Here is a 115,343-nt window from a genome sequence, read left to right as displayed (position 1 = left end):
ATAGCGATTTTCGGTTGTAACATCGTTTTCATCTTCTGTCGCAATATAAACATAGTGGTTATCATAGCGTGCATCGCTGTCCAAATCATCATCGAGCTTAAACGTTACAATAGACTTTCCATTGGTTGTTTTAACAGATACATCCGCATCAAGATCCTCGTTTGAATCAAACTTACTATCATTATCTCGATCATAAAAAATCACAAAATCATCGTCGTCAAAATTTACGATTTCATCATCAAATTTCAGCTCGACTGTTTCAGTATTGATCGCCTTGGCTGTTACCTGAGTCTTATCAAACTCACTTTGAACAGCTAGCTTCACTTTATTTACAATACTGTCAGTTCTATTACCTGCATGATCGGCGACACGTCCCACAACAAGCTCAAGCTCATCTAAATCTTCATAATCGATTGCATCGACTAAGTTATCATAGAAATCGTCCCATTTATCAGCTAGCTCACCAGTTTTTTCTAAAGTGATCTCAACTCTTTGTGCATTCTGATATGTTTTTAAATGAACACTTAATCCATTAACTTGTTTCAAATCCTCAATTAATACCGTTTGGCCATTGACAGTTAGCTGGTATTTATCTAAATGATTGACCGCATAGCTGCCTGACTCCGCCATATTTTTTCCAAAATCGATCACCATAAGGACTTCATCTTCATCATCATTTAAAACAAACTTTGCCTTGAAATCACCCGGTGGTTTTTCACTACTAGCGTTAAAGCTATATTCATATTCGCTAGATTTATTACCAACTAAATCTTCAATTCCATCTACTTCGATTGTAAAACGTTGACTTGGAACTTCACCATAGTACTTGTCAATCGTAAATGTTGCAACCTTATCATTGCTCTCGCTGTTTTCAAATTTAATGTCGCGAATTTTAATGGTATTGCCTTGTCCATCAAGCAATTGATAACGATCAATATCATCAGCAGTATCCTTTTTAACTGACTCTGAAAAAGTTACTTTCATCTTAATATTACTGCTGCTAGCCACCGTGCCATCGATAAATTCGGCACTCGTAATGGAAGGCGCTGTAGTATCATTTGCAATTTGAATCGCCTTTATCATTTTGGTATTTTTATTGCCCCAAAGATCTTCGATTGCCCCACTATCAACAATGATATCTGTTGATTTTGTAATAATGTCATCTGAATCAAAATTCAACACAAGCTCATTTCCATTTTCAACCTTCGCACTGCTTGGATAATTTGCGCTTGAAGTATGATAAATATAACCACGATAACGTAGCTTGATTTGCTTATCAAACACTAGTGTTACTTGGTTCGGTGAAATATTTTTCACCTCTAGCAGCTTAGGTACAGTAGTTTCATATTTTAAATTAAAATCAAAAGAATCTGTTTCTAAATTATTTCCGGCATAATCTTTAAATAAATCGGGATCTTGGAGTTCAAGCTCATGCTCACCTTCACCAAGTTTCGATTCAAGCTCAACATGTAGCGCTTGGCCATGCTGCTGAACAGTCATGTTATCAATGGTATATTTATAGCCATCAATTTCGAAAGATTTTAACAGATTACTATTTGTAACCTCTTTGCCATTATTCACACCAAAATTAAGCGGTTCAGAAAATGTCATAAGAAAAGAATACGGGCTAGTTGGTGTTACACTGATTAACTCAGGCTGACCGCTATCACTAAAATTCAAGCTAAAGTCTTCCTCAGTCCCAGTAATAGACTTGTCAACAATCAGCTCAGCTCGATTTTTTAATGCTTTTTCTAAAGTTAAAATCATTTCTTTTCCGTTAACTTGAACATCGACAACTTTCACTACATTTCCATTTTCATCGATTACTTTGTAAAGAGATGTATTATTTACTTGCTGCTTTGTGTAGTTTGTGTGATTCGCCGTGATCTTAACTTGTTTTAAATTGATGCTGTCTGCATCTTCAAGATCGAATGGAACGGTAACAGGCGGAGTTGTTGGTGTTGCCGCCGGAGCTGTCATTGAGCGTTTCATGAACGACGCAAATTGTCCACGTGTAACGGCATCTTTAGGCCCATATGTGCCATCGGTATTTCCGTTAACAATATCATTTTGATAAAGTATTTTTACATTTGCTAAGTGTGAGCTACCAATTTGATTTGAATCTGAAAATGGAATACTTTCACTATTAATTTCTTTAAAATTGAAGGCACCAACAAGCCAGCTTGCCATAACTTCGCGGGTAAGTGGATCTGTTGGACGAAATTGACCAGATTCATTTGAAATGCCAGCGTTTATAAATGCGGCTAATGCTCCTGCACTCCACTTTGCTCCATTAATATCACTATAGTTTTCTAAAATACTACCAGCATTAGCTGGAACGTCTAGATTTAAGGCACGCACAAACATGGACGCTGCCTCTTCACGCGTTAACGCCACATTCGGGCGATATGTACCATCTTCATAACCATTAATGATGCCTTCTTGCACTAGCCACTGAACATCATCATAATAATAAGCCTGACTGCTTAAATCACTGAAGCTAACATTTTCTGCTTGGGTTACGGCTGCCGGTATCACAACTGTTGTTGCAAGCGCTGCCGCAACTGTACTAGATAAAAGTTTGCGAGATTTCATTATATAAACCTCCAAAAATAGTTTTTAAGATATAGAATGAAAGATTAAATTACATCTAGTCGTGCCTGCCCCTGCGGTTCATCTGAGCTAGACCGACGGAATACACCTAGATAAGAATATGTCGAAAATCTTCTCCAAAAGTTACAACAAAATGCAAGTTTTTCCACCATAAGCTTACAATATTTTCAATGGTCGGCGCAAGTGTTAGCCTTTTCTCATGATGACAGGTGCCTGTCACTTGTCGAATTGAACTCCTAATTTAATAGACATAAAAAATATAAGGGGAATGAACTATTCATCTGTTTACATGGATTTAGGTAATATGAGATTGCGAGGGGAAATATTGAGGATATCATTACAAGCCCTCTACTTTACCGGACATATGATGCGCTAAACCTATAAAAACCAGCAAATAAAATACAAAAGCGGACATCAGGTACCCTATTTGCTTATCATTCGCTTATTGCATTAAGCAAACTTGCAAATAGAGGACTAAATGGCCGCATCGCTCATTAAATATTCAGTTTTAGACTAAATAGGAAACCATCTGTCCGCAAAAGTTCCTAACGAGACACCTAGCGTTAAAACTATCTTCGACAAGTCGACAAGTGACAGGCACTTGTCAACTTTATATGAAATGATATACAGAAGTACCGCCGAATTGCATTCTCTACTTCTCTATCATTCTCCACTTGCCTCGATTAATTCCTTAAATTTAACATCCCATTTATCACGCCATTTATTTCGACGCTCCATTCGACTTCCTTTGTATAAATGCTTATATTTCTTCCAATGAACTTTCCATTGCGACCTTCTTTCTGACCTCATATTTCAAAATCCCCCTTAATTTTTTTATGTATTTTAAGTATTCGTAGATATGCTTGTCGATTCCTTTAGCTACTTTTGTCGGTTAGTAGGTTTCATTTTACAAAATTCGATGGGTGGTAGTTTTACCTCGAAGTATCGACAAATTCGACAAGTGACAGGCACCTGTCGATTGCGGTTACAAGCGCCAGGCACTTGTCGAACTTTTCTACTTGTCGAATGATTTTGCCTTGTTAATTATCCCCATACACTATTGGGATATTTACCTATAAATACTGTGTCTGTTAATATATAGATAGTATAGTTGATTACTTATAAAGGAGAATAAATTTAATGAAATTAATTAAGAGCTCTAAAAAAGCTTTGGCCACAACGGTTGTATCACTTGTGTTGGCAACTTCAGCAACTCAGCTTGGACACGATCAAGTTAGTGCGGCAAGTAAGTTTAACGATATCAAACCAGGTGCCTTTTATGAGCAAGCTGTAAATGCATTATCTAGCAAAGGTGTAATCGGCGGTTATGATGATGGAACGTTTAAACCTAATAAACCGGTGACACGAGCTGAAGCTGCAAAAATGCTAGCATATGACCTAGGTTTAACAACTAATCTAGCAAATTCAAAATTTAACGATGTAAAAAGTGGCGATTGGTTTTTTCAACCTGTAACAGCTTTATCACAGACTGGTGGCATTAGTGGCTATGAAGATGGTTCTTTTAAACCCGGAAAAACAATTACTCGTGCAGAACTTGCTAGTATGTTAGTTAAGGCATATTCATTAACTAATAACGGCGACAGTGCTAGCTCCCCTTTCACAGATGTAACTCCAACAAGCTGGTATGCTAGTGCGATACAAACTCTTTATACGAATAAAATTACATCAGGGAAAACGGCTACACAATTTGCGCCTAATGCAGTTGTTACTCGTGGTGAAATTGCAGCATTTATAAATAATGTTAATAACAATAGCAATAATCATAACAACGAGACCATAGAATCTATAACAGCAGAAAATACTGTTACGATTTCAGGCCTAACCTATAATGTCTCTGGAGAATTAAAAGGCATCTTTAGTTCATCCAATAGTGAAATTTTAAAAGACGCAACCATTACATTTGAAGATAAAAACAATACCATTACCAAAATTACATATCTTCAATTGAATACTAGCGGCAATAGCGCTGCCGTAGAATTTAGCGGAAATTTAGTTTTAGATGGCCAAGGGGCTACTATTAATGGAAAATTACAGGTTAATGCAAACTACATCACCCTGAAAAATCTAACTGTTAATGGCGACCTAGAAATCACATCAAAGTTAGCGAACGATTTTTATTCAGAAAATTTAAAAGTAAAAGGTGCGACCTATGTTAAAGGTGGCGATACCAACACAGTTGTTTTCAATAATGCAAATTTAGGAAATGTTCAAATTCAAAAAGAAGGCGTTCGTGTTGTGGCGAAAGGAAGCACTTCTGTTCAAGAAATCAGCGTTATATCAAATGCAACAATAAACGCGGATGCAACCGTAACAATTCCTAAGATTACATTAGGAAATGGCGCCAAAACAGTTTCGTTAGATGCTAAGGTAAAAACTCTAGAAATAATAGGCAAAGATGCTGTTTCATTAAGCGGAATTGCAAATATTGAAGAGTTAAATATAAAAAATACTGCTAGTAATAGGCTTAATACAAAAGGAACTATTAGTTCTGTTATTGTTCAAAAGGATGGAAAATTTAGTTTAGGAACAGAAACTTTAATAACTATCCTCCAACTCCCAACAGGAACTGAACTTAAAGACATCCTAAGTAATTATGAAACTGCGCAAAAAAATGTTAAAGGTTCTAAAGCCACCGAAACGAAAACAAACACAGGTGGTAGCGGTGGTACGCCTAGCACTCAGCCTGCGCCAACTGCTGAAAGTATCATCAATAGCTATAAAGCTGAATTAGAAACATTAAAAACAAATGCGGAAAACGAATTCAATCAATTAAAGGATTCGATTAGAAATGATCCTACTTACATTCAAAAAGGTACAATAAATATTAATTACGTTTTGCAAGGACTCGATAAATATAATGAGTATGAGGGCAAATTTAACGAAACATATGAAAAGATTGTTTCAGATTTAAAAGAAAATGGCTTTGAAGAAAAAGAGGCAGAAGTTGTAAAAGATGAATTTAATTCTTTAATTGCACCATATGAAAACTATATAAATTAATGATCAAAAAACTCGGGAAGTAACCACTACTACTCGGGTTTTTGCTTTTTAAGAAAGAAATTTTAACAAATTGCTATATTTTCGAAATCCATCGTCCTTAAAAAGGAATTACAATGTCTATGACGAAAATAGTAAGGGATATCTTTTCACACCCTTCTCCCCCTAAAATCAAATAAAGAGGTGCACTCCACATGCCAAGGAAAAAACGCGTCTGGATTAATGAGTACTTTTACCACATCATTTGTCGAGGAAACCGCCGAGATCCTTTATTCATGGATGACAGAGATTTTAATGTATTCTTTAAAATTGTCGACCAGGTATTCGAACGAAACCCTTTCGAAATCTCAACCTACTGTTTAATGACAAATCACTATCACCTACTGCTCCGATCAAAGGAAATACCCATTTCGAAGGTCATTGGTCTGATCAATAAAAGGTACGCCACCTACTACAACACCCGCTATTGTCTTACTGGGCACGTTTTTGAAAAGCGATACTTCGATAAACTAATGGAAAACTCAGAGGATATGCTAGAAACAAGCAAATATATTCACCTTAACCCTGTTCGTGCCAACATTGTTACCCACCCTAATCATTATTCGTGGAGCAGTTTTCATCTCTTTCAACATAAAGACCTTGAAACAATCCCACGATATATGAATCTCATCCCAATTTTAGGTATTTATCCCGGAACATTAACAGAACAAACACAAAATTATACTGCCGCTCACCTAGATACCATTCGACAATCGACACATTCTTTTTAGCTATCCGGTTAACAATACTAACCTATTTCACCGAAGATTCTCGATAAGACCGATTCGACAAATACCGACAAGTGACAGGCACCGTAAGAATTTGGTATACTGTTTGGTAGGTTTTTTGTTGTATTTTGTTGGTAAAGTTTAGTTAAATTGGATATAAATAAGAGAATAGATATCGATTTATGCCGGGATTGGCATTTTGATGTATTTTTGGAAAAAACGCGTAATTCACCAGTTTTGCGAATTATGATGTGTTTTCTTATACTATCCTCAATTGGAAATAAATCTTGATAGTATTATAAAGGAGCGAACGGCATGCTTAGTGCAATTAAAAAGATTATTGGTGATGATCAACAACGGAAGTTAAAGAAGTATTCAAAAACTGTCGATCAAATCAATGCGTTAGAGCCAGAAATTGAAAAGCTGTCCGATGAAGAGTTAAAAAATAAAACGAACTCTTTTAAAGAAGAGTTAGCAAATGGAAAAACAATTTTTGATATCCAAGTTGAGGCGTTTGCAGTTGTTCGTGAAGCTGCGAAACGTGTGCTTGGCATGCGCCATTTCGATGTTCAGCTAATCGGCGGGCTTGTGCTGACTGAAGGCAATATCGCTGAAATGGCCACTGGTGAAGGAAAAACACTAGTCGGCTCCCTTCCCGCTTATTTGCGAGCATTAGAAGGAAAAGGCGTTCACATTATTACGGTAAACGACTATTTAGCAAAACGTGACCGTGAAATGATTGGAAAAATCCATGAGTTCCTTGGCTTAACAGTTGGCCTTAATATGCCAATGATGCAGCCTGAGCAGAAGAAAGCTGCATACGCCGCAGATATCACATACGGAATTGGCACAGAATTCGGATTCGACTTTTTACGAGACAATATGGTTCAAGATTTGAGCCAACGTGTTCAGCGTCCTTATCATTACGCGATTATTGACGAAATCGACAGCGTGCTTGTCGATGAAGCAAAAACGCCGCTGATTATTGCAGGTAAAATGGAAAGTGCTGCAAATCTACATTATATTTGCGCCCGTCTTGCAAAACGTTTCGAACGTGATAAAGACTATACATTTGATGATGAAACAAAAGCGACAGCTCTAACAGATGAAGGTATTAACCAAGTGGAACGAGCATTTGGCGTTGACAATTTATATGAGCTTGAGCATCAAACATTATATCATTATATGATTCAAGCACTGCGAGCACATGTTATGTTTGAACGTGATGTCGATTACCTCGTACAAGATGGAAAAATTATGCTAATTGATATGTTCACAGGACGCGTGATGGAAGGCCGAACAATGAGCGATGGCCTGCATCAAGCAATGGAAGCTAAAGAAGGCTTGGAAATTACTGAAGAAAATAAATCGCAAGCTTCGATCACGATTCAAAACTACTTCCGCATGTACCCTATTCTTTCAGGGATGACAGGCACAGCTAAAACAGAAGAAAAAGAATTTAACCATACATATGGTATGGAAGTTATTCAAATTCCGACAAATAAGCCAATTGCTCGCGAAGACATGCCTGATCGAGTATATACGACAAAAGATGAAAAGTACAAAGCAATGGCGAAAGAAGTCAAAGAACGCCATGATAAAGGACAGCCGGTATTAATCGGTACAACGTCGATTATTCAATCTGATACTGTAGCCGATTACCTTGATAAAGAAAACTTGTCTTATGAAATTTTAAATGCTAAAAGTGTCGAGCAAGAGGTCCGTCTAATTTCGCTTGCTGGTCAAAAAGGACAAATCACCATCGCAACAAACATGGCTGGACGTGGAACAGATATCATGCTTGGTGAAGGTGTAGCAGAAGTTGGAGGATTACATGTGCTTGGTACTGAAAAGCACGAAAGTCGCCGCATCGATAATCAACTGCGCGGCCGCTCTGGTCGTCAGGGGGATCCTGGTTCATCCCAATTTTTCATTGCAATCGAAGATGATTTATTCCGTCGTTTTGCCAAGGATGATCTTGAAAAATTGACACCAAAGTTAAATACAGATGAAACTGGATTAATTTTAAATAAAAACATTCATGAATTCGTAGAACGCACGCAACGAATTTGCGAAGGCAGTAACTTTGCAATTCGTGAATACAATTTAAAATTAGATGACATCGTAAACGACCAACGCAAAGTTATCTATAATTTGCGTGATCGCATACTAGAAAAGGAAGATGTCGTAGAACTTGTTCTTGAAATGATCCCACGATATGCACATTTTCTAGTCGATAAATATTGCCCGGCAGAGGGTCTTCCAGAGGAATGGCCATTAGATAAGCTGGTCAAAGAATTAAACCAACTTGTTGTAAAACCGCAGATTGCATTGCCAAAAGAGATCGAAGAAGTTGAAGAAATTCACGCAACAGTTGCCCAAACAGTTGGAGAATACTTAGAAAAGCTTGAAATCGTAAAAGATAATGCTAACTTGCAGCAAATTTTGAAACGCGTTCTTATTATGACTGTTGACAAGCATTGGGTTAACCACTTAGAAAGCATGACACGTTTAAAAGAAGGCATCGGCATGCGTCATTATCAACAAGAAGACCCGCTGCGTTTATACCAAAACGAAGGCTTAGAGGTATTTCATAATACGTATTCATTAATTGATCGTGATGCTAGCACGCAGCTGGCACGAATTGCGGCACCGCTTATTGAAAAGCTTGATGAAAATGAAAAACAAACCGAGGAAGAAACGGAATAACTGAGCACGATTTGAAACACTCATGAAAAATGAAACTTATATTTATTTTTTACCGACCCATAAATACAAATCGCTTTTGATTGCTGTGGGGTAGCCTACCACTACCCCATTATTTTTTTAAAAAATTTGGGAGGACCTACATATGCTATCTTTTTTTAAAAGAAAGAAAACACCAGATACAGATGAGCTTAAAAATACAGGCAGCGATAATGCCGTTTCTGCAAAGGATTTATTGAATCTTGAAAGTTCAGGCAGTGAAGATGAAGAGGTCTACACAGAGCTGTCTATTCATCCAGAATGGAATCTACCGCAAGAGCAAATGTATGTATATCGCTTTTTAAACAACGAGTTAGCTCCACTTAAGCCTGATGAAATTTCACTTAGTGGCATCGAGATTGAAAAAAAAGAAAAAGAACTGGTCTGTTCAGCATTTGTTCGAACTAGCTTGAATCAAGCGATTGAAATTGGCACAACTACACTATTATTAGTTGGCGAAAATGAAGTATACGGTCGCAAAGAATTTGATTTTACAGAAGTTGGACATTTACCAGCACGCAGCAGCCGTCCTTTTCAATTTGTTTTTCAACAACAAGATTTATATAAGCCAATATCTGAAATTAACACAGAGGTTTGGGGACTTGCTTTCCAATTACATAGTGAAAACCGCAACCATACACTAGACCTAGCAGAAAGTTGGGAAAAGACGTTAGCAGATGAGGATAAAGAAAGACTTAAAAGCATGGTGGAATCGATGACACCGCCGAAGCCTGGCGAAGTGCAATTTGTCGGTTTACAAGCCAAATTCAATGATAGTGGTAAATTACAAGTATCTATGCTCATCCAAAATGGTTCACAGCAAAATATCCGCTTAGAACAACTTCCACTAGTAGTAGAAGATGCTAGCGGCGAAGTTGTGGCTCAAGGTGGATTTATGCTAGAGGATTTTTCAATTAAAGCAAATACAAGTAAGCCATGGAACTTCGTTTTCCCTCCTTCACTTTTAACAAAAGAACAAAGTGAAATCGATTTATCAGCATGGAGAGCGTTTCCTCCACAGCAGTAGACGGGAGTCGGAATCGTGGGGAATCGTGGGGACGGTTCTCGTGATTACAAATTGAGAAAATTTTGGAACGGTTAAAAATGTAATTGTTTCACATTAAAATTATTCACGAGAACCGTCCCCGTGTTCTCCGTGTTCTCGAAAATCTGGCGTGGTTTCCAAACACGGACCACGCCCTTATTACATCAATTAAGGATGGAAATCATGCCCAAATTTAAATTTACTAGATTACTAGTTTTACTTTTATTTTTTGTAAGTCTTAGCGCCTTACCTGTGAGTACGCTAGCTGAGGATCAGGCAAAGCTGTTAGTTTTACCATTAGATGATCGCCCAGCCAACACCTATATTCCTGAAAAAATTGGACAAGCTGGTGGCATTGAAATCATTTTACCACCTAGCGAACTAGTAAAAAACCAACCCTCTTTGCAAACCCTTGATGCATTAACAAAATGGATTAAAGAAACTAGCGCTGAAGTAGATGGATTTATCATTTCAGCTGATATGCTGACAGATGCTGGCTTAGTTAATTCTAGATCTAGTTTGCAGACAACGGAAGATGCGTTAAATCAACTTAACGTCCTCCAAACTATTAAGAATAAGTACCCAAACAAGCCTTTATATGTATACGACACGATTCAGCGTCTAGCTCCAACTGTTTTAAAAGAAGGCAATCTTGAGCAATATAATATGGTCCGCGACTGGGCGATTGCATATGATGAGGTTCATAACTTAGGGCAATTGGATAAACTACATAAATTAACTGAACTAGAATCAAAGATTGGTCCGGACATTATTAAAGAGTATTTCGAAACGCGCGCCCGCAATTTTGCAGTGAACGAGACACTTCTAGCGTGGACAAAGCAAGGCTATATTGATTACCTTATTTTAGGCCAAGATGATGCCAATCAAACTGGATTACATCGTGTGGAACAAGACCAGCTGCATGCTAAAATCAACGCATCTGGCATTCAACATAAAGTTAGTATATTTGATGGTGCGGACGAAGTGGATGCTGTTTTAATTTCGCGTTTTTCGGCCGTACAGCATAATAAAAAACCTAGCTACAAAGTGCATTATATCGGTGTGAACGGTGCAAATTGGACTTCTCCTTTCGATCACTATACACTGCAAGAGAATATTAGAAAACATATTATTGCGGCCGGAGGCACGGTGGCAACTGGTGTTCAGCCAGCTGATATTGAGTTGTATGTGAATACACCTTCTACAGTAAAAAATACTGAAATTCCACACGCCATTCAAAGTATCAAGCAACAGCTTGCAAGCGGAAAGAATGTTGTCGTTGTTGATGTTGAAAAAGTAAACCGAGCGAACGCAGCACTTGCAGATGCACTGATTAAAGACGTCGGCATAACCAATCTATTAGCCTACAGTGCTTTTAATACGGCTGGCAATGCTATTGGCCTAGCAGTTGGACAGGCTAATGCTAGATTCATATATATTAATGCTGATGAGCAGGAGCCGAAAAGTGTTGAACGAGCTGCCCATGGCCAAGTTGAGCTGCTACTACACGCGTTCTCATCAGACCATCTTTATCGCAATGCGATTGAGCCTAAAACGAAGTGGTATGTGAATTACATTGGCGGCAATGAGTGGGACACATCATCCAAGACGCCGGCCATTCTTTACTTTTTAAAAAGCGAGTTTCATAAACAACTAGATTATTTACATGACTTTGTGAAGGAACATGAAGTTATTTCTCATAAAACAAACAGCGAGCTGCAAACTGCTACAATTGAAAGCTTTGCAGTGAAAAACATCCATCTTCCATGGAATCGCTTGTTTGAGGTTTCACTGGAATTTGACGTGAAGTTTAAACAATAATTTTTATGATTTACTAACAGTAGAGAAAAAAGCACGTAATTTACCTGGTAGCAAATTACGTGCTTTTTTTAATGACTTTGAAGACATAAATACTCACAGCTGTTATAGCTACAAGAACAACAATAGCCACAGCTAAACCTGTAAAATCATATTTACCTCCAGCATACTCCCCTTGCCTTGTTGCTTTAATGAAGGTCTCTTCGCTTTCCTGAATTGCAATGGCTATATCTGTAGATATTCCTTTAATAGAATAGTAGTTTGTTCCTTTTTTATAAACATTCGAGAAATTCCCTGCGTATGATTCCATATCTGAATACTTCGTGACCTGGCCGATTTTGCGCTCTACGTCCGACACAGTTTCATCACCAACCACATAGATATAACCATCCCAAACTACAAATGGATACGCCCATGAAGTGGCCAATATCTTACTAGGAAGTATTGCTAATATAATAATCGTTATAAGCGTAAGGATATGCTTATGTGACATGCGTTTTCCCTCCCCTTTTTGGATTAGACGCTATTATAATTATTTTGTTTCTATTGGGTGGGAAAGAAATTATCTTGCGTTGCGCGCGAGATGTTCTTTCTACTATTCATAATATTGTTATCAAGCTATTATTAAATAATGAGAAACGGTTAGAATGGTACTAACTGTTATATTTCAAAGCCCATGCTCACATATGGATGGTTTACTGTGGTAACCTGTTTGCCTTTTTAACTATCCGGACATATGAGCCGTTATTTGCGATAAAAACGCTATTTTTTGAATTTGGAGGACATATAGGTCGTTATTAAGCCGATTCTAATGAAGTTTTGGGGGATTTTGATTAAATAGCGTACTCCTTGTCCGGTAAACTCGTGAAACAAGCTCTTTTTATGAAGATAAGGGATTATATGTCCGCTTAATTAACTTTCCGGACATATGAGCCGTTATTTGCGATAAAAACGCCTTTTTTTGAATTTAGAGGACATATAGGTCGTTATTAAGCCCATTTCAGTGATGTTTTGGGGGATTTTGGCTAAATAGCGAACTCTATGTCCGGTAAACTTGTGAAACAAGCTCTTTATATAAGGATAAGGTATTATATGTCCGCTAATTAATTTACCGGACATATGAGCCGTTATTTGCGATAAAAACGCTATTTTTTGAATTTGGAGGACATATAGTTCGTTATTAAGCCGATTCTAATGAAGTTTTGGGGCATTTTGGCTAAATAGCGAACTATATGTCCGGTAAACTTGTGAAACAAGCTCTTTTTATGAAGATAAGGTATTATATGTCCGCTAAAAAGATTTTCAATAAAGACAAGGCATCATATGTGCAAAAAAAATACCCAATAAGGATAAGACACCAGTTGTCCTAAATAAAATCATTCACCAAGCACATGTTGCCTAAAAGACTAATAATAAAAAATAAGGATGTTGCTATGAAAAAAGTATATATCATTTCTATAATAGTAGGCGTTCTTTTTCTAGTGACGATTTCTGCGTTCATATTTACTAGTAAAAATGAAGTAGAAAAGGCACAAGCAGCGAGCACCGTTAGTGTTAGTAAAGAAGTTCCAAAACAGCGGTCTGTTGCTTATTTTAAAGAAAGAAGTTCTGCACAGCCGTTGATTGAAAATTTTGTGATAGAAAAATACCACCATTTGGTTGGGGCGGTATATGATGTGGTTGTGATTGGCAGTGATCCTGAAGGAATAGCTGCCGCAATAGCTGCTGCACGCGAAGGACAAAAAACCCTGCTGTTAGATAAAAAGAAAAAAGTTGGCGGCTTGTATACACTTGGAAAGCTGAACATGTTGGATATAAATTGGTCGCCTACACAAGAAAATCTATCAAAAGGGATTTTCGAAGAGTTTTTCAAAAATATCAAATATCGAACCTCCTTTGATGTTAAAGAAGTGCAACGTGTTTTTGAGGAAATGATAGCGGCCGAAGAAAACATCACCATTGAATTAGAAGCGCAATCCATTCTTCCGATTATGGATGAACGGCATGTGGAATCGCTTATTTTTAAAGATGCAAATGGCAATGTCGTCAAAGTTAATGGAAAGCAGTATATTGACTCCACGCCTAACGCGGATTTCGCGTATTTAGCAGGCGCAGAATTTACTATAGGACAAGAGGATTATCGCAATGTAACGAAAATGATGGCTGTTACACTTGTTTTTGAGTTAGCTGGGGTCGATTGGAGTAAAGTGGCTAAGTATTTGAATGGCGATCCTGAATTCTATACAGGTGCGGACAAACACTCGGCTTGGGGATACGGAAAGGAAATGGAGCAATATAAGCCGTCCCAAGATAATATGCGGATCAGAGCGTTAAATATCGGTAAGCAGGACAATGGAAATGTGTTGATTAACGCTTTTCAAATTCTTGGCGTAAACGGCTTGAATGAAGATGAACTACGTGATGCTTGGGAAAAAGCTGAACGCGAGCTGCCAAGGATTACAAAATTCTTGCGTAACAATTTGGTCGGCTTTGAAAACGTGGAATTAGTAGGAACTGCAGATGAATTTTATGTGCGTGAAACGCGACATTTAGATGCTGAATATATCTTAACGATTGACGATGTATTGGAGCATCGCGATTTTAAAGATCGAATCGGCTTTGGCAGTTATCCGATTGATGTGCAAGCAACAGTCCTTGAGGAAGGCGATATTATTTTAGCAAACCCTGCACAATATGCCGTGCCATTTCGGAGCATCGTGCCAAAGGGATTTGACAACCTGCTAGTAGCAAGCCGCAGCGCAGGCTATGATTCATTAGCGCATGGCAGCGCACGAACGGTGCCCGTTGGTATGGTCGTAGGTCAAGCTGCTGGTGTGGCAGCGGCTTATAGTAATGAACAACGCCATAGTTTCCAAGATATTGTTCATGATCCCAATGGTCGCCATATTAAGAAAATCCAAAGTATATTAAACCGAAATGGTGCTGAGCTTAAGCCCGTACCCGATTACAAGAATCCTATTGTTGAACATTGGGCATATGAAGGTGTAAAACTTTTAAGAAGTTATGCGATTATTGCAGCTGGCTACGACAACGAGTATAAAATGGATCAGCCATTGTCCAAAAGCGAATTCGTAGCATATGTCCGCCAAGTAAACCAATATTCAGAAACAAACGCGCCGATTCACTTCCCATTTACCGGTGAAGAAGGAAACATGAAAGCAGAAGATGCTTTAGAGTTTTGGGTGACTAATGGCTTAACCCTTGAGGACTTATCACCACTTACCCGTGAACAACTACAAAAACAAACTAACGAAGTAACCAGAGATGTGCTGTATATGATAATCAAAGAGTTGTTTGAAAAACTATAGCATTAGCATGTGCCTGCAACACAGAAAAAATGCCAGAACCTATGGTGCCAGGCACTCCTCGAATTTTGTCGATTAAATTTAAATAAGTTCGTTTTTATTGGAGCTGATAACCTTTTAAGGTTATCGCTTTTTTTTATTAACATGTGGGTTCTAGTTTTGCGGACATCGGATCCCTTATTATAGCTACATAATACTGTTTTTTTGGGACTGGAGGACATACAATCCTTTATTACTTAAAAATTGGTATACTTTATTCTAAATAAAGAACTCAATGTCCGGAAAACTCATGAAACAGGTCTTTTTTATATAAATAAGAGATCAGATGTCCGCCAAAAACTACAGCAAGACATGCAACCTCACGTAATACCACTTTCTCTTTATGTTTCACACATTTGTAACAAATTCGCCCAAAATGCGCCCCCCTTTTCACCTCTTCAGCACTATTTCAATAGTGAAAGGGTGGTGCATTTTCATGCAAATTAAATCTGGTACTATTGAAAAGTTTGAGCAGTATTCGCAATTCAGTTCACTAAGAGAGTTTAATCGTCATATTGAAATGTGGTTGCTAGAACGCAAAAGCAATTTTTCAAAAAGTGAGTTAGTAGGTTTGAAACGATTAATACGGTATGCTGCTAAGATTCCTGGTGTTTGTAATGCTAAAATCGGCACGATGCTAAAAGCGATCCATGAGGAGTATCAAAACAATGGCATTTCTCGCTCGACTTTTAAAAGAATGATTCAAAAAGCTATAACGATTGGAATTTTTAACGTCTACGAAACAGAGAGGAAAAACGGTTCGCAATCTAGCAATTTGTATGTATTTAATCGGTTTCCTTGCAGCGATCAACTTAAATCTAGTGAAGAAAACAGTGTAACTATCCCTGAACTTCCAACAGAAAATCTTATTAACGAAACTAACGATAATAATGAACTACCTACCACCGAAAAATTGAACCACCATAATGAAACTATTAATCTTTCTAAAACTAAAAAAGAAAAAGAATTAAATAAACGTTACGAAGACCGTGAAAAACTAGATTACACATTTGCAAGCGATAAAGTTCCACAAGCTTTTGTGCAATGGGTAAAAATTTATTTTAGAGATCCGAAAACAATTGATGAGTTTTGGAAAATGACGAACATCGCTGCATTCAGAAACAACTTAGAAAATGAAACTGAGCTCGTTCTTTCTACAGCCATTGCTGCTTTCAAACAACTTATTCGAAAAATAAAAATGACAAAGCAGATTGTCCATAAACCAGTGGCTTATTTCTATGGAATTGTACATAAAAAGTTAGAGGCAATTTATTTGGAGGAACTATTTGAGATGAGATATGCAAGTGGAAATAATACTGAGGACGAAGAATTTTGGGCAGATTCTCCGTTGTTACAGGATCGTTAATTTTTGTTATACAAGGATGATTATAGTAGTTCTAAAAAACATTTTGCTTTCCAACCCCTATTTAATCAAATGTTTAATTAAATTAAGGTTGGAAAGCTTTAAGTAGTTAATTTTTCTAGATTTTCATGGCCTTTTGCCTATACACAATAATTTTACTAATCCCATAAAAAACAATTAAAAACACAGCTGCACCAGCAGAGTCAATCATCACGTCTTTAATCGAGGAAGTGCGATCAATAACAAACGCTTGATGATATTCGTCGGTCATCGCATAGACAGTAGCAAAAAGCCAGGCTAGTAATAGAGAATACCTATTTGGTGACAACGCTCGCCAAAGCAGCAAAGCCAATACACCAAATCCGAGGAAATGTCCTGATTTTCTCATAATCTTATTTATTTTATTTATGACGGAAGGGCTATCAAGTTTCGTTGAGTATGTAGTTTTATGAACAGTTGTAACAATTGCTTTTTTGGTGTTTTCACCTGTAAACCTTGGTGATTCAGTAATGGTAAAAATCAAGCCGCACCATATAATCACCAACATCCACCATAGTTTTTTCCTTTTCATCGTATCACCAATTAACACTATAACATGATTGTCTTTAGTTGAATACAATACAACAAGTACAATTGTAAAATATTTCAAGTTGAGCGCATCAAAAGACCCCTGTAAATTCCAAAAAATCCAATAGTGTCCTGCAAGTGAAAGGCACCAATTCCGAATAGAATTTCGACAAGTGACAGGCACGCATCTCGAATAGAAAATTCCGACAAATTCCGACAGGTGACAGGCACCTGTCGGGATTTGTCGGGTACAGGGATTTGTGAACTAGTTGGGAACGCAAGGAATATTTATCATTAGATATGTCAAAACAAGTAGTAATAAGAGTTTCAACCATAAAATCATACTACTAAACAGAGCTGGACATGTTCAGAAGAATTTTGAGACTTTCTTATAAATTAGATTATAGTGCGGAGAGGTTGAAAAACATTGCTTGAATATAATACTGAAGTTTTGCTTGGGGCTGATAAAATCAGTCATTTTTGCACATTTGCTGTCATATCATTTTGCGCGAGCTTAATGGTGCTAATGATCACTTCTAAGGAGTTTCGATTAATAGGACTTTCAATTATTTGGTTTATACTTATCATGATTGGTGTACTTGAGGAATATCGGCAATATGCATTGCCCAATAGAACGGCGGAGCTATGGGATGCTGTCGCCAACCTTATTGGAGTTACCGCTGGTATTCTCTTGCCCTTTTTATTTTCGATGAGGAGAGATACGAAACCTGTAGCTCGCTATTTCCTTTTTTTCCTCATCATCCTATTCCCTTTTATTTTAGGTCTGGCAGAGCTAAATGAGCGGCATTTTATTGTTTGGAATAAGTAAATGGGTTTTTATAAGAAAGTAACAAAGCTACCCACTTCTTTACAAAGGGGACCTTGATTGCAGAAAGCCCCCTCCTAAAGACAGGTGGGCCCTGGCAATCTGGCTATGCGGCCTGGCTTCCTGACAGGTGGGCCCTGGCTACCAGCCTATAGTTGCTGACTTCCTGACAGGATGGTCACTGGCAGCCTGGCTATGGGACCTGACTTCACTAACAGGTGGTCACTGTCACTACTATGGGGCCTGACTTCCATACAGGCGGCCCCTGCCAATCTGGCTAAGTCCCAACTTCCTGACAGGAATCCCCTAGCTATTTGACAGGGCCGTAGGCACTCTAACAATACGCTAGATTTCTGACATGTCCTCTCTCTACCACGATACCAATTCAGACAGACCACCCTAATTCTTACACGAACATAGCCCGCCTTTCCCCCTACCACCTAATACTTCTGGTTTTTATGCCAGTTCCATGCACTTTGAATAATTGTCTGTAGATTCCGTTCAGCTTTCCAGCCAAGTTCTGAATGGATTTTTTCAGAAGACGCCACCAATCTTGCCGGGTCTCCTTCACGGCGGTCCGCCATTTCTACATTAGCTTTTAGCCCCGTGACTTGTTCACACGTTTCGATAACTTCTTTTACAGAATAACCTAAGCCGTTTCCTAAGTTATATGTAGCTGTTTTGTTTGTTCCATTTAAAAGTGAATCTAAAGCTACCATGTGCGCTTTTGCAAGATCTGTTACATGGATATAATCGCGAATGCACGTCCCATCTGGGGTATCATAGTCTGAGCCAAATACCGACACCTTCTCGCGGACTCCAGCTAAATGTTGCAGCACGATCGGAATTAAATGTGTTTCTGGATCATGGCTTTCACCAATTGCTGCACTTTCAAAAGCACCAGCGGCATTAAAATATCGCAACACAACGTAATTTAAGCCATATGCCTTTGCATAATCTGCGAGTATCTGCTCGATCATTAACTTCGATCTTCCATAAGGATTAATCGGGTTTGTTGCAGTAGACTCATCAATGATATCAACGTCAGGAATGCCATAGGTTGCTGCTGTTGAGGAAAAAATAAAGTTTGTCACGCTATACTTAATCATCGTTCTTAACAGTGTAAGCGTCGCTCCAACATTATTTTCATAATATTTTATAGGATCTACCACAGACTCCCCTACCAAGCTGTTTGCCGCAAAATGCATAACGGCTTTAATAGGGTATTTTGAAAAGACTCCTTCTAAATCTTTTTCATAACCCAAATTTCCTTCCACAAAAATAGCCTTTTCATCTACCGCCTCACGATGACCAGTAGATAAGTTATCTAAAACGATAACTTGTTCTTTTGCTACCAATTCTTTCACGAGGTGACTTCCAATATAGCCAGCCCCACCTACTACTAAAATCATTTATGTATCTCCTTTACATTGAAGTTGTTTGAGAATAAGTGTCGATTACCTTATAGCAATCCTTTTTATTAATAGGATACACCAATCAATATAGTCTTGAAACACAATATGCTATCTTTACTCACTAGTTTTTCAAACACGCATTTTTCGACAAATTCCTGGGAGTGACAGGCACTTTGTAAACAGGCACTTTGTAAAAATAATTTTTTTATTCTCCCCCCTTCTTGCTCTTTCAGCGCTATTTATATAGTGAAAGGAGGTGATAAACGATGGCAGCCTTAGAAAATATGTATGATAGTCAATTAAGCTTGGAGTATGATCATGGGATGGATTTAGACGGCAAGATTATTACCAAAGTGAAGAATTACAACAACTTAAAAACTACATCTACACCAGAGGAAATTTTTGCAGTTGCACAAGCAATTGCAGGCTTACAGCAACATCCGCTTAATTACGTGAAACGTAACAGCAACTATGAAATTTTCAATGGGTAACTAACAGCAAAATAACTATAGAAAGGAGGGAGCGCAATGAGTAAAAAACTAGAATTACAGTTTATTAATTTAGAAGGTAAAACCGCTACAATTTCGATAGACGATCCAACGGAGCCGGTTGATCCAATTGCTGTAGCTGCGGCAATGGATACGATTATATCTCAAAATATATTTTTCTCAACAGGTGGTGACTTTGTTTCGAAAAAAGGCTCACGTGTCGTTGAACGTACTGTTAATAACGTGGAGTTAGCATAATATCCGAAGCATAAATTGCTAGAAAAGATTAGAGATTAAGGGAGCCAATCGCTCCCTTTTTCCTTACATCTAGCAGAAAGGAGGCGTTTTATATGGAGCAGTGGTTGCCATTCATTCAAGATTATGGGTTCCCTGTTGTCGTGACGTTTTATCTGCTGCACCGTATTGAGGTAAAGCTAGATTCACTGAACAAATCAATTATTGAGCTTCCAGAACGTATGAATGGCTCAACAATTCAAGCCCATTCAAAGAAAACAATGTGATGGACAGAGGTTCTTTTTTAGAAAAGAATTAAGTTAAAGTAAAGCTAAAAACTCCTTCAGTAAAGTAAAGCTGGCTAGGCCAGTAATTTTTATATTTTTCTATAGGCCCTGTTAATGCATCTACTGATTTCGAAACTTTCCGGACATATATGCCGCTATTTGCGTTAATAACGTTGTTTCACAAAGTTTACCGGACATCCCTTCCTCTATTACTAGTAATTATGAGGATTTCTAAGTAATTTTTAATAAATAGAGTATTCCATGTCCGGTAAACCTATCAAATGGAGCTAAAATCTCCATATAAGTGATCATATGTCCGCAAAAACCTTACAGTTAATGATAATGAAAAATAGTTTATACATTTCTATTAAATACTATACTTCTTATCAAGATTAAGGAATAAAACCGACAAATCTCCCATAAAACTATAGTAAAGAATTCTAGTAAATGGGAGGTTTGGAGGTTATGCCAAGAAATTTCAATCTAGATCCTGGCTATATTACAGTGCCTAAAGCCAATAAAATAGTTTTACAAATCCTCAGAACCGTCGATCAACATGAAAACTCTCATTATAGTAAAATATTAAGGCGAGCAAAAATCGGATTGCTAGGTGGTAAAAAGCACGGGAAGCGTATGTATCAGGTACGAAAGAAGGATATTATGCAATATGCAGAAGAATGTTTAAAAGTAGAGCAATTGAAGTTGTTTAACAAAAATTAATTTCTAAGAATAGACCTTCAGCGTAGTAAACAAGTAATAAATAGTAGTGCCATTGAATGGAGCAATATATTAAATAAATGATGATACTGTTTATAGTACAAACTCGCCAAAAGATTAGAAAATTGTAATCTGCTCTCCTTTTACTTTTTAGAGACAATCTCATTACCGTGAAGTTATCTCGTGCTCTTGAAAAATGACAACTCAATATATTCGAAACTTAAACGAAATTTAAGCTGAACTTTACACACAAAATAAAAATGAGAGCACTGATTATTTTCTATGAATAATCAGTGCTCTTCTTCTATACCACGATTAAACTTTCGACAAATTACGGGAAGTGACAGGCACCTTATAGAACAGAACGGGTACCTTATAGAACAGAACGGGTACCTTATAGAACAGAACAGGCACCTTATAGAACGGGTACCTTAGACAGATTGGTAACTTATAACCCATCTGACTTGGCGGTAATATTTAATACATTTTTCACTTCATTCAATACATTAGGTGGTACTTCAGCATCTTGGGCCACAAAATAAATATCATAGCTAGACCCTGGAGTTAATCCGGTTACAGTTTGTGCGGCCTCTTGGTCTGGATCGGTTACTGCAATCATCCCATTCGCTTCTACTGTAACAGCATCATAGCTTGCACCTGCTATAACTTGATCTACCGTTGGAGCTGCAGCATCTTTAGGAACAACTACATAATAAACAGTACCTGTTTGATCTAGGTCAACACTTAACTGAATTTCCCCATTATTTGTTCCAGCATCAGCTCTTGGAGACATTACATCAAACCTCGGCGGCAAGGAAGCAGGAGCAGGTAAATTCACCTGTATATTACTATCTGGCTTATTATTACTTAGATCATATACCGCTTCTTTTGAAAGAATAAAATGTTCTCCCGGAAATAGCATGCCTCCCCCCATTACGATTTCTAATGTCTTGTTGTCGACCCAAGTTATTTGTGCATCGGCCCCAATCCACGTTACAGGCGGTGGATAAGAATCGCCCATGTCCATAGGCCTTTTAAGATCTGTTTCGATAGCTATTTTAGAATCATTAGCTAAATCCTCACTAAAAACAATTATAAATTTATCTTTTACTCCAGGTGTATACGGATCCCAAGTTCCACTACTGTTTTCATCAAATGAAGTTATACTTACTATACTTGGCGGCGTACTATCCACTGGACCTGGCGGAACTCCCGGATTAAATGTACCAGTAATTTCAGCCTGAACAATTACTTTACCAGCAATAGCTCCATCAAACTGAACTTTCGTAACTGGTATAGCACCGGTATCAAGATCCAATGTAGGTACATTTAAAGCATACACCGCAAGTTTATATGTGTGTGGTACTGGTGGCTGCGGCCCTCCATATCCATAAATACCAAAATCATTTATAAATTGATGCCCTGGAAAACCAACTTGTTCTGATAGATCTTCTGCAATAGCAGTTACTCCTGCTGGGATATTTTTCACAGCCCAATGTACGAAGTCCATAGCATCTGGATCATAGAAAAGGATCGCATACGACTGAGCTCCAACAACTGGTGTCCAGGAAACTGGCAAGCTTGTATTTCCACCATTCATACTATATTGGGGCGGTATTGGTTGACCATCATTAAATCCAGTAGTAATAGTTATCGTTGATGGAGTTGTAGTCGGATCAGGTGGTGCCGGGATAAGTGTATGCGCTGTAAGAGCACCTGTTATTAATTCAGTGCTTTGTACATTACCAGTAGTATCTTTAACTGTATTTGCTAAAACTTTAATTTTCGTTTGATTTCCTGTTAGCGCTGCACTAAGGTATACAATAAGACGATTACGATGATCTTCAGATCCAGATTGTATCCCAATGAATACATCATCATTTGCTCCTAGATCTGTAAACGTCGTCCCGTCACCCGCAATTTTAATATTGTTTTTAAGTGCTGTTACATTAGCAGTAATATGTTCATTAAACGGAATAACGATAAAATCATTACCCGGTGTTACAAAAACATCCGTTGTAGTAAAAGTCGGTGCAGCAGTATCACTAGGTGTGCTAGAACCACCGCCGCCACCGGCTGGAGTTGAAGTTGTTGGACTAGTCGTTGTCACTCCATCTGCTAATTGCAGATTAGATGGATTCTTTCCAAATGTTGTTCCATTACTGTTAACAGTTGCATTATCAACTGTACCATTCCCTAAAACACTAATAGCCGCATCAATAACTAATGATACTATTCTTGCTTCCTCTGATAAATTAATACTAGCCCCTGTTGCTGTTTCATTAACATTTAAATTCTGAACGGAACCTTGCGGAATTTCGACCGAAACTGTGGTAGATCTCACATCGACTGTTTCAAAATCTCCAACTAAGGTTACTGTTGAGTTAGCAGGCAATGTTTCTGAAAGGGTTACTGCTCTAAAAGCAACTCCTCCTGTATTTGCTTGCTCAACCCTTGCACCTGATTGCAACTGAACCTCTTGAACAGTTGTTGTTCCGGAAGCAACAATACGTACACTTCCATCTGCTTTATTTACCACAACAGTTAACAGAACTGTATTTTCAAAGTGAATACTGTTTTCTCCACCACCATTAACATACGTATTTCCTTTTACAGTTACACCTTTTAAAAATACATCGCCTTCTCCTACAGATTCAGCTATTGTTAAATTACCTGCAACTATAGTGTTTTGCAAGGTAACGTTAGCTGCTGTAATCACAACATCTTCTGCAATCGTTTCAGTACCGCTTTCCGGTCCATATGTTCCAGCCTGATCAAATACTTTAACAGCTGGACTTTGCTCTATAAGCACACGATTTAACGTCACAATTGCTTCGGCTCGAGTAATATTTTTCAATGGCTTAAAGCTGCCATCTGAAAAACCTCTCATATACCCTTTTGCAACAACACCGCCAATTATACCTTTACTCCATTCTGGTATTTCTTTTGCATCTTTTAACTGACTTGCCACAGATGCATCACTTTCAATACCTTGGATTCGTGAAAGTATTGCAGCGACTTCTTGGCGTGAAATCTTTTCAGTAGGGCGGATTGTTCCATCCTCATATCCACCTGCATACCCCGCTGCCTTTGCCTTTCCTATTTCACCAAAAAACCAATCGTTTGCGGAAACATCTTTAAATGAAATTTCCGCTGTTTCAGTAAATTGTAAAGAACGATTTACTAAAGCAAAAAACTCTGCTCTAGAAATCGCGGCATCAGGTCGAAAGCTCCCATCTGCATAGCCTGATGCTAACCCTTTTGTTACCCATTCATTGATTTCTGCCTCAGCCCAATGCCCTCTAACATCATCCGAAGCAAAAGATACAGAAAAGGATGGAAGAATAATAAGGAAAGCTAACAACATTTGTAAAGCTTTCTTATATACTCTCCTTTTTTTCATAGACAACACCTCCTTTAATATTTGCACCTACGAAGGCATTATATAAAATTGATCTTACAAAATTCTTACCCATTACTTACATAAAACGTTCATGCATAAACGCTGTACCCAAGTAAATCTATAAATAATAAAAGCACAAAAAAAAACCAACCACACATTACGAATAATCGTAATACATCATTGGTTTTGCAGCTTTTACACCTATTCAGATAAATTCTCACTTGCCGCCCACTCGCTAGGATAATGTGTAAGATATTTTGTAAGACCTACAATTTGAAACATTTTTTCATAATGATATTCTAATCCAAAAGCTCGAATCACTATACCTTTTTCATTCAAAATACGAGACAATCGAATGATATATGCGATACCCGCACTATTAATATAGTTAACTTTCGAAAAATCAATAAGAAGGAATTTTCCCACAAAGTCTAAATCCCAATTATAAAAACGAAGTAACTGTTCCCCCGATGTTTTAGTTATATCCCCCTCTAATCGTAATACTAAACGTTCCTCTGCCTGTTCACTTGTAATTAACAACTCTTTGTTCATTGAAACACCTCTTAATCCTTTTTCCGTAACTTTTTATCGATCCTAATACTAAATAAAGAATCCAGTGGATCTGTTTGAAAGGTCGTCCAACTATCAACAAAATGCTCAACTAATTTAAGTCCCCACCCACGGTCTAAATGACTGATAGCCTTTTCGTTAAATCCATTGCCATAATCACTCACTGTACACACTATACGATTACCATGGATCATAACCGTCACGAATACAGATAAATCAGCCACTTCATTATTACCATGCTCTATGGCGTTAATACACACCTCTGAAACAGCTATTTTAAATTCCTCACAGTCTTCCTTTCTAAATTTTGATGAAGAAAAAAGCTTATCCAGCTCCGACAGCACTTTTTTTTCCTCACCCAAAACACTTTTTAGCTCCATCCTAATTCCTGTATGAGAATTCATGATATTTTCTCCTAGCTAGATTAAATTAATTATAACTAGTTTGGCTTACAGTTTTATTACAGAACGTTATTTTTCAAATACACGATAGTCATATCATCCATTCTCTTTGTCCCATTTGAAAAATCAGTAATACTCTGCATAAGTAACGATGCATCCTTTATTTCACTGTAGTCCACTAAACTACAAAGCCTTTTAAAACCGAACATTTCATTACGTTCATTTCTTTGTTCCACAATTCCATCTGTATAAAAAACGATTGTTTCAACATCTTCAAGCGAAATACTAGTTTCACTGTATTTTTCATCCTCATCAATTCCGAGTGGTAATGACGAATGCTCGAGCAAATACGTTTTCGATTTACTTCGAACAACCGGAGAAACATGGCCTGCACTTGCATATGTTAGCGTATGATCCTCCAAATCTATAAAAGCTATTCCAGCCGTTACGTACATTCCTTCACTTAACATCGGAAATAATAGCTTATTAAAAGTCTCAAGCAGCTCTGCAGGAGATGATGCTTCGTGATTCATTTTACCTTTTGATAAGCCGATCATAACAGATGTAAATAAAGCTGCAGGCAACCCCTTCCCAGCTACATCTCCTATTAAAATACCAATCTTTTTATCATTTATTTTTATTATATCAAAAAAGTCCCCACCTACTTCCTTCATAGGTATTGCTAAGCCTTGTACTTTAATCGCACCAAAATTATGATAGGTAGTTGGCAATAAATGATTTTGAACAGTATATGCAAGCATTAATTCCTCATCCAGCTCACGATACAGCTCACGAACCTTCCCTTGAAGTGTATTAAAATTCCCAACTAAATAAGCAATTTCATCGGTACTGGTTACGGGAATATTAAAATGGATCGACTCTCGGTCACTTTTGCTCGTTGTTGCAACATACTTTGCAACATCTTGAATATGTGCAATTGAATCCATAATGGTTAGTCGTATAAATAGCACCGACAAGCAAACCAAAACAACTATAGTTATCCCAATTTTAATTAAAATATCTTGAATAGTTCCGTCTGATTTAAAAAAGATCCACATGATGTCTGATATAAAAATAAATAAAATTGAAAAAAACACTAGTAAAATCTTCTTAGCTAAGGAAACGTGAATTCTTTCAATGTAAGGTTGATGTAGCGCCAATATAAAAGGTCTTAGCATTTTTGAAAGAGCAGCTATAATCGTTAATGTAAGCAATAGCCCTAAAGATTGTTCTCGTAGGAAACTAATAAGAACATTTACTAAAACTTTTCCATCTATATGACTAACAAAATTAAGAGCATATATATGAAAAGCAACTGCTAATCCAACCATAAAAACTATTGAAAATCGAAATAATACAAATGGGAACCGCACTAGTTTTTTAAACAAAACCTCACGCTCTGAAGGATTCAGTGTGGCAATACCATCCCTTTCAAGGCGTAAAACATCTTTCAATTGCCGTACTGTAAATAAATAATATGCAACTATGAAAACAGCATTTTGGCCTAACACAAACGGCAGGTTATATTTTAAAACATAACTCCATGATCTACCGAGAATAAAAACGTTCTGAAATTCAATAAATAAAACGCCTTCTAATCCAACAAGCAAGTATAATACTATAAACTTCCTTTTAAGGCTCATTCCATTAACCACCCCAACCCTCTACTTTGGCAGCAAATTTTTCAAATCGCTTGATAACTGTATTCCAATTTCTTCTTTAATCAAACGGTCAGCTTTCAGAAATAACTGATTTGCTTCATCATAGCGATGTTGTTTCGTTAGAAACTGTAAGTACCTTTTAATCCTTGCTTCGTTAAAAGGATCGCACTCATATAAAGCTAGCAAATATTTTTCTTCCTTTTCACTATTTTTATAAAATACCAGTAATTTTTCTAGCATACTTATTTGTTTTTCTGATATACTTTCACGGTAGGTATCTAACCAAGAAACATATAATAAATGAGGCACCAATTGCTTATCAAACAGCTCTACGGCTTTTTCAAAAAGCTCTATAGCAGCACCGCGATCCTCAAACCACAATTTAATCCCAATAGAATATAGCTTTAAATATACGAAAACATCGATTTCTTCTATTAGCTTATAATTAATAATCACTTTTCCGTTTAAAAGTGTTACAAATGGCTCGTCATCATTATAGATTTTCTTAAAAACCAGGTTAATTTCGTGCACATTTACGTAGATACGATTTGAGGCCTTATTATACGGTTCGTTTGGAAAGAGCGTCTCTATTAACACCTCTTTTTCGACCCGAAGATTATTTTGAAATAGTAAATAAGTTAGAATTTCCTCAGCTTTTTTTCTTTTCCATTTTTCAATTTTAATCTCTTTACCGTCGTACATAATTTTAAAAGAGTGAAATAACGAAAATGACAATTTAGGTGTTGTCAAACTAGTTTGTTCAGGTGGATTATTTAGGAATATTTTTTTAAATTCAGATGGTAGCGAAAAATCTATAGCTAAATCAAAAGACTTAATTGATTCCTTTAGATTCAAGCTTTCAAACCATAGATCGGCATCAGATAAATAACTCTCCTGCTGAAGGATCTTACCAATAAAATAATAACCAAAAGCCCTATACCATGGATGCTTAAATTGATCTACTTGTGCTTTAAGCGTAAAAGCATAACGGCCTAGATTCTCATGGTCAGCTTGTGTATACGACTCATATAACTCCAAAAATTGGATCGCAATCTTAACAAAATACAATTCATTATTTTTTTCAGAATGATTTGATGTGGACACCGAATTTGAAACATTAGAAAATAATCGATTCCAAAACCACTCATTAATAGGATGAACAGAAAAATTTTCTTTTTTATACAGAGCTTTAGTCAGCTTTTTAATGGAACTGTTGCTCTCGCTCAATACCTTCAACCGCTCATAAACATAGTAAATCCCTTCTTTATGGTCGATTAATAAATATAACCAATTTAGCGCTATAACCAACATCATCGTTTCTTCTTCATATTCATCAATCATCGTAAAATAGGATTGGGATTGTTTAAAATATGAAATTGACTGATCGACGTCACCTTTAAATATCTCATATAGAGCCAAAAAACTAGTTATACTAGCTTTTTCTCTATAGCTTATCCTTGGACATTTCAGCTCTTTTATTAGAAAGGCAAAAATAATTTCAGCATCAGGATGTTTGGATTGAAACAGATAACAACAGCCTAATTGACTAAGCGCACGAGTTAACCGAACACTATCGCCCGATATCCCATAATTCTGAACATCCTCTTGCAGCAACTCACCAAGTCGTAACCAATCATTATCGAAAAAAAGTGGAAGATACCTCTTCATGCCCATTACCTTCCTTACACGATTTTTATAATAATAATAATTCTCTGAAATATCTTATAATCCTTTAATCCTAGCTGCATTTTCCTAGGTGGGTAAAGGATTCAAGTGCCTACTTCTTTTATCCAATTATTTATCAAAGTGCCTGTCACTTCCCGAATTTTGTCGAAGAAATGCAATGCAAAAAGGGGGTGTTTTTATACTTTATATGATTTAACAGCATCTATTGATTAAAGTAATAGATATCCCAAAAGTTCTAAGTGACATCAATACCTTAAATATTTATAATAGTAATCAAGTAGGAGGTGATAAAGATGGAAGAGTTTTTAAAGCAAATCGTAAAGCAATTAGGTTCACTAGAAAACAAATTTGATTCAATGGAATCTAAGATTGGCTCTATGGATTCTAAAATTGGTGCAATGGAATCTAAGATTGGCTCTATGGATTCTAAAATTGGTGCAATGGAGTCTAAGATTGGCTCTATGGATTCTAAAATTGGTGCAATGGAGTCTAAGATTGGCTCTATGGATTCTAAAATTGGTGCAATGGAGTCTAAGATTGGCTCTATGGATTCTAAAATTGGTGCAATGGAGTCTAAGATTGGCTCTATGGATTCTAAAATTGGTGCAATGGAGTCTAAGATTGGCTCTATGGATTCTAAAATTGGTGCAATGGAGTCTAAGATTGGCTCTATGGATTCTAAAATTGGTGCAATGGAAGAAGGACAAAGTTCATTAATAGCAGAACAAAGTGAGATGCGAAAAGAAGTAGCATTTTACTATGGAAGTGCGATGAAAAAACTTGATGAAACAAAATCAGAATTAAGTAGCGAAATTCACCAAATATTTACGATTCAAAAGCAACATCAAAGCGTCTTAGAGATTCTAAACGAAAAGCAATAAATTGTGGTCGATGGTTTTCCCTCTCATATTAGCAATTCTATATTCCTTGCATATTTAACTTCACCATAAGTAACACAATTTAGCAGGAGTACATCCTTTCAATTACATGTTGGCCAAGGACCGTGCTTCATTCTAAACCTACTACTCTAAAGCAGAATATTCTAATGCAAGTTTTTTTCCGGACATATGATACCTTATTACTATAAAATGCGGACTTTTAGTGGGTTTTCCGGACAATGAATACGCGATTTAAGTAAATTACGCAAATTTTGGTCTCAATTCAATGCAATAACGTTTCGTATGTCTGCCATATCCTAAAAACCGCCTTTTTGCCACAAATAACGAATCGTATGTCCGCATACTACCCTAAATCAACAAAAAAAGCCCAAACCTCAGATTGTTTTTCTCTAAGATTTAGGCGTTATTATAAAAATATGTTTAATATAGCGTTAAAAGCTATGCCTATACTCATTCACATCACATTATATTGCTAAATTTGAACGCACGAACAGGTATAAAACGCGTTAATTTTAAAAAAATCTCTACATTAATCGATTTCAATAGCCAATATAGGATATCTTGATTCAACTAAACGTCTCCCCGTCGAACTAATGATTAAGTCATCATCAATGAAAACGGAGTAATCCTGGTTAAAATCTAAAGGCGTCGCAGTCTGTAATACTACTTCTGTCTTATCAGAATTGATAGATATAACCTCAAACTCAACGAAAAATCTGTCATTTTTAAAAATACCCATTAGCTGTTTAAGCTTTGAAAGTTCTAAGGTTTCCCCATTCTCCAATACGATCGGTTCAGAAAAATTCAACGTAATGGTATCCATTGTTGTAAACGATGGGTGTACATCAAACGTAACATTATTAAATTTTTCCTTAGCTGAAACATAGTAGTGGTAATTATCAAGTCCTTCTATTTCTTGTTGTGACAAGCCACTATCTAGTGCCTCTTGGACCATATTTTCAGTGTTAATAATACTTTCCTTTATTCCCTTTAAGCTAAAGGAATCAAGTTCATCACTATTAATGAATGATCTAAATATACCAAAATTGGAATTTAAGGACTGTTTTAGATAACTTTTCAAATTAATTACTTTACCTTCTAAAAATATTTCATTATTAACAACTGGTCTAATAAAATAATAATAGATATCCGAGTTTAAGCCTTGTTGATCAATATAGTACTGCTGCCCTTTGCCAACTGTAGCAAGTAAGTCTGCCGCTTGATTGACATGCTCAAACTGATCAGTTTGAGCGCGGAAAATTTTGTAACCTGTTACCTCTGCAATTTTACTGTCTGTCCACTCAAGTTTGACTCCTTCCGAAGTGCTGCTAATTCTATAATTAACTACGTCTGGATAAACATCGATTATATATGTATCGCTAACCGATCCATGTTCATTGGTTGCGATAACTTCTACCTCGACAGTGTTACTAATAGAGGTACCCCACTTATCAGTTGGTTCAAGAATTAGGCTTTCGTTCCTTATTCTTGCATCAATAAGTCCTGTTTCACTTTCATTGAGCTGAACACTATATGTTATGTTATTACCAGAAAAATGATAACCCACGGTCAGGCCTGTACTAATCAACCATTCCGATATTAGTTCATCTTTAATAGCGTGTTCTAACGTTGGTGTTTCTAAATCTACAGGAGCATGTTCGCTATCACCCTCTGCATTAACTTGATTGATAATCTCTAGAAGCATCTCTAAATCAAGTGCAGCAGTTTCAGCAATTTTACTTTGATATAGTTCGGCATTATCTTCAATATAATTTTCTATATTACCGTAATCAATTAATTCATATAACCACCATGAAACATATTCTGCTAGTACTGGATCCATCTCGTTACCAGCAATTGATTTTATATGCTTTAGCGTTATGTATACACGGCTTTCATCATTTATAGCATCTACAGTAGTATGACCACCAAAATACTCATCTAGGCCTGCATATTTTATAGTGAGATCTTTAAATTCCAGCTCCATGATATATGAGCGGCTTAGAACTATTTCCTTGTTTAATGTAATAACTAACTTAGGTACATTTAGATTTGTACGATCCCAATATATGGATTCGATATTTTCCTCATTTACATCATTTGAGCTGTCTTGATTTGTTATGGCAAATAGTTCGATCACATCAGTTGTAGTAAAAGTAGATTCCTCTAATGCTGTGTTGAACATCATAGTTATGGTTCTAGGATCCTGAGAGCCTATTTCTAATTTTGTTTTTGTATTAGATCTAATGTGCTCACTATCAACCTTAAATTCCATAAACTTAACCACGTTATTATTAGAATCAAGCTCATATAATTGAATATACTGTCCTACATTTACAGCGATGTCATCTCCCCTATGGTACGAAAGCAAATCTGCTGGTGCAGACTCACCGATTCCTGTAGGAATTACAGAATCTGATGAAACCTTAATTGCTAAAGTATTTCCATTTGCAGGTCTATACTCAATTGATGTTGTACCTAAAGCAAAGCCTTGTTCTAACAATGTTTCATCTGAATGCGAACTCAGATCACCTACATTCACATTTTCGATGATTTGGACATCATTTTGAAAAATATCTGTCCCACTCAATCCAGCAACCATATAAATATCATATGATTTTCCGGTTGGTAAATTATTAATAGTACTAGATGTTGAAGCAGAACCACTTAATGTAAAGCTACCATGGCCATAAACAACATAACTACTAACATCACCAGCTAATTCAGACCAAACTTGTGAACCACTAGGCGCTGTTGCACCATGTTCTACTACTACATATTTAACAGTTCCAGCTTTATTCAAATTAGCTGTTAGTGTAATGTCACCATTCCCCACCCCTGCATGTGCTTGAGGTTCAGAGACAAATAGTGGTGGTGTATTGGAGCTTGAATGATCATCTTGCCCTTGATCTGAGCTTGAGTTTGAATCGTCATCTTCTCCAGGCTCGGGATTTGAAGTGGTTTCATCATCGGAATCTGAACCATCGTTATTTCCTGTATTTCCAGAGCTTGTAGGGAACGTCTCCGCCATTTTCGTTTGTTCCGATAATTCATCAAGTTCTTCCTCTGTCATTCCTGCATTTTTGGCAGATTCAACAATTTCCTGCTCACTTTTCAATACTTCTTCTTTCAATTGTTTTGTTTTAGTTTCAATGTTTGAAAGAGTTGGTTGATTTTTTGCTTTCAGTGCAGACTCAACCTCTGCATTTTTACTTGATGTTTTAACAGCATTAACGAGATTTTCTTGAATTTGGGCGAGCGCTGCTGCTTGTTTTACAAGTTTTACAGAGTTCTTTAGCGTTTCAAGCTCTTGCGTATTTTTCAACTGATTGGCTTGATTATGTGATTCTTCTGCAACTGTCAGTACGTCTTGTATCACTTCTACTAAAATTTCAACTTCTACTTCTTGAACAAATTCAGCTGCATTCAACGTTTGAACTTCAGCCATTGGTTCTTGAGCAGAGGTTATATCCATTGTTTCATTTATAGAAATAACTTGTTCTGGGTTGCTATTGTCATAATCATTTTGCTCACTGCTTCGAGATGCTCCAACTTCTCCGTCTAAAACGACAACCTTTGTGGAGTTATCAAGTGGAGATGTTGTCACTAGAAATAATGTACCGCGAACACCCATTACTGATGTTGGTGTTTCAATTTCATACTCATCATTAGCGTTAGTTAAGCTTTGTATGCTATTCCAAATCTTACCCGAAAGCATCTTAATTTTTGTTTTCTTTGAAGATTCATCATTTTTAAGTTTAGAAATAACCACTTTAGAAGTAGGACCGATCGTACTTTTAGATCCATCATCATAGACAATGTTCGTTGAGCTTTTAACTCCTGTCCGTACAGTATCACCTTGTGAAAGACTAAAACCATCTTTCACACCAAACTCTTTCTTCCCTCCCCCTTTTTTCATATATACTTTTCCTTTTACATCTTTAGTAATAGCAATTCTTGTAGACTTGGCTGCTGCTGTCGATAAAGTAGGTAAAATTAATGATAATACTAGTAAAAAAGACAGCATGATTCGTATTCGTTTCATTACGTCCCCCTTAAATAAAACTATTATATTATACTACTCTAGCAATATTTTCATAAAATGTTAATAAAAAATGCAAAAAAACTCAGTATACCTGCAAGGCAAATTACCTCTTTTCCGATAAATACCTGGCCGAACACCAACAAAAGCCTCACCAGGTGCCAGACATTTCGTATGGTGCCAGGCACTTTGCATAGTGCCAGGCACTTCCCGAATTTTGTCGTTTCGCAAAGCGCCCGCCATCTTCCTGAATACTGTCCTCCAAGTGACAGGCACCTACCGGATTTTGTCGAATCCTCTTATATCTTTTTTTACAAAATCAATCATCGATAAAAAAATTTTCATATGCACCCCTCTTTTTCCCTAGTTAGCGCTATTTATATAGTGAAGGGAGGTGATCAACGATGGCAGCGTTAGAAAATATGTATGATAGTCAATTAAGTTTAGAGTATGATCATGGGATGAATTTAGATGGCAAGATCATGACAAAGGTGAAGAATTACAACAACTTGAAAACAACAGCTACACCTGAAGGGATTTTAGCAGTTGCACAAGCCATTTCATCTCTACAGCAGCATCCGCTAAATTATATTAAGCGAAACAGCAACTATGAAATTTTCAATGGGTAATGTAGACGTAAATTTTACAAGAAAGGAGGTTAAAGTCAATGAGTAAAAAACTAGAATTACAGTTTATGAATTTAGAAGGAAAAACCTCAACGATCTCAATTGATGATCCTACAGAACCTGTTGATCCTATTGCAGTAGCAGCTGCTATGGATACGATACTTGCTCAGAATATTTTTTTCTCAACAGGCGGTGATTTCGTATCCAAGAAAGGCGCTCGCGTGGTAGAGCGAACTGTTCAAAATGTGGAGTTAATATAAGGATTCATATCACAGCTTGAAATAAATTTATATAACAAAAGGGAGCCATCAGCTCCCTTTTAAAAATATCTACATTTTGTATATGAACCAATTTAACCAGGAATTCCTGTCATGTGTCATCACTAAAGAAAACCTAATTCGTCGCTGTAGTTTCTGGATCTTGAACGTCATTTATTGTGTTTGTTGCATCACTTTCACTTACGTTTTCGGCAGTTTCAGAAGTTGTACCTTCTGCAGTTGTTGTTTCACTAGTTGTAGAAGTATTTTCGTTTGTTGTAGATTCTACTTCTGTATTTTCTTCGCCTTCTGTTGTTTCTTCTGTAACCGTATTATCTTCATCTGTAATTGTTTCCACTGTTGTCGCATTTTCTTCGCCAGCACTATCCGTAATTTCTCCGTCGATTAGTTCATCTTCTATAATAATGGCACTCGATGTTTCATCATCCCAATTTACCGTTGCTCCAAACGCCTCGCTAATAAAACGTAACGGCACCACTGTACGAGCATTCATAACTTCTGCAGGAACATCCAATTTAATTTCCTGTCCATTCACATATGCAGTTAACTCACCGATTACTAATTTTAACTCGACACCGTCTTTAATTACAATAACCGTTTGAGTTTCAGCATCCCATGCAACATCTGCGCTTAATGCATTGGAAATTGCACGGAATGGCACAAGTGTACGACCATCTTTGATAACTGGGGGAACATCGAAAACTGGATGTGTTCCGTTTACAAATGCTTTTATATTGTTATTACCTTGCTTTTCCATCAATTTTGCAAGCTTTTTATAACGTCCAATGTTTTCATAATCAAGTTTTACAGCCTCTTCCTGAGCTGCTACCGCTTCATCTATTTCTCCCGCTGCTTCGTAAAGTTCTGAAATAGTTTCTAAAACCTCTTCTTCAGCTTCAATGTCCTCTTCATTTGTTTCTAATTGCTGACTCAATTGGGCCGCAGCCTTCTTAAGCTCCGCAGAATTCCCCTTATACTCAACAAGAAGTTGTTGACGCTCTTGCTTAATTTGATCTTTTACAGTTTCATAGTCCTTTTGAAGCTGTTCACTTTGATTTTGGTATTCTTCTTGTGAAATTTCTCCACTCTTAACTTGTGTTTTCAAAGCTTTCTTTTGATCTTTAACTGATTTTTTAGAAATAGCACTTTCATTTGTAGCATTAACTTCCTTTTCGGATGTACCTGTTTCTTCAACACTTGCATTCTCTGTATCTACCTCGGTAACAGTGTCAGAACTTGTTGTTTCTGTTGAAGTATCACTTGTACTGTTGCTTCCACTATTACTATTACTTTCGCTACTATTACTACTGCTTTTACCACTACTACCTTTACTATTATTACTACCACTATTTCCTCCACCATTGTCGCCACCTTTTTTGGCAACCACAATAATAGGGTCTTTTGTAGCCGCAAAAGCTGCCATCGATAAAAACAAATTCAATACAAGGAATAATGATAATAGCCTTACTACTTTCTTTTTCATATTTATAGCCTCCTTAATTATTAGGTATTATATATAAAAAATTTAAACACATAACCGCAAAAGATTTTGAATTTACACCCTTATTGAATGCAATTTTCAGTTACTACAACGCAAAAAACTCATCCAGAAAAAGGATGAGTGAACTCACCTTTACTGGCAGCTGGCGAACATATCCTCAGGAGGACTTAGTCCCTATAGCTTTGCGTCACTATCTTTCAATAGCTTTGCCGTTGATCAGAAAGACTGATATTTATTTTATGGAAATCTACTCATAGTATAGGAGAAAATTCATTGGATTGATATATGTAAATAGTCTTATATTGACGAATAATGGCGATAAAATTTCGAGAAAAATTCACTTTCAGAACTAAGAGGTTTTTTTCAAAAAAATAGATTATATTCTATAATTCGACAAAATCCGGGAAGTGCCTGTCACTTGAATGGAAAAAATTCAGCAAGTGGCAGGTACCATAAATGGTGATATAATGATAACGTTAGTATTTTTAATAGTCTAATATTTTTGTAGAACAATATCTTTTACCGGATGTGATATAGATTGTTTAAAAAATTTGGTTTAGAAACTCATACGCAGTTTTTTGTGTTCCTAGCACTTGTACTATTAAAGTTTTTTGTCGTGAGAACATTGTTGTTCGAAGGAACAGGATTTTTCTATACGATTTTTGTAGAAATAGGCTATTTATTTTTTATTTTTGGACTAGTTGAGTTATTCCCTTTGTATAGACTGAAAAAGCTATTGTATGTAACCATAAATCTTGTATTTTCAATACTGTTACTAGCCATATTGATTTACCATGATTATTACGGTTATATTGTAACCTTTCAAGCGTTTTCGCAGATCGACCAGGTTGGAACCATTAAGGACAGTGTGCTGCAATTGATCGATCCGATTTATCTTGTTCTTTTTGCAGATTTAATCCTACTTACTGTTCTTGCATTGGTTCGAAAAAAAGCACAACTGATTGAGAATCGTGAACGAACACTAAAATTTATTTTACCTGTGATGATAGTCGGAATCGCTCTTCTAGCATTTAATATTTTTACACAAAAAGATACTGTGATTGCTGATACAGTGCTAGCTGCTGAAAAACAAGGTATTTTAACATATGAAATTCTTTCAGCCAAAACGGTTGCGGCAAGTGCAACTGCACTAACAGATGCGGAACAAGAAATAACGCCTGATCTAGTTCATGAACTAAAGGAAATAGTTCACCTTCCGAAAGAGGATCTGAAGTTGAACGGTATTGCAAAAGATAAAAATATTATTGTGATTCAAGCCGAAGCCTTTCAAGATTTTACATTGAACCTTGAAATAGATGGCCAAGAAGTCACGCCATTTTTAAATGAATTATTAAAAGAAAGTCTTTATTTCCCAAATGTATATCAACAAATTGGACAAGGAAATACATCTGATGCGGAGTTTCTATTTAATACATCATTATATCCTGCTCCATGGACCGCAACGTCTGAAACATTTGGAGACCGCGAGATTCCTAGTTTTCCAAGATTGTTAAAGGAGCAAGGCTATAAATCGTTAACCTTCCATGCGAATGATGTGACGTTTTGGAATCGGGATGAAATGTACCCGGCATTAGGATTTGATCAATTTTACGATATCAATTTCTTCGGTAATTTCGGTCATGAAGATGTAATCGGAATGGGACCATCCGATGAATATGTATATAACATGGCTTTGCCAGAATTGAAGGAGCTGCACGAGCAAAATCAAAAGTTTTATGCACAATTTGTAACACTTTCTAGCCATCACCCATTTATTATTCCGGGGAACCATGATGTTATTAAACTTCCTGAAAAATTTGATGGCACTTTAGTTGGCTCTTATTTAAAAGCCATCAACTATACGGACCAGGCATTGGAGCAGCTAGTGAACGCGTTGAAGAAAGAAGGCATGTGGGAGGACACCATACTAGTATTCTATGGAGATCACTTCGGATTACAGCCAAGCGGCTTAAGTGAACTTGATTTTGAAGTATTAGAAGCGGCCATTGGGCATGAATATACACAGCTGGATCAATTTAATATTCCATTTATCGTGACTGTTGGCGGGCAAAACATTAGCGAGGAGAACGTTGCAATTGGTGGCCAAATTGATATGATGCCTACAGTCGCAAATCTACTCGACCTTTCATTAGAAAATCAAGTTATATTTGGGCAGGACCTAGTCAATTATTACGATAACCTTTTTGGAATGAGATATTACATGCCAAACGGAGCGTTCTTTAATAAGGACATTGCGTTTCGTCCTGAAGAAGGGTTTACTGATGGCGAAGCCCTTGACATTTACTTGAGGGACCCGATTGAAGATTTTTCCCGATATGAAGAGGATTATAATCGCGTTCTAAAGCTGATGCAGCTTTCTGATCAATATATGAAGAGCTTGCCACAAAGAGAATTATAAAGATAGGCTGCCAGTACTAGTATTGGTGGCTTTTTTGTGTAGGTTAGGCAGTGTGCAATTTCGGGTTGAGGGTTGTTATGTTGGTTTGAGTTTAAGGTTTTTAAGCATGCCGCTGCGCTGAGATATGTATTTCCACCTTGATACCTCTGGCTTAAAGCTTCAATGGACGCAAAATATTGTTTGTTAATGCCAAATAAATAAATTCCTCTAGACCGCGCTAAGCGAAAATCCTAGATTTCTAAAACAACTTTAGTAGTTATAATCCTAATTTATGATTTATTATCCAATTTGTCGTACTTGTAATCCAATTCATCGTATTTGTAATCCAATAATCCAATTTCTAAGCGAATTCCTAGATTATTGGACGCTAACTAAATTTCCACACTCTACAAACGCGCTGACATTAAAACAAAGAGCCAATCATTTATTAAAATGATCAGCTCTGCCAACAACTTATTTTATATATTTCTCTGCCACAATGGCCACTTTTAAATATCATTCGACAAATTTCGGGAAGTGACAGGCACCTAGAGAAGAAACAGGCACCTGAAGAGGAAGTGTATGGAACTCTGGTGAGGAAGTGCCTGGCACCTGGTGGATCAGGCACTTTGCACCCTAGCACCTTTTTGGCACTTTAGAAATGGCTAGCGCTCGGAACCTTCCTGGCACCTGGCCTAACACCTCTCCAGACGTCTATACCATTCATCTATACTTCCTGCCCCAGTGGCAGCTTAATTTTGACAGTTGTTCCTTTGTTCACTTGGCTTTTGAAGGAAATGGTGCCATTGTGTTCTTCGATGATTTTATAGCACATCATTAAACCTAAGCCTGTTCCTTTTTCTTTGTTACTATAAAAAGGCTCACCTAGTTTTTGTAGGCGTTCCTCACTGATGCCAACGCCGTTGTCTGATATTTTGATAACAAGATACTCTTCCTTTGCGCAAATTTTAGCCTTGATAAGCCCTCCTGATTCAATGGACTCGATGCTATTTTTAATGACATTAATGAGCACTTGTTTGATTTGGTTACGATCACACATGATAGGCTGGACATCTTCGGTAATTTTTTTCGAAAACTGGATATTCTTTAAGTTTGCCTCAGATTCAAATAAGGTTTCCACCTCTTTATATAATTGTGGAATGCTCGTATAGCTTTGTTTTATTTCTTTCGGTTTAGCAAGTGATAGAAATTCGTTTATAATTTCCTCAATTCGCTCAAACTCTGAAAAAATAACGTTAAAGTAATCATCTTTAATTTGACCAACTTGGAAAAGTTGAACAAATCCTTTAATGGCAGTCAGTGGGTTTCTAATTTCATGTGCCACACCTGCAGCGAGTTCTCCAACTACTTGCAACTTTTCTGCCTTCATCAGTTGTTCTTCTGCTCTTCTTTTTTCAGTAATATCTCGTCCTACCATAATAACTCGCTCGACTTCACCGTTATCTTCTATTACCGGATTTCCGAAACATTCGAGCAATAAGCAAGCACCGTTCTTATGAAATGTTCGAATTTCAAACTTTGCAGCAGCCTTTGTTTCAAGCATTTCCTCAAAAAACGTCTTAAATGGTTTAACATCATCTGCATGAATACACTCTAATATTGATGTCCCAATAAAGCTTTCAGGTGTATAGCCTAACACTGTTTGATGTGAAGGTGATGCATATAGAAACCTACTATTGACATCAAATATACCGATTAAATCTGTCATATTTTCAGCAATTAACCGATATTTTTCCTGACTCTTCTGCAATTCTTTTTCCATATGCTTACGATCCGTGATATCAACACCTGACCCAATAACCTCAACAACTTTTCCACCACGTATGACAGGGCTTAAGGCACAGAGATAATAAATCCCATTATGTTCGTTTTCATAGGTTATATTCTCTTCCCCATCCCAAGCCCGCTTGTAATATTGTAACTTCTCTTCGGCAATTTCTTTACTAAGGAAGTCGTGTAGCTCTTTACCAACAATTTGTGATGGCGTCAGATTAATACGATATACTAGTTCTCCATCGCAAAGGGTATGAATAAAGTGACCTTTTATTAATTTATATTTAAAAATCATCCCCTGCTGCAAGCGAATCGTTTCATTTAATTCATTTTTTGCACGACGCAATAATTCCTTCGCCCAATTAAGTTGGTTTCTTTCTTGCGGGAGACCAAATAATTTAACTGAATTTTGAATATCTGAGTAATTTTCTAACAGTTGGTCAGCTGTTACCGGTCGACTAAACAAGTAGCCCTGTCCTGTATCACAATAATTTTTCTGCAAAAACATGAGTTGGGACTTGGTCTCAATTCCTTCTGCCACCACATTTAGGTTTAAGTTATGCGCCATGGAAATTAGCGTTTTAATAATAGTTCTATCATTAATACTATTTCGAATATTATCGATAAAAGTTTGGTCAATTTTCAAAGTATCTAAAGGAATCTTCTTTAATCGATTTAATGAACTAAAGCCGGCACCAAAATCATCAATACTAATACGTACGCCTAGCTTTTTAAGCTCAAGCAAAGTATGAATTGCGTATTCATTATCAGCTGCCATACTCTCGGTAATCTCTAGTTCTAAGTAATGCGGTTCAAGATTTGTTTCACTTAGAACTGTTTTAATGGTTGTTAATATATCTACTTGCGAGAACTGCCTTGCAGATAAATTAACCGATATGATTGTAGAAAAACCTTGTTGCTGCCACATTTTATTTTGTTGACAGGCCGCAGTTAACACCCATTCTCCAATTGGAATAATTAAGCCCGTTTCTTCGGCAATCGGAATAAAGGTTTCTGGATAAATGAAACCAAGCTCAGGGTGAATCCAGCGTAACAAAGCCTCAACACCTACAATTTTACCAGTTTTTAAATTTACTTTTGGTTGATAATATAAAGTTAGCTGTTGACGCTCAAGCGCTCGGTGCAGTTCCATTTCCATTAACAAAGGGCCAACTTCATCTTCGCTGCATGTATAGTCGGAGTAGAATTTAAAATTGTTTTTACCTGCTTGCTTGGCTTGATACATCGCATAATCCGCATGTTTTATAAGGGTCTCAACTGTCTCACCATTCTCCGGGAAAACGCTAATTCCGATGCTTGGAGTAGTAAAAATATCATAACTATTGATAGTAAAAGGGTGCGATAGAGTGTTTAGGATATATTTAGCGACCTTTGTGGCTAGGTTTCTATCGGTATTCGACAAAACAACTATAAATTCATCGCCACCCTGTCGGAATATAACATCCTTCCTGCTTATACATGACTTCAACCGTTCAGCTACTTCTTTTAAAAGCTGGTCCCCTACATCATGCCCTAAGCTATCATTAATATTTTTAAAGCGATCTAAATCAATGAATAATAAGGCGAAACTTTGATCCTTTTGTACAGAATGGTTAAGTTCATATGCAAGATGAGAGATCAACCTATTTCTATTAGGCAAACCTGTCAAATAGTCTTGAAAGGCCAACTGTTCATTCTCTATGCTGTTATTTAAGTCCAATTCACATTGTTTACTTGTTTCTTCTTGGTCTCTTTTTTTATTCTTGGTAATGTCATGTCCAACTATCATAAATGCAGGTTTACTGTTAAAAGTAACTTGAGTAACCACAGTTTCAAGATAGATTTCCTTTCCATCTAACGAAACTAGCTTATATTCAGTTGGTTCATTTAGTTCTATTTCTACAAAGCTTGCTTGAAATCCAGAGGAGAGAAAATCATTAAAACTCATGCCAATTAGATTGCCTTGTTCTCCACATAAACCGCTAATGGCTTTTTTATTAGCGAACACGATCCGATCATCTTGATGAACGAAAATTAAGGACGGAGATAGGTCAATCATCGTACGGAATTGATCCTCACTATTACTCATCAATGAATTCGATTCATCCTTTTGAACATTTATTGAGTTGTTTATTAAAGTGTTCTCCACATTCATTTTCAATCACCGTTCATCATTTTATTTTGGTCAAACTAAAAATTAGTATATTTCAGTAAAATTCGGTATATATCTGTCGAATTTTCCAATTTTACTATGTTAAATTTTTGTTATTTTATCTGGAATTTAATAAAAGAGAGCCAATCTTAGCAAATTGATTAGCTCTCCTTATCTTATTATCTCTATTATTCTCTCACTACGCAAATGAAATAGTTAATAGCAGTCTATATTTCTATCGACAAACTTCGGGGAGTGCCTGGCACTTTCGACAAGTGCCTGGCACCTTGCATAAGGCTCCTTGCATGAAATGCGCGAAATGCACGAAATTCGACAAGTGACAGGCACTTGTCGGATTTGTAGCTTTGTAACTTGTAGAACCTGTCGAAATTCCCGCTTTATAGGAACCGCTCTTCAAATTCTTGTTTGCAAATTGGTTTGCTGAATAGGTAGCCTTGCATATGATAGCAATTGTTCTTTAATAGGAATTCTTTTTGATATTCTTCTTCTACGCCTTCTGCAATAACATGCAGGCGCAAGCTGCGAGCCAGATTGATAACCGCCTCTGGAATTTCTGAGTTATCATAATTATCTTTTATGTCTTGAATAAAGGATCGATCAATTTTAAGAGTATTGATTGGCAACTTTTTCAAGTAACTTAATGACGAATAACCTGTTCCAAAATCATCGATGGATATTGAAATTCCATATTCTTGTAGATCTTTTAAAGCTTTTATCGTTTCTTTTGAATTAAAAAGCAATGTGCTTTCGGTTATTTCTACTTCGAAATAGCTCGGTTCTAATCCATATCCTTCCAGAAGTTCTTTCACCTGTTTCACTAATGAAGATGGATCTTGGAATTGTTTAGCTGAAAAATTAACAGCAAGACTTAATGGCTGCGTTCGATTTTCATTCCATTTCCTAACCTGTGTACACGCTTGTTTCATTGCAATTTCCCATAACTGATGAATATGTCCTGTTTCCTCTGCAACACCTATAAAGACATCTGGTGGTACAAAGCCGAGTTCCTCATCTGTCCAACGCAATAAAGCCTCTACCCCTGTTACAGCATTGCGACGAGCATCTATTTTAGGCTGGTAATAAACTTCAATCTTTTCATTACGAATTGCTTTTTTCAAGCGTGATTCAATCCGAAGCTTCTCATTGCTTTCTTTTGTAATTTGTTCATTATAAAACACAACTCTATTGCCATCTTGTTTCTTAGCAGCATACATCGCGCTATCAGCATAAATGACAAGCGTATCTGCATTTGTAGTATGTTGCGGATACAAGCTGATCCCACAACTTGCACTTACACTTACTTCATTGCCATCTAATAGAAACGGTTGTTTAATAGCTTTTACAAGATTTTCTGCAGCAGCGTTAATTTCTTTTTCCTCATATTCACTCATTAAAATGACAAATTCATCGCCGCCTTGTCTAGTAAGAATGCTATTTTCACTAGACATGCAGTGGTTGATTCGGTCGGAAATAAGCTGCAGCAGTTTATCTCCTTTGGCATGCCCTAATGTATCATTCACATCTTTAAAGCGGTCAATGTCAATAAATAGCAGTGCAACAGTTTTCCCTGTTTTTTTAGCACTTTCAATGCTTTGATCTAACGCTTTTTGAAAATACCTGCGATTTAGTAAGCCTGTTAGCGGATCGTGATAGGCCTGGAATTTGATAAGTTCCTGACTTTCTTTTAAATCAGTAATATAGCTTTGCAATGAATTGGATAGGGCATTTACATTCTGTGTTAAATGGCCAAGTTCATCTTTTCTTTTTACTTCTAAATCCTGTCCATAATTCCCTTTTGCAATTTCGTTTACCTTATCGACAATATAACCTATTGGTCTTGTAATCGATCTGGAAAAAATAGAACTTGTTAGTAATACAACAATTATAAACAGAATAGCTAAAAGGATGTGTTGCAGTAATTCACGGTCAAGCTGTTTTTTGATTAAACTATAGTCGTAAGTTAAACCTATAACATAGGGATTTTCAACGTCTGTATTAATCGGTACAAAGGTTTTTGTAACCATTTGTCCGTTAATTTCTTCCGTATAGCTCTGCGTCTTACCAGTTTCTACAGCTGATTGAACTAAGCATGTATCTTCAGCTTGATTTTGATAGTCATAGGTTCCATACCAAATGGGTTGATCGGCAATCCGGATAAAACTATTGCCATTACTAGTAATCTTGGACGTTTCTTGACCAAAGTTTTTTGGATTAAAAACTGTTAATTCAAGAACTCCCTCTAATTTAGTGCGGAATCGTTCCATAACATTACCAGGTCCAAAACGTTCCTCATACTCTAGTACTTGTTTATCACGAAGATAGGGATTGATAATATAGTTCGTCGTTCCATCATGATAATATCCCCATTTATCAGTATGATCTGGATTACTGGCTGCAACTTCAGTTGGTCCAGACCAATAGTTTGGTAAAATTAAACCTTCCTCAACAGCGATTGGCTTTAAAGCAAACAGCTGTTTAAAAGCATCATACCAAAATCCCCATTCTTTCGTTGATAATCCAATTTCGTGTGGATCAGAGGATTTAACACCGACGATATCGTCCTCCGTTTGCGCCAATAATGTAATATGAGAAATCATAAGCTCATCGGCTAATTGTTTTAATTGCTCATTTGTCACATCTTCATGGCGCGGTGGTAAAGAGTTTCGAATGGCAATTGACGCCGTTCTTAATTCTTTTCCCATCATATCTTCTACATACAGGGCTCCATTTTTTGAGTTTTCCACCTGATATGAAACTTCCTGGATGATTAATTCTATCTCTCTTTCATTAAATTCAACCATTTTCTGTTTCGTTCGAATGTAGTGTAAGGTACTATTAGCTATTAATATACATAACACTAACGATGTGAAAATGATCGAAACTTTCTTCTTTATCGACACGGTTGATTCCTCCTAATAGTAGAAACCTCCTTTTTCTATGATAAATCATGATATTTGATCATAATAGATGACTAGAAAGCAGGTTATATTTAATACTATTATTGTTGTATGAATAAAGAATATTATAGCATAATCTATGAATTTTTTACTTTATTATCGTTATTATGCTATTAATAAATTATGGAATACAAAAAACCCCTATATTGGACTTTTACAGGAACTCCTATAAAACTCCAATATAAAGGTTTTACTACGAAATGGAACTTGTACACTCTTACCCTATGAAACTTTTATTTCCTTTACGAAAGGCTAAGTGGCCTTTTTATTGATGCATGTTTATTTAAAAAGTCTTGAAATAAAGACATAAATTCGACATGTTGATGGACATGGGCAGCATGGCCTGCATTAGCTATCTCTATATATTCAACATGTGGTATATATTGTTGTAAATCGAAGAGCGTGCCCTTTGTCAACTCATCATATTCTCCCAAAACCCACATAATGGGCGTTTTCATCCCTTCTAAGGCTGCACTTGAATCAAATTCAATGTGTATTCGAAGGGCTTTTTCAAAGACATCCGGGTGAACTTGGAGAGCATACCGTTGAAAGATTCTTTCCGAGTTTTCAGGTATAAGTGGTAGGTTAGGGTTTAACAGCGGTGCACAGTACTTTATCCACTTTTTATACTCGAATTTCGGTTTTTCCGCCAGTACTGTACTAATGTTGGTATATAGTTTTGAAAATACATTACAACAATGGCCTCCTACAAACGTCATACTACTCACCATATCTGGATATTTTTTAGCAAAAGCCGTTGCAATCATACATCCAAAGCTAAATCCACATAAATGTGCTTTTTTTATTTTATACTTAATATATTTTGAATAAAGCTGATCTAGTAATAAATCGATTGTTAACTGACCTTCAACTCCTAAATCATCCGGGTCATATAAATCGTAGGCTATACATTGATACTGATTTTTTAACTTTTCTATTTCTCTACTAAACGCATTTTTATTGCCAACAATCCCATGCAAAAAAATGATCGTCTCCTTTTCCATACCGATACCTCTTTTTCATGATATTTTCAAAGACTAACGAAGGAAAAGCAACTATGATGTAATATTTCAAACTATAAAACTACTTCAATATATTAATTATTGAGTATCAAACTAACTTTTTGTAAGGATAATAGCAGAAACGTACGCATTCGACAAATTTCAATAAATTTTTTAGCTATTAATCTTATTATAATACCTTACTTGTTAGATACAAGTTAAATTATAATTACAATTATTAAACAGGGTGAAAAGTGCACAAACATCAAGTGCACGAAATAGTGCACAAATACCAAGTAACATCAAGTGACAGGCACTTCCCGGAATTTGTAGTAACATCAAGTGACAGGCACTTCCCGGAATTTGTCGAATGAATAAAAGAGTGATTGATAATAAGAAAAAAGGACTCTTACTTTTTAGGATTTCGCAGTAGAATTAACTATAGCTATTCCCCCTATTCCCCTTAACAAAACTTAAGAATATAAAAAATACCTATAGATGGAACACTCTTTCTCAAGTGCCTTCTATAGGTATCAAAATACTTCTTCGCAAAGTACTGCTCTCTTTATTTTATATTTTAGCGAATTAAAACCTTCAGCGATTTATTTAGAACTCAAATACTCTTCCATATTAGCAATATTTTCATTGTGTTTCGTCTTCATTTCTATTAAAAATAAGCGTGTTTCCTCATGCAGTTCGAATTCTAATACCTCATCGATTTTCCGCGCAACCCAGCTTTGCCCTTTATTTAGTAGCGTTAATTTTTCTTCCAATGTATTTTGGCTCTTAACCTTCTCTGTGAAATCGCCTGTTTCCTTAGTAGGCACACCACCTTCACGAATAATCGCATCATGTAAACCTGCGCAGCTCCATGCTTCGTCAGATTTTACATGCTTGAAACGACCTTCCAGTTGGTCTGTACTACAATTTTTGAGCAAGTAATCCATAGTTTGAACGCCTGCACGTTCAGCTTCCAACAGTGAGTTTAGGAGTAAAAACATTTTTTCCATTTAATATATCCCCCTTCTAAAATTTTACATTCCTTTATTAGCATATCAGATTTTATTTGAATAGTATGACAATTTGTCACCCTTGATTCTATATAAGGAATAACAATCAACTCATCTTGTTGGCAGATGGTAATTATTTCATTTTTTTATAAAATGAAAGGCCTGTTTTAATATTTCCAATTGATGCCGCGCATCGTCATATAATTGGCACGAAATAGCCATATTTACTACGGGGAAGTCTGTATATTTTGATTGAATAATATGATACGTTTTTCTATGTGTGGTACACTTTGTTATCCCGATATTGTAATAGAAAAGTCTAAGTTATAAGCATTATAGCTCTTGATTTTGGTATTACTTAAAAAAAATCATAATTATAAATCCACTAACAACAACGTTTAGCATAAATATTGTGCACTTCATTGATTTACCCGTCCTACACGAGATTACAAAAGTAATGGCTACTCCACTGCGCTGAAGACTCACTTTCAATAACGTCACATTAATTAAGCCTTTAAATAAACATAAGCTGAAAGGAGGTTTTGGTCTCAAAAACTTGTCAATTGCTTTCTATAATTCCCGATCTATTTTTTATCCAATAAGCAAATGGCTTTGAAACCATTGCAAGGTTATTCATTTAATCGCAAAAGGGAGTGTGTTAGCATGGAAAAATTTTTGATTTACTATGAGAATAATAAGAACGTATTAGATTATTATGATGTTAGCAAGAAAACAATGGCGTTGCTATCTGTAGCACATATGGACTTCTCCACTATTGTAATAGAAGAGAATCGGATATTATTTGTAAGGCAAACAACCACTCAAATCATCAAAGCAGCTTGTATGAATGGTGGAGCGGAGTATGATGGAAGACGGAAAAGCATGTCGTACCTAATTGGATGCAAGCAGAAAGTTCCGATGGCCATTATACCTCATGAAGGTATCTATGCTTTCCCAACAATATCTCCTACTTGTTATGAGTGCAATTGGATCTTCTTTCATCATGTCAAATACATAACTACGTATACTCCAAAAGATTCCGCTGCAAAATCAATGATTGTCTTTAAAAATGGCCAAGAAATCACATTAAGCGAATCAACTTATGTATTAGAAAAGCAAATGCAACGAACGGCTATGTGCATCATTTCGTTAACAGGAAGATTGGACAAATATAAACAGTAAAGTAACTGGTTTACTAAAATCGACAAAACCCGACAAGTGGCACTTGTCGGGACAGGCGCTTTCAGTAGAGAGTTACTGGTCGAAGAACATTCTTTAAAAAGTTGGCAGAAATACTAAAGAAAAGAGCAAATTAATATCCTACAGATTAGCTCTTTTCTTATAGATGCAATGCAATGCTTTATAAACTTAAATCGCTGACCATTACTTTTATTTCCAAAATTTATGTGAAAAACAAAGTATGTTAAAATATTTGTATATAAAGTTAGGATGGCTGGAAATTATGGTAAAAAGGGATAGCCATACACAATTTATTGCAACCCTTGATCATCTTATTAAGTTCGGACCAAAGTGGAAAAACGGCAAAGGTTTTCTACATCTTAATAAAAGAAAAAATCGTGGCCATATACCTAAAGATTGGACCATGAACGATTATAATCAACTTATTTTGAATATAGTTAAAAACTTACAAAATGAAGTTTAGCTCTACAACAAGACATCGTTTAATCAGGAGTATGTTGTAATTGGTGACAAAATTTGGATAGTTGTGGTTGGGGAGTACGGCATAATGGAAACAGCTTTTCCCCCAGATCAGTATAATAACTACTTATCCGAAGAAGAAGGTTATAAGTACCTAGGGACAATTAAGGAGGTGCGAACATATGAATTATAATCAGGAGATTAGGTACTATGGTAAGGATATCCAAGATTATGATATCAGTCCTTTTGAAATGATCGACGCCTTTCATCGTCGAACAAAGTTTCACAAGCATTTTTTTGAATTGACATCGGACGAACAAAATTTATTAATAGAATACGACAAGCTATTACTAAAAAATGCCAATAAAGTATATGAACTCTTAAAAAATATCTACGATTTTCAAACTGATAAACCCACGGAAGAATGGTGGTGGCATCTTGATAAAGTAGCGAAAGGTCAACTTTCGGTTGACATTGATAATGGTACTGTAAATCACAAAACCTTCCTTTCAACAATAGTTGAGTTTGAATCTAAAGAAGCATATGACCTTTTTCTTGATTGGTCTCGTGATAAACAAATCATTGTTCATAAGAAACATAGTAGTAAAGACCAAAAGATTATATAAGCTAAACCCGTTAACGCTGTAGTTAATGGGTTTCCTTTTTTGTTTAATTAACAAGACAACATTCATAAATAACGGCAAATATCGACAAAACCCGACAAGCGCCAGGCACTTGTCTAAAAAAACAGGTACCTCTCGTAAAGCAGGACCTGTTTGATGTCGTGTTTTATCATTTAATCGTAAGATCTTTCAAATACCAACAAGCTCTACTATCATTTGATTGATTAGCTTGGTGTACAACCTTATAATCCTCATTGATGTTCTTCCTGATCTTTCTTAGAGCATCCCTTCTCCAGCCTTTTACCTGTTCAACTGTTACTCCTTCTTTTTCTGCGATTTCACTTGGCCTTTTATTCTCTATAATCCCTTGGATTACCCATTTGAATTGTTTTTCTGTCAGTTCATCGCAATAGGATAAGATCCTATCTCGCTCCAATATATTTTCTTCCACCGGGGAAGTCATTACTTCGAGAATGTCCGCTGTTGTGGCTGTGTAACGCTGTGCAATCCGGCTTTCTTTTCTTAATTGAGTAATCAGTTCGTTTTTAACGGCTTTTTGGGCAAAAGCAGGAAATACTCCTTTTTCTGAATCAAACTTGTTGTATGCCTTCCATAATCCGATAAGTCCTAACTGGAAATACTCATCTTGGTCTCTGTAAATGTGCAACTGTTTAATTTGATTCCAAATCATTGGCCCAAATTGTAATAAAACCTCGTCAATAGAGTAGTCGGTATAAACCACATAATAGTCCTTCTAAAAATGCGCACTTTCGATTATTCCGCCGGTACCCCTACTTTAGCCGGAACACTATATCTCGTCATATCGGACTATTTTAAGTTTAGCGACTCTCACCATGCTCAAACTTAACGTTTGGCCTATAGAAACGTAAAAAACGATGGCACTTGACCATCGTTAAACGTTATGTTTCTATCGACTTTAAAAATTTAGGTATGTCCTCTTAATCTCCAAATCAGCAGGATCAACCATCAATGAAAAATCCCCTCATCGTTTTTGTGATTTATGTAAAATCCCAATATCTCCTGTGTTGTCGCTGTCATTTCCTTTGGCAAAGCGTCTAAGCTGAAAAATTTTATTTCACTAATTTCATTTTGATCGGCTTTCAATTCACCTATTATCTCGTTGGCAACATAAATAGCCATGACACTATATACCTGATCACCGTTAGGATACTTGTGAAAGAACTCGCGCCCTGAAAATATTTTAAGAAGAGATAGCGTCCCCACCTTTATTCCCATTTCTTCTTTAAGCTCTCGTATAATGGTCTCCTCGTAGGTTTCCCCAGGTTCCATATATCCACCAGGTAATCCCCAGTTGTGTGTATCTTTACGATATTGCAGTAAAATTTCATTATTATCATTTTTAATTATAATACCTGAGGAGTTCAAAATAAGCGGCAGCTGTCCTACCTTCTGCCTGATTTCTTCTATATAGCCCATGCAATCACATCCTTAAAAAATAACATTCCCATATAATTCTTTTTCAAGACAAATAAAAAGATGCCCGTTCCTCAGGAATAAGTGATCCGAGATACGGGCAACTTTGGACTATTTCAGGGGTTTGATGAAACAAAATTATTATATTCCTAAAAAGCTATCTTTATTCCTCACTTTGGAAACATGGGGACGGTTCTCACGTTCCCCGTTCCCCACTTCCATTAAGCGGAAACGCGAGAACCGTCCCCGTTTAATTAAAATTTATATTCTTTAAGCTCTTTTTCAAGAACGGTAGCCATTTCTCTTGAACGACTGCTTACACTTCCAACAGATGCATGATATAGTGCAGCAGCCTCTTTTTGTGTTAGACGATTTTCATTTAGAGCTTTGTCTAATAATATATAATGGAGTGCAGCCGCATATATTTTTTTATTTTTTATGACAGGTTTTTTCTTAAGACAATACTGATACCATAGGAAACTTCCTGCTTCCATTACTTCAGCAGACGCATCGTCATCCTTAAGCTTTTCAAGAAAAAGAGATTCCACATCTGAACTTTGTTCATCGAGATCTTCTTCTTTACTTTCCTGAGGTGGGGATTGCAGTAATTCATCAGACATAAATATATCTAACAAATTTAAATACTCTTCTTGTAAAAATAACGAATGATTACTGTAACCAAATTCACGATGTGACTGTTTAAATTTATTATGAACTATACGCTCTATATCATTCGCAAGGTTATCTTCAAAGGTTAGGGCAGATGTAAAAAAGATTGATATGTCATCCACAAATGGAACAATAAAACCAAATGCTAAAGATCCTTCTGTTGGTGTTTCAGTTAGCTTATCAATTAGTTTTATTTCCTTAGATTGATTAGTAAAAATATCTCGTACCCAAAGCTTTCTATCCTTGATCTCATCAACCCTTACCATAGACGGTGAGTGTTCAACCCATGAATCAATAATCTCATTAATTTTTGGGCTTACGTGTTTCCTACTAGTATTCATGTAAGTTTTAAGCGCTGTACTTCCATCAAATATTTTACAAGTCATTAGAGTCCACAACGCAACAAAAAAATAAAACGTCTCCTCCATATCCTTCTGTGGAGAGTACTTATTAAAGTTTTCCTGCACAATTTGTTTGAATTGGTTATTTGAGAAAGCAAATCGAAATACATCAGATTGTATATCAACAACCTCGTCTTCTAATTGCAATTGCGAGGTCTTACTAACTTGACTCAAACAACATTTTTTATATTTTTTACCACTTCCACAATAACATAGATCGTTTCTTCCGATCTTTAGCATTGAAACTAATCCCCCTTTAAAAACAGGTCAAGTATGCACCTATATTTTACACCTTTTTTAATTTTAGTAAATTTAACCCTTGCAATCAAATAATTTTAGAGAGAAACATCGGGAGAAACATCGGGACGGTTCTGGTGATTTTATTGATATCATGGGAAACGCGAGAACCGTCCCCATGATTCCCCCAACGCGCGTTTAAAATTTTGTTCTTCATATTTACTGACTATTCAGTTATATTTTAATTGAGCTATAACTTTATACCTAAGGAGGAGGGTTTCGATGCTTAAAAGTATTAAAATAGGTAAATTTTCATTAAAATTATTGGTTTTATTAGTCTTTAGTTTCTTTTTAGTTTCAAGTTCTTCTTTTGCATCTTCAGAAGTGACCATTATGGCATCGAAGGAGCCTTCAATGCTGTCTTTGGATGATTGGACTCAGACAGATGCCTACGTCAATGTTGGTGACCAAATTAGCTTAACTGTGAGTGGAAGCATTACCTATGGATTAGAAGGCGATTTAGGTTTTAGCCCCTTGGTTAATGCAGATGGAACTCGATCCAATCCAGATAATAACAGTGAGACTTTTGAACCAAAATATGACTCAAATGCTTTTTATCCTCAATTTCCGGTTGGTTCTCTTGTTGGTGTTATCGCACTAGGAAATTCAATTTCAGACCCTTTTTTAGTAACAACTGACACATACACTTCTCAGTCTGAAGGATATCTTGTTTTAACGGTAAATGATGCGATTGGCTCTTATGAGGACAACACAGGATCATTTTCAATTATTATTGATTTAATACCTGAAAATCAGGAAGATCCGGTTGATCCAAGCGATCCCGAAAACCCAGGAGATTCTGAAGATCCAACTCCTACTATCACAGCAATGGTTTCAGGCCATTTAGATGATTTCAATCCAGAAGATTGGTATAAAGTCGAACTCCAAGAAGATGGCGCAATAAAATTTGACATTACTACAGATAGTACAAATTCAAACAGTAACTGGAATTTAACTTTTTATGACTCGGATCAAACAACAGCACTAAATTCTACAGGGGGCTGGTTTTACGATACATCGGTCAAAACAACCGGACATGATCATTTAAAGGCTGGTACTTATTATGTGCAAGTTTATCGTGTAAATGGTTTTGGTTCATACAGTTTAACACCTACATTAACACCACTAACAGATAAAGATCCTGAATTAAATGATTCTGCTGATCTCGCCATTACGATGGTCGACCAAGAAAATTATCGCGGGTATTTAGGTTATACTAGCTTAGGAGATTCTGATCTAGAAGACTGGTATAAAGTAACGCTTAACGAAGATGGTGAGTTACGCATAAATGTAACAACTGAAAGCCCTAATAGTAATTCCTATTGGTCACTTAATTTATTTGATGTAGATCGTCAAACCATTTTATCTGGAACCGGGGGCTGGTTTTATGATCCATCCCTTAAGTGGGCAGTTCATAATCATTTAAAAGCTGGAACATATTACGTTCAGATAAAAGCAGATGCTGGCTACGGAGCCTATACAATTTCTCCAACTGTAACAACTTTACCAGATAAGGATTTAGAGCCAAATGATACACTAGAAAACGCAATTACTATGATTAGTAGTGGAAATTACAAAGGTTACTTAGGTTATTCAAGTTTAGGAGATGTTGATTTAGAAGATTGGTATAAAATTGAATTAAACGGTGATGGTGAATTACAATTTTCCGTTTCTTCTCAAAGCCCAGATAGTAATTCAAATTGGTCTGCACATTTATATGATGCAGATAAAAATACTTTAATAACTTCTAGTGGCGGTTGGTTTTATGATACATCGCCAAAGTTGTTTGGACATAATCACTTAAAAGCAGGAACTTATTATGTCCAGTTGAAACGAGATGCCGGTTATGGTTCCTATATACTGACACCAACCGCTACTCCGTTAACTGATAACGATGAAGAAATTAACGATAGTGCAGTTGAGGCCTTATTAATGACACAGAACCAAGTTTATAAAGGGTACCTAGGTTATACAAGTTCAGGTATAACTGATTCGGATGATTGGTATAAAATCCAACTAGATGAAGATAGCAATCTGCAAATGACCGTAACTACTGGCAGCCCGGACGGTAATTCGAATTGGACGGCAAATTTGTATGACCCCAATTTACAATCAATAATCAATTTTACTGGTGGCTGGTTTTACGATCCTTCACCGAAGACATTTGGTCACACTCACTTAAAGGCTGGAACCTATTATGTACAGCTAAAATTAAATGCAGGGTACGGCACATATACACTTAGCCCTTCTGTTACCCCTTTAGCTGACAATGACTTAGAAGTGAATGATAACGCAGAAAGTGCTATACCCATGGGACCTAATCAAAGTTATCAAGGGTATTTAGGTAACACCGACGCTCATTCAACAGACACTGAAGATTGGTATGTTTTAAATATTGCAGAAGGCAGTGACTTAACTCTTAATATCACATCAGGCAGCCTTGATGGCAATGCCTATCTAAATTTAATATTGTATGAGCAAGATAAAACAACAGCTATAGCAAATGTCGGACAATACTTTAACGGCGGAAATCAAACGGTTGAAAAGAATCTTTTGCCTGCTGGTATATATTACGCAAAAGTAATGTTACACAGTGGATATGGATCATATAAATTAACCGGAACATTTATGCAAGGCCAAATTGTTGATCCCGAATTAGAAACCGATATTAACGGTGATGGGTTAGTTGATATTTATGATATTGTAGAAGTTGCAAAAGCAAAAAGCAACCTGCTTAAACAAATAATTCAGGACTATGGGAAGTAATACGGGTGTATCATGGGTGTGTATCATGGGGACGGTTCTCGTGATACCTATCCCCACTCAAAACACCATTCTCCCTTCCTACTTATAGGCTAATAATAAAAAAACCACTTAGTAGCTTTTTTAACCTTAAAAGCTCTTGGTGGTTTTTTTATTTGCTCTAGTATTGATTTTTATAAACATGAAGAAGATTAACGTACCTATAATCCTCATCAAAACATGAGAACCGTCCCCATGTTTCCCCCATGTTTCCCACCCGTGTTCCCAGCTTATTCCACAAATATCTCCATATCTTTAATAGGCACGCCGTCGATGAATAGAACAACATAATGTCTTCCAGTTTGTCTAAATGTAACATCAGTAAACCGATCAGTTACACCCCAACCATCACCAATTCCTATTTCATTCAAGTCTGATTGCATGTATGCTCCTGATGGCTCGTATATACGAACAAATTCTGTGTGAGCCTGTTTTATATTAGCGTATCTTCTATATATAGCGAATTGATGGTTACTATAATTAAAATCAAATACTTTTATACCCGCCCCCACCAAATCAATCTTTTTGGTTGTTGGTGAATATTCCGCCGAATCAGCAAGTATTAATACCTCAACCTTAGGAGGTTGAAACGTCACTTGCTTACCATATTGTTTAGTCAAATTTACAATATCTAAAATATCTATTATGCCATCTTTATTACTATCTTTTTTATATAAGAATGGATCGTCCTCAGATAAAGCTCCCCTATATGTATTACCCGTCTCTATAAAACTAGCATCTGACAAGATATTGCTAGTAAAACCAGGAGTCGATGTTGTGACATTAAGCTCCGATGCTGTTGTAACTAACGGGATAACTAAGGAAAAGATTAATATTACTGTCATTATTCGTTTCATTTTACTATTATTCCCCTTTCTTTATTTTCTATTATTTTATTAATTATCATTGGTATTTATTGTTAACTACCATAATTCTACAATTAACTACCATTTTCTTCAATTGTTTATATAGTAATTTTTAAAAAGAGTCAACACGGGGACGGTTCTCACGTTTCCAATATTAAGCTTTACAAATTAGACGGGGTGATACCCCCAATATTCTTGCCGTCTGACGCTGTGAAAGCCCATTAATACCTTTTACTCTTCGAAGCAGTTCATTTCTTTGAAGTTTAGGTAAGCTTTTTACTTGTGTAATCTCATTATCACCAAGTACCTCTTTTATTTTCTCCCTTGCCTCCTCATCCGTTAATCTTCTTTTTATAATAGTCCGTTCCTCTAAACATTCATCATTATTATTCCTTTCATTGAATTCTTTGAATCTTTCTTTTGCGATTAAAGGGTCTGAGGAAAAAAATTGAAGAATAAAATTATAATCTAGCAATCCCATAGGATAATAACTTTTACTATAATATCCATGACAACTACTCCACCGCCATTCATTAACCTTTTTGACTATTCCAGCTTTAAGTGGGTTTTGATGAATATATCTAACAACTGTTAATAGATACTCTCTAGTCTCTACACTTTCACTTTTAAAACGGTCTTGAAATAAATGCCCGATTACTCCGTACTTCCAGTTATAGTATCGGACAAAGCTTACACCAATTCGTTTCATCGTTTTAGAGAGTTCTTCATTACCTTCTCTTAAAAGCAGATGAACATGATTACTCATTAAGCACCAACCATAGACTTTTAACTCTGTTTCATTTTTATACCTTTCCAGTGTATTTAAAAACTGCATGCAATCTTCATCGTCATGGAAAATCTCCTGTCGATTTGCACCTCTTAATATAACATGGTAAACTCCACTACCACTTTTCAACCTTGCTTTACGAGGCATATATATCACCACTACTTTTAGAGTATTTTCAGGAAACACGGGGGGAAACACGGGGACGGTTCTCGTGACTCTTCTACACTTTATTACATTTGTTCTGAACTTGAAAATACTGTCTTGATCTTGATAGTGATTGGGAGAAGGTTTGATCAAAAAGAAGAACAAAGGAATCATTTGTTTTTGGTGTGTGGAAAATAGATGTATGTAATGTGATAGGGTGCATAAATGGGTAACCTGATTTAGAAGAATGGTAGACAGATAATAAGAAGAATTAATCTAAAAGCTTAAGGCAATTAGCCATGTACTGAGGACAGCTAACTGAAATTGACTTAAATACATTTTGATTTTTTGGAGGGTTTGGTGTCTCTGGAAATATTCATTAAGCTAATAGGGTAAATCTCTATATGCCCTATCATACGCTACTTTTAGACTACTTTCATTACTTTTTTATACTGATTCCTATGAGCACCCCTAGTTTAATTGCTGTAAATTACTAATTTTATCAAGGGCAAATCTATAAAAATTAAAATGGAGAGTGGCAGTGTTCCTTCGAGAACCACTCTCCATTTTTAGTTTTTCTTGTATAAGGTTTTAGCTATTGACGTGGTGGGGTTAATCATGAGAACCGTCCCCATGTTGCCCCCCTTGCACTTGCACATAAAATGCTATTTAGAACCTACTACTTCCTTCACCGGGACATCTGGAAGTTCGTTGACGGAGACGACTTCGTCTGTTTTTTTCTTAGGTTTTGTCCAATATTGCTCATTGCCTGGCAGATCATCGAACCATGCCGCTTGATCAGGACAGTCGAGCACCATGAACTTGCCATATTCATTGTCGCGTGATTGATGATATTTTAAGTAGGCTTTTCCATTGTCAATTGCTAGAATTTCAATTTTGCCACTTGTATGGCTCATTGATAGACGGACTCGTTTGCCTAAGCCTGAAGTTTTAGCTTTTGCCTTTTCAACAATGTCATATAGCTCTTTCAGCGTAAGGACAAAATCATTATTGCCTGCAACTGGACGGTTTACAAAGAAATAGTACGGTGTAACGCCAGCCCATGACAATTTATCAAGGAGCTCCGCTAATACATCTGGATCATCATTAATGCCTTTTAAAACAGGCGTTTGATTAACAACGATCGCTCCCGCATCGTGTAAAGCCTGGAATCCTTTTCTTGCTTGATCGGTAATTTCGACTGGATGGTTAATATGCGCCATTACATAAATGCGCTTTTCAGGGGTGGAAAATTCGCGAATTAAATTTAATAAGTCTTCATCCTCATAAATTCGCATCGGATTAAAAACAGGCAATTTGGAGCCTAAGCGGATAATTTTAACATGATCAATCGCACGAAGGCGCTCAATGATCATTCTTAGCTTTTTCGTAGCTAAAATAAGAGAATCCCCACCGGTTAATAACACATTATTAATTTCTGGGTGCTCTTCAATATACTTCAAACCTGGTTCAACATCGCTCATCGCTTCTTTTACGTCGTTTCTAAACAGACGTTTTCTAAAACAATAGCGACAGTACGCACCACAAACCTCCGACACGATCAGCAAAGCTGTAGTTGAATATTTATGCTGACAGCCAGGAACCACATAGTTTGTGTCTTCATCAGAAGCATCCCAACGGCCATATTCTTCAAGCTCCCCTTCATTAGGGATGACAAGCTTTCGAATCGGGTCATTCGGATTATTCCAATCAATTAAACTTAAATAATAGTCATTTACGCGAAATACATATTTTTCTGTAATCTGTTTCAGTTTCTCTCTTTCAGCCATGGGTATTTCTTGAATTTTATCAAGATTCATTATGTACTTGGGCTGTGCCATAAAACCTCTCCCTTCAAAGATGATAGATTTGTCATGAAATGGGATAATTCCCCACTCTATTATACTCTCATAACTGTAAGCATAATTGCAAGCCCTTTCACAAATATGGCACAAACATGTAAACATGGGGACGGTTCTCGCGATTACATTTAGCGACTATTCTAACGTTCTCCTATTTTAAGACTTTAGTATTATCTATTTTCTATTATAATAGAGTTCCATAACGTGAGAACCGTCCCCGTGATTCCCATCAAAAAAGTTGAACCGTGAGAACCGTCCCCATGTATCACCCATGTATCAAAAAAATAACTGTCCAAATATTGCGAAAGCTTTTATAATAATCGATATATAGTACTAATTTACTAAGGATAGGTGAGGAATATGGAGCAAATCCGGGATCAGATGAAGTTTAGGGTGATTTTTCTGTTGGTTTTATTAGCTTTTATATTTTTTAGTGCAAAAAACGATGATGTAGTAGCTTTTACAATAGGGAATGGTTATCAGAATGATGGTTATGATCTAAATGCTATTCAACCGACATCTACAAACTGGACAAAGCAATCTCAGTTTATTGGTAGTGATCATTCTAATTTGTATTGGATTTACAAGACAGGTAGATCAGTAGAAACATCACCAGTCATAGCGGAGGATGGAACGCTTTATGTAGCATCATTTGATAAGCTTTATGCATTGAACCCTGATGGTTCTGAAAAATGGACATTTCCAATTGGAGGTGTTTATCGTGCCTCACCTGTAATTGGTAGTGACGGTACAATCTACATAGGATCTACAACTGGATATTTATATGCAGTCGACCCTGATGGCAATGAGAAGTGGAACGTTTATTTAAATAAGGTACTTTATGGCTCACCCGCTCTTGCTAGCGACGGAACAGTTTACATCGTGGCAAACGGTAAACTTTATGCAGTGGATTCAACGGGAATAAAAAAGTGGGAATACACACCTTCCTACTACAACATAAGTAATTCACCAATAGTGGCTACTGATGGAACTATTTATATCGGTGGTTATCAAAAATTTGAAGCGCTGAGCCCCGAAGGTACCCAAAAATGGGAGTTCAGCCTTACTAATAGTCCATCAACTGCAACAGTAGGACCCGATGGAACCCTCTATGTTTCTGATACGGATACATTGTATGCCCTTACTCCAGATGGTGAAGAAAATTGGTCTTATCAGTCTCCCGGAGGTGGATTTATCGGAAATCCCGCTCTTGGCGCTAATAATTTAATTTACATCCCAGTTAATATTATCAATTCAAATAGTTCAGGTTTATATGTTTTAAATACGAGCGGTGAATTTCAATGGACTTATTCGATCCGCGATATATCACAGGATTTAATTATCGATACTGAAGGATCAATATATGTAGGAAGTGGGTTTGGGTATTTTTATGCCATCCGTTCAGATGGTACAACCAAATGGAAACTCTCAGAAACGTTTTCAGAAGAAGACTATCGGTTTGTCCAAACTGAATTTGAATATTCTGCACCTGCTATCGGAGAAAACGGAACAATATATGTAGGTAATAATAAAGGATTATATGCGATTGGTCCTAATGGTGAAGCAACAAGTATTGTTGTAGATCAACCAACTCTAACATTACCAATAGGTGGCTCTGAAAAAGTCAATATTTTTGCAATTTTTTCAGGTGGAGAAACGCCTAATATTACGTCTTGGAAAGATGTATCTTTTCAATCATCTAATGCAAACGTCGCGAAGGCAAATAAGTACGGAGTTATCGCTGTTGGTGAAGGAACAGCAACTATTACCGTAACTTTTGAAGATACCATAACTCAAATTGAAATAAATGTCCCTTCAAATCCACTATTTACTCAAAATAATCAAAGCAGTGGATTTCAAGATGGAGCTTATGACCAAGGAGCGCTCCAACCTTCTACTTTTAACTGGACTCGCCAAACACGTTTTACAGTAGGTGAAGACCCCGTAAAGAAATGGATTTCAGCCAAGCATTTTGAGGTGGGATATCAATTTACTTCGCCGGTAATTGGAGCTGATGGAACTATTTATGTCGCCACGATTGATAATTATTTACCAAGAAGGCCTTTTCTATATGCGGTCAATCCAGATGGTACTGAAAAATGGCGAGCTGGTTTAGATGCATATATAGTAGATTCACCGGTAATCGGCGCCGATGGCACGATTTATATGGCAACGTATAATACATTATTTGCAATTAATCCTGATGGCTCTACAAAATGGGCACATCCTGTTGAGACTATTATGACCTCACCAGCAATCGGTGAAGATGGCACTATTTATTTTGGAATTCTTCCATTCGGCAACGATGGAATGGGAGATGGCGGCTTTTTATATGCTGTGACTAGTGATGGTCAGTTTAAATGGTCCTATCAGGTTGGTATGGATGTGGTCTCACAATCCCCAGCAATCAGCAAAGACGGCACGATATATGTAGCTAATTCAACAGGAGAACTTTACGCGATTAATAATAACGGTACGCTAAAATGGAAATACGCTCTTGAAGAATCTGGTGACTATTTCCTAAAGCATGCTCCAGTGATAACATCGAGCGGTAATATATTAGTTAGTAGCTTAACACGAGGTTTAATTAATTTTAACGAGGATGGAACGATTAAGTGGGAATTGAAAGATGGGGTTTCAAGCTATGACCATGCCCCAGCTATTGGAGCAGATGGAACCATCTATATTACAAGTTACAATAATCTAAAAGCTATAACGGCAGATGGAAAGTTACTATGGAAGTATGTTGGAAGAAATAGCAATAGTTCGTTTAAATCGCCGCTTATCGATCTAAACGATATGATTTACGTTATTGATTCTTTTAGTATTACTTCTGTATATCAGGATGGTACAGAACGATGGTATTACCCATTAGATAGCAACAATCTCTTTAAAAGTAATCTGGCAATCGGTTCTGATAACACACTTTATGCTGGGTACTCAGGTGTAAATGACGAGCGCCTACAAGCAAGCTACTTATATGCCATACAAGCAGAAGGAGACTCAAATCTACTACCAGTGTTAACTCCTGATTTAAATGGAGATGGGTGGGTTGACATTTATGATATATCACAAATCGCAAAAGATGCCCCAGAGTTGTTGGATTGGATTTTACAATATTATGGTGAAAAAGCTGATGATGTCATTATTTTAGAATAGCATTAGGGGCATGGGGACGGTTCTGACGTTACCGTTCCAGTTTATGCTATTCGAACATGCGAGAACTGTTCCTGAAACTTGGGAAATGTTCTCGCATTTTTCATTCATGATACCCCGTGCCTAAAGTAATAGTCATATTTATTCAGGCAAAACTATAAAATTATAAAACAAAGAGTGTATATATAATCATAGAATTTATTGTAACTGTATTATTGGTCACAAAAACCCAATCACGAGAACCGTCCCCGTGTTTTCCCATGTTTTAAAAAAGGAGGAATGTATTACAAATGAGGAAGTTAGGACTAATTTTCATTATATTTGTTTGTATATTAACTTTGTTTACGGCGAGTGTTACATTGGCTGAACAAGAGGTAACTAATAAAATTGATCCAACTGTAAGTCTTGGAGAAGTTTCCATACAAAATGATATTGCAGAAACAAATGAATCTGCACTATTCGCAGACACAGACCTACTACTCAATGGCTTATGTGATAATACAAAAGAAGCTATTTGTCCTCCCACAACAATTGAAAGTGCTGATGGGATTGGTGATGAGACAGAATCGAGTGTTAATTCAGCTATCGACAGCGAATCCACTACTGGAGTTGAGCCGAACAACGAGGTTGAACCTTCTTCTGGAGGTGAGCCGAACACTGTGGTTGAACCTTCTTCCGGGGTTGAGCTAAACACTGTGGTTGAAACTTCTTCCGGGGTTGAGCTAAACACTGTGGTTGAAACTTCTTCCGGGGTTGAGCTAAACACTGTGGTTGAAACTTCTTCCGGGGTTGAGCTAAACACTGTGGTTGAAACTTCTTCCGGGGTTGAGCCGAACAACGAGGTTGAGCCTTTTTCCGGAGTTGAACAGAACACTGTGGTTGAACCAACTATTGCTGATGTACCCGCACCGGTCCAGACCATTGAGGTATTACAACTAGATCTAAATTCAGATGATACAATTGACATTTTTGATCTAGTTAGAGCCTCAAAAGAAAATACGAAAGTTTTAAAGAACATTATTAACGAAATTACTCAGAAATAGTTTTCAATGCGGGGACGGTTCCCTCCTTATTAAGGTAATTCAGTCAATCCAAAAATCATGAGAACCGTCCCCATGTACCATTTTTTACTATATATAGGAATTTCATTATAAACTATCAGAAAAACGTTTCAGTACTTCAATTTCCGCAGAATAGTTACTCGATACTTTTTAAATAAAATGTATACCAAAAGATAAATTACTAATGAGGAAATAAACACATTAATGATTGCACCTGATAGAAATAAAAAACTGCCTGATTGGAGACTCCCTACCGTATCATTCACGGCATCTAGATATTCAACATCCTCTATTTCATCAACTTTACTATGTTTATTAAAGAATAGACTACCCGTTCTATAGTTTAGATAAAAGAGAATGGGCCAAATCGGAGTTCCAATAATTCCCCCAATTACAGCGGCTATTAAGTTTCCCCTAAAAACCTTAGCAATTCCAATAGACATTATCGGCCCTATACCAAATGTTGGGAACCAATTTGGAATAAAGCCTAAAGCCAACCCAATTGAAACTTCCTTGGGACTTGCCTTTAATCGAAACAAACGAAAAAGATAGTATTTTACGCGTCGCTTTATCTTCACCGCATATCCCTTCTTTCTTTACACGCCCTTGAGGGACTTTACTATATGAAATGGTTCCTAATTTTGGGCTTTATTAGTACACTACTATTATTATAGCATCTATCGACCTGAGCGAATTCTATTTCTTTTTCACCAAATTCTGTACAGGAATTTAGTTTTCTCTATCAACACAAAGACTGACCGATTTTTAAGGGACTAATCAAAATTTTCGTACGTGAAAAGGCACAACTAGTAAATTATCGCTAGTTGTGCCTTCGCAAAATTTTGGATTGAAGTCTCGCCCCGTACAAAAGGGGTTCCGATGAGTTTCAATCTTACCTATAAAATACTATATCTGCCACTTTTAAAATATATCGGCAACTTTGCCTCGGATATCTGCCACTTTTTTATTTTATCTGCAACTAATAACTTCTCTCACTGAACCCCACCAAAAAATTTAGGCATTCTCCCACTATTAGTAAACGGTTCTCCAGCAGGAGAACCGTCCATATGAGCTATGTGGTTTGAACTGACTTTTTAGTTGGTGCAAACCAACCGATTAGAGCAATTCCGACTAATACTCCGTAGAAGATCACAGTCCATACGGTACTGTGTGGAAAGTGATGATCTAAAACACCAATATCCTCATGGGCAAGGGTAATGACAGCAAGTTTGACACCAACCCAGGCAACAATCGCATATGCTGTTGTTTCCAGCGCTGGGCGTTTTGCAAGAAGTTGAACAAACCAAGTAGCTGCAAACTTAATTAAGATAAGACCTGCAATACCCCCAAGCACTACAACAATAAACTTCCCAGCATCCATACCGCCAAAATTGCCGAGCGGTGAATCTGGAAGACCGAGGGCAAGAGCAACCGCTGCTAGTATTGAATCCACTGCAAAAGCGAGGTCAGCTAGCGCAATCTTCCCTACAGTCGGCCAGAAACCTTTACCAGCTGCTTCCATTTCATCGTCCTTATGGATATCCTCATTCTTAGCTCCGAAACGTGCCTGAATAACATGTTTCAATCCTAAGTATAAGAGATACGCTGCTCCTACTGCCTGTATTTGCCAAACGTTTGCAATAAAAGAAATGGCAAATAGAGCGCCAAATCGAAAGACGAAAGCCATAATGATACCATAATTTATCGCTTTTCTTTTCTGATCTTCGGGTAAATGCTTGGCTATAACCGCTAGTACAAGAGCATTGTCTGCCGATAACAGTCCTTCTAATCCAATTAGAATTAACAATGCCCAAGCATACTCTAGCCATATTGACTCCATCCACTTCTCCCCTTTCTAAAACTAAAATTAATTATAAGTTGCGCTACCATTAGAATTTCCCATTAAGCCGCAGGTAATCCTTGTAGAAGATACTTTAATAGGTTTGTAATATATTTCCACCCCAAAAATTTTTGGAGGGGCGATTTGCTCTCAAATGGTAAGCTAAACACAAGCACGCAAACCATTTTCCCTGCACAATGCTTTTTACAAAAACGCAAAACCATTTCCCTCACAAACCTGTTGCAATCACGAGAACCGTCCCCGTGTTACCCCCGTGCTCCACGTGCTCCAATTATCGTTTTTTAGTTCTAGAATAAACTTTTAGCGAATTTATTATGAGTTCCTTCTCATCTCCGGTTTGTTCAAGCTTTACACCATATAAAAAGTAATTTCCATATCGCTTAATCCATAGAGGTTGACCTTGTTGAGAAATAAAATTGGAGTCAATGTTAAAAGATAACTTTAGCTTTAGTTCTTTTTCTAGATATAAATTTAGACTTGATTTTATTTTTAAGCCGCCAGGACTTATATCTAAGATCTCACAACTACCGATAGAACTATTTATGAATTTGCCATTAACATAAACGATTTGAAATTGGCAATTTAAAGGCGGCTCCATTAGGACCCTAAACGGTTCATTTCTACGATTCATTATATTTACCCCTTTAGTTATGTTGAATATATATTACAACAAATACTGTATATTGGGTAAAAAATACTATGAATTTTGAAAAAACTCAGACCGAAATTAGGGCAAAAGATCTAGTTAAACAACATAAAAATAATACCATTAATTTTCTGGAACAGGTTTATTATTTGCTTTCCTTATTATTGCAATGAAAGTACGTGAAATTAAGAATGTTACGGTCAGGCTATAGAAACTTGTTTTTATTGTCCAACCCTTTTTAAAATTAATTAATTGAGTCTTTTTTTCAAGAAAATATTCGATTAAAGTCATTGGAATGCTAAAATAAAACGTTTTCATGAAAATTCCAGGTATAGTGGAGTTTTTTGTGATTTGGTTATAGTAAATACAAGTTACTGGATAGAGAAGATAATCAAATATAAAGCTAATATCAAATGTTTTAAATATTTTTACCGGATATTTAATATAGCCCTTACTAACAACTAAATTATCTAGGATTGAAGAAAGAAACCCTTTAAACAAAAAAATTATGATCCAATCTTTAGTTGGCGGCTTTCTGACAAGATTTAAAAAGCTAATTAATCCGATTACAAATAAAAATCTAAGCGCATTTTTTTCAAATTGTTGTTTCATTAACACACCTCCACTTTAACGCGCAAAAGAGACGCATTTAAAATTAATTTTCCACATAAATGCCGGTTTATTCAAACTGAATCTGGGTCTAATTTTAATAAGTACTTGAGCAACACCAAGTAACCGAAGACAGTACTGGTCCAATCTAACAAGTGCAATATTTCACATTTTATTTTAATAAAAAAACAACTAACAGCATTTTTATTTGATAATCCTAAACTTCAAAAAATTTTTTCTTTTTATCTTTAAAAAACCACACTTGGTACATTCGAGAAAGGTAATATGAAAACCAAATACTCACAAAGCTCCAATACCATTTCCAGTTTTCATAATGAATTAATTTTGTGAATCTAAGAGCAATGACCTCAAGGAAAACAATCACAGAAGTATAGACTATATAATAAAATGTCTTGAAATATTTACTTCTTTTCTCGGGATAATGAGCATTAAACAATGCACACATTCCTGGAAAAACAAAGTATTCAAACGTAAAGCTGCTTTTAATTGATTTCTTAAAAAAGGTTCGAAACGGGTAGCTAATATTTCCATTTTCCACCACAATTAAACCGAATAGCCAAGTAATAAGCTGTTTAAACAAAAAAGCTAGATGTGCCTCACGTAATTTATTTTTTGGTATAAATTTAATTAACAAAATAACCATAGCAACCCATGAAGAAAGTTCAATTATTTTTTCCTTTTTGTATGTCATATTTATCACCTTTAGGCCCTTTTAGGACATATTTTGTATATTCTAAAGTACTCTAAAAGTAGTTATTTGCGGACGCAAAGATTTTTATTCAGGATCCAGTGATCCAGGTCCCTTGGCTATTTGTTCTGGTCCAGTGGGACAGGTCCCTTGGCTATTTGTTCAACAACCACCAGACCTGTCCCTTTGGCCCAATACCCTTTTTGGTTCTATACTACTTGTAATTATTAATAATCCTGATAAATAAAAAACGCCACCTATACCAACAACAGAAGATGCTAGTCCTAAAAAAACCGGTACTATGACTTGAGTGAACTTGTTTATAGACAATCTTAACCCTAAACCTTCTCCTACCCTTCGATCAGGCAGCAATGATATACTACTCGATATGGAAAGAGGTTGTCCTACTCCCATACATAGACCCAGAATAAAAGAAAGGGCGCCTAAAATATATTCATTGCTAAACAACGGATTTAAAAGATAAATGAATCCAACAGCAATAATTGAAATAGTAATAATGAAACTTTGATTAAATCTTTGTACTAGCAAAGGGAGGATAACTCTTATAAAAATACCTGCTAATGAATTTACAGCAATAATTAAACCAATCACTGAAGTCGAAATACCTTTACTTTCTGCGAGTAATGGAAAAAATGCAATATAAATATCTTTAGACAACAGAACAATGGCGCTAATTAAGAAAGCCTTCCTTAATCCCGGGATAGACAACAAATCAATCGATTTATTTTTTTCCTCTTTACGCTCTAAATTACCTTTTAAACTCTTTTTTTTGAATAATAAACTCAAAGGTGAAGACAGTAACAAAATGAATCCTAACAATGCTAAAGTCATGGAGTAGCCAACATTTTCAGAAAAAAAGCCACTAATAAGCGGCCCAATAAAACTACCAAATGCAACACTAACACTAAATATATTAATGTAATGATTGCGCACTTTGCTTTTGCTAAAACCCCCTATGTATGCCTGCATCGAGATCACATAGAGTACTTGTGAAAATCCAGATAATATTTGCGATACATATATTCCCCCCAACCCATGAAAAAACCAAGGTACACCAAGGGAAAAACCGCCCAGTGTTATGCCAATTGCAAGGGGGACTTTACTACCAACTCTATCAACTACTTTTCCTAACTTTATCGATAAAAACAACGGTAATAAAGAAAATAGCGATACTATTAACCCTATTTGCACATTATTAGCACCTAATTGACTCGAGAACAAAGGAATTAACGGCCTACTACCTGCTATACTAAACAAAAATAAAGAAGTAGAAGTAAAAATTAAATATGAGTTGTAATTTTTCCTCATCACTCTTCTCCTTTAAATATACTAAACTCCTCCATTGTTTTCAGGGTAAAAAAGCACAATTTATTCCAGCGTTCTATATCTTTAAGTTTTTAACCACTTCACTATAGTGTAAGAAGGAAATTATTGTACGCATGAGGGGGCATGATAGGTTTGATAACAGATCCAAAATTCCTTTCTGTTTTTTGCAATATCTATCATGCCCGTGGAGGTTCCATGTCATCTTATATTTATGCATACTTTCCCATACAATTGGTGGGAAAGATGGTTTGTGCCTATAAATCTCTTAAAGTTATATTCAAATAAACCGGCTTGTAAAGTAAACTTATTCACTTTTGAAAAGAAATCGTTTGTTTTCTCTAAACACTTTTATTTGTCTCAATTTCCTTTTTATTCATTTCTTCAATTACTTGTTTCCAGTTATCTGGTGTTTTATTATTAAATTTTTCTCTTAATCCATGTTCTGTAATGGCTATTAGTTTCTCCTTGGTAGCTAAGGTCATGATCGGTTCTTTGTTGTTTTCCTCTAATAACTGAATTACATTTTCCATTTCTACAACTCGTCTGCCGGAGTGTATAGCTGTTCCTGTAATTAACCTATTAATGATTTGTTCAAATGGCTTTTCATCCATTGTCTTTGATATTGAACTTAATACACGATCACCAATGTTGAGCTTTTCAGCTACCTCTAATACTTCAGATAAAAGAGCTGAGATCCCTTTCATAAAGATACTTCTTGTAAACTTTATATTGGTTGCATCCCCAGGTATTTCACTTACCTTCTCAATATTCATATTATATGGACTCATTAATTCTATGAAATCATCTACACCATTTCCACTAGCGATAATCGGAACTCGGTGTTTATGAACTGAAAGAGGACCCATTAATGCCGCGTCAACAAACTTCTTATTTTCCCCTAATGTGCTTTCATAAATTTCAGTCTTTTCATTAGCACTAGCTGTTGAAACATCTATACATAGTATCGTATCATTTAGGTACTTATAAATATTCTCCCAAGCATTTTTAGCATGATGAGCAGGTACTGCAACAATAACAACATCAACTTCAGATTGTAGTACTAGCTCTGGGCTTGTTACTAAATTTACTCCTGCCACTTTTGCTCTTTCTTTTACAAAGTCCCGATCGTACAGCGGGTCAAAAGCGAATATTTCTTTCACACCATCTCCAAGTAAACCTTGGGACATTTCAAACCCAACTTCTCCGAAACCAATAAATCCTACTTTCATAATCTAATACCCCCACCTTTGCTATTTAAAAATCACAATATATTTATTCTCGCAAGCCATATTACTTAAATCTATTAATCTCCAAGCTCTTATAAACCAAAAGATTTCATACTTTCCTTTAACCAAGAAGGTTCTAGAGAATGATCTGGACTTAATCCTTGCTTTACTTTTTCCTCATAATCTTTGATCGTTTTTATGCGTTGTTCCTCATAATCTAGTTTCTTTTCGGCTTTAGTAAGTATTTCTTCAATCATATATACTGGAACAACAATCACACCGTCATCGTCACCCACTATTAAATCACCCGGTTGTACTTGAACCCCTCCACAAGAAACCGGTCTATTCAACTCCCCAGGGCCATCTTTAAAAGGTCCATTGGGAATAAATCCTTTTGCAAAAATAGGAAAACCTAACTCCGTTAGCGCCTCCTTATCACGTACAAGGCCGTCGATTACGATTCCCTCAAGCCCTTTTGCCCTTGCCGCTCCAGCCATTAATTCACCCAAGTACGCATTTTGAGTATGGCCCTTTCCGTCAGCTATTATGACATAACCTTTTTTTCCAGAATGAATGGCTTGATGAAGAAATAAATTATCACCAGGTCTCATACTAACCGTTTGTGCAGTCCCAACAACTTTCATTCCTGTTGCTACTGGTTTTATTTGATAATCCATAGCCCCTGTACATCCCATTACGTCAGATATAACAGTAGTATTAAGGCTTTTCGCCCTTTTAATTATTTCATCTGATAAAAGCGTTGGTAAATCATTTATCATTTTCTCCACTCCTTTTAATCGCTTGATCAAAGTTCAATCTGCATCATCGTAGTAAATATAACCACATAATAACATAATGTAATAAATATTACACCATAGACAAGAGTATAGTAACGCCCATTTCTGCCAAAGCCATAACAATACTTATTTTACTGTTAATTGTTAAGTAGGCTAATGGGTACAAATTACACAGATATCAGTAACAGTAAACCTCTCAGTATAATCCGTAACCCATGAGTACTAAATGATCTCTTTTTGTTGATTTAACGTAGCATTTTTTTTCTGAATCCACTTAATAAACATAGGGGAAACGATTGCTAAGACCACCAAAATAATTAAGACAACTGAAATCGGACGGGAAAAGTAATATGATAAAATATCTCCTTTAGCCATCACGAGAGATTGTCTAAAACCACTTTCAGCTATTGGACCAAGGATGATTCCTAAAATAATGGGTGCAGGATGGAATCCAGTTTTTCGAATAATATATCCAATTAACCCAAAAACAACCATAATCCAAACATCAAACATATTATTACTAATTGCATAGGAACCGACGACACAAAAACCGATAATGATCGGTGCTAATATTCGCTCTGAAACACCTGATACTTTAACAAAATATTTCGCTCCAAGTATCCCTATAATCCCCATTAATATATTAGCGATAATAAATCCGAAAATAATAGAATAAGTAATGCTAGCATGCGTTGTAAATAATTCACGCCCTGGAACTAAACCTTGAACCATTAATCCACCTAATAAAACGGCTGTCGGAACGTTACCCGGAATACCCAGCGTTAATAAGGGAATTAATGAACCACCTGTCACCGCATTATTAGCCGCCTCTGGTGCAGCAACCCCTTCTATATGGCCTTTTCCAAATTTATCTTTATTTTTAGAAAAACGTTTTGCCTCATTATAACTTACCCAGGCTGCAATATCTCCGCCAGCACCTGGTAGCATACCAACAAAGGTACCAATACCTGATGATCCAATTATAGTCGCAAAAATTTGCTTGAATTCCTTTAAAGTAGGCAATGTTCTACCTTTAACTGCTCCCATTTTTTTATGAGTTGCTTTCTTTTTACGTTTTTCTGTTTGAATCATAACTTGCGATAATGAAAACAAACCTATCATGGCTGGAATAATTGAAACACCTGATTCTAAAGATGTAAATCCAAAGGTGAATCTAGGATACCCCGTTAAAAGATCAATCCCCACTGTTCCAATTAATAATCCAAAAATCCCTCCAATAAGCCCCTTCGCTAAGGAATCTGCAGCCACACTTGCAATGATAGTTAATCCAAATATAGCTATTAAAAAATATTCTGGAGAACTAAACATTAAGGAAATTTTCGAAAGCGGTGGTGCCAAAAAGAGAAGAGCGACTGCACTAATAAATCCGCCAATCGTTGATGAAATTGCAGATATACCAAGCGCTTTTGCTCCTTGTCCATTTAACGTCATTTTATATCCATCAAGACTTGTAGCAGCTGACGATGGCGTTCCTGGAGTATGAATAAGAATGGCTGAAATAGATCCACCATATATAGCAGATGTATAAATTGCTGTCAGTAATGTTAGCCCTGAAACTGGATCCATTCCAAATGTTATCGGGATAAGTAGCGCAATAGCCATCGTAGCGCTTAGCCCAGGCAATGAACCTATTATAATTCCCCCAATAACACCTAAAACTAGTGCAAACAATGTTTGTATTGTGAATAGTTGTGAGAAGACTTGGGACAAAATTCCTACTTCCATAGCTGCCTCCTTTTCTAGCTAAAAAATATTCCTAAGGGAAGTTGAACATTCAGCTGTAAAACAAATAGTATATAAATAAATAGATTTAATCCTATTGAGGTCACTAAGTATACCTTCCAATTTTTCACACCCATATACCATAAAAAAGAGATAATAAATAGAATAGTTGATGGGAAAAATCCAATTATATTTATTAAAGCAACATAAACAATAACAATACCCAGTGTACACATAGGTGATGCAATAAGAGAAAACGTTAGCTGCTCCTCTTCACCATCATAAATAACTTCTACTCCTTCTCTCATTTGTTTTGTTTTCTTTAAACCGTTATAAATTAAGTAAACAGCAAAGATCGCAAATAAAATGAGAAGTGCCCTAGGGAATAATGCAGCCTCCCCTATAAATTCAAAGGTTTTAGTGTACAATACGATCGATAATAAAATAATAACGATACCTATGAAAACATCATGATGCACTTTTCCACTCACAGCTTGACCTCCTAAGATATTATCGATCGAATAAGTTTATTCGATCGATAATGATAGTCTATATTTAGTTAGAATCTTAGATTTTGCCCTATTTCCTCTTAATATTTGTAAGCTGGCGAACAACTTGTTTAGCTGAATTAATGATTACCATCCAAGCATGTCACTTATTTCTTTTAAACCAGCTTCAATATTCTTTAATTCTTGCTTATATTCATCTGCTGGTTTATATTCTACCTGAAGACCTGAATCAGCTTGGCTATCTATGTGTTCTTGGTTTGTAATCGCTTTTTCAAATGCCACACGAAGAGTTTCTAGCTTTTCTGGGTCCATGCCCTTAGGTGTAGCGAATCCTCTAGAAGGAGCGGATGTTACACCTTCGAAACCTGCTTCACTAAATGTAGGAACATCCGGTAAAAACGGAGATCTTTCTTCTGCTAACACAGCTAGAACTTTCATTTCCCCGTTTTCTTGCAAACTAGTTACTTCTCCAACATTTCCAAATAATACATCCACATGACCGCCTAAAGCTGCAGACACTGACTTTGCAGACCCTTCATTGTGGACTGGTGTGAATTTTGTACCAAACTTTTTATTAATTGAAAGTGTGGCAATGTGATCATCACTTCCAACACCTGTCGAAGTTGCTGTCAACTCATTTTCTTTTGCATATTCCATTAGTTCCTCAATCGTACTAAATCGGTCTTCAGCTGTACGGATGGCAATAACACCTGGATCTTGCACATGTTTACCAATCAAATCAAAACTATCAATACTTTGGTCACGCTTTACCTTCGGATCTAAATAACCAGTTACAAAATTGGGAGTTCCTAGATAACCTATTGTATATCCGTCAGGCTCAGCATTGGCGACTTCTGCCCAACCAACCCATCCTCCTGCACCAGGCTTATTTACAACATTAACTGTTACACCTAATTCTTTTTCCAAGTATGGAGCAAGTATACGTGCTCCAGTATCCATACCACCACCTGCAGCAAAGGAAACGATTAAATTAATGGACTTATTCGGGTATACATCTTTGTCTGTACTTTCATTGCTAGATGCATTTCCCCCGCTACAAGCTACTAACGATAAAATAACAAGAACTGAAATGAATACACTTACTAGTTTTTTCATTGATAGATCCTCCTTTTTTATATGAAAGGTTAAAATGGCATGATTGCATTTATTACATACTAAGACAATATTGTTGTATTCTTTTTATCGATGGAATGATCGATATAAATGGATCGCTGGTTATGAATATTAACCGTTAAATCATAACGTATATTACTATGAATAGATCCACCCTCAGAATCTAAGTACTCAATATCAGATAATACGGGTTGTAAAACTACAAGGTTGTTTGCTTGATTAAGCTCTATCCCCATAAAATCAGCAGAATTTGCTAATGTTGCATTGATGACTTCTTCCTTCGATAAACCTGCCCCAATAAATCTAGATATAATATAACTCATATCCTTTACCGGTTCCTTTTTCCATGTGTTTCTTACAATATCACTACTAATAGTATGCGGCTTTATACCTTCATCTAACACAGCCTGCTTGAATACTTTCCATGAAAAGTGCTTGCTACCTTGTCCAATATCTAATAACAATCCGTTCTCAACAGCTGTTTTAAATGCACTTGAAACCTTACCTTGTTCATTAAGAATATTTCCACGATTTCCATGGTAAGGGTGTGTCAATACATCTCCAGGACGTAAGATTTCGACAACTTCTTCAATTGATAAAAATGTATCCGTTAAATGTACCATTACCTTTAAGTTGCTTTTCTCAGCAGCTTCCCTAGCAACATTTAATAGCCCACGATCAGTTTTTTCATCAACCTGCCCTAAACGAACCTTATAACCTAATAATCTATCTCCAGCATAATCAGCTGTCTTCAAAAGAAGCTCCATTGATATATTTTCAGGCTTAGTTGGATTGGGATTCGGATGAATGGTTAGCCCCTCAGGGAGCACTGATAACCATGAACGTACATTCAAAGAGCTACTTTGCCATAAACGATCAGCATTGTCCCAACCATCATATCCAAAAGTTCCAGCATCACCAACAGCAACTACTCCAGATGATAAATACTCAGTATCCGTAACCGCCACTGATGCACCAGGAGCCCATAAATGACAATGAAAGTCAATAAGACCTGGTAAAAGCATACTTTGTTCAGGAAGATATATTTCTTTATCTGGTTCGTTTGATACATTCATATCAAAGGAGTGATTTGATTTAAGTCCGCCTTCTTTAGTCCAAATTAAACCACCATAAAAACGCCATATTCCCATATCATTCACCTCATTCTTTTTTTAAGGAAAGCTTTCATTTACCTAAGATTGTTTTCTAGTATTTCAATAACTTTAGATAAAAAAACAACTCATTTATCCAAGGTTCTACTTTCTAATTATCTTAAGTTTAAGTTTTGATAATTTCTCACCCTCCACTGTTTATTTTTATTATAACCATACTTTCAATATCAATTTTTATAAGATCAATCACTGAATACGTTTTCAAAACACTTTAAAAAAATAAATAATCTACATATGCATCTAAGCTAAGCTAAAGGTGTGAAAGTATGTTTGGATCAATGTAGTAAAAATAACAACTAATATCGACTTTGTAATATTTTTTACTACCTTATATTTGATATGGTAACATTATTTTTTTTGAAAATCAAATGAATTTTTATACTATTTAAAAAGTTGAACTTGTTAAAAAAAATAAGGTGTGAAAACAAGTAAACTCGAATTTTAAATTCAGAGTTCTTATTTTTACACCTTATTAGTTTAATCAAAGTGGTAGTTCATATCTGTAAGTATCGAATTAATTTTATCAAGACGTTGCTTTGTTCTTTCTGGATAATTGATAGCAACCGCACTGATAATATAATCCACAACAAACATAGCTGGGACCACTGTATTATGAAAAGCAATACTATTTGAGCTAGCTGGTATGATTAAATCTGAATACTTTACTATAGGTGATGAGTAATTATCAGTAATCGAAATTACCTTTGCACCATTTTCCTTAGCTCTACTAACAAACTCGATAATTCTCCTAGCATACCTTGGATACGTAGTTACAATAATTAAGTCTGAGGATGTAAAACTTACTACTTTATCAATCCAATCACTAAGGTCTGCTATGATCATATCACAATTCCCCAGTAAACGAGTAAGACCGTGAGTCAAATATTGACTAACCGGCAAGCCACTTCTTACACTGGTACAATGGATTCGCTCGGCTGAGATGATCATTTCTATTGCTTTATCTAGAACATCAGGCGGAATCATATCCACTGTAGATTGAATAGTGTTAACCTGGTGTTCAACATAATTGGTCCACAAATCATTTGGTTTAAGATCTTTTAAATTAGCCTCTAAGCGACTATGAGGAGCAGCTTGGTTTCGAAATTGTTCCTGCAAACCTTTTTGAAACTCCGTGTATCCTGAATAACCTAAACTATATGTTAATCTCATAATTGTGGTCGTACTCGTTCCAACAATCCCGGCAAGTTGATCCACTGTTAAAAAGGCTACATCCATAGGTTTCTTTAGTATATAGTCAGCTACTTTTCGCTGCGATTCCGTTAGACTTGATATTTTGTTTTGTAATTTTGATATAGGATTTTCCATCATAGTTCTCCTAATTAAAAATAATATATAAATTTCATCACTTAATATTACCTGAAAAAATTATTACTTCCATGTTATATCATATTATCACTTTAATGCAGGAAATTAAAGTCCTATGCTGTATACCCTCATAGTGGTTGACTTGTTTGAGGAACTATCGAATAGTTATCGATTACGTTTGGGGATGATGTTTAAAAAGCTACCAAAATACGAGCTTCCTTTGTCTAATAACATTCCCGATGTTTATCATGTTTCCAAATAAATTGAAATAAAGCATAAAATAGTCCGCATCTATTACATAGGTGGGGACTATCTTATGCTTAAAAATTAAATTATTAACTTACATTTCTGCTAGGTATTATTTTTAAATTCCTCTTTTTAAAGAATTTAATAAAAATAATTACAGCAAGTAGACCTAAACCTAACGAATCTGTTATTATTCCCGGAATAATTAGAAGTACCCCAATTGATAACATTACGAAACGCTCCAAATAATTTAGCTTATCTAAGAACCAACTGGTTGTACAACCGGCAAATGCCATAACTCCAAGGCATCCTGAAATAAAGCCTATAATAATATTAACTGCAGTTCCCTGACCGATTAATTCTGGACCATAAATAATCATAAATGGTATTACGAATGCAGGAAGTCCAAAGATAAAGGACTGCATAGCAGTACCTAGTGGATTCGATCCAGATATACCAGCTGCAGCATAGGATGCTAAAGCTACAGGTGGTGTGATCGGTGCAAAACTAGCAAAATAGAAAACAAATAAATGAGCTGTAAGCAGTGGTACACCTAAGTTAACTAAAGCAGGGACCGATAGAACTGAGAACACAATATATGCAGGAGTTGATGGTAAGCCCATTCCAATTACGATAGCACCAATCATTGTTAATACTAAAGTTAGAAATAATGAGTTTTGTCCTACTTCCATTAATGTCCCAGATAATTTAAGTCCTAATCCGGATAAGGTGATAACGCCTACAATTAATCCAGCAGTTGCACAAGCAATCGATACAAGAATCATTCTTTTTGCTGAAGTTGAAAGAATATCAATAAAGTTTTTAAAATCTATTCTTCCTTTTGGATTAAATAAACTAATAAGTAAAATTGATAGTATTGAATATAATCCTGATCTAACAATAGATAGCTTTAGTATTACGATACAAAAAATTAGCACAGCAAGCGGAATGATGAACAATAAACCTCTTTTTAGAGTCTCTTTTAGTTTCGGAATTTCATCTTCAGATAATTGACCAATATTATTTTTCGCAGCCTCAAAATCAACTACAAAATAGATAGAGAAGTAATAAAGTATAGACGGAATTGCGCATGCGAGTATTATGGTTGAGTATGGTATACCTGCCATTTCAGACATTACAAACGCACCTGATCCCATAATAGGAGGTAAAATACTACCACCCGTTGAAGCGACTGCTTCAATTGAACCTGCAATCTTCGGTGTATAACCAACCTTTTTCATTAGGGGTATCGTAAATACGCCAGTTGAACTTACATTAGCAACCGCACTTCCATTAATAGATCCAGTTAGAGCACTAGATAAAACAGCTACTTTTGCTGGACCACCGCGTTTTCTGCCTCCTATAGAGGTAGTGAGATCTATGAAAGATTGACTTCCCCCACTCTTCTCTAGGAAGGTCCCAAATATAATAAATATAGCTACAAATGTTGCTGCAGCACCAAGTGCAGAGCCAAATACCCCTTCTGTTGTGAGGAACATTGTCGTTACAATTCTTGATAGTGGATAGCCTTCATGCCCATAAAAACCTGGTACTATATTTCCCCATATGGCATAACAGATAAACAATAAAGCTATAATCATTAGAGGAAATCCTACTACTCTTCGACACAACTCTAGAAGTACTACGATAAAGATAGTTCCAAATAATGTATCCCACAAGTTTTCATAGCCAATTCTCTCCATTAGAGTTCCATATGAATAATGTAAATAAACAATTGATGATATTAATATACTAATTCCTAAATAATCAATAACTCGCAGCCACTTTGACCCTTCCTTTAAAGGATAGAGTAAAAATGCAATTACCATGACTAGACCAATATGAATACTCCGTTGTAAAACTGGAGTTAAAAGGCCAAATATGGCAGTATATAAAGTAAATATTGAAAGGGCCAAAGTGAATACTAATACTATAATTCGAAACAAACTAAGTTCCCCCTATCCTTTTGAAATGTAATTTCAAATTTTAAATTCATAGACAGTTAAATAAATAATCACTTTAGCCATCCAACTTCTTTATAATACTTTTCCGCACCTGGGTGCAGAGGTATTACTGTATCCGGTGCATTTTCAGGAATGACATTTACCATAGCGGAATGAGATTGTTTAAATTGATCGTGATTTTCAAAGAGTACTTTTGCCATTTCGTATACAAGGTCTTCACCTAACTCAGCATCTACAGCTATTTCGTTATACCATTTAAAGGTAAGGATATCTTCATTCAGACCATCATAAGTACCAGCAGGTATAACTCCTTCTTTGAAGAATGGAAGTTTTTCTAAAATAACATCTAATTCTGACTCACTAACAGGGACTAAAACAATATCATGTGTCGCTGCCAACTCTTGAACATTACCGGAAGGAATCCCCACTGTTAACATGATAGCATCCACGATACCATCAACCATTGCACTTGATCCTTCACTAAAATTTAAATACTTAAGCGTTATATTCTCACCATCTACGAACCCCAGAGCCTCTAACATAGCTTCAGCTTTTACAGCAGAACCTGAACCTGGACCACCAACTGCTATTGATTTACCCTCTAAATCACTTATAGATTGAATATCGTTTTTTTCTAAAGTAACTGTTTGAAACGGTGTTTCATAAAGTGTACTAAATCCTGAAAGATTTTCGATAGGATCATTTCCTTCAAAGGAGTTAACTCCGTGATAGGCATTATATAAGTGATCTGATCCAAATAAGCCAATATGAGCTTGTTTTGAGTCTATAAGTCTCGCATTTTCTGCATTCCCTCCAGTTGATTCCGCTGTGAAGTTATAACCTTCCATATTTTCAGAGAGTATGGATGCCATCATTCCGCCAACAGGATAGTAAGCTCCTGTTGTTGTTCCGGTAGCTATTTTTAATTGTTCATCATTATTAGTACTGCCTGACGAGTCTTGGGAACAACCAATACTAAAAATTAGCAAACTACTAAAAACAATAAGTAATAATATTTTCCTCACAAATAAACCCCTCCAATTTTTCGTAATTCAAATGATTTTTTTTAAAATTCACTAGTACAAACTTGTGGATAGACTCTATGAAATGCTTCTGCATATATAATCCTGCTGTTACCTGAATTGCGATTAGCTTGTAGTCCACGCCGACGAGCCAAATCGGTATAATACTCCCAAATATGCTTTTGTGCTTTCATAATTTCCATCGCTTTTCGTTTTGTTTCAAATACGTCAGTTATATCCAATAATGTATCAAGTTTAAAATTACATTGCTCTGGTTGGTGTGGTTCAAATTGAAACAGTTTTATAGGTTGGGTAACAGGGTGTTCGCTAGGTATACCATGCCCATAATTTGCTAGAATACAGCATTCAATAGCTAACTGATATGCCCTTTGATGGTCCATGTTATAGATGTCTTTTTCTGTATGAGTAAGAACAATTTCAGCATTGTGTTCTCGTAATTCTTGTACAATTGATATTCGCAACTCATTATTTAGTTCAAGTGGGTAATCACCTAAATCGAAAAATCTTATCTCCGCACCGAGAACCTCCGCTGCCCTTTCTGCTTCATGCCGTCTAATATCCTTAATTTGTTCTAATGATTTGCCTTGTTTCCATAAGCTTGCAGATTCACCTATTTCCCCGAAGGAAAGGCAAAGTATTCGAACCTTATATCCTAACTTGTTATATAGTGCGATTGCGCCACCAGCTCTCCATACAAAATCACCAGAATGGGCACTTATAATAAATAATGTTCCTTTATTTTCAGAATTCATTGATTGTCTCCTTCCACTGATTGTTAAAGCGTTTTCAAAAAAATTTAAATCTTAATTGGCATTATTATATTGTTCACTTTCAAGGAGCCAAGCTGGTTTAAGTAAATCTCCAATTTCTTGATCACTGCTATTTACAAATTTACTGATGGTCTCTAATCGATTTTTTTCATACTCATTTTTAGCTTCGGCTTTTACAATCGTTTCTTCGACCCTATTCTTTGGTACTACAACAACTCCATCTGAATCACCAATAATTAAATCACCTGGATTAACAAGTACTCTTCCACAGTGAATCGGAATGTTGATTGCTCCTGATCCATTTTTAAATGGACCATTTGCTATAAATCCCTTAGCGAATACAGGGAAATTAATTTGTTCAAGTACGTCTTTATCACGTACTAGTCCATCAATTACAATTCCATTTATTTTTCTCGCCCTTGCTGTTAGAGCCATTAATTCTCCTAGATAGGCATTATTTTCATAGCCTTTTCCGTCAACAACAATAACGTATCCCTTACTTGCCAGGTGTATTGCTTTGTGTAGATACAAATTATCACCTGGATCTAATTCAACAGTTATGGCAGTACCAATAACTCTTTTTTCTTTAGATACAGGTTTAACACTGTAATGCATACCCCCTGAACAATCCATGGAATCAGAAAATAAGGTTGTACTTAATTGTTCAGCCCTATTTATTAAATCGGTTGAGAAAAGCGGAGGAAGATTAACCATTATTACACCCCTTATCGTTTTGATTATTGTACTTAGTATTATAAGTATGATAAGTATAATATGTCAATCATATTTTTTGTTAATTCTAAATGTTCAATAATGTCAAAATATCGTATTGAGGGCAATATTGACAGAGCTTACACCACTCGGTATACTAAGTATTATAAATGGTTGATCTTTAAAAAACTAAAAATATGGGGATAAAAAAAATGATAAAAAAACAACCTTTATATGAAACTATTTATAATGATATTGTCCAAAAAATTAATGATGGCCAATACTCATTTGGTGATATGTTACCTTCCGAAATGGAATTGGAACAGTCATATAAAATAAGCCGTACTCCAGTTAGACAAGCACTTAAACAGTTGGAAAATGACGGCTATATATACAGATTACAAGGGAAAGGGTCCTTTGTAGCAAATAACAGTCCATCAGGAAAATGGATATTAACTACAGGATTCATGCAACAATACAATCAAGAGTGGGAGAACATTTCAGCTAAGACAATAGACATTAGTGAGGTTGATGACCCGCATTATTCATCTATTTTAAGAGCGAACAAGAATCAAAAAATCTATAGAATAAAGAGAATTAGATACATTAATAACGGACCTGTTCTTTTTCTGAACCACTATATTAATCCAAATATTCCAATAAAATTATTCTCCGAAAATCCAGAATTTAATTCAAAAGATCAGATATTAAAGGAAAAGGCTAACATTGAAATATTAGAAATACAGGAGAGGTTAGAAGCTATAATTGCTACTGATGAGGTAGCGGAAATGTTAAATTTAGAAGAAGGGTCACCTGTGCTTAAGATAACTAGAATATCTTCATCACTTCAGTATAACCCTGTTGATGTTACGGTTTATTATGCCAATACCGATAAATGGAATTATACTACTAACTATAAAAATGAATGATCCAGGGGGACAGGTCCTGAGCTGACCCCAAAAAGTTAGAGTTTTTATTATGCAACTAGTTGGCTGGTATGAGTACGGTATTGAACTGGACTCATTCCCTCCAATTTTTTCTTAATACGTTTGTTATTATAGTAATCTATATATCTCTTAATTCTCTCGCTTAACTCTTCAACCGTACACAATGCCTCTCCATAATACATCTCTTGTTTTAGAATGCCAAAGAAGTTCTCCATAGGGGAGTTATCCAAACAGTTTCCCTTTCGAGACATGCTTTGAAAAACCTTACTTTCCTTAAGTGTCTTACCCCACTTTTTATGTTGATATTGCCATCCTTGATCAGAATGAATCGTTGTCCTAAACTTTGATTCTCTTACAATTTCAAGTGTCTCTTTAAGGGGTCTGATCGCAAGATCCAAAGTTGGACTAGTACCTATCCCATAAGAAAGAATTTCACCGTTATATAAGTCCATAATAGGGCTCAGATAAAGCTTTTTACCATTTAAACACTTAAATTCTGTGATATCAGTTGTTAACTTCTGATGGCATACACTGGTTTTAAAACGACGATTTATACGGTTTTTTGCAACTTTCCCTACATTCCCCTTATAAGAACTGTACTTTCGTGTTTTTCTACTAAATTTGCTACATTTAAGACCGAGCTTTCCCATAATACGCTGCACAGCTTTATGATTCACTTTAATTCCTCGGTTCTTCAGTTCTAATTGAACACGACGATACCCATAATTACTGTCATTCTCGTCAAATATAGATTGAATACAATCCTCTAGGTCTTGTTTTGGGTTTTCTTTTTGCATCGCTTTTATTTGATAGTGGTAAGTAGACTCTGGAATACCAACGATTAGTAATACGTCTTTTAGTTTGAACTTTTCTTTGAGTTCGAATGATATTGCTGCTTGTGCTTTTCGAGAGAGCCCGTGGGGTCCATCCGAAAAGCTCGCAACTTTTTTAAATATTCTACCTCCAAACGAAGGAGCTCGTTCTCTCTTTCCAGCTTTTGTTCATATGTCATTTCTTTGTCGTTTTTCTTGTTGTTAGACATGGAGGGCCTACCTTTATGTTTATTCAGGCCTTCATCTTTCCCCTCTAAAATAGCTTTCTTCCACCTACCTATTGTAGTAGGTTCTGTTATTCCAAAGTGAAGGGCAGTTTCCGTTTCTGAAGAACCTGTTCTCTTCATATAGCTTAATACATCTAGCTTGAATTGAACAGAATAAGGTTTGTTCTTCCTCTTCCTTTTTAATCCATCAGCACCCAATTTCTCATATATTTTTATCCACCTGTTAACTAGTGATTTAGACTTGATCCCGTGTTTTTTGGCTAGGGGTCTTATCCCTAGCTTTCCTTCTTGATATTCTCTAACCACCGTTAATTTCAAATCATCACTATATTTTTTAGCCAAAATAAACACCCCAAAAGATTAGTTTTTTTGACTCTAACTTTTGGGGTGCACCTCATACCTCGGGCCTGCAAGCAAGGGCAAGCCAGGGGACAGGTCCGTTGGATTAGTTCTTTAGGTTGATAGGATTTCCTCAATTTTCTAAAGACCTAGAGCTCTGGCACGACAAAGTCGCTAAACTAAACACAAAAGAAAAAGAGCCAGGGGACCTGTCCCTATGGCTCTACAATCTCTTCAACATTCTATTTACCATTTCAATATCGAAATCCTCGTAGCTTTTTCCCCAATTTTTCATAAAACCATGCTCGGGATGATTTTCATCTGCTATAGCAGTCAAAAATTCCTCATAACCAGATTCCCCACCCACATCCTCAGGTGGTGTGGCTCCCACGCCCTCTAAGCAGACTGGATAATTTTTATCATAATCACTTATAACGCCTTCAACCTCTACAGCATGCTGCCAGTCATCACCGAAATCATAATTATATTTCAAACTCTTATAATGCGGAATATACTCAGAAAGTTTTATACCATTTTCAAGTCTCATCTCTACTTCACCCGGATATGCAAAAGCTTCCTCATCACAAACTAAGTTTACTATGGGCCTATAGCCTTCTTTGCTATACGCTGAGTGATTAATGGAATAATGATGGCCGGATGTGTCTTGATCAAAGATATAAAATTCATGCAGATGATAATCCTCCCAGCCAAAGGCCTTTTGTAAAACATGATGAAACTCACTAAATGTCAAATTTAGCGGAACTACTAACCGTCTCCATACATGGTGGCGCTCCAAAAGAAGTGTAACCTTAAGCTGAACAGCCTCAGAATGAAAGATCGGTTTACCTGCAAAATTTTCAAGATCTTTATATAACTCTTCATTTGGATATATATATTCGTTTTTCCTTTCGCTATCGCCGACCAAAAAACGACTTACCTCTTTACTAGCTGCACTATTAATAATAAACTCGTGATTTAAACGATCCTCATAAAAATAAACAGTTTCACAAGCCTTGTTCAACTTTGCGACTGACGACCGATCCTTGGTCTTTGCATATGTAAATTCCTTCGAATGATGAATATATTTTTCAATGATCTCATCACTAATAAGTTCTTCTTGGAAGGTCTCCCGGATAGCATTCAAAATAGTCTCATCAAGCTTTTTAAAGTCCTTTGCTTTTAAGCCATGGAGGATGATTGTATACTTGCTTTTATCATTCATGAGAACGATCGTTTTTCTTCGGTTCACCGTAATTAAATTAGCATGCCAGGAAAAAAGCGGCTCTGCGCTCTCATGTACTTCTGGCTTACGACCCAACTCATCCAATAATTTTTTTGTGCATTGAATTAGCATAAGATAATTGCTCCTCTTCACTTGCATATTTCGAGATAGTGTCGAGATCCAGGGGGACAGGTCCACTGGACTTTGGTAGATTTTCACCAACAGGCTAGTAATAATATATTATTCATACCAAATGGTTGGTAGTGGGTCAAGGTTCCTGTCCCCGTGGATCCACTAAGGGTGGCGGTTCTCCTGGGCCAGGGGCGGGCCAGCGGGCAAAAAAAAAGAGCTATCCGCTCCTTGGTTCTTAAGTATTCGTTTAAAGTCTTTTATTTCACTTTCGTGCTTAAGGGAACGAGATGCTAAAGTATCAATCACCCGTTGTTCGTCTTCTAATGTACCTTTAATTTCATCTGTTTTTGCATCGATCAATTTGTTCAAAGTAAGGTCCAAGTCCATTGATAAGGTTATCTTTCAACTGGTCTTGTCCTAATTGGAGTTTTTCTTGACCTTTCTCTAAACTATCAAGTCGATTATTTATTTTTTGAAGTTTGCCAAGTATTTGCTTTAACGCTTTTCATTATTATCACTCCGCGTTTTCCTTTCTTATATTATAACACGGTTAAGAAGAATTGTTTTAATGCCTTAGTATCGATTGAGTCAAGTTTTTATTGGAATTTTTTCCGTGCCCCTCTTCACATTCTTACTAAATGATAGTGTTTATCACTATTATATTTTTTAATGGAGGAAAAGACAGGTTCTTGTTTTAGTTTAATGTTACGCCAAATAATAGCGACACGTTATTTATTACTTGGTGATTCTACTCACTATGCCAATAAACCAATGATGCGTAGTATCCATAACGATGAAAAAAGCCAGTGGACCTGTCCCTCTGGCTCTCAAAAGGGCACTTCTTCAGTGGTCTCGACCTGTCCCTCTGGCTCAATTAAATATTGGATAGTGCCGTTTTTCGTGTTGTACTGACACCCATTTAACTGTAGTAAATTTTTCAAAAATCCATTGTCCACCAAATCTTCCTATTCCGGAATCTTTCTCACCACCAAAAGGCATCGCTGGATCGCTATTAACTGTTTGGTCGTTTATGTGCACCATACCTGTATGCAATTGTTTAGCAACTCTGATGGCTCTTTCTTGAAACGCGGTAAATACAGATGCTGTTAATCCGTAGCGTGTATCGTTTGCTATACGAACCGCTTCCTCTTCGCTGTCAACAGGAATAACGAGAGCGATCGGTCCGAAAATTTCTTCTTGGGCAATGCTCATACGATTATCTACATCCGTTAAAATAAATGGACTTATGACATTCCCATGAACGTCTCCTTCTAAGAATACATTCGCCCCTGATTGCTTTCCCTTCTCAATAAGAGATAACACCTGATCTCTTTGTTTTTCATCAATTAGTGGCCCAATTATCGTATCATCTTGTCTTGGATCGCCGACTTTTAAAGTGGACACCTGTTTTTTTAATTGTTCGATAAAAGTAGGATAGATGCTACGGCTTACTATCATTCTGTTTATAGCCATGCATATTTGGCCTTGATGAAGAAACTTCCCAAAAGTTGCTGCTTTGACTGCCTGCTCAATATCAGCATCATCAAGAACAATAAAGGCATTGTTGCCTCCCAATTCTAGCGAAACTTCTTTCAAATATTGCCCAGCTAAAGCACCGATTCGCCTCCCAACTTCTGTCGAACCGGTAAAAGAAATCACCCTAGGAATAGGATGTTTGACCACTGCATCCCCGACTTCTGAGCCCGATCCAATAATCACACAGATTAAGCCTTTTGGTACTCCAGCATCCTCAAATAGCTTGGCGATAAAACTTCCACCAGAAATCGGAGTGTTTGATGCTGGTTTGATCACTACACCGTTGCCTGCCGCTAGCGCTGGCGCAATTGAACGCATTGACAAGGACAATGGGAAATTCCATGATGTAATCACATTCACAACACCTACAGGTTCACGGTAGATTTGGTTCTCTTTTCCGGGAATAGTCGAAGGCATGACTTGCTCATTCATTTTATATGGATAGGCAGCAGCTTCTTTAATTAATGCGATAGCAGCATTTACTTCCATTGTCGCCTTAACCTTTGTTGATCCTGTTTCATCTTGTAGAAGAGCTATCGTTTCTTCTATACGATCGGCTAAAAGAGCGGCTGCAGTTTCCAGTATCCTTGAATGGTGTTCAGGCGTAAGACTTGCCCACTCCTTTTGAACTCGCAGTGCAGTTTCATATGCTTCGTTTACATCTTCAAGGTTGGCAAGTTTATGCGATACTAGCACTTCCCCTGTGTATGGATTTCTATTATCAGAATATCGATCGCTTGATCCTTCTCTCCAACTACCACCAATCGGCATAGTAGCCCATTGCGAATAATTCATTGGTATCTTCTCCTTTTTGAATAGCTCTACTTTTTTAAAAAAAGGTATTCTTCTATACCAATTACTCCAACATCAACATCGGCAGCAAGGACAATATAAACTTACCCACTACCACAAATTTCATTAATGTTAATCAGATTAGAAGTTTTAATGCATGGGCTTACGTCAAGTTCCATGCCGAGTTTAGCTTTTTCACATAGTAGATACAAAAGAGCCAAGGAACCTAGTATAGTAAATAGTTCAAAAACAATAAAAAGACCACCGTTTTCATTGTAAAATAGAAGTACCTATCACAGAACTTCCAATTACTATCCCGACCAAAGGAGATGAAAACGATGGTATATACATCATTGAATCATATTCAAGGAAAAAAAGGAAGTCGATGGGCACAATTTTTGCGAGACATTGGAACTGAGAACTTATTAGTCGTGGCAATAGATGCAGCTAAATTTACTCATAAGGCAATGGTTTGTAACTTTTATGGGGATATACTTGTTAAACCTTTTGAGTTTGATGCATCCATGACGGGATTTGACGCTATTAAAAGAATCATTGAAATTGAAAAAGAGAAACATGGGAAAGAAAAAGTGATTGTCGGTATTGAAACAACGGGGCACTATTACGAGGACCTGGTACGGAGATGTCATACTGTAGGTTATCATGTACGCATCATAAATGCAGCCACAACCGCACAAGAACGACAAGCGCTCTTAAATTGGGCGAAAACAGATAATTTAGATCTTATGGCTATTGTACAATCTATCCTTCATGGTCGAGGGACGTCTAGTGAACTATCTTCTGGTAAAGTTTACACTTTACAAAAGTTAACACGTGCTCGTCGTGAATTGGTAAACGAACAAACCATGACGCAGAATCTTATAAGAATGCACATGGACCATATTTTTAGGGAGTACCAAGGAAAAAGTATATGGATTAAGGGAAAGCGTGAACATATAAAACCCTTTTCTGATCTATTTGGTAAAGCCTCCCTCTTCATGATGAGAAACTACCCGCATCCAAGCGATATACTAGCCCTTGGAGAGGCAGGCTTACGCAAACTATCTATTCGTGAAAACCTTAAATTAAGAGACGATTGTATAAAGACCTTAGTAGAGTTTGCGAAAGAATCCATTTCTCAATCAAAAGACCATGTGGAAGTGGAACTATTTCTTCTGACCCAAAAACTTGATCGATTGGATTTATTAAAGGAACAGATCAAGGTCTTAGAGGAAAAGATTGAAGATTTGTTCGTAGAAACAGAAGGTGCAATGATTCTTAGTGTACCAGGTATTGGGGTTGTGACCGGGGCTGAATTGTTTGCAGAAATGGGGGAAATCTCCGATTTCACTCACGCGGGGCAACTTATAAAGATGGCAGGGACGAATCCGATTGTCAAACAATCCGGCGGTAGAAAACCGACGTATTATGGTATTTCTAAACAAGGGAGGAGACCTTTTAGGAATATTGTATATCAAGTGGGAAAATCCTTGTCTACCAACAATCCTGAAATGAAGGAGAAATATCTAGCTTTAAAAGATAGAGGTAAATTAACCGGTCAAGCCTATATTGCCATTGGAAATCGAATGATTCGTCTAGCCTTTTCAATGATTCGTAATCAAACTTTATACCAAACAAGACAAGAAAACTATGTGTTATTAAAAGAATTAAGCAAAAAGCTACGAACTAAAAATGTAAAAAAGTTTTATGAAAAGCACGTCTCGTTATCAAGTGGCCTATCAGCATAGTTAAAAGATTAGTTGTCATAAAAAAATTACTTTACTAACACTTGTTTTACTAGAAAAATGGAGCTCCTCTAGGACGTTAGATCACATTGTCATCGAACCTGAGGCTAATGACCTCGTGGGACAGCGTTATGGATCTTGTCCTATAAGTACGAATAATACGTGAAAATCAAAGTTTATATCGCTAGGCAGTATCTCTGTAGGATGAAAAAAGCAAGATCCTTTCACGTTCTAGAGGAGCTCTATATACTTTTCTGTGATAGTTGAACTTTACAAAAAATGGAATTTGTAGGTTTTACTTAAGGTCGGCCTTTTTTAAATAAAAATGTCCCTTGACTTATTTACCATTATACGCTGTCCCTCTGGCCACGAAAAGAGCCAAGGGACCTGTCCCCCTGGCTACCCTGGCTATAATTCTATTTTATCTAAGTCTTCTGGAATAATAATTTCTCCTGAAAAATGCGTTGCTACTTCATCATAGGCTTTTGCAGGATCCAATTCCGGTAAGAAGTGTGTTAGAACAACTTTTTTCACATTTGCCTTTGCAGCAATTTGCCCAACTTGTTCTGCCGTACAATGTTCTTTTTGGAGATGATCCCAAATTTTTTCTAGTGCAGGGCTTTTTTTGCCTGTCGCTAAACCAGCATCGATCACTAAAACATCCGCATCTTTTGCTAAGTTAATAATGCCATCATGTGGTGCCGTATCACCTGAAATCACAATGATTTTATTATTGATTTCAAGACGATAACCAAAAGTAGGAACATTATGAATCATCGATTCTACTGTTGTATCTATCAAAGATGGATTTTCCACTTTACAAGGTTTATCAATCTCAATGATGCGGACATCTCGAATTCCCGCATCTGATCGACCTAGTGAACAACGATAGTTGATATCTTCTTCATATAAATCAAGGATTTTTTCATGAAATCTCTTCGTTCCTTTAGGACCGATTATCGTTAATTCCGATCTTCCACGTCCCCAGCCCCCAATAAGGAATTGTCCATAACCAAAGGTATGATCAGAATGAAGATGTGTAAACCATAATTGTTTAATAGATTCTGGTGGTAGTCCTGCTTTTAATAATTGGTTCGTGGTCCCTTCGCCACAATCAATCAGGATCGTTTCATCGTCAATTGACAGTGTTTGCGCTGGTCCTGAGCGTCTAAGCTCAGGACGAGGGCTTCCTGTTCCCAACATAGTAATGGATAACTTTGTCATAACATTCATCACCTCTTTTATCTAACCTCAACCATTTGAATATTCATTTCTTCAATAATCTGATGGATACCTACCCCAGGATCTCTAAGTGGAATATACTCCAATCCCACATATCCGTTATATCCACTTTCCTCCAAATACTTCAAAATACTTTTATAGTTAATCTCACCTTCCGTGATCTCATGCCTTCCAGGATTACCAGCTGCGTGGAAGTGGCCAATCCATTCCATATTTTCAGATATCCGCCGAATTAAATCACCTTCCGTAATTTGCTGGTGATAAATATCAAAGAGAACTTTGAGATTAGGACTATTAATCGATTTGACAATCTCAAATGCTTCATCAGAAGATGATAAAAATTGATTAGGATGATCTATTTTAGTGTTAATCGGTTCAAGATTTAACGTGATTCCAGCACGCTCGACCATCTTTGCTGCTTCTGATAGTACATCTACTAAATTCCTCATCTGGGTACTTCTAGTCATACCAGTCTGTTCATCCCCTGATATACAAACAATGTTAGTGCAATCAAGAAGTTTTGCCGTTTCAATTGTTCTATTTAATCCTTGTAAAAATTCAGTATGTGTACTTGGATCCGTTAAGTTTTGTGGTTTGGTTGATAGTAAGACGATGTTTAACTTTAATGTCTCTTTTAGCTTTTTTAGTTCAAAAATATCTTCATCATACCAGCGCATGATCTCAACGTTTTTGAGACCTAATTTGTTCGTTTCAAATAATCCTTCTTGAATAGACTTATTTTGAAACATCATTGGAATGCAAATTGAAAATGAAATAGACATACAGAATCACCGTCTTCTATATTTTTTATATTCACTATGAAACTACCTATTTTAGGCTTCTACGCTTTCACTTGGCACTGATTTTCTAACTTTAGAAATGAGCAAGTCGTGCACGATAAGTGATAGTAATAAAACAGCCCCAATTATCCCCACATAACTAATTGGTACTAGCAGTAACGCAGCACACGCGAAAAATAATACCTTACGCATCGTGCTGATCGGTCCAAATAAATAACCAGTCATACCAATGATCAGCGCTGTACACGCTGCAAAAATAGCCATAACAATCACAAAAAATTCAGTATTATATACCGTTTCTGGATTTAACAATATACTTGGATAGAAAACGAATAAAAACGGTACGATATAAATCATCACGCCTAGTTTCATAGCTTTGACCCCAATTGCAAAAGGATTGGCTTTTGCAATCGTTGATGCTGCAAAGCATGCCAGCGCAATTGGCGGTGTGAAATGTGAAACTATCGAAAAATAAAAAACGAATAAGTGAGCAGCGATAGCTGGTACACCAAGCTCTACCAGAGTAGGCGCTACTAGTACAGCTACTATAGAATACGCTGCAATAGCCGGCATCCCCATTCCCATAATGACACAAACAATCGCACTTCCAAGGAGTAGATAGACTAATCCATATCCTCCAAGATTGGTTAATGCAGAAATAAGGTTAAAGGCTAATCCTGTTACACTTAAAATCCCGACAACAAAGCCAGCTGCAGCTAGGATGATCCCTACCTCTATTGCCATTTGAGCCGTTTGTTCTAAAGTTTGGATCACCTTTTTAAAAATATCTTTTCTGACCTCTTTTAGAGATAATAACAGCAGAAACGCAACACCCGACGCATAAAGACCAGTTAATTCAGGAGTAGAGCCTTTAACAAATAACATATAAAGGAATAGGCCGAAAATTAAAACGACAATCCAACTTCTCTTCAATATAGGCTTTAATTCCGGCATCTCTTCTTTACTAAGCTTCCCAATTCCTTTTTTTCCTGCTTCAAGGTCGATTTTTAGAAAAATACTAAAGTAATAGAGTACAGCTGGGATAACCGCAGCTAGCGCAACTTCGGCATAAGGCATGGCTAGATTTTCTGCAATAAGAAACGCGACAATTCCCATGATTGGCGGTGTAATAGACCCTCCAGACGAAGCAATCGACTCAATCGCTCCCGCTTCGGTACTGCTATACCCACTCTTTTTCATTAAAGGAATCGAAATATTTCCTGTCAGCATAACATTTTCTACAGGACCACCTGTAATACTGCCCATTAATCCGGAGCCAGCCACAGCTACTTTGGCAGGTCCTCCTCTAAAACGTCCAAAAAGCCATAGCGCAATATTATTAAAAATATCGCCGCCTTTAAAATTAATTAAGATTTGGCCAAATAAGATAAACGCTAACCCCATGGTGGCGATCAACTCAATTAACGATAGCAAACTATTTACATCCAAATATAAATAATTCAATAATAAATCGATTGAAGTTGATTGCCCCCTAAATACGCCAGGCATATAAGGGGCTACAAATGCGTAAGCAAGGAAAACCAATACGATACTAATTAACACCCAACCGAATGTGCGTCGTATACCTTCCAACACTAAAATGATAGTCAGAGTTGCTAATATAAAACGGGCTGGTGTAATACTTCCAAAATTATTCATAACCTGTGGATAGAAAATAACAATATATCCACCTACAAGGACTCCTAGAAAGGCAAAAATCCAGTCATACCATGGTACATTGGAGGTTTTCATAGTTTTCCTTGAAGGTACGCCGATAAAGATCGATGGTAGCATGAGCATTAAAAACCAACCTGCATACTGTTGACTTGTTAATGCGAGTCCTAATCGTTCATGTACAGAGAGAATAAATAGAATCCCCGACACTGTAATTAGAATTAATAAGCTTCTCCATAAATAAGAAACAGGGCCTGTGAGTGGTCTAAATCTAACGGACTCCTTAATATCCAAATACGATCACCTCCAACTGTAATTTTTATTTTGTTAATTCCATAAGCTTTTGATGATTTGCATCGGCAGCTTCAGTCCATACTCCTTTTTCTTTAAAAAACTTAATGGCTCCCTCATGATACGGAACAGGCGGATCTTCTATAAACATAGTTTCTGGGGACCATTTCTCTAACCAATGCGAAAACGAATGTAGCTTTTCTGAGTTTTCCCATAGTGTTTTTGTAATTTCATAAGCTACATCTTCTGATAAATGTGCAGATGCCAATAACACCGTATTGAACTCATGTATGATAGTTGGGCCATCTAAAAACCCAGCCTCATGTACGCCAATTCCTAAACCTGTTTCTGTTTGAGTTTCTTCTACAAAATCAGCTGGAAGCTGTTCGATACTGTCAACATCACCTAAATTTAAACCTTTAATCCCTATCGCATTATCTAGTTCTAATGCCCATCCTGCATTTGGGTCAGCCGTTAAAATCGCATCCACCCTGCCTTCACGTAAGGCATCTGTAGCTGAAATAGCATCTGAAATCGGTACTTGTTTTACATCATCCCAACCTAATCCCACTGACTTTAAGCTGTATTCCATAAATAAATTCATAACTTCGCCATCTACTTGATAATGTGCAATCTTTTTTCCTTTTAAATCAGACATTTTATCAATGCCTGAGTCTTCGCGCACAGTCATCGTTGTATGTGGTATTTCATTTCCACCGACCAACATTCTTAAGTTTTTATTTTGTTCATGACCATGTAATCCTTTAAAAGGAAATAACGCATCTGTATATCCAGTAAAGCCTATGTTAATATCACCTTTATCCATTAATGGAATCCACGGCTTTGTACCTGCGAACGATTTTGTAGTAACGCTTACATCCGAATTATCACTAATTACTTTTGCAATCCCTGAACCCGCCGTATGATAGACAACGCCCGGTTGATGAGTACCCAAGCTAATGAGGGTTGGAGTTGAACCTCCGCTTCCGTCACCATTAGCTGCTGGTTCCTGACTTCCGCAAGCTGCTAGAAAACTAGTTACTACTAGAACACCTACCATGAGTAATCTTTTCGACAATGATTTATTTTTAAAGCGCATAAAAACCCTCCTTTTTATTTTTTATGCCAAACTAGCAGATATCGCTGGATCACCTGCTAAAATTCCTCCGTCAATTGGAATGTCTACCCCCGTAACAAAACTTGCTTCTTCTGAAGCTAAAAATGCGATGACATTCGCAACCTCTTCAAGCTTACCAAGTCTTTTTTGCGGCGTTCTCGCCATCAAGTGATTAAAAAATCTTTCATCTTTGAAAAAGTTATTTGTTAGCGGTGTTTCAATATAACCAGGACTAACGGCATTTACTCGAATATTTTGTTCAGCCCATTCGACAGCCAAGCATTTTGTTACCTGTATCACTCCGCCCTTCGATCCAGCATAAGCTAGGTTATTGAGCGTTCCGTAATGAGCTAACATAGAGCCTATATTCACGATCGACCCGCCACCTGAATTCATCATATGCGGTGCTGCTGCTTGACACATAAAAACAGTTCCTTTTAAATTAACATCTAGCACAAGACTTAAATCACTATCCGTAAAGTCTACAGATGGAGCGCGGCGCGCTAATCCAGCGCAGTTAACTAAGATATCGACACGATTTAAATCTTCTTTAATGCGTGTAGCGACTTGTTTTGCTGATTCTTGATTTGAAACATCTGCATGGTAGTAATATAGATTCTCCTCTGTCACAGCCATCTCATTTAAATCGACGACTGCTACGATTTTCCCTTGCTTTAAAAACTTGTTTACGACTGCTCGACCAATTCCTGAAGAACCTCCTGTTACGATCGCAACCTGTTTTTCTTCCATAGCAACCTCCATCTTTCTCTATTAATCTTTCATTCTTATAAAGCAAATTTTCATCTATTTATAAAGACACAAGGATTTTCATGCTTTCTGATGCAGACTCAGACAATTGAAATCCTTCTGCAGCATGTTCAATACGTAATCGATGTGAGATTAATGCTTTCAATTGCTCTATAGGAAGAGACTGGATGGCATATTTGAACTCTTCTCTTGTATATACTGTTGTTCCTTTTATTGTAAGTTCGCGAAAATTTACATCATTCGAATCTACTCTAGGAAACTGCGAATATAAACCTGCAATAACAGCTGTTCCTTCTGGACGAAGGACCTTGGTCATTTGTTCAGAAGTTATTGGAACTCCTGCTGCCTCAAATACAATGTCAGCCCCAATGCCTTCAGTTAAATTGAGTACTTCTTCTTTTAAATCTGTTTCTCTTCCATCAATCGCAATAAAACCTAGTTCACGAATTTTCTTTAAGCGATAATCACTGACCTCACTTATAGCAATTAGTCCTGCACCTGCCTGCTTTGCGGCTAATGCAATCATTAATCCAATAGGCCCTCCGCCTAGAATAACCACTTTATCACCCATCGTAAGGTTTGAACGATTGATAGCGTGAACACCTACTGCGTATGGTTCAATCATCGCCGCTACATCGAAAGGCGTTTGATCTTCAATTTTATAAACGAGACTGTGATGAACTTTCACATATTCAGCAAACGCTCCGTCCTTTGTCATCCCTGCAAAAGTTCTGTTACGGCACAAATGCTCGCTTCCCTTTTTACATAAAATGCACTGTCCACAAGCATGCAATGGAAAAACGGTTACTCTGTCACCTACTTGAATGTTACTGGTAGAGCCATGCCCGATCTCGACAATTTCTCCACTTGTTTCATGTCCCATAATACGAGGATATCTAATATTGGGATTTTGGCCATGATACGTATGAATATCACTTCCGCATATTCCGGTATACTTCACCTTTATTAACACTTCATCATCATTTATTTTAGGAATTTCGCATTCTGATAGTTCTAGTTTCTTTTTATCTGTTAAAAGAAGCGCTTTCATAGACTCCCTCTTTTCTTCAATATCATGTAATTAGTTCTTCCACTCTTCTTCCCAGCCGCCACCTTGGACAATAGCTGTTTTTACCATTTCTTCTACACATTGTGGATTTTCTTTTCCATCAAGTAGATTTATAGCTGTTTGCATAATTTGTTTTGGCTCAAAACCGAACATTCGAGATAAATAGGCTTCTGAAGCGGCTTTACCGAATACATCAGGTACACCAATTTTATAAAAAGGAATTCTTACATTATAATCTAATAACACATCTCCGACTGCACTTCCCAATCCGCCAATTACATTATGGTTATCTAGAGAGATTAATACTTTACTAGACTTTGCAACCTCTATGATGCCTTCTGCATCAATTGGTTTAATGGTTGGTACATGAAGGATATTGGTACTAATTCCTTGTTCTTCTAACAAAGCAGCTGTGGCAATTGCACGTGCTGTCATCAATCCAGACGTTACAATTCCTACATCAGTTCCTTCTCTTAGTAGATAACTTTGCCCAATTTCAAATTCATATTTGCTATCATCAAACAGTAAAGGTTGTTTAGATCTTCTCATTCGTAAATAAACGGGCCCCTTCGTTTCATACGCTTTTTCAACCGCTTGTCGAACTTCAGCAGCATCGCCAATATCTATAATTGTAATATTGGGCGTACTTCTCATTAATGCGATATCATCGATCGCTTGGTGTGAAGGTCCTCCTGGACTTGTAATTCCAGGCATTACTCCAACCATTTTTACATTAAATTTAGGATAAGCTACTGCATTTACAACCTGGTCCATACATCTTCTTGTTAAAAAACATCCAAACGTATGGATAAAAGGAACCTCGCCCGCTTGTGCCATTCCAGCTGCAACGCCAACCATGTTTTGTTCGGCTACGCCTACATTAAATGTCCGATCAGGAAAGCTATCTCGAAATACATCAACCTCAAGTAAATGTGTCATATCTGCCGTTAAACATACCACATCGTCATATTTTTGCCCAAGAGAATGAATAACATCTGTATATACATTATCAATAAATTGGACATCTTGCTTTCCATTATACAGAACTGCATCTAAAATTTTTTTCATTGGTATGCCTCCTCTAATTCTTTTAGTGCTGTTTCATGATCATTTTGGGTCCACTTTATGTAATGGACATCCTCTCTGCCATGCAAAAATGAGATGCCGTTTCCAATTACCGTATTCGCGATGATAATAGTAGGCTTCTCATTTTTTTCAACACTATCAAGGGCTTCGATGATTTCTGTTAAGTTATTACCGTCGATACTCTTAGCGTTCCAACCAAATGTTTGCCATCTTTGAATCATGTGATCCATACTAGTAATCTCTTCTACTTTACCTTCAATTTGCAAGCCATTATAGTCAACGACACATACTAAGTTATCTAATTTATGATGTGCGGCTACCATTGCCGCTTCCCACACTTGACCTTCTTGCAATTCACCATCGCTCATATAGACGTAAGTATTCCATGAATATTTTCTTAATTTTGCAGATAACGCATGGCCTACACCTCTTGAAAGACCTTGCCCTAATGAACCACCACCTATTTCTAAGCCTGGTGTTATTTCAGAGCCTATCATTTCAAGTGTTGTGCCATCGGCGCTATAATACTTCAATAATTCTTTAGGTATCAAGCCTAATTCCGCCATTGCTGCATAAATCGATATCGCATAATGTCCTGTTGAAAGCAGAAAACGATCTCTATTTGGATTCGAAGTGTCATTTGGATCTAACCGAAGTTCTTTACAAAAAAGAGCCGCAATCATTTCTGCAGATCCTAGGCCCTGCCCAATATAGCCACCCCCTGCTGAAATCCCCATTTGAAGAACGGATTTTTTAATTCGATACACAAAATCTTTTAACGCTGATATTGAAATCTGCTTTTTTTCTGCAATACTATTATTCATTTAGTATCCTCCTTATAAAGATTCATCTTCCATTCTACACTTTATCTTTTTTTAGTAAAAAGTGTAGAAAAAAAACCACTTATCAATATTTTGTTATATAATGACTTTATACTATTTTAGTAAAAAGTGACCAAAAGAAAAATCAACCGGTTGCCCCTAATTATAATTTCATTTTTCTGAAATTTCAATACAATATTGAAAATTAATGATAATTTTTTTATCTTTTAGATAGAAAGGGATGTTACATAATGATTATTGATTTTTTTCAAGATACTTCTATAAAAAATAAATCATTAAAAACTATTTATAATTTAATCTTACAATCTGGACCGATTTCAAAAATTGATATTACTGAAAAAACAAAAATGTCTCGAAATAAAGTCGACCGACTTGTTGAAAAGCTTTTGGAAGATGATTTAATTATTAATCGCGGTCTCGGAGAATCGATCGGCGGGCGCCCTCCGATTCTATTCCAAATTAATGAATGTCACAGTTATATTATCGGAATTAATATAAGTAGATCTTATACGAATGTTGCTTTATTTAACCTTTCTATTAAACCGATAGAATCTACTTCGTTTCCAATGACTAAAATCCATACTCCAGAAGTAGTTATTGGCGAGGTTAAGCGAATCATTCGAGGGTTATTAAAAAAACATAATCTGTCTATAGAACATATTCTCGGTATTGGAATTGGCTCTGTTGCGCCATTAGATCCAAACAAAGGTGTGATTATTAACCCTGAACAATTTTTAGCAGCAGAGTGGATTAATGTTCCAATCGTTGAAATTTTAAATGAGGAATTTCCGACACACTATATTTTAGAGGCCACTGCAAATGTTTCTGTTTATGGAGCTTATAAATCTACCTCGTTTCGATTCAATAATATTCTATACTTTATTTCTGGGTGGTTTTCAGGTGCTGGTGTCATCATAGATGGTAAATTAACTTTTCCAAATAAAAATGGCGGACATGATTATAATCATATGATCATTGAACCGAATGGGAAACCGTGTAAATGTGGGAAAAGGGGATGCTTATTTACTTACACTTCTTTATTTTCCTTACTAGAGGAAATAAAAGAAAGGTTTCCAAACTTCGAATCTACTATAGATATCTCTTCGGTTCCTGAAATACTACAGTTTATTGAAGAGGAATATGATGAACTTCAAGATATCCTGCTACAGTCAGCAAAATATCTTGGGATTGGCTTGGCAAATTTAGCGACTATCCTTCACTCTGATCAAATTGTACTAAACGGTCCACTTATTAATCGATTTGATGATTATTTTAACCATGTATTACAGAGTATAAGAAATCACCATTCTAATAGTAGTATTTACATTAGTAAAGCAAGCGATGACGGCATGTTTGAAGTATCAGGCGTAGCATCACTTTTGTTTGATACACTATATAAACTTTAAAGCGGTCCAGGGGGACATAATCATGGGTAATCATGGGGACGGTTCTCATGATGATTAACGAAAAACTCAATGAGTTTCTCTACATATTCAAGTAGTTAAAATTAAACTGTAAAAATATTGAAATTAAGATAATTAGGAGTATAATTAACTTAAAAGTTAATTAACGTAATTGTATATTGTTGTTTTCGGGGGTAATACTAATAATGCAATTTAAATACGGAGTATTAGATAAAGATTATACTTTAACAATTGATGGTTTAAGAAACTCACTTTTAGTAAATGGCCCTACTACTGGTGAATACATCCCTTGGGATAAAGAACGCAGATTATACCTGGTCAACCAATTGGAGATTGTAGCGAATCAAGTATGGAATGCTGGATTTGACAAAATATTTGTTGACGGCTCATTTGTTGAAGATAAAGCTTCGCCAGAGGATATTGATTGCTATTTCGAATGTGGATTTAAGGATTTTTCACAAGGAAAAGTCGAAGAAGCGTTGCGAAAAGCTAATCCCGAAGAAAATTGGGGATTGGGTAAGGATGATCTTATTACTAAAAATGGAAAAACGAGATTTGCAATTTGGCACAAATACCACGTGGATTTGTGGCCTGAATGCGGTTTAGAATCTGGTATATTTGATAAAAGTGGTAGTAATAATCTTAAAATAAGTCAAGCCTTTAGACAACAAAAAGAAACTTACCGAAAAAAAGGGATTGTAAAGCTTGTAAAATAACGCGGGAGGTGTTGTTGATGATTAAAAGTGATGAGGCTTATAGAAAAGCTAAAAAAGATTTAGATAAAGCTAAAAAGGATCTAGATAATTTTCAGAATATGCTTATGAATGATGGATTCACACCTGAACAAATCAATAAAGTAATTGGAATCCCTTATATGAATATAAAAAAACTAGAAGATGACATTAATGAATATGAACGTTACCTTAATGGCACATTTGAATATGATGATTTCGGCGATGATTTAGGTAGATTTTTAATTGCTTGCAGAATTTGGAGTAGGGTTTCACAAAAAGAACTTGCAGATAAACTTGGGGTCAGCCCTCAACAGATTTCAAGGGATGAAAGAAATGAGTATCGGGGAGCTACGTTTGAAAAATTAAAAAGTGTTGCAAAAATATTAAATGTCCAAGTTAAATTTTATACAGATAGAACCTATGCGTAGAAACACATGGGGACGGTTCTCGTGTTTCCATTTTCTAGAGAAAACAATCATGAGAACCGTCCCCGTGTTTCAAATAAACATCTATGCTATTTTTTCTCCATAAACCTCAATTAAGTCTGGGATAATGGATGGATCCTCTTGTATAATTTCAACAATGTCATATATATCAATGACTTGATCTCCATTTCGGTCATATTGAGTCAGGACGGGGATTTCTTCAATGTTGTTTACTATTGCCACCGCTGTTCCTGGGTTCCCCGCCGCATCCACAAACTCAAATGTAAACTCACCGTTTTCCGTAAATTCATACGTGAAACTTCCTTCATTATTTACGACTGTTACGTCCTCACTTGGGATTAGCGTTACCTCTACAGAACCATTCGTCGGCTCTAAGGTGCTGTACTCCAGTTCTACTCTCGGAATTTCGCGATCGATGTTGCTAACCGTGGCAACCGCTGTTCCCACATTCCCCGCTGCATCCTCAAACTCAAACGTGAACTCGCCGTTTTCCGTAAATACATACGTGAAACTTCCTTCATTATTTAAAACCGTTATGTCTTCACTCGGAATGAGCGTTACCTCTACCGAACCGTTTATTGGAGACTCGGTGCTGTACTCCAGTTCTACTCTCGGAATTTCGCGATCGATGTTGCTTACCGTTGCAACCGCTGTTCCCACATTCCCCGCCACATCCTCAAACTCAAACGTAAACTCGCCATTTTCCGTAAATTCATACGTGAAACTTCCTTCATTATTTAACACTGTTACGTCTTCACTCGGAATGAGCGTTACCTCTACCGAACCGTTTGTCGGCTCTACAATGTTATTATCAAGCGTTGCTGTTGGTATTTCCTTATCAATATTGCTCACGCTTGCCAACGCAGTACCCCTGCTTCCATGTTCGTTTTCAAACTCAAATAGAAACTCACCATTTTCTGCAAACGTGTAGCTCCAACTACCTCCATTATTTATTACGGTGATCCCCTCACCGATTAATGTTGCTACTACATCCTCATTCGTTACATGTAAATCACTGTAAGATACTTCTGCTGTTGGAAAACTTTCATCTACACTAAAAGAAATCTTGTATGTATTCTTACTAATACCATCTTCAGCAGTCACTTTGAGGATGACACCATCTGTAATACTTTCGCCAGGTATAACTTCAACTTTTGCATTATACTGAACTTTTTCAAAATCGATATTTGGTACCTCACTAGTACCATAAGGTAGTACAAACTCATAACTATATAAATCAGAGGAAAAATTCTCAATTAATTTTCCATTTATTTTAATAGATGATAGGGTCGCAATACTACTTTTATCAAAATCTTGCGGCTCACCTGTTCCATTGTTTTGTATTTTCATAAATGAATAAAATTGCATATAATACAGCCAATCATCAGTCAGAAATAGTTGCTCAGAATTATAGTTGGTTAAGCTCTGATTTCCGCTACCATCCTTTTTTACTCGGTTAATTCTTGTATATTCGGTTTGGTAGTAAATCCAGTCGCCGTGTACGTTAATTTTTCTGATGTGTTCACTCATTAATTGAGTATCTTCTTGACTCTTCAGGTTCATTTTATGTAGGGTTTTACCATCAGAATAATTATTATAGTATATCCAGCCGTCATCGATAACTAAATGTAAGGATTCATCGTCATTAAGCTTAACCTTAGTGCTGCCATCGCTACTAATTTTATATAGACTGCCACCGTCACTATAGTTGGTATAATAAATCCAACCTTCATATGCTACAATGTCGTGTGAAAAGTCATTATTTAATTGTATGGCCCCTGTGCCATCTGTTTTCATTTTATAAATCGCATAACCAGTAGAATCATTAGAATAATAAATCATATCTCCAACTACATTTAAGTAATAAGAGGAATCTTCATTTAACTTCTGACGCTCGGTTCCATCTGTTTTTATTTTATAAATTCTACCGCCATCAGACTCATTTCTATAATAAATCCGATCGCCAATAATATTTAAATAGCTTACCTTATCGTCGCTTAGTTTATATTTTTCTGTTTCATTTTTATTAATTTTATATAATTTGCCATGATTCAATGCACTAGAGTAGTAAATCCAGTCGCCCTGTTCAACAAGAAGACCGCCGTTAGTAATATTTCCCGTCGTATTTCCTCTAGCATATATTTCAACAGTATAGATATTCTTATCCACACCGTTTTGGGCGGTTACTGCAATTTCAATTTCCCCAAAAATACTGGAAGGTTTTATTATCTCTACAGCGCTACCTTCAAACGATTTTTCTACAATCACTTCAGGTATAGTGGTAGTTCCAACAGGTAACTCAACTATGTAATGAAATTGATCTGGTAAAAACCCTTTGATTGATTCACCATTCAAACTGATATTTAGTAGCGCGGCATCATTGGATCCAGCTGCTGCCACTAACTCTTCCATTCTCGTCTCTAGTTGAGTTAATTTTTCTAGATTGGTAATCTCAGATTCTGATGCACCTAAAGAGTAAGCAGCATCTACTAACGCCCTTGAGTTTTCTAATTCATCATGATCTTCTATAACCAATTCCTCAACAGTTGGTAATGTGGTTATGGAATTTATCGCTTCATTTATAGCATGTTCTTTGTCAAAATCAGCTAGAGATTTAATTTTGTAAGGAGCACTACTTGTTCCAGTACCCTCATCTATAACAATCTCACGATTCAATACAATGGTTGGTAGAACTCCATACGTATTGACCGGGTGTGCAGGATATAAATTAGAGTAACTTGCACTCCAAAATTGAATCGTATCTGTAGAAACAGGCGTTCTAAGCCAATAATTTTTTCTAAATGTCCCCACAATCGACTTATTTCGCTGCCATTCTTTGTAGCTAATCAAACTAACATAATCTTGAATTTGTTGCGATTCTTCAGCCCATTCATGACCTATGTTCCAAGTGTTATTTGTAACATACACTGCATCTTGCCCGAGACTTTCGTAGAATTCGCCATTTAAATAACCCCTAATGAACGAATGCTCATAATTATTAGTTTCAAGCGACGTATAGGATAGTGAATGAAAAGACTGTTTGTCATTATTACTTGTGGTAATAAGGTAATTATCTCCAATCACTCTCCAAACATATCCGCCCAGTGCAACATAGGACCCTTTTTCCACATTTTCATAACCTAATTTATATTGAAGATCTGTAACGATATATGGACTATTACTAGTACCGTCACCACTTACAATATATGAATGCTCATTAAATGTATCGATCAGATCTGACACAACATCTTGACGTCCATTATACTGTGCCATAGCATTCATACCTACTTTTTGGCCGCCTATTTCATGGATGGCATCTGTTAAAACAAATGGACTTTCCTTCGTTCCTAAGCCATGTGAGGTAAAAATACCTTCATTTAAATAGGCAACAGGTCGAACACCACTAATTAAATAAGGTGCTTGGGCCATAACAAAACCGTCAGCTGTTACATAATCAAATAAGTAATTGATGTAAGTTGGGTAAACAGATCTGGTCCAAAATTCATATCCTGGGTTACCAATCACATCCTTGATTTGTTTCCAATGGTATGAATCTATTAAACTTAGACTCTCAATATAATGTTTCTCATTACCCAAATAGGCTACAAATTGATTATTTACATATTCTTCAATATCAGATTTGCTATAGGATGTATGATGCTCATTCGCATCAAATTGCATATTAATATTAAGATTTTCAGCTAGTAGCAGCATATTATCGCCAACCACTTGCCATTCTAGATTATTTATCTCAACATAGGACCCAGGTTCAACTCTACGATCCCCGATTTTATATAGAATATCACCTTCATCTGCACTAGCCCAATGACTAAAACATAAGACTAGCATTCCAATTACTAAAAATTTTATAAGACTTTTCGATGCAAGCTTACGAAAAAACATAATAACCTCCCCCTTAACCAATCTTATAGTAGCATAAAGATATGCCAAATAGAGGGTTTTTTCTAAAATTACGGAAAAAATATAGGTAAAATGGAACATAGGGACGGTTCTCACGTTCCCACGGGGGTGCATGGGGACGGTTCTTACGTTCCTTCGCAAGTCTTTGATGAGATGCCCCTTTCCTCTTTGAATGTGATTATGAGCCTATTTATCTCTAAAAAATTAGTAAGTGGCTTAGGCTCATGGCGTTGGAGACCTATATTTCTGGTTTTTGAGTTTTTCCAAGGTACAATCATTTAACAAAAAAAGTATGCCTTTCATGGTATAGTTCAGTTTGGCGTTTAAACAATCCCCCCCATAAAAGTGCATACTTTTTCGTTTTTGGTGAAATCTCTGGGTAATCACGGGGACGTTTCTTCTGTTCCCTCTATACATGGAATATCATTCATGAGAACCGTTCCCATGTTCCCTACTATTTCTTTAGTTCATTTACTTTATCTACCGTGTCGGTAATTTTTTTAGATGTTTCTACTACTTTACTAACTTTTTTATAAGTTTTAGATTTCTTCATAAACGTTGGCAAGTTTTCATCTATGATTTTCTTATTCTCATAAATTTCATCTAAATGATTACGATCCATACCATAATTTTTTATTCTTTTTGCGGTATTACCAATATTATCAATTGCACCACCTAAAGCCTGCCCCTTTTTATCAAACGAATCAATCTTACGTTCCACTTTATCAAATTCATTTTGTACCACTTTATCCACACTATCAAGAGTAGAAGTGGCAACCTTGCTGAAAACTTTACCTACTGGGTTGCTATTAATAAAATCTTGCCATCCCATCATAATCACCCTTAAATATCAAAATATGTATAACAATACCATTATACCTTACTCGAGGAAATGCTACATATACTATTTAAGAAATATTAATTAACATATTGTTAGGCATAAATAGAATCAACAACGCTTTTAGAATCGCATTATTATTGTAAGGTTTTCTAAATCAAACTAAACTGTTTTTACCCCTAAGTTTTTTAGCGCATCCACTCCAGGAACAGTGCTCCCAATGTAATCGATAGATTTACTAAAAGCACGCCAATTTATATAATTTTTACAAATCGAGTAGGAGGAGGTGATTAACCTCCGACCTCTCACACCACCGTACGTACGGTTCCGTATACGGCGGGTCAACCTTTTAAGTATCGAGACTCATAAAGTTGGGAAATATCATTCAGACCCCACTTTGTTGAGTCTTTCTTTTGTTATCGCTTGGTGTAGGATTTGACTTCTTGAAATACGCCAATATCCTTTGCGGGAATTAGCTGATTTCATGGCATCGTCATGATTGATTCCATATTTCCGAAGCATCCTATACTTAGTCTTTGGTTTTTTCCATCTCTTCCAAATGAGTTGTCTTAACCGATGATTCAACCATCCCTGAGTATCTGAAATGAACTTTTTCATTCGAGAAATCCCATAATAGTTAATCCACCCGATGGTTACTTGGTTTATTTCCTTGATAATTTCCTCAAATTCACCCGGGCGTTTTCGACTAGTTAATTTTCTCAATTTATTCTCGAACCGTTGTTTTGCCGACCTACTTGGTCGGCACCCGACTTTCCCATGAGGTTTTGTATATTGAACCCAAGGAATGTGGATGAGGTTGCACCACAGACTCTACTTTTCTTTTGGTTTATGATTAATCCAAGATCTTCTTCAATGTAAGTTGCGATGCTATCCATTACTCTTTCGCCAGCTCGCTTACTTTTGACATAAATGACGAAGTCATCCGCGTATCTAATGAAACGATGTTCTCTCCTTTCCAGTTCTCTATCTAATTTGTTCAGATAGACATTTGCTAAAATAGGAGATAATGGACCACCTTGCGGCGCTCCTTCGGTTGTTTCAATATAGATATCTTTATCCAGAATGCCTGAACGGAGGAATTTCCAAATCAATTTAAGCACAATTTTATCTGAGATAAATTCCTCTAGGAATGCTCTCAATCTTTGGTGATGGATTGTGTCGAAATAACTCTTCAAGTCACAGTCCACTACTACTCTGTATCCTTCTTGATAGTATTGTTCGGCGAGTTGGATTGCTTGGTGGGCATTTCTGCCTTTACGAAAACCAAAGCTTTTCTCCGAGAAGTATGGGTCTATAATTGGTTCGATTACTTGGTGGATGGCTTGTTGTACCACTCTGTCCAATACACATGGTATGCCCAAATATCTTTTGGAACCATCAGTTTTAGGAATGGCAACTCTTTTGACAGGTTGGGGTTGGTATGTTCCTTCCTTTAGTTTCTGTCTAAGAGGTTGATAGTATTTTTCCATATGTGATTTTAATTGGTATACGGTAATCCCATCAACTCCAGGGGGCTCCTTTGTTACTTCTCACTTTTTCATACGCTTTCCAATTGTTCTCATCTGCAATAACTTTATTGATTAAATCGATACCATCTTGTTCTTTCATATCCATGTTGGCACCCCTACGCGCTCCTATGTACCCTTCGGTTTCCAACCTATCTCTTCATAGGTAGCCATCTTTTGGTCGTCAGTTCGGGATTTTGCCTCAGACTTCCTTCAGATTCCACCTCACGGTGGACACCATTGTCATTGGCTAACAGTTCCTACTGCCAAGCCTGTAGTGGACTTTCACCACCAAGTTATAGCCCATGCCGGGCGCACGCAAACACGAGAACCTTCCGCATGTTCTCGACAAATACAAATGATGTTTGCTGATATATTAGGGATTTGATATATTAATATAAGCTTTTATAAATTGTGATTAATATTCATAAAAAAGTTGTGCTTAAATCTTGTATTTACAAGAGCAAAGTTTAATTGAGAACCTTAAATTCTTATAGATATTCCAAAGATTAAACGAATTAAGTGTAGCTCAATTTCAATTATAGTACTTCCAAATTAGTCATAAAACGTTTGAATTTGGAAGGGTAATGAATAATAGGGAGATTTTAAGACTATCTATAAAGAGTATCTAAAAAAGCTTATAGTAATACATTGCCAAATATTGGTTAGTAATGCACAAACCATTGGGAAGTTAAGTAAGTTGTAGAAAGCAGGTGATTTTTTGGATTCAAAAGAGTATAAATATACATTTACTGTTTTTACACCCACTTATAACCGAGAAAATGCTTTAAATAGGGTATATGAAAGTTTAAAAAAACAAACTATAAGAGATTTTCAGTGGCTAATCGTGGATGATGGTTCAATTGATAATACAAATAAAGTAGTTAAAAATTGGATTCAAGATAATATAATTGATATAAAATATATTTATCAAAAAAACCAAGGGAAACATGTTGCTTTTAATAGAGGGGTAAAAGAAGCAGAAGGTGAATTCTTTCTTACACTTGATTCCGATGATGAGTGCGTTCCAATAGCGCTGGAGCGATTAAAATATCATTGGGATAACATACCTGAAGATGAAAAACCTAGATTTTCAGCAGTAACTAGTCTATGTATTAATGAATACGGAGAAGTTGTTGGTTCATTATTCCCGAAAAATGTTATAGATTCAGATTCATTAGAGATTAGATATAAATATAAAGTCAAAGGGGAAAAGTGGGGATTTCAAAGAACTAAAGTATTACAAGATTTTCCCTTTCCTGTCTTTGAAGGAGAAAAGTTTATTCCAGAAAGTATAGTATGGAGTGCGATAGCTAAGAGGTACAAAACAAGGTTTATAAATGAGAAATTGCGAATCTACATCACCGGAGACGATAATCAGCTAACCAAATCATCTCCTGCGAAACATGCATATGGACATTATTTATGGCATCTGTCGATACTTAATGACGAGATAAAGTATATTAAATATGCCCCCAAAGAATTTATTCGTTCAGCAATACATTATAGTAGATTTGGGTTTCATACTAATAAAGGCATATTTTATCAGGGGAAAAAATTGAATAATGCTTTAGCGTATCTTCTGTGGATTATGACACTACCCCTGGGCTCTTTAATATTTTTATTAGACAAGAATAAATAAGTCAAATGCGAGGGACCCAGTTCCTTCCAAAGGTTGGGCCCTAGGAACCGTCAATGAGGGTCACCAAATAAACAGGAAATTCAACAAAAGTATGTAAGCAATACACAGTAAAAACTCCCAAATTGGTAGAAATGAACTGCGACGAACTACTACCAAAGGGGGTTTTTTCTATACTTAAAGACAAAGATATGCATTTAAGCATCTCATTGTTATACTCTAAAATTCCAGAAAGTCATATCCTTACACTAATTCATGATGAAATTGATTTTAGTTTTAGCCCAGGGGGGTCAGCTCATCCGTTGGCCCATATCAATCTACGAGATATCTCTCTTCTTATTTTTGTTCAGAATTCTTGTCCCGTGACCCTTCCACCCTCTGGTCCAATGGACTTAGTATAGTAAATAGTTCAAAAACAATAAAAAGACCACCGTTTTCATTGTAAAATAGAAGTACCTATCACAGAACTTCCAAATTACTATCCCGACCAAAGGAGATGAAAACGATGGTATATACATCATTGAATCATATTCAAGGAAAAAAAGGAAGTCGATGGCACAATTTTTGCAAGACATAGGAACTGAGAACTTATTAGTCGTGGCAATAGATGCAGCTAAATTTACTCATAAGGCAATGGTTTGTAACTTTTATGGGGATATACTTGTTAAACCTTTTGAGTTTGATGCATCCATGACGGGATTTGACGCTATTAAAAGAATCATTGAAATTGAAAAAGAGAAACATGGGAAAGAAAAAGTGATTGTCGGTATTGAAACAACGGGGCACTATTACGAGGACCTGGTACGGAGATGTCATACTATAGGTTATCATGTACGCATCATAAATGCAGCCACAACCGCACAAGAACGACAAGCGCTCTTAAATTGGGCGAAAACAGATAATTTAGATCTTATGGCTATTGTACAATCTATCCTTCATGGTCGAGGGACGTCTAGTGAACTATCTTCTGGTAAAGTTTACACTTTACAAAAGTTAACACGTGCTCGTCGTGAATTGGTAAACGAACAAACCATGACGCAGAATCTTATACGTATGCACATGGACCATATTTTTAGGGAGTACCAAGGAAAAAGTATATGGATTAAGGGAAAGCGTGAACATATAAAACCCTTTTCTGATCTATTTGGTAAAGCCTCCCTCTTCATGATGAGAAACTACCCGCATCCAAGCGATATACTAGCCCTTGGAGAGGCAGGCTTACGCAAACTATCTATTCGTGAAAACCTTAAATTAAGAGACGATTGTATAAAGACCTTAGTAGAGTTTGCGAAAGAATCCATTTCTCAATCAAAAGACCATGTGGAAGTGGAACTATTTCTTCTGACCCAAAAACTTGATCGATTGGATTTATTAAAGGAACAGATCAAGGTCTTAGAGGAAAAGATTGAAGATTTGTTCGTAGAAACAGAAGGTGCAATGATTCTTAGTGTACCAGGTATTGGGGTTGTGACCGGGGCTGAATTGTTTGCAGAAATGGGGGAAATCTCCGATTTCACTCACGCGGGGCAACTTATAAAGATGGCAGGGACGAATCCGATTGTCAAACAATCCGGCGGTAGAAAACCGACGTATTATGGTATTTCTAAACAAGGGAGGAGACCTTTTAGGAATATTGTATATCAAGTGGGAAAATCCTTGTCTACCAACAATCCTGAAATGAAGGAGAAATATTTAGCTTTAAAAGAAAGAGGTAAATTAACCGGTCAAGCCTATTGCCATTGGAAATCGAATGATTCGTCTAGCCTTTTCAATGATTCGTAATCAAACTTTATACCAAACAAGACAAGAAAACTATGTGTTATTAAAAGAATTAAGCAAAAAGCTACGAACTAAAAATGTAAAAAAGTACTATGAAAAGCACGTCTCGTTATCAAGTGGCCTATCAGCATAGTTAAAAGATTAGTTGTCATAAAAAAATCACTCTACTAACACTTGTTTTACTAGAAAAATGGAGCTCCTCTAGGACGTTAAATCACATTGTCATCGAACCTGAGGCTAATGACCTCGTGGGACAGCGTTATGGATCTTGTCCTATAAGTACGAATAATACGTGAAAATCAAAGTTTATATCGCTAGGCAGTATCTCTGTAGGATGAAAAAAGCAAGATCCTTTCACGTTCTAGAGGAGCTCTATATACTTTTCTGTGATAGTTGAACTTTACAAAAAATGGAATTTGTAGGTTTTACTTAAGGTCGGCCTTTTTTAGATAAAATGTCCCTTGACTAATTTACCATTATACGCTGTCCCCTCTGGATCTCAGAAAAAATTAAATTGTTGTCAATGTTATTTATATTTTTATGAGAACCACCCTTTTGCTTGCTACGGAGCGGGGTGGTTTTCTTACTATCGATTACGTTTTTACGAAAGATGTATGCTGCACTCTCACGAACAATACCTTTCGCAATTTCACGAATGATTTCAAGAAATGTTTCCATTATTATCACCTCCTTTCCTTAAACAGAAAGAAGAGCGACAACCAACCACCTCATTATAGAATATTCATATTCTTTCAACTAAAATGACAACAAATATTAGACCCAATACCTTTAAGAAATGCAAACAAGCATCTACATTCTTCGGTGGCAGGTAACACCACCCCAATTTATTAGTATGAAGGTCTGAACCTGGATCATAATAATTATAGAAGATAATTTAGTTTGCAATTATGGAGGCGATTAAGTGGATTCAAGACAAGATTTTGACCCCTATAGTTCCATTTACGATTTACGATCTCGTGGTGTATTTTTTGTTTCAACTTCAGATGGAAAACGTGCACATTTCCATTTTGGATGCTGGACAACACAATGTTCCCATGAACCCCCTCGTATGCTAACTTGCTTTCCAAAGGAATTTGAAGGCACTGATATCATGAAACGCTCAGGTGTATGGGCATTAAGTATGGTAGCATTTGACCAAGAAGAAATGACAGACCACTTCTTTTCAGGCGATCAAACGATAGAGGAAATAGGCAAAGATAAATTTATATACGCTAAAACAGGTTGCCCTATTTTAAAAGATGCTGTTGCTTACTTTGATTGTAAGCTTTCTTCATTACTGGACAATGGTGATTTTGTGATTGCAATCGGTGATATAGTTGCAGGGGAAGCTTTACATCCTGAAAAGAAAACACTGAATGTAGAATATATCGCGGATAAAGAGAGAAAGCACCATCGAAAAGGACCAATCACACTTCCTTTTAAAGGTTTCAACCTATAAGAATCAAGGGGACGACTTATGCCCCTACCTAACACTTTGGCACTTTAAAGTTCTAGGGTTAGGCACCACGCCGGAATCAAAATCTCCTTGCTACAGAAATGGAGTTTTACAAAACAATCCATAATTACATATAATAAAAATGACTGAGTGCTGCTATCACTCAGTCAAAACAACTACATGCCGCATGAAGAGCGGCTGACCACAAAGTAAATAAGTAATTTTAAAAAGTAACTACCTTACTCTATGGTCGGAGGCTAGGCGGTTACTTTTTTCTCTGTATGACGAACATTACGATAGTTGTTATCACTCACATTAACGTTGTATTGTTTTATCAGTCTGAGGAACAGGCGGTTACTTTTTGTCTATATTGGTGACGATTGAGAGATTGCTATCTGCTGTTTAAGTTGCAGCTAAGAAAATGCCAAATTGAAATGGCATACTCATTGCGTCGTATGTCACCATGTTGAACACCCCCTTTCTTCCAGGGGGCGTCAACCGCCCATTCGCTTTATATATTTGCTAGATTGATTGTAGCCATTCTTGTTATTCTAGTCTTTGAAAATATTAAAAGACGAGTTGCTCATTATCTATAATGATTAACTCGTCTTATTATTGCTATAAGTCTTTTCGATAGACAGATTTATTTCCCTTTAGCACACTAACGCTTAACACTTTAGCTAACTGGGGGTCAGGCACCACGGCCGCGATTTAGAAGGCCATTGCTCTATCCTGCTGAGCTAAAGGCGCACCATATAATAAAATAGCTACAACCTCGTTTAATACTTCGCTCAAAATAAAAATGGCTCCGCAGGTAGGACTCGAACCTACGACCGTTCGGTTAACAGCCGAATGCTCTACCACTGAGCTACTGCGGAACAACTATGATTTAAAAATATGGTGGGCCTAAATGGACTCGAACCATCGACCTCACGCTTATCAGGCGTGCGCTCTAACCAGCTGAGCTATAGGCCCATAATTTAAAATGGAGCGGGTGATGGGAATCGAACCCACGACAACAGCTTGGAAGGCTGTAGTTTTACCACTAAACTACACCCGCAAAAGGAGTTTTATATTAATTGGAGGCAGCAACCGGATTTGAACCGGTGATAAAGGTTTTGCAGACCTCTGCCTTACCACTTGGCTATGCTGCCATGTCAGAGATGGCTGGGCTAGCTGGATTCGAACCAGCGCATGACGGAGTCAAAGTCCGTTGCCTTACCGCTTGGCTATAGCCCAATAAAATTCATAATACAGATGGGGCGATTGATGGGGATTGAACCCACGAATGCCGGAGCCACAATCCGGTGCGTTAACCACTTCGCCACAACCGCCATTTGTTTTAGGTTAAAATAATATGTATTTTCTTTAAATGGTGGAGGGGGACAGATTCGAACTGCCGAACCCACAGGGAGCGGATTTACAGTCCGCCGCGTTTAGCCACTTCGCTACCCCTCCATATAAAAATAAAAAGTGGCTCGAGACAGAATCGAACTGCCGACACGAGGATTTTCAGTCCTCTGCTCTACCGACTGAGCTATCGAGCCAAAAAAAATCTATATTAACAGCAGAAATGCTACTGATATAAAGATGGCGGTCCGGACGGGACTCGAACCCGCGACCTCCTGCGTGACAGGCAGGCATTCTAACCAGCTGAACTACCGGACCAAATTGCGGGGACAGGATTTGAACCTGTGACCTTCGGGTTATGAGCCCGACGAGCTACCGGACTGCTCCACCCCGCGACAATAATATTATAAAAATTTTGTACTTGCTTAAGGATCTGTAGAAAATAGGACTGTCCCTTCCTCTTCTCGTATATTCAAAGATGTTAATGCGTCGGGACAACTCGTAGTTAATTCACGGATGTATTGCTCGTTGCTCCACCCCGCGATAATACTATTTTTTTAAATGGCGGAGGAAGAGGGATTCGAACCCCCGCGCGGTTTAACCCGCCTGTCGGTTTTCAAGACCGATCCCTTCAGCCGGACTTGGGTATTCCTCCATATAAATGGACCCTGTAGGACTCGAACCTACGACCGGACGGTTATGGTTATGAGCCGTCTGCTCTAACCAGCTGAGCTAAGGGTCCATTAAACGTTTTATAGCGGCGGAGGGGATCGAACCCCCGACCTTACGGGTATGAACCGTACGCTCTAGCCAGCTGAGCTACACCGCCATAATGGCAAAAAAATAAATGGAGCCTAGCGGGATCGAACCGCTGACCTCCTGCGTGCAAGGCAGGCGCTCTCCCAGCTGAGCTAAGGCCCCATAATGGAATGAAATTGTTCCGAGCTGGTCGGGAAGACAGGATTCGAACCTGCGACCCCTTGGTCCCAAACCAAGTGCTCTACCAAGCTGAGCTACTTCCCGAAATGGCGCGCCCGACAGGAGTCGAACCCATAACCTTCTGATCCGTAGTCAGACGCTCTATCCAATTGAGCTACGGGCGCATTTAAATGGTGCCGAGGGCCGGACTTGAACCGGCACGATAGTCACCTACCGCAGGATTTTAAGTCCTGTGTGTCTGCCAATTCCACCACCCCGGCAGGACTTTTGGAGCGGAAGACGGGATTCGAACCCGCGACCCCCACCTTGGCAAGGTGGTGTTCTACCACTGAACTACTTCCGCGCTTGTACAGGTTGTACTGACTTCGACGTTGGTCACAGGACGTGACCGATCTTAGTCGGAGTTCCTTTATTTTAAAGTGCGGGTGGAGGGACTTGAACCCCCACGCCATAGGCGCTAGATCCTAAGTCTAGTGCGTCTGCCAATTCCGCCACACCCGCAAAATGATGAGCCATGTAGGATTCGAACCTACGACCCTCTGATTAAAAGTCAGATGCTCTACCGACTGAGCTAATGGCTCATACTATTATCTAAAAAAAGTGGTGCCGGCGAGAGGAATCGAACCCCCAACCTACTGATTACAAGTCAGTTGCTCTGCCAATTGAGCTACACCGGCAAATATGGTGGAGGATGACGGGATCGAACCGCCGACCCCCTGCTTGTAAGGCAGGTGCTCTCCCAGCTGAGCTAATCCTCCAATTTGGTGACCCGTACGGGATTCGAACCCGTGTTACCGCCGTGAAAGGGCGGTGTCTTAACCGCTTGACCAACGGGCCATTGTGAAAGTTCATATCTAAAAAGACAAAATAATTACCCCAAAAAGGGCTTAGCTTGGCAACGTCCTACTCTCACAGGGGGACAGCCCCCAACTACCATCGGCGCTGAAGAGCTTAACTTCCGTGTTCGGAATGGGAACGGGTGTGACCTCTTCGCTATCGTCACCAAACATATTATATTTGAGGATTGTTCCCTCAAAACTAGATAACAAGCATTCATAAACTGTAGGTAATTGTCCACCTTCCACTCCTAAACTCTCGAGATCAAATAACCTTCCTCCTCGGGAAGTCTATCGACTTCTTCGTCGGAAGAACATTTGCTCATCGAGTCTGAACAGTCGTTTCAGGTTTTCTACTTGGTTAAGTCCTCGATCGATTAGTATTCGTCAGCTCCACATGTCGCCATGCTTCCACCTCGAACCTATCTACCTCATCATCTCTGAGGGATCTTACTTACTTAAAGTAATGGGAAATCTCATCTTGAGGGGGGCTTCATGCTTAGATGCTTTCAGCACTTATCCCGTCCACA

At 36.8% G+C, this 115,343-nt stretch carries 86 protein-coding genes, 23 tRNA genes, 2 rRNA genes and 1 riboswitch (1 of these 112 running past the window's edge); of the genes, 30 read left to right on the top strand and 81 right to left on the bottom strand.

What is annotated here, in order from left to right; translation table 11 throughout:
- A protein-coding gene (locus C1724_RS00565) for an S-layer homology domain-containing protein (protein ID WP_102344819.1) crosses the window boundary here: on the bottom strand, positions 1 to 2,595 show its 5' portion. Its footprint begins 396 nt before the window's first position; the window shows 2,595 of its 2,991 coding nt (coding positions 1-2,595); its start codon is at positions 2,593 to 2,595; its stop codon lies off the left edge, out of view.
- Positions 2,596 to 3,276: 681 nt separating this feature from the next.
- A complete protein-coding gene (locus C1724_RS25350) occupies positions 3,277 to 3,423 on the bottom strand; it encodes a hypothetical protein (RefSeq protein ID WP_180994072.1) in 147 nt (48 codons plus the stop codon).
- Between the two features lie 330 nt (positions 3,424 to 3,753).
- Here C1724_RS25350 and C1724_RS00560 point away from each other — a divergent pair, with 330 nt between their 5' ends.
- The 5 genes from C1724_RS00560 to C1724_RS00540 all read left to right on the top strand — a co-directional run bounded on the left by C1724_RS00560 (position 3,754) and on the right by C1724_RS00540 (position 12,009).
- Complete coding sequence (locus C1724_RS00560; RefSeq protein ID WP_102344818.1) at positions 3,754 to 5,634, top strand: S-layer homology domain-containing protein; 1,881 nt, start codon at positions 3,754 to 3,756, stop codon at positions 5,632 to 5,634.
- A gap of 191 nt (positions 5,635 to 5,825) precedes the next feature.
- The gene (locus C1724_RS00555) at positions 5,826 to 6,401 is read left to right on the top strand and encodes an REP-associated tyrosine transposase (protein WP_102344817.1); all 576 of its coding nucleotides are present in this window, start codon (positions 5,826 to 5,828) and stop codon (positions 6,399 to 6,401) included.
- A gap of 312 nt (positions 6,402 to 6,713) precedes the next feature.
- Positions 6,714 to 9,107, top strand: coding sequence for an accessory Sec system translocase SecA2 (gene secA2, locus C1724_RS00550; protein WP_102344816.1), 2,394 nt, complete (start codon positions 6,714 to 6,716; stop codon positions 9,105 to 9,107).
- A gap of 142 nt (positions 9,108 to 9,249) precedes the next feature.
- Positions 9,250 to 10,170, top strand: coding sequence for an accessory Sec system S-layer assembly protein (locus tag C1724_RS00545; protein ID WP_102344815.1), 921 nt, complete (start codon positions 9,250 to 9,252; stop codon positions 10,168 to 10,170).
- 201 nt (positions 10,171 to 10,371) lie between these two features.
- Positions 10,372 to 12,009 carry a DUF4127 family protein gene (locus C1724_RS00540; RefSeq protein ID WP_180994071.1) on the top strand — a complete coding sequence of 546 codons (1,638 nt, stop codon included), beginning with the start codon at positions 10,372 to 10,374 and terminating at the stop codon, positions 12,007 to 12,009.
- Positions 12,010 to 12,064: 55 nt separating this feature from the next.
- Here C1724_RS00540 and C1724_RS00535 read toward each other — a convergent pair whose 3' ends face one another.
- The gene (locus C1724_RS00535; protein ID WP_180994070.1) at positions 12,065 to 12,499 is read right to left on the bottom strand and encodes a hypothetical protein; all 435 of its coding nucleotides are present in this window, start codon (positions 12,497 to 12,499) and stop codon (positions 12,065 to 12,067) included.
- 940 nt (positions 12,500 to 13,439) lie between these two features.
- Between C1724_RS00535 and C1724_RS00530 the strand changes: the two genes are divergently transcribed.
- Positions 13,440 to 15,335 carry an FAD-dependent oxidoreductase gene (locus C1724_RS00530; RefSeq protein ID WP_102344813.1) on the top strand — a complete coding sequence of 632 codons (1,896 nt, stop codon included), beginning with the start codon at positions 13,440 to 13,442 and terminating at the stop codon, positions 15,333 to 15,335.
- Between the two features lie 472 nt (positions 15,336 to 15,807).
- The gene (locus C1724_RS00520; RefSeq protein ID WP_102344811.1) at positions 15,808 to 16,737 is read left to right on the top strand and encodes a hypothetical protein; all 930 of its coding nucleotides are present in this window, start codon (positions 15,808 to 15,810) and stop codon (positions 16,735 to 16,737) included.
- A 115-nt stretch (positions 16,738 to 16,852) separates the two neighbouring features.
- Here the strand turns inward: C1724_RS00520 and C1724_RS00515 are convergent, their stop codons facing one another.
- On the bottom strand, positions 16,853 to 17,383 hold the full coding sequence (locus tag C1724_RS00515; protein ID WP_102344810.1) for a VanZ family protein: 531 nt from the start codon (positions 17,381 to 17,383) through the stop codon (positions 16,853 to 16,855).
- Positions 17,384 to 17,728: 345 nt separating this feature from the next.
- Between C1724_RS00515 and C1724_RS00510 the strand changes: the two genes are divergently transcribed.
- Positions 17,729 to 18,130: a VanZ family protein gene (locus C1724_RS00510; RefSeq protein WP_102344809.1), complete on the top strand. Its 402-nt coding sequence runs from the start codon at positions 17,729 to 17,731 to the stop codon at positions 18,128 to 18,130.
- A gap of 437 nt (positions 18,131 to 18,567) precedes the next feature.
- Here the strand turns inward: C1724_RS00510 and galE are convergent, their stop codons facing one another.
- Positions 18,568 to 19,539: a UDP-glucose 4-epimerase GalE gene (gene galE / locus C1724_RS00505; RefSeq protein WP_102344808.1), complete on the bottom strand. Its 972-nt coding sequence runs from the start codon at positions 19,537 to 19,539 to the stop codon at positions 18,568 to 18,570.
- A 269-nt stretch (positions 19,540 to 19,808) separates the two neighbouring features.
- Between galE and C1724_RS00500 the strand changes: the two genes are divergently transcribed.
- From C1724_RS00500 to C1724_RS00485, 4 genes are all read left to right on the top strand, one after another.
- Positions 19,809 to 20,033 carry a DUF1659 domain-containing protein gene (locus C1724_RS00500; RefSeq protein ID WP_102344807.1) on the top strand — a complete coding sequence of 75 codons (225 nt, stop codon included), beginning with the start codon at positions 19,809 to 19,811 and terminating at the stop codon, positions 20,031 to 20,033.
- Positions 20,034 to 20,069: 36 nt separating this feature from the next.
- Entirely contained in the window at positions 20,070 to 20,288 is a 219-nt protein-coding gene (locus C1724_RS00495) for a DUF2922 domain-containing protein (protein ID WP_102344806.1), read from the top strand.
- 92 nt (positions 20,289 to 20,380) lie between these two features.
- A complete protein-coding gene (locus tag C1724_RS00490) occupies positions 20,381 to 20,551 on the top strand; it encodes a YvrJ family protein (protein WP_102344805.1) in 171 nt (56 codons plus the stop codon).
- A gap of 465 nt (positions 20,552 to 21,016) precedes the next feature.
- Positions 21,017 to 21,271, top strand: a complete 255-nt coding sequence (locus C1724_RS00485; protein ID WP_102344804.1) for a hypothetical protein — start codon at positions 21,017 to 21,019, stop codon at positions 21,269 to 21,271.
- 445 nt (positions 21,272 to 21,716) lie between these two features.
- On the opposite strand, the gene C1724_RS00480 is transcribed toward C1724_RS00485, so the two are convergent.
- The 5 genes from C1724_RS00480 to C1724_RS00460 all read right to left on the bottom strand — a co-directional run bounded on the left by C1724_RS00480 (position 21,717) and on the right by C1724_RS00460 (position 28,971).
- On the bottom strand, positions 21,717 to 24,671 hold the full coding sequence (locus tag C1724_RS00480) for a YbhB/YbcL family Raf kinase inhibitor-like protein (protein WP_102344803.1): 2,955 nt from the start codon (positions 24,669 to 24,671) through the stop codon (positions 21,717 to 21,719).
- 201 nt (positions 24,672 to 24,872) lie between these two features.
- The gene (locus tag C1724_RS00475; RefSeq protein ID WP_102344802.1) at positions 24,873 to 25,223 is read right to left on the bottom strand and encodes an STAS domain-containing protein; all 351 of its coding nucleotides are present in this window, start codon (positions 25,221 to 25,223) and stop codon (positions 24,873 to 24,875) included.
- Positions 25,224 to 25,234: 11 nt separating this feature from the next.
- On the bottom strand, positions 25,235 to 25,645 hold the full coding sequence (locus C1724_RS00470; protein WP_102344801.1) for an ATP-binding protein: 411 nt from the start codon (positions 25,643 to 25,645) through the stop codon (positions 25,235 to 25,237).
- Positions 25,646 to 25,701: 56 nt separating this feature from the next.
- Positions 25,702 to 27,285 (bottom strand): PP2C family protein-serine/threonine phosphatase, encoded by a 1,584-nt coding sequence (locus C1724_RS00465; protein ID WP_102344800.1) that lies wholly within the window; start codon positions 27,283 to 27,285, stop codon positions 25,702 to 25,704.
- Between the two features lie 21 nt (positions 27,286 to 27,306).
- Positions 27,307 to 28,971, bottom strand: coding sequence for a bacterial transcriptional activator domain-containing protein (locus tag C1724_RS00460; protein ID WP_180994069.1), 1,665 nt, complete (start codon positions 28,969 to 28,971; stop codon positions 27,307 to 27,309).
- A gap of 311 nt (positions 28,972 to 29,282) precedes the next feature.
- Between C1724_RS00460 and C1724_RS00455 the strand changes: the two genes are divergently transcribed.
- Positions 29,283 to 29,870: a hypothetical protein gene (locus C1724_RS00455; protein ID WP_102344798.1), complete on the top strand. Its 588-nt coding sequence runs from the start codon at positions 29,283 to 29,285 to the stop codon at positions 29,868 to 29,870.
- A gap of 547 nt (positions 29,871 to 30,417) precedes the next feature.
- On the opposite strand, the gene C1724_RS00450 is transcribed toward C1724_RS00455, so the two are convergent.
- On the bottom strand, positions 30,418 to 33,933 hold the full coding sequence (locus tag C1724_RS00450; RefSeq protein ID WP_102344797.1) for a FecR domain-containing protein: 3,516 nt from the start codon (positions 33,931 to 33,933) through the stop codon (positions 30,418 to 30,420).
- Positions 33,934 to 34,334: 401 nt separating this feature from the next.
- Between C1724_RS00450 and C1724_RS00440 the strand changes: the two genes are divergently transcribed.
- Positions 34,335 to 34,559, top strand: coding sequence for a DUF1659 domain-containing protein (locus tag C1724_RS00440; protein WP_102344795.1), 225 nt, complete (start codon positions 34,335 to 34,337; stop codon positions 34,557 to 34,559).
- Positions 34,560 to 34,597: 38 nt separating this feature from the next.
- Positions 34,598 to 34,816: a DUF2922 domain-containing protein gene (locus tag C1724_RS00435; protein ID WP_102344794.1), complete on the top strand. Its 219-nt coding sequence runs from the start codon at positions 34,598 to 34,600 to the stop codon at positions 34,814 to 34,816.
- Positions 34,817 to 34,949: 133 nt separating this feature from the next.
- Here the strand turns inward: C1724_RS00435 and C1724_RS00430 are convergent, their stop codons facing one another.
- The gene (locus C1724_RS00430; protein WP_142386510.1) at positions 34,950 to 36,317 is read right to left on the bottom strand and encodes a copper amine oxidase N-terminal domain-containing protein; all 1,368 of its coding nucleotides are present in this window, start codon (positions 36,315 to 36,317) and stop codon (positions 34,950 to 34,952) included.
- Between the two features lie 152 nt (positions 36,318 to 36,469).
- Positions 36,470 to 36,556: riboswitch (cyclic di-GMP riboswitch) on the bottom strand.
- A 317-nt stretch (positions 36,557 to 36,873) separates the two neighbouring features.
- Between C1724_RS00430 and C1724_RS00425 the strand changes: the two genes are divergently transcribed.
- Entirely contained in the window at positions 36,874 to 38,754 is a 1,881-nt protein-coding gene (locus tag C1724_RS00425) for an LTA synthase family protein (RefSeq protein WP_102344792.1), read from the top strand.
- Positions 38,755 to 39,460: 706 nt separating this feature from the next.
- On the opposite strand, the gene C1724_RS00420 is transcribed toward C1724_RS00425, so the two are convergent.
- The 4 genes from C1724_RS00420 to C1724_RS00405 form a co-directional block, all read right to left on the bottom strand.
- The gene (locus tag C1724_RS00420) at positions 39,461 to 42,682 is read right to left on the bottom strand and encodes an EAL domain-containing protein (RefSeq protein WP_102344791.1); all 3,222 of its coding nucleotides are present in this window, start codon (positions 42,680 to 42,682) and stop codon (positions 39,461 to 39,463) included.
- A 395-nt stretch (positions 42,683 to 43,077) separates the two neighbouring features.
- The gene (locus C1724_RS00415) at positions 43,078 to 45,600 is read right to left on the bottom strand and encodes an EAL domain-containing protein (RefSeq protein ID WP_102344790.1); all 2,523 of its coding nucleotides are present in this window, start codon (positions 45,598 to 45,600) and stop codon (positions 43,078 to 43,080) included.
- A gap of 299 nt (positions 45,601 to 45,899) precedes the next feature.
- The gene (locus C1724_RS00410; protein WP_258000244.1) at positions 45,900 to 46,661 is read right to left on the bottom strand and encodes an alpha/beta fold hydrolase; all 762 of its coding nucleotides are present in this window, start codon (positions 46,659 to 46,661) and stop codon (positions 45,900 to 45,902) included.
- 599 nt (positions 46,662 to 47,260) lie between these two features.
- Positions 47,261 to 47,668 carry a DUF6306 domain-containing protein gene (locus tag C1724_RS00405; protein ID WP_102344788.1) on the bottom strand — a complete coding sequence of 136 codons (408 nt, stop codon included), beginning with the start codon at positions 47,666 to 47,668 and terminating at the stop codon, positions 47,261 to 47,263.
- A 663-nt stretch (positions 47,669 to 48,331) separates the two neighbouring features.
- Between C1724_RS00405 and C1724_RS00400 the strand changes: the two genes are divergently transcribed.
- The 3 genes from C1724_RS00400 to C1724_RS00390 all read left to right on the top strand — a co-directional run bounded on the left by C1724_RS00400 (position 48,332) and on the right by C1724_RS00390 (position 49,953).
- On the top strand, positions 48,332 to 48,850 hold the full coding sequence (locus tag C1724_RS00400) for a competence protein ComK (RefSeq protein ID WP_102344787.1): 519 nt from the start codon (positions 48,332 to 48,334) through the stop codon (positions 48,848 to 48,850).
- Positions 48,851 to 49,130: 280 nt separating this feature from the next.
- Positions 49,131 to 49,331 (top strand): hypothetical protein, encoded by a 201-nt coding sequence (locus C1724_RS00395; RefSeq protein ID WP_102344786.1) that lies wholly within the window; start codon positions 49,131 to 49,133, stop codon positions 49,329 to 49,331.
- A 178-nt stretch (positions 49,332 to 49,509) separates the two neighbouring features.
- Entirely contained in the window at positions 49,510 to 49,953 is a 444-nt protein-coding gene (locus C1724_RS00390; protein ID WP_102344785.1) for a hypothetical protein, read from the top strand.
- A gap of 166 nt (positions 49,954 to 50,119) precedes the next feature.
- On the opposite strand, the gene C1724_RS00385 is transcribed toward C1724_RS00390, so the two are convergent.
- From C1724_RS00385 to C1724_RS00375, 3 genes are all read right to left on the bottom strand, one after another.
- Positions 50,120 to 50,692, bottom strand: a complete 573-nt coding sequence (locus C1724_RS00385; protein ID WP_102344784.1) for a sigma-70 family RNA polymerase sigma factor — start codon at positions 50,690 to 50,692, stop codon at positions 50,120 to 50,122.
- Positions 50,693 to 50,937: 245 nt separating this feature from the next.
- Entirely contained in the window at positions 50,938 to 51,408 is a 471-nt protein-coding gene (locus C1724_RS00380; RefSeq protein ID WP_102344783.1) for an NUDIX hydrolase, read from the bottom strand.
- A 251-nt stretch (positions 51,409 to 51,659) separates the two neighbouring features.
- Entirely contained in the window at positions 51,660 to 52,715 is a 1,056-nt protein-coding gene (locus tag C1724_RS00375) for a YecA family protein (RefSeq protein WP_102344782.1), read from the bottom strand.
- A 279-nt stretch (positions 52,716 to 52,994) separates the two neighbouring features.
- On the opposite strand from C1724_RS00375, the gene C1724_RS00370 reads away from it, so the two are divergent.
- On the top strand, positions 52,995 to 55,538 hold the full coding sequence (locus C1724_RS00370; RefSeq protein WP_102344781.1) for a pre-peptidase C-terminal domain-containing protein: 2,544 nt from the start codon (positions 52,995 to 52,997) through the stop codon (positions 55,536 to 55,538).
- A gap of 266 nt (positions 55,539 to 55,804) precedes the next feature.
- Here C1724_RS00370 and C1724_RS00365 read toward each other — a convergent pair whose 3' ends face one another.
- The 3 genes from C1724_RS00365 to C1724_RS00355 form a co-directional block, all read right to left on the bottom strand.
- Entirely contained in the window at positions 55,805 to 56,431 is a 627-nt protein-coding gene (locus tag C1724_RS00365) for a hypothetical protein (protein ID WP_102344780.1), read from the bottom strand.
- 163 nt (positions 56,432 to 56,594) lie between these two features.
- Positions 56,595 to 57,374: an REP-associated tyrosine transposase gene (locus C1724_RS00360; protein WP_102344779.1), complete on the bottom strand. Its 780-nt coding sequence runs from the start codon at positions 57,372 to 57,374 to the stop codon at positions 56,595 to 56,597.
- A gap of 662 nt (positions 57,375 to 58,036) precedes the next feature.
- Positions 58,037 to 59,212, bottom strand: coding sequence for a KamA family radical SAM protein (locus C1724_RS00355; RefSeq protein WP_102344778.1), 1,176 nt, complete (start codon positions 59,210 to 59,212; stop codon positions 58,037 to 58,039).
- Positions 59,213 to 59,638: 426 nt separating this feature from the next.
- Here C1724_RS00355 and C1724_RS00350 point away from each other — a divergent pair, with 426 nt between their 5' ends.
- Together C1724_RS00350 and C1724_RS00345 are read left to right on the top strand one after the other, a co-directional pair.
- Positions 59,639 to 62,392, top strand: coding sequence for an outer membrane protein assembly factor BamB family protein (locus tag C1724_RS00350; protein ID WP_180994068.1), 2,754 nt, complete (start codon positions 59,639 to 59,641; stop codon positions 62,390 to 62,392).
- A gap of 287 nt (positions 62,393 to 62,679) precedes the next feature.
- Entirely contained in the window at positions 62,680 to 63,432 is a 753-nt protein-coding gene (locus C1724_RS00345) for a hypothetical protein (RefSeq protein ID WP_102344776.1), read from the top strand.
- A 128-nt stretch (positions 63,433 to 63,560) separates the two neighbouring features.
- Here C1724_RS00345 and C1724_RS00340 read toward each other — a convergent pair whose 3' ends face one another.
- From C1724_RS00340 to C1724_RS00260, 17 genes are all read right to left on the bottom strand, one after another.
- Positions 63,561 to 64,028, bottom strand: a complete 468-nt coding sequence (locus C1724_RS00340; protein ID WP_102344775.1) for a DUF2062 domain-containing protein — start codon at positions 64,026 to 64,028, stop codon at positions 63,561 to 63,563.
- A gap of 494 nt (positions 64,029 to 64,522) precedes the next feature.
- Positions 64,523 to 65,290, bottom strand: a complete 768-nt coding sequence (locus C1724_RS00335; RefSeq protein ID WP_102344774.1) for a TerC family protein — start codon at positions 65,288 to 65,290, stop codon at positions 64,523 to 64,525.
- A 292-nt stretch (positions 65,291 to 65,582) separates the two neighbouring features.
- Positions 65,583 to 65,942, bottom strand: coding sequence for a PilZ domain-containing protein (locus tag C1724_RS00330; protein ID WP_102344773.1), 360 nt, complete (start codon positions 65,940 to 65,942; stop codon positions 65,583 to 65,585).
- A 138-nt stretch (positions 65,943 to 66,080) separates the two neighbouring features.
- Positions 66,081 to 66,569, bottom strand: coding sequence for a CBO0543 family protein (locus tag C1724_RS00325; RefSeq protein ID WP_102344772.1), 489 nt, complete (start codon positions 66,567 to 66,569; stop codon positions 66,081 to 66,083).
- A gap of 214 nt (positions 66,570 to 66,783) precedes the next feature.
- Positions 66,784 to 67,278 (bottom strand): CBO0543 family protein, encoded by a 495-nt coding sequence (locus C1724_RS00320; protein ID WP_102344771.1) that lies wholly within the window; start codon positions 67,276 to 67,278, stop codon positions 66,784 to 66,786.
- Positions 67,279 to 67,437: 159 nt separating this feature from the next.
- A complete protein-coding gene (locus C1724_RS00315) occupies positions 67,438 to 68,604 on the bottom strand; it encodes an MFS transporter (protein WP_102344770.1) in 1,167 nt (388 codons plus the stop codon).
- A 356-nt stretch (positions 68,605 to 68,960) separates the two neighbouring features.
- Positions 68,961 to 69,851: a DUF1932 domain-containing protein gene (locus C1724_RS00310; RefSeq protein WP_102344769.1), complete on the bottom strand. Its 891-nt coding sequence runs from the start codon at positions 69,849 to 69,851 to the stop codon at positions 68,961 to 68,963.
- Between the two features lie 89 nt (positions 69,852 to 69,940).
- Complete coding sequence (locus tag C1724_RS00305) at positions 69,941 to 70,627, bottom strand: RraA family protein (RefSeq protein ID WP_180994067.1); 687 nt, start codon at positions 70,625 to 70,627, stop codon at positions 69,941 to 69,943.
- A gap of 240 nt (positions 70,628 to 70,867) precedes the next feature.
- Positions 70,868 to 72,391, bottom strand: coding sequence for a tripartite tricarboxylate transporter permease (locus C1724_RS00300; RefSeq protein ID WP_102344768.1), 1,524 nt, complete (start codon positions 72,389 to 72,391; stop codon positions 70,868 to 70,870).
- Between the two features lie 14 nt (positions 72,392 to 72,405).
- A complete protein-coding gene (locus tag C1724_RS00295) occupies positions 72,406 to 72,879 on the bottom strand; it encodes a tripartite tricarboxylate transporter TctB family protein (protein ID WP_180994066.1) in 474 nt (157 codons plus the stop codon).
- Positions 72,880 to 73,023: 144 nt separating this feature from the next.
- Positions 73,024 to 74,013, bottom strand: a complete 990-nt coding sequence (locus C1724_RS00290) for a tripartite tricarboxylate transporter substrate binding protein (RefSeq protein WP_102344766.1) — start codon at positions 74,011 to 74,013, stop codon at positions 73,024 to 73,026.
- Positions 74,014 to 74,072: 59 nt separating this feature from the next.
- Positions 74,073 to 75,182, bottom strand: a complete 1,110-nt coding sequence (locus tag C1724_RS00285) for a hypothetical protein (RefSeq protein ID WP_102344765.1) — start codon at positions 75,180 to 75,182, stop codon at positions 74,073 to 74,075.
- Between the two features lie 498 nt (positions 75,183 to 75,680).
- A complete protein-coding gene (locus C1724_RS00280; RefSeq protein ID WP_102344764.1) occupies positions 75,681 to 76,529 on the bottom strand; it encodes a MurR/RpiR family transcriptional regulator in 849 nt (282 codons plus the stop codon).
- Positions 76,530 to 76,864: 335 nt separating this feature from the next.
- Positions 76,865 to 78,721 (bottom strand): TRAP transporter permease, encoded by a 1,857-nt coding sequence (locus C1724_RS00275; RefSeq protein WP_102344763.1) that lies wholly within the window; start codon positions 78,719 to 78,721, stop codon positions 76,865 to 76,867.
- A 68-nt stretch (positions 78,722 to 78,789) separates the two neighbouring features.
- Positions 78,790 to 79,764, bottom strand: coding sequence for a TAXI family TRAP transporter solute-binding subunit (locus C1724_RS00270; protein WP_180994065.1), 975 nt, complete (start codon positions 79,762 to 79,764; stop codon positions 78,790 to 78,792).
- Positions 79,765 to 79,805: 41 nt separating this feature from the next.
- A complete protein-coding gene (locus tag C1724_RS00265) occupies positions 79,806 to 80,534 on the bottom strand; it encodes a PIG-L deacetylase family protein (RefSeq protein ID WP_102344761.1) in 729 nt (242 codons plus the stop codon).
- A 51-nt stretch (positions 80,535 to 80,585) separates the two neighbouring features.
- Positions 80,586 to 81,266, bottom strand: a complete 681-nt coding sequence (locus tag C1724_RS00260; RefSeq protein ID WP_102344760.1) for an RraA family protein — start codon at positions 81,264 to 81,266, stop codon at positions 80,586 to 80,588.
- Between the two features lie 209 nt (positions 81,267 to 81,475).
- Between C1724_RS00260 and C1724_RS00255 the strand changes: the two genes are divergently transcribed.
- A complete protein-coding gene (locus tag C1724_RS00255; RefSeq protein WP_180994064.1) occupies positions 81,476 to 82,192 on the top strand; it encodes a GntR family transcriptional regulator in 717 nt (238 codons plus the stop codon).
- A gap of 47 nt (positions 82,193 to 82,239) precedes the next feature.
- On the opposite strand, the gene C1724_RS00250 is transcribed toward C1724_RS00255, so the two are convergent.
- The 4 genes from C1724_RS00250 to C1724_RS00230 all read right to left on the bottom strand — a co-directional run bounded on the left by C1724_RS00250 (position 82,240) and on the right by C1724_RS00230 (position 87,294).
- On the bottom strand, positions 82,240 to 83,166 hold the full coding sequence (locus tag C1724_RS00250) for an IS3 family transposase (RefSeq protein ID WP_142386509.1): 927 nt from the start codon (positions 83,164 to 83,166) through the stop codon (positions 82,240 to 82,242).
- The gene (locus C1724_RS00245) at positions 83,067 to 83,612 is read right to left on the bottom strand and encodes a helix-turn-helix domain-containing protein (RefSeq protein WP_102344757.1); all 546 of its coding nucleotides are present in this window, start codon (positions 83,610 to 83,612) and stop codon (positions 83,067 to 83,069) included. The genes C1724_RS00250 and C1724_RS00245 overlap by 100 nt, the downstream gene beginning before the upstream one ends.
- A gap of 220 nt (positions 83,613 to 83,832) precedes the next feature.
- On the bottom strand, positions 83,833 to 84,963 hold the full coding sequence (locus C1724_RS00240) for a plasmid pRiA4b ORF-3 family protein (RefSeq protein WP_102344756.1): 1,131 nt from the start codon (positions 84,961 to 84,963) through the stop codon (positions 83,833 to 83,835).
- An 870-nt stretch (positions 84,964 to 85,833) separates the two neighbouring features.
- The gene (locus C1724_RS00230; RefSeq protein WP_102344754.1) at positions 85,834 to 87,294 is read right to left on the bottom strand and encodes an aldehyde dehydrogenase family protein; all 1,461 of its coding nucleotides are present in this window, start codon (positions 87,292 to 87,294) and stop codon (positions 85,834 to 85,836) included.
- A gap of 335 nt (positions 87,295 to 87,629) precedes the next feature.
- Between C1724_RS00230 and C1724_RS00225 the strand changes: the two genes are divergently transcribed.
- Entirely contained in the window at positions 87,630 to 89,039 is a 1,410-nt protein-coding gene (locus C1724_RS00225) for an IS110 family transposase (protein WP_102344753.1), read from the top strand.
- Positions 89,040 to 89,444: 405 nt separating this feature from the next.
- Here C1724_RS00225 and C1724_RS00220 read toward each other — a convergent pair whose 3' ends face one another.
- From C1724_RS00220 to C1724_RS00185, 8 genes are read right to left on the bottom strand one after another with little or no spacing between them, the layout of a single operon-like run.
- Positions 89,445 to 90,260, bottom strand: coding sequence for an MBL fold metallo-hydrolase (locus C1724_RS00220; protein ID WP_180994063.1), 816 nt, complete (start codon positions 90,258 to 90,260; stop codon positions 89,445 to 89,447).
- Positions 90,261 to 90,277: 17 nt separating this feature from the next.
- Positions 90,278 to 91,060, bottom strand: coding sequence for a hydroxypyruvate isomerase family protein (locus tag C1724_RS00215; RefSeq protein ID WP_102344751.1), 783 nt, complete (start codon positions 91,058 to 91,060; stop codon positions 90,278 to 90,280).
- Positions 91,061 to 91,111: 51 nt separating this feature from the next.
- Positions 91,112 to 93,046 carry a TRAP transporter permease gene (locus tag C1724_RS00210; protein ID WP_102344750.1) on the bottom strand — a complete coding sequence of 645 codons (1,935 nt, stop codon included), beginning with the start codon at positions 93,044 to 93,046 and terminating at the stop codon, positions 91,112 to 91,114.
- A 25-nt stretch (positions 93,047 to 93,071) separates the two neighbouring features.
- Positions 93,072 to 94,142: a TAXI family TRAP transporter solute-binding subunit gene (locus tag C1724_RS00205; protein WP_102344749.1), complete on the bottom strand. Its 1,071-nt coding sequence runs from the start codon at positions 94,140 to 94,142 to the stop codon at positions 93,072 to 93,074.
- A gap of 21 nt (positions 94,143 to 94,163) precedes the next feature.
- Complete coding sequence (locus tag C1724_RS00200) at positions 94,164 to 94,910, bottom strand: SDR family NAD(P)-dependent oxidoreductase (RefSeq protein WP_102344748.1); 747 nt, start codon at positions 94,908 to 94,910, stop codon at positions 94,164 to 94,166.
- Positions 94,911 to 94,968: 58 nt separating this feature from the next.
- Positions 94,969 to 95,979, bottom strand: a complete 1,011-nt coding sequence (locus tag C1724_RS00195) for a zinc-dependent alcohol dehydrogenase (RefSeq protein WP_102344747.1) — start codon at positions 95,977 to 95,979, stop codon at positions 94,969 to 94,971.
- Positions 95,980 to 96,009: 30 nt separating this feature from the next.
- Positions 96,010 to 97,065, bottom strand: coding sequence for a transketolase family protein (locus C1724_RS00190; protein WP_102344746.1), 1,056 nt, complete (start codon positions 97,063 to 97,065; stop codon positions 96,010 to 96,012).
- Entirely contained in the window at positions 97,062 to 97,907 is an 846-nt protein-coding gene (locus C1724_RS00185; RefSeq protein WP_102344745.1) for a transketolase, read from the bottom strand. Before C1724_RS00185 ends, C1724_RS00190 begins: the two co-directional genes overlap by 4 nt.
- A gap of 248 nt (positions 97,908 to 98,155) precedes the next feature.
- Here C1724_RS00185 and C1724_RS00180 point away from each other — a divergent pair, with 248 nt between their 5' ends.
- The 3 genes from C1724_RS00180 (at position 98,156) to C1724_RS00170 (ending at position 100,511) form a co-directional block, all read left to right on the top strand.
- Positions 98,156 to 99,331, top strand: a complete 1,176-nt coding sequence (locus C1724_RS00180; protein ID WP_102344744.1) for an ROK family protein — start codon at positions 98,156 to 98,158, stop codon at positions 99,329 to 99,331.
- Positions 99,332 to 99,534: 203 nt separating this feature from the next.
- Positions 99,535 to 100,065: a DUF6932 family protein gene (locus C1724_RS00175; protein WP_102344743.1), complete on the top strand. Its 531-nt coding sequence runs from the start codon at positions 99,535 to 99,537 to the stop codon at positions 100,063 to 100,065.
- 17 nt (positions 100,066 to 100,082) lie between these two features.
- A complete protein-coding gene (locus C1724_RS00170) occupies positions 100,083 to 100,511 on the top strand; it encodes a helix-turn-helix domain-containing protein (RefSeq protein WP_102344742.1) in 429 nt (142 codons plus the stop codon).
- An 81-nt stretch (positions 100,512 to 100,592) separates the two neighbouring features.
- On the opposite strand, the gene C1724_RS00165 is transcribed toward C1724_RS00170, so the two are convergent.
- From C1724_RS00165 to ltrA, 4 genes are all read right to left on the bottom strand, one after another.
- Positions 100,593 to 104,432 (bottom strand): DUF5050 domain-containing protein, encoded by a 3,840-nt coding sequence (locus tag C1724_RS00165; RefSeq protein ID WP_180994062.1) that lies wholly within the window; start codon positions 104,430 to 104,432, stop codon positions 100,593 to 100,595.
- 472 nt (positions 104,433 to 104,904) lie between these two features.
- Positions 104,905 to 105,282 (bottom strand): hypothetical protein, encoded by a 378-nt coding sequence (locus C1724_RS00160; protein WP_102344740.1) that lies wholly within the window; start codon positions 105,280 to 105,282, stop codon positions 104,905 to 104,907.
- A 387-nt stretch (positions 105,283 to 105,669) separates the two neighbouring features.
- Complete coding sequence (locus tag C1724_RS25940; RefSeq protein ID WP_258000243.1) at positions 105,670 to 106,011, bottom strand: group II intron maturase-specific domain-containing protein; 342 nt, start codon at positions 106,009 to 106,011, stop codon at positions 105,670 to 105,672.
- On the bottom strand, positions 106,008 to 106,778 hold the full coding sequence (gene ltrA / locus C1724_RS25935) for a group II intron reverse transcriptase/maturase (RefSeq protein ID WP_258000242.1): 771 nt from the start codon (positions 106,776 to 106,778) through the stop codon (positions 106,008 to 106,010). Before ltrA ends, C1724_RS25940 begins: the two co-directional genes overlap by 4 nt.
- A 757-nt stretch (positions 106,779 to 107,535) precedes the next feature.
- On the opposite strand from ltrA, the gene C1724_RS00145 reads away from it, so the two are divergent.
- A complete protein-coding gene (locus C1724_RS00145) occupies positions 107,536 to 108,456 on the top strand; it encodes a glycosyltransferase family A protein (protein WP_102344738.1) in 921 nt (306 codons plus the stop codon).
- 549 nt (positions 108,457 to 109,005) lie between these two features.
- Positions 109,006 to 110,235: an IS110 family transposase gene (locus C1724_RS00140; RefSeq protein ID WP_258000241.1), complete on the top strand. Its 1,230-nt coding sequence runs from the start codon at positions 109,006 to 109,008 to the stop codon at positions 110,233 to 110,235.
- 462 nt (positions 110,236 to 110,697) lie between these two features.
- Here the strand turns inward: C1724_RS00140 and C1724_RS00135 are convergent, their stop codons facing one another.
- Entirely contained in the window at positions 110,698 to 110,910 is a 213-nt protein-coding gene (locus C1724_RS00135; protein ID WP_102344737.1) for a hypothetical protein, read from the bottom strand.
- Positions 110,911 to 111,154: 244 nt separating this feature from the next.
- Here C1724_RS00135 and C1724_RS00130 point away from each other — a divergent pair, with 244 nt between their 5' ends.
- Positions 111,155 to 111,691 carry a flavin reductase family protein gene (locus C1724_RS00130; protein WP_102344736.1) on the top strand — a complete coding sequence of 179 codons (537 nt, stop codon included), beginning with the start codon at positions 111,155 to 111,157 and terminating at the stop codon, positions 111,689 to 111,691.
- An 800-nt stretch (positions 111,692 to 112,491) separates the two neighbouring features.
- On the opposite strand, the gene C1724_RS00125 is transcribed toward C1724_RS00130, so the two are convergent.
- The 25 genes from C1724_RS00125 to C1724_RS00005 all read right to left on the bottom strand — a co-directional run.
- Positions 112,492 to 112,566, bottom strand: a tRNA-Asn gene (locus tag C1724_RS00125).
- A 20-nt stretch (positions 112,567 to 112,586) separates the two neighbouring features.
- Positions 112,587 to 112,663 (bottom strand) — tRNA-Ile (locus tag C1724_RS00120).
- An 11-nt stretch (positions 112,664 to 112,674) separates the two neighbouring features.
- Positions 112,675 to 112,748 (bottom strand) — tRNA-Gly (locus C1724_RS00115).
- Between the two features lie 20 nt (positions 112,749 to 112,768).
- A tRNA-Cys gene (locus C1724_RS00110) sits at positions 112,769 to 112,842 on the bottom strand.
- 10 nt (positions 112,843 to 112,852) lie between these two features.
- Positions 112,853 to 112,927 (bottom strand) — tRNA-Gln (locus C1724_RS00105).
- Positions 112,928 to 112,946: 19 nt separating this feature from the next.
- Positions 112,947 to 113,022, bottom strand: a tRNA-His gene (locus tag C1724_RS00100).
- Between the two features lie 39 nt (positions 113,023 to 113,061).
- Positions 113,062 to 113,146: transfer RNA gene (locus tag C1724_RS00095), tRNA-Tyr, on the bottom strand.
- 16 nt (positions 113,147 to 113,162) lie between these two features.
- Positions 113,163 to 113,235, bottom strand: a tRNA-Phe gene (locus C1724_RS00090).
- 44 nt (positions 113,236 to 113,279) lie between these two features.
- Positions 113,280 to 113,356: transfer RNA gene (locus tag C1724_RS00085), tRNA-Asp, on the bottom strand.
- Positions 113,357 to 113,359: 3 nt separating this feature from the next.
- Positions 113,360 to 113,433, bottom strand: a tRNA-Met gene (locus C1724_RS00080).
- Positions 113,434 to 113,600: 167 nt separating this feature from the next.
- Positions 113,601 to 113,693: transfer RNA gene (locus tag C1724_RS00075), tRNA-Ser, on the bottom strand.
- Between the two features lie 7 nt (positions 113,694 to 113,700).
- A tRNA-OTHER gene (locus C1724_RS00070) sits at positions 113,701 to 113,780 on the bottom strand.
- 13 nt (positions 113,781 to 113,793) lie between these two features.
- Positions 113,794 to 113,867 (bottom strand) — tRNA-Met (locus C1724_RS00065).
- A gap of 19 nt (positions 113,868 to 113,886) precedes the next feature.
- A tRNA-Ala gene (locus C1724_RS00060) sits at positions 113,887 to 113,959 on the bottom strand.
- A 25-nt stretch (positions 113,960 to 113,984) separates the two neighbouring features.
- Positions 113,985 to 114,061: transfer RNA gene (locus C1724_RS00055), tRNA-Pro, on the bottom strand.
- Positions 114,062 to 114,064: 3 nt separating this feature from the next.
- Positions 114,065 to 114,141: transfer RNA gene (locus C1724_RS00050), tRNA-Arg, on the bottom strand.
- 7 nt (positions 114,142 to 114,148) lie between these two features.
- Positions 114,149 to 114,237 (bottom strand) — tRNA-Leu (locus C1724_RS00045).
- Positions 114,238 to 114,245: 8 nt separating this feature from the next.
- Positions 114,246 to 114,320: transfer RNA gene (locus C1724_RS00040), tRNA-Gly, on the bottom strand.
- A gap of 77 nt (positions 114,321 to 114,397) precedes the next feature.
- Positions 114,398 to 114,478, bottom strand: a tRNA-Leu gene (locus tag C1724_RS00035).
- Positions 114,479 to 114,485: 7 nt separating this feature from the next.
- Positions 114,486 to 114,558 (bottom strand) — tRNA-Lys (locus tag C1724_RS00030).
- Between the two features lie 20 nt (positions 114,559 to 114,578).
- Positions 114,579 to 114,654, bottom strand: a tRNA-Thr gene (locus C1724_RS00025).
- Positions 114,655 to 114,659: 5 nt separating this feature from the next.
- Positions 114,660 to 114,735: transfer RNA gene (locus tag C1724_RS00020), tRNA-Val, on the bottom strand.
- A 4-nt stretch (positions 114,736 to 114,739) separates the two neighbouring features.
- Positions 114,740 to 114,814: transfer RNA gene (locus C1724_RS00015), tRNA-Glu, on the bottom strand.
- A 53-nt stretch (positions 114,815 to 114,867) separates the two neighbouring features.
- Positions 114,868 to 114,984, bottom strand: a 5S ribosomal RNA gene (gene rrf, locus C1724_RS00010).
- A 186-nt stretch (positions 114,985 to 115,170) separates the two neighbouring features.
- Positions 115,171 to 115,343 (bottom strand): 23S ribosomal RNA (locus C1724_RS00005); the annotation flags it as partial.

Origin of the sequence: Bacillus sp. Marseille-P3661 (genome assembly GCF_900240995.1) — a bacterium.
Taxonomy (GTDB): Bacteria; Bacillota; Bacilli; order Bacillales; family Bacillaceae_J; genus OESV01.
This window is presented reverse-complemented; position numbering and strand designations above follow the sequence as displayed.

Coding starts and splice junctions, on each gene's coding strand:
- C1724_RS00470 (WP_102344801.1), bottom strand. CDS start 25,645: ATGAATTCTCATACAGGAATTAGGATGGAGCTAAAAAGTGTTTTGGGT.
- C1724_RS00405 (WP_102344788.1), bottom strand. CDS start 47,668: ATGGAAAAAATGTTTTTACTCCTAAACTCACTGTTGGAAGCTGAACGT.
- C1724_RS00430 (WP_142386510.1), bottom strand. CDS start 36,317: ATGAAAAAGAAAGTAGTAAGGCTATTATCATTATTCCTTGTATTGAAT.
- C1724_RS00180 (WP_102344744.1), top strand. CDS start 98,156: ATGATTATTGATTTTTTTCAAGATACTTCTATAAAAAATAAATCATTA.
- C1724_RS00335 (WP_102344774.1), bottom strand. CDS start 65,290: ATGGAGTCAATATGGCTAGAGTATGCTTGGGCATTGTTAATTCTAATT.
- C1724_RS00455 (WP_102344798.1), top strand. CDS start 29,283: ATGGAAGAGTTTTTAAAGCAAATCGTAAAGCAATTAGGTTCACTAGAA.
- C1724_RS00380 (WP_102344783.1), bottom strand. CDS start 51,408: ATGGGCTATATAGAAGAAATCAGGCAGAAGGTAGGACAGCTGCCGCTT.
- C1724_RS00375 (WP_102344782.1), bottom strand. CDS start 52,715: ATGCTAAAGATCGGAAGAAACGATCTATGTTATTGTGGAAGTGGTAAA.
- ltrA (WP_258000242.1), bottom strand. CDS start 106,778: ATGGAAAAATACTATCAACCTCTTAGACAGAAACTAAAGGAAGGAACA.
- C1724_RS00345 (WP_102344776.1), top strand. CDS start 62,680: ATGAGGAAGTTAGGACTAATTTTCATTATATTTGTTTGTATATTAACT.
- C1724_RS00500 (WP_102344807.1), top strand. CDS start 19,809: ATGGCAGCCTTAGAAAATATGTATGATAGTCAATTAAGCTTGGAGTAT.
- C1724_RS00230 (WP_102344754.1), bottom strand. CDS start 87,294: ATGAATTATTCGCAATGGGCTACTATGCCGATTGGTGGTAGTTGGAGA.
- C1724_RS00185 (WP_102344745.1), bottom strand. CDS start 97,907: ATGAATAATAGTATTGCAGAAAAAAAGCAGATTTCAATATCAGCGTTA.
- C1724_RS00285 (WP_102344765.1), bottom strand. CDS start 75,182: ATGGGAATATGGCGTTTTTATGGTGGTTTAATTTGGACTAAAGAAGGC.
- C1724_RS00555 (WP_102344817.1), top strand. CDS start 5,826: ATGCCAAGGAAAAAACGCGTCTGGATTAATGAGTACTTTTACCACATC.
- C1724_RS00530 (WP_102344813.1), top strand. CDS start 13,440: ATGAAAAAAGTATATATCATTTCTATAATAGTAGGCGTTCTTTTTCTA.
- C1724_RS00135 (WP_102344737.1), bottom strand. CDS start 110,910: ATGGAAACATTTCTTGAAATCATTCGTGAAATTGCGAAAGGTATTGTT.
- C1724_RS00475 (WP_102344802.1), bottom strand. CDS start 25,223: ATGAACAAAGAGTTGTTAATTACAAGTGAACAGGCAGAGGAACGTTTA.
- C1724_RS00225 (WP_102344753.1), top strand. CDS start 87,630: ATGGTATATACATCATTGAATCATATTCAAGGAAAAAAAGGAAGTCGA.
- C1724_RS00165 (WP_180994062.1), bottom strand. CDS start 104,432: ATGTTTTTTCGTAAGCTTGCATCGAAAAGTCTTATAAAATTTTTAGTA.
- C1724_RS00435 (WP_102344794.1), top strand. CDS start 34,598: ATGAGTAAAAAACTAGAATTACAGTTTATGAATTTAGAAGGAAAAACC.
- C1724_RS00205 (WP_102344749.1), bottom strand. CDS start 94,142: ATGCGCTTTAAAAATAAATCATTGTCGAAAAGATTACTCATGGTAGGT.
- C1724_RS00440 (WP_102344795.1), top strand. CDS start 34,335: ATGGCAGCGTTAGAAAATATGTATGATAGTCAATTAAGTTTAGAGTAT.
- C1724_RS00195 (WP_102344747.1), bottom strand. CDS start 95,979: ATGAAAGCGCTTCTTTTAACAGATAAAAAGAAACTAGAACTATCAGAA.
- C1724_RS00190 (WP_102344746.1), bottom strand. CDS start 97,065: ATGAAAAAAATTTTAGATGCAGTTCTGTATAATGGAAAGCAAGATGTC.
- C1724_RS00545 (WP_102344815.1), top strand. CDS start 9,250: ATGCTATCTTTTTTTAAAAGAAAGAAAACACCAGATACAGATGAGCTT.
- C1724_RS00395 (WP_102344786.1), top strand. CDS start 49,131: ATGGTAAAAAGGGATAGCCATACACAATTTATTGCAACCCTTGATCAT.
- C1724_RS00200 (WP_102344748.1), bottom strand. CDS start 94,910: ATGGAAGAAAAACAGGTTGCGATCGTAACAGGAGGTTCTTCAGGAATT.
- C1724_RS00280 (WP_102344764.1), bottom strand. CDS start 76,529: ATGGAAAATCCTATATCAAAATTACAAAACAAAATATCAAGTCTAACG.
- C1724_RS00360 (WP_102344779.1), bottom strand. CDS start 57,374: ATGCCTCGTAAAGCAAGGTTGAAAAGTGGTAGTGGAGTTTACCATGTT.
- C1724_RS00310 (WP_102344769.1), bottom strand. CDS start 69,851: ATGAAAGTAGGATTTATTGGTTTCGGAGAAGTTGGGTTTGAAATGTCC.
- C1724_RS00540 (WP_180994071.1), top strand. CDS start 10,372: ATGCCCAAATTTAAATTTACTAGATTACTAGTTTTACTTTTATTTTTT.
- C1724_RS00260 (WP_102344760.1), bottom strand. CDS start 81,266: ATGGTTAATCTTCCTCCGCTTTTCTCAACCGATTTAATAAATAGGGCT.
- C1724_RS00305 (WP_180994067.1), bottom strand. CDS start 70,627: ATGATAAATGATTTACCAACGCTTTTATCAGATGAAATAATTAAAAGG.
- C1724_RS00485 (WP_102344804.1), top strand. CDS start 21,017: ATGCCAAGAAATTTCAATCTAGATCCTGGCTATATTACAGTGCCTAAA.
- C1724_RS00480 (WP_102344803.1), bottom strand. CDS start 24,671: ATGAAAAAAAGGAGAGTATATAAGAAAGCTTTACAAATGTTGTTAGCT.
- C1724_RS00175 (WP_102344743.1), top strand. CDS start 99,535: ATGCAATTTAAATACGGAGTATTAGATAAAGATTATACTTTAACAATT.
- C1724_RS00315 (WP_102344770.1), bottom strand. CDS start 68,604: ATGAGGAAAAATTACAACTCATATTTAATTTTTACTTCTACTTCTTTA.
- C1724_RS00420 (WP_102344791.1), bottom strand. CDS start 42,682: ATGAATGTGGAGAACACTTTAATAAACAACTCAATAAATGTTCAAAAG.
- C1724_RS00370 (WP_102344781.1), top strand. CDS start 52,995: ATGCTTAAAAGTATTAAAATAGGTAAATTTTCATTAAAATTATTGGTT.
- C1724_RS00390 (WP_102344785.1), top strand. CDS start 49,510: ATGAATTATAATCAGGAGATTAGGTACTATGGTAAGGATATCCAAGAT.
- C1724_RS00290 (WP_102344766.1), bottom strand. CDS start 74,013: ATGAAAAAACTAGTAAGTGTATTCATTTCAGTTCTTGTTATTTTATCG.
- C1724_RS00365 (WP_102344780.1), bottom strand. CDS start 56,431: ATGAAACGAATAATGACAGTAATATTAATCTTTTCCTTAGTTATCCCG.
- galE (WP_102344808.1), bottom strand. CDS start 19,539: ATGATTTTAGTAGTAGGTGGGGCTGGCTATATTGGAAGTCACCTCGTG.
- C1724_RS00300 (WP_102344768.1), bottom strand. CDS start 72,391: ATGGAAGTAGGAATTTTGTCCCAAGTCTTCTCACAACTATTCACAATA.
- secA2 (WP_102344816.1), top strand. CDS start 6,714: ATGCTTAGTGCAATTAAAAAGATTATTGGTGATGATCAACAACGGAAG.
- C1724_RS00255 (WP_180994064.1), top strand. CDS start 81,476: ATGATAAAAAAACAACCTTTATATGAAACTATTTATAATGATATTGTC.
- C1724_RS25350 (WP_180994072.1), bottom strand. CDS start 3,423: ATGAGGTCAGAAAGAAGGTCGCAATGGAAAGTTCATTGGAAGAAATAT.
- C1724_RS00490 (WP_102344805.1), top strand. CDS start 20,381: ATGGAGCAGTGGTTGCCATTCATTCAAGATTATGGGTTCCCTGTTGTC.
- C1724_RS00170 (WP_102344742.1), top strand. CDS start 100,083: ATGATTAAAAGTGATGAGGCTTATAGAAAAGCTAAAAAAGATTTAGAT.
- C1724_RS00460 (WP_180994069.1), bottom strand. CDS start 28,971: ATGAAGAGGTATCTTCCACTTTTTTTCGATAATGATTGGTTACGACTT.
- C1724_RS00265 (WP_102344761.1), bottom strand. CDS start 80,534: ATGAATTCTGAAAATAAAGGAACATTATTTATTATAAGTGCCCATTCT.
- C1724_RS00560 (WP_102344818.1), top strand. CDS start 3,754: ATGAAATTAATTAAGAGCTCTAAAAAAGCTTTGGCCACAACGGTTGTA.
- C1724_RS00450 (WP_102344797.1), bottom strand. CDS start 33,933: ATGAAACGAATACGAATCATGCTGTCTTTTTTACTAGTATTATCATTA.
- C1724_RS00520 (WP_102344811.1), top strand. CDS start 15,808: ATGCAAATTAAATCTGGTACTATTGAAAAGTTTGAGCAGTATTCGCAA.
- C1724_RS00220 (WP_180994063.1), bottom strand. CDS start 90,260: ATGACAAAGTTATCCATTACTATGTTGGGAACAGGAAGCCCTCGTCCT.
- C1724_RS00495 (WP_102344806.1), top strand. CDS start 20,070: ATGAGTAAAAAACTAGAATTACAGTTTATTAATTTAGAAGGTAAAACC.
- C1724_RS00240 (WP_102344756.1), bottom strand. CDS start 84,963: ATGCTAATTCAATGCACAAAAAAATTATTGGATGAGTTGGGTCGTAAG.
- C1724_RS00330 (WP_102344773.1), bottom strand. CDS start 65,942: ATGAATCGTAGAAATGAACCGTTTAGGGTCCTAATGGAGCCGCCTTTA.
- C1724_RS00320 (WP_102344771.1), bottom strand. CDS start 67,278: ATGACATACAAAAAGGAAAAAATAATTGAACTTTCTTCATGGGTTGCT.
- C1724_RS00325 (WP_102344772.1), bottom strand. CDS start 66,569: ATGAAACAACAATTTGAAAAAAATGCGCTTAGATTTTTATTTGTAATC.
- C1724_RS00140 (WP_258000241.1), top strand. CDS start 109,006: ATGGCACAATTTTTGCAAGACATAGGAACTGAGAACTTATTAGTCGTG.
- C1724_RS00410 (WP_258000244.1), bottom strand. CDS start 46,661: ATGGAAAAGGAGACGATCATTTTTTTGCATGGGATTGTTGGCAATAAA.
- C1724_RS00160 (WP_102344740.1), bottom strand. CDS start 105,282: ATGGGATGGCAAGATTTTATTAATAGCAACCCAGTAGGTAAAGTTTTC.
- C1724_RS00215 (WP_102344751.1), bottom strand. CDS start 91,060: ATGTCTATTTCATTTTCAATTTGCATTCCAATGATGTTTCAAAATAAG.
- C1724_RS00465 (WP_102344800.1), bottom strand. CDS start 27,285: ATGAGCCTTAAAAGGAAGTTTATAGTATTATACTTGCTTGTTGGATTA.
- C1724_RS00355 (WP_102344778.1), bottom strand. CDS start 59,212: ATGGCACAGCCCAAGTACATAATGAATCTTGATAAAATTCAAGAAATA.
- C1724_RS00535 (WP_180994070.1), bottom strand. CDS start 12,499: ATGTCACATAAGCATATCCTTACGCTTATAACGATTATTATATTAGCA.
- C1724_RS00400 (WP_102344787.1), top strand. CDS start 48,332: ATGGAAAAATTTTTGATTTACTATGAGAATAATAAGAACGTATTAGAT.